Source organism: Pseudomonas khorasanensis, assembly GCF_014268505.2.
Taxonomy (GTDB): Bacteria; Pseudomonadota; Gammaproteobacteria; order Pseudomonadales; family Pseudomonadaceae; genus Aquipseudomonas; species Aquipseudomonas khorasanensis.
The window spans coordinates 1-112,276 of sequence record NZ_JABWQP020000015.1 but is presented as its reverse complement, the minus strand read 5'-3'; the positions used below and the strand labels follow the sequence as shown (position 1 = coordinate 112,276).

Annotated in this window: 113 protein-coding genes and 3 pseudogenes; 55 read left to right on the top strand and 61 right to left on the bottom strand. The window is 60.2% G+C overall.

Features of this window, described 5'->3' with window-relative positions:
* Positions 1-1,257 (bottom strand): annotated as a pseudogene (locus HU727_RS23100) (type IV secretion protein Rhs); the annotation flags it as partial.
* 196 nt (positions 1,258-1,453) lie between these two features.
* Here HU727_RS23100 and HU727_RS23095 point away from each other — a divergent pair.
* Entirely contained in the window at positions 1,454-2,044 is a 591-nt protein-coding gene (locus HU727_RS23095; protein WP_186534349.1) for an NUDIX domain-containing protein, read from the top strand.
* A 1-nt stretch (position 2,045) separates the two neighbouring features.
* Here the strand turns inward: HU727_RS23095 and HU727_RS23090 are convergent, their stop codons facing one another.
* A complete protein-coding gene (locus HU727_RS23090) occupies positions 2,046-2,561 on the bottom strand; it encodes a methylated-DNA--[protein]-cysteine S-methyltransferase (RefSeq protein ID WP_186534350.1) in 516 nt (171 codons plus the stop codon).
* Between the two features lie 150 nt (positions 2,562-2,711).
* Between HU727_RS23090 and ggt the strand changes: the two genes are divergently transcribed.
* Together ggt and HU727_RS23080 are read left to right on the top strand one after the other, a co-directional pair.
* Positions 2,712-4,439 carry a gamma-glutamyltransferase gene (gene ggt / locus HU727_RS23085; protein WP_186534351.1) on the top strand — a complete coding sequence of 576 codons (1,728 nt, stop codon included), beginning with the start codon at positions 2,712-2,714 and terminating at the stop codon, positions 4,437-4,439.
* Between the two features lie 65 nt (positions 4,440-4,504).
* Positions 4,505-5,038: a cysteine hydrolase family protein gene (locus tag HU727_RS23080; RefSeq protein ID WP_186534352.1), complete on the top strand. Its 534-nt coding sequence runs from the start codon at positions 4,505-4,507 to the stop codon at positions 5,036-5,038.
* Between the two features lie 235 nt (positions 5,039-5,273).
* Here the strand turns inward: HU727_RS23080 and HU727_RS23075 are convergent, their stop codons facing one another.
* Positions 5,274-5,615 (bottom strand): DUF7693 family protein, encoded by a 342-nt coding sequence (locus HU727_RS23075; RefSeq protein ID WP_186534353.1) that lies wholly within the window; start codon positions 5,613-5,615, stop codon positions 5,274-5,276.
* 161 nt (positions 5,616-5,776) lie between these two features.
* On the opposite strand from HU727_RS23075, the gene HU727_RS23070 reads away from it, so the two are divergent.
* Positions 5,777-7,222 (top strand): SulP family inorganic anion transporter, encoded by a 1,446-nt coding sequence (locus HU727_RS23070; RefSeq protein ID WP_186534354.1) that lies wholly within the window; start codon positions 5,777-5,779, stop codon positions 7,220-7,222.
* On the opposite strand, the gene HU727_RS23065 is transcribed toward HU727_RS23070, so the two are convergent.
* Both HU727_RS23065 and HU727_RS23060 read right to left on the bottom strand, forming a co-directional pair.
* Positions 7,190-9,421, bottom strand: a complete 2,232-nt coding sequence (locus HU727_RS23065) for a response regulator (protein WP_186534355.1) — start codon at positions 9,419-9,421, stop codon at positions 7,190-7,192. The genes HU727_RS23070 and HU727_RS23065 overlap by 33 nt on opposite strands.
* A gap of 187 nt (positions 9,422-9,608) precedes the next feature.
* Positions 9,609-10,127: a carboxymuconolactone decarboxylase family protein gene (locus tag HU727_RS23060; protein ID WP_186534356.1), complete on the bottom strand. Its 519-nt coding sequence runs from the start codon at positions 10,125-10,127 to the stop codon at positions 9,609-9,611.
* A 131-nt stretch (positions 10,128-10,258) separates the two neighbouring features.
* Between HU727_RS23060 and HU727_RS23055 the strand changes: the two genes are divergently transcribed.
* Positions 10,259-11,074 carry an AraC family transcriptional regulator gene (locus HU727_RS23055; protein ID WP_186534357.1) on the top strand — a complete coding sequence of 272 codons (816 nt, stop codon included), beginning with the start codon at positions 10,259-10,261 and terminating at the stop codon, positions 11,072-11,074.
* Positions 11,075-11,077: 3 nt separating this feature from the next.
* Here HU727_RS23055 and HU727_RS23050 read toward each other — a convergent pair whose 3' ends face one another.
* Entirely contained in the window at positions 11,078-11,971 is an 894-nt protein-coding gene (locus HU727_RS23050; RefSeq protein ID WP_186534358.1) for a DMT family transporter, read from the bottom strand.
* An 88-nt stretch (positions 11,972-12,059) separates the two neighbouring features.
* Here HU727_RS23050 and HU727_RS23045 point away from each other — a divergent pair, with 88 nt between their 5' ends.
* Positions 12,060-13,391, top strand: a complete 1,332-nt coding sequence (locus HU727_RS23045) for an aminotransferase-like domain-containing protein (protein ID WP_186534359.1) — start codon at positions 12,060-12,062, stop codon at positions 13,389-13,391.
* 39 nt (positions 13,392-13,430) lie between these two features.
* Entirely contained in the window at positions 13,431-13,811 is a 381-nt protein-coding gene (locus tag HU727_RS23040; protein ID WP_186534360.1) for a c-type cytochrome, read from the top strand.
* 36 nt (positions 13,812-13,847) lie between these two features.
* Here HU727_RS23040 and HU727_RS23035 read toward each other — a convergent pair whose 3' ends face one another.
* Positions 13,848-15,503 carry a sensor domain-containing diguanylate cyclase gene (locus HU727_RS23035; protein WP_186534361.1) on the bottom strand — a complete coding sequence of 552 codons (1,656 nt, stop codon included), beginning with the start codon at positions 15,501-15,503 and terminating at the stop codon, positions 13,848-13,850.
* 175 nt (positions 15,504-15,678) lie between these two features.
* On the opposite strand from HU727_RS23035, the gene HU727_RS23030 reads away from it, so the two are divergent.
* The gene (locus HU727_RS23030) at positions 15,679-16,014 is read left to right on the top strand and encodes a hypothetical protein (RefSeq protein ID WP_186534362.1); all 336 of its coding nucleotides are present in this window, start codon (positions 15,679-15,681) and stop codon (positions 16,012-16,014) included.
* A 74-nt stretch (positions 16,015-16,088) separates the two neighbouring features.
* On the opposite strand, the gene HU727_RS23025 is transcribed toward HU727_RS23030, so the two are convergent.
* Complete coding sequence (locus HU727_RS23025) at positions 16,089-16,529, bottom strand: phage infection protein (RefSeq protein WP_217847143.1); 441 nt, start codon at positions 16,527-16,529, stop codon at positions 16,089-16,091.
* A 124-nt stretch (positions 16,530-16,653) separates the two neighbouring features.
* Entirely contained in the window at positions 16,654-17,223 is a 570-nt protein-coding gene (locus HU727_RS23020; RefSeq protein ID WP_186533854.1) for a chorismate mutase, read from the bottom strand.
* 197 nt (positions 17,224-17,420) lie between these two features.
* Here HU727_RS23020 and HU727_RS23015 point away from each other — a divergent pair, with 197 nt between their 5' ends.
* The 3 genes from HU727_RS23015 (at position 17,421) to HU727_RS23005 (ending at position 20,219) form a co-directional block, all read left to right on the top strand.
* Positions 17,421-18,779 carry an MATE family efflux transporter gene (locus tag HU727_RS23015; RefSeq protein WP_186533855.1) on the top strand — a complete coding sequence of 453 codons (1,359 nt, stop codon included), beginning with the start codon at positions 17,421-17,423 and terminating at the stop codon, positions 18,777-18,779.
* Between the two features lie 73 nt (positions 18,780-18,852).
* Positions 18,853-19,410, top strand: a complete 558-nt coding sequence (locus HU727_RS23010; RefSeq protein ID WP_186533856.1) for a YceI family protein — start codon at positions 18,853-18,855, stop codon at positions 19,408-19,410.
* A 122-nt stretch (positions 19,411-19,532) separates the two neighbouring features.
* Positions 19,533-20,219 (top strand): GNAT family N-acetyltransferase, encoded by a 687-nt coding sequence (locus HU727_RS23005; protein WP_186533857.1) that lies wholly within the window; start codon positions 19,533-19,535, stop codon positions 20,217-20,219.
* 64 nt (positions 20,220-20,283) lie between these two features.
* Here HU727_RS23005 and HU727_RS23000 read toward each other — a convergent pair whose 3' ends face one another.
* A complete protein-coding gene (locus tag HU727_RS23000; RefSeq protein ID WP_186533858.1) occupies positions 20,284-20,724 on the bottom strand; it encodes a hotdog fold domain-containing protein in 441 nt (146 codons plus the stop codon).
* A 163-nt stretch (positions 20,725-20,887) separates the two neighbouring features.
* Here HU727_RS23000 and HU727_RS22995 point away from each other — a divergent pair, with 163 nt between their 5' ends.
* Positions 20,888-21,508, top strand: coding sequence for a TetR/AcrR family transcriptional regulator (locus HU727_RS22995; RefSeq protein WP_186533859.1), 621 nt, complete (start codon positions 20,888-20,890; stop codon positions 21,506-21,508).
* A gap of 111 nt (positions 21,509-21,619) precedes the next feature.
* Here the strand turns inward: HU727_RS22995 and HU727_RS22990 are convergent, their stop codons facing one another.
* Together HU727_RS22990 and HU727_RS22985 are read right to left on the bottom strand one after the other, a co-directional pair.
* Positions 21,620-22,561, bottom strand: coding sequence for a class I SAM-dependent methyltransferase (locus HU727_RS22990; RefSeq protein WP_186533860.1), 942 nt, complete (start codon positions 22,559-22,561; stop codon positions 21,620-21,622).
* Positions 22,561-22,719 carry a hypothetical protein gene (locus HU727_RS22985; RefSeq protein WP_186533861.1) on the bottom strand — a complete coding sequence of 53 codons (159 nt, stop codon included), beginning with the start codon at positions 22,717-22,719 and terminating at the stop codon, positions 22,561-22,563. Before HU727_RS22985 ends, HU727_RS22990 begins: the two co-directional genes overlap by 1 nt.
* Before the next feature lie 38 nt (positions 22,720-22,757).
* On the opposite strand from HU727_RS22985, the gene HU727_RS22980 reads away from it, so the two are divergent.
* From HU727_RS22980 to HU727_RS22970, 3 genes are read left to right on the top strand one after another with little or no spacing between them, the layout of a single operon-like run.
* On the top strand, positions 22,758-23,171 hold the full coding sequence (locus HU727_RS22980; protein ID WP_186533862.1) for a response regulator: 414 nt from the start codon (positions 22,758-22,760) through the stop codon (positions 23,169-23,171).
* Positions 23,172-23,227: 56 nt separating this feature from the next.
* Positions 23,228-23,896, top strand: coding sequence for an HAD-IA family hydrolase (locus HU727_RS22975; protein ID WP_186533863.1), 669 nt, complete (start codon positions 23,228-23,230; stop codon positions 23,894-23,896).
* A 49-nt stretch (positions 23,897-23,945) separates the two neighbouring features.
* Positions 23,946-24,356, top strand: a complete 411-nt coding sequence (locus HU727_RS22970; RefSeq protein ID WP_186533864.1) for an SRPBCC family protein — start codon at positions 23,946-23,948, stop codon at positions 24,354-24,356.
* Between the two features lie 130 nt (positions 24,357-24,486).
* Here HU727_RS22970 and HU727_RS22965 read toward each other — a convergent pair whose 3' ends face one another.
* Both HU727_RS22965 and HU727_RS22960 read right to left on the bottom strand, forming a co-directional pair.
* Complete coding sequence (locus tag HU727_RS22965; RefSeq protein ID WP_186533865.1) at positions 24,487-25,881, bottom strand: sensor histidine kinase; 1,395 nt, start codon at positions 25,879-25,881, stop codon at positions 24,487-24,489.
* Entirely contained in the window at positions 25,859-26,542 is a 684-nt protein-coding gene (locus HU727_RS22960; protein ID WP_039762250.1) for a response regulator transcription factor, read from the bottom strand. The genes HU727_RS22965 and HU727_RS22960 overlap by 23 nt, the downstream gene beginning before the upstream one ends.
* A gap of 301 nt (positions 26,543-26,843) precedes the next feature.
* Between HU727_RS22960 and HU727_RS22955 the strand changes: the two genes are divergently transcribed.
* The 4 genes from HU727_RS22955 to hcnC all read left to right on the top strand — a co-directional run bounded on the left by HU727_RS22955 (position 26,844) and on the right by hcnC (position 31,216).
* Complete coding sequence (locus HU727_RS22955; RefSeq protein WP_186533866.1) at positions 26,844-27,773, top strand: hypothetical protein; 930 nt, start codon at positions 26,844-26,846, stop codon at positions 27,771-27,773.
* Positions 27,774-28,243: 470 nt separating this feature from the next.
* Entirely contained in the window at positions 28,244-28,558 is a 315-nt protein-coding gene (locus tag HU727_RS22950; protein ID WP_186533867.1) for a (2Fe-2S)-binding protein, read from the top strand.
* Positions 28,555-29,964, top strand: a complete 1,410-nt coding sequence (hcnB, locus tag HU727_RS22945; protein ID WP_186533868.1) for a cyanide-forming glycine dehydrogenase subunit HcnB — start codon at positions 28,555-28,557, stop codon at positions 29,962-29,964. Before HU727_RS22950 ends, hcnB begins: the two co-directional genes overlap by 4 nt.
* A complete protein-coding gene (gene hcnC / locus HU727_RS22940; RefSeq protein WP_186533869.1) occupies positions 29,957-31,216 on the top strand; it encodes a cyanide-forming glycine dehydrogenase subunit HcnC in 1,260 nt (419 codons plus the stop codon). The genes hcnB and hcnC overlap by 8 nt, the downstream gene beginning before the upstream one ends.
* 147 nt (positions 31,217-31,363) lie before the next feature.
* On the opposite strand, the gene HU727_RS22935 is transcribed toward hcnC, so the two are convergent.
* On the bottom strand, positions 31,364-33,172 hold the full coding sequence (locus tag HU727_RS22935) for a monovalent cation:proton antiporter-2 (CPA2) family protein (RefSeq protein ID WP_186533870.1): 1,809 nt from the start codon (positions 33,170-33,172) through the stop codon (positions 31,364-31,366).
* Between the two features lie 250 nt (positions 33,173-33,422).
* Here HU727_RS22935 and HU727_RS22930 point away from each other — a divergent pair, with 250 nt between their 5' ends.
* Entirely contained in the window at positions 33,423-34,337 is a 915-nt protein-coding gene (locus tag HU727_RS22930) for a LysR family transcriptional regulator (RefSeq protein ID WP_186533871.1), read from the top strand.
* On the opposite strand, the gene HU727_RS22925 is transcribed toward HU727_RS22930, so the two are convergent.
* The 4 genes from HU727_RS22925 to HU727_RS22910 all read right to left on the bottom strand — a co-directional run bounded on the left by HU727_RS22925 (position 34,327) and on the right by HU727_RS22910 (position 39,339).
* Complete coding sequence (locus HU727_RS22925) at positions 34,327-35,097, bottom strand: substrate-binding domain-containing protein (protein ID WP_186533872.1); 771 nt, start codon at positions 35,095-35,097, stop codon at positions 34,327-34,329. The two genes, HU727_RS22930 and HU727_RS22925, sit on opposite strands and share 11 nt — an antisense overlap.
* A gap of 12 nt (positions 35,098-35,109) precedes the next feature.
* Positions 35,110-36,402, bottom strand: a complete 1,293-nt coding sequence (locus HU727_RS22920; protein ID WP_186533873.1) for an MFS transporter — start codon at positions 36,400-36,402, stop codon at positions 35,110-35,112.
* 357 nt (positions 36,403-36,759) lie between these two features.
* Complete coding sequence (locus HU727_RS22915) at positions 36,760-38,721, bottom strand: M48 family metallopeptidase (protein ID WP_186533874.1); 1,962 nt, start codon at positions 38,719-38,721, stop codon at positions 36,760-36,762.
* Between the two features lie 21 nt (positions 38,722-38,742).
* Positions 38,743-39,339: a LemA family protein gene (locus tag HU727_RS22910; RefSeq protein ID WP_437180433.1), complete on the bottom strand. Its 597-nt coding sequence runs from the start codon at positions 39,337-39,339 to the stop codon at positions 38,743-38,745.
* A 199-nt stretch (positions 39,340-39,538) separates the two neighbouring features.
* Between HU727_RS22910 and HU727_RS22905 the strand changes: the two genes are divergently transcribed.
* A complete protein-coding gene (locus HU727_RS22905) occupies positions 39,539-39,847 on the top strand; it encodes an RcnB family protein (RefSeq protein WP_186533875.1) in 309 nt (102 codons plus the stop codon).
* A gap of 21 nt (positions 39,848-39,868) precedes the next feature.
* On the opposite strand, the gene HU727_RS22900 is transcribed toward HU727_RS22905, so the two are convergent.
* Complete coding sequence (locus HU727_RS22900) at positions 39,869-40,180, bottom strand: protealysin inhibitor emfourin (RefSeq protein WP_186533876.1); 312 nt, start codon at positions 40,178-40,180, stop codon at positions 39,869-39,871.
* A gap of 14 nt (positions 40,181-40,194) precedes the next feature.
* Entirely contained in the window at positions 40,195-41,241 is a 1,047-nt protein-coding gene (locus tag HU727_RS22895; RefSeq protein WP_186533877.1) for a M4 family metallopeptidase, read from the bottom strand.
* A gap of 131 nt (positions 41,242-41,372) precedes the next feature.
* On the opposite strand from HU727_RS22895, the gene HU727_RS22890 reads away from it, so the two are divergent.
* The gene (locus HU727_RS22890) at positions 41,373-41,711 is read left to right on the top strand and encodes an FKBP-type peptidyl-prolyl cis-trans isomerase (RefSeq protein ID WP_186533878.1); all 339 of its coding nucleotides are present in this window, start codon (positions 41,373-41,375) and stop codon (positions 41,709-41,711) included.
* Positions 41,712-41,888: 177 nt separating this feature from the next.
* Here the strand turns inward: HU727_RS22890 and HU727_RS22885 are convergent, their stop codons facing one another.
* From HU727_RS22885 to ftrA, 3 genes are all read right to left on the bottom strand, one after another.
* Positions 41,889-42,200, bottom strand: coding sequence for a helix-turn-helix domain-containing protein (locus tag HU727_RS22885; protein ID WP_186533879.1), 312 nt, complete (start codon positions 42,198-42,200; stop codon positions 41,889-41,891).
* A 3-nt stretch (positions 42,201-42,203) separates the two neighbouring features.
* The gene (locus HU727_RS22880) at positions 42,204-42,527 is read right to left on the bottom strand and encodes a type II toxin-antitoxin system RelE/ParE family toxin (protein ID WP_186533880.1); all 324 of its coding nucleotides are present in this window, start codon (positions 42,525-42,527) and stop codon (positions 42,204-42,206) included.
* A gap of 193 nt (positions 42,528-42,720) precedes the next feature.
* Positions 42,721-43,710 (bottom strand): transcriptional regulator FtrA, encoded by a 990-nt coding sequence (gene ftrA, locus HU727_RS22875; protein ID WP_186533881.1) that lies wholly within the window; start codon positions 43,708-43,710, stop codon positions 42,721-42,723.
* Positions 43,711-43,812: 102 nt separating this feature from the next.
* Here ftrA and HU727_RS22870 point away from each other — a divergent pair, with 102 nt between their 5' ends.
* From HU727_RS22870 to HU727_RS22855, 4 genes are all read left to right on the top strand, one after another.
* Positions 43,813-44,241: a rhodanese-like domain-containing protein gene (locus HU727_RS22870; protein WP_186533882.1), complete on the top strand. Its 429-nt coding sequence runs from the start codon at positions 43,813-43,815 to the stop codon at positions 44,239-44,241.
* Between the two features lie 344 nt (positions 44,242-44,585).
* Positions 44,586-45,365 carry an ABC transporter substrate-binding protein gene (locus tag HU727_RS22865; RefSeq protein WP_186533883.1) on the top strand — a complete coding sequence of 260 codons (780 nt, stop codon included), beginning with the start codon at positions 44,586-44,588 and terminating at the stop codon, positions 45,363-45,365.
* Positions 45,366-45,567: 202 nt separating this feature from the next.
* Complete coding sequence (locus tag HU727_RS22860) at positions 45,568-46,680, top strand: succinylglutamate desuccinylase/aspartoacylase family protein (protein WP_186533884.1); 1,113 nt, start codon at positions 45,568-45,570, stop codon at positions 46,678-46,680.
* Between the two features lie 181 nt (positions 46,681-46,861).
* Positions 46,862-47,578 (top strand): alpha/beta hydrolase, encoded by a 717-nt coding sequence (locus HU727_RS22855; protein WP_186533885.1) that lies wholly within the window; start codon positions 46,862-46,864, stop codon positions 47,576-47,578.
* Here the strand turns inward: HU727_RS22855 and HU727_RS22850 are convergent.
* Both HU727_RS22850 and HU727_RS22845 read right to left on the bottom strand, forming a co-directional pair.
* Complete coding sequence (locus tag HU727_RS22850; RefSeq protein ID WP_186533886.1) at positions 47,568-48,125, bottom strand: DcrB/PsbP domain-containing protein; 558 nt, start codon at positions 48,123-48,125, stop codon at positions 47,568-47,570. The genes HU727_RS22855 and HU727_RS22850 overlap by 11 nt on opposite strands.
* 85 nt (positions 48,126-48,210) lie before the next feature.
* Positions 48,211-48,981 carry a hypothetical protein gene (locus tag HU727_RS22845; protein ID WP_186533887.1) on the bottom strand — a complete coding sequence of 257 codons (771 nt, stop codon included), beginning with the start codon at positions 48,979-48,981 and terminating at the stop codon, positions 48,211-48,213.
* Between the two features lie 146 nt (positions 48,982-49,127).
* Here HU727_RS22845 and HU727_RS22840 point away from each other — a divergent pair, with 146 nt between their 5' ends.
* Both HU727_RS22840 and HU727_RS22835 read left to right on the top strand, forming a co-directional pair.
* Positions 49,128-49,664, top strand: coding sequence for a chalcone isomerase family protein (locus HU727_RS22840; protein ID WP_186533888.1), 537 nt, complete (start codon positions 49,128-49,130; stop codon positions 49,662-49,664).
* 105 nt (positions 49,665-49,769) lie between these two features.
* Positions 49,770-51,089: an Nramp family divalent metal transporter gene (locus tag HU727_RS22835; RefSeq protein WP_186533889.1), complete on the top strand. Its 1,320-nt coding sequence runs from the start codon at positions 49,770-49,772 to the stop codon at positions 51,087-51,089.
* Here HU727_RS22835 and HU727_RS22830 read toward each other — a convergent pair whose 3' ends face one another.
* A complete protein-coding gene (locus tag HU727_RS22830; RefSeq protein ID WP_186533890.1) occupies positions 51,090-52,202 on the bottom strand; it encodes a cytochrome P450 in 1,113 nt (370 codons plus the stop codon).
* A gap of 79 nt (positions 52,203-52,281) precedes the next feature.
* On the opposite strand from HU727_RS22830, the gene HU727_RS22825 reads away from it, so the two are divergent.
* The 3 genes from HU727_RS22825 to HU727_RS22815 all read left to right on the top strand — a co-directional run bounded on the left by HU727_RS22825 (position 52,282) and on the right by HU727_RS22815 (position 55,223).
* Positions 52,282-53,040 (top strand): ArsR/SmtB family transcription factor, encoded by a 759-nt coding sequence (locus HU727_RS22825; protein ID WP_186533891.1) that lies wholly within the window; start codon positions 52,282-52,284, stop codon positions 53,038-53,040.
* A gap of 144 nt (positions 53,041-53,184) precedes the next feature.
* Positions 53,185-54,405, top strand: coding sequence for a putative DNA modification/repair radical SAM protein (locus tag HU727_RS22820; protein ID WP_186533892.1), 1,221 nt, complete (start codon positions 53,185-53,187; stop codon positions 54,403-54,405).
* Positions 54,402-55,223: a TIGR03915 family putative DNA repair protein gene (locus tag HU727_RS22815; protein WP_186533893.1), complete on the top strand. Its 822-nt coding sequence runs from the start codon at positions 54,402-54,404 to the stop codon at positions 55,221-55,223. Before HU727_RS22820 ends, HU727_RS22815 begins: the two co-directional genes overlap by 4 nt.
* An 88-nt stretch (positions 55,224-55,311) precedes the next feature.
* Here the strand turns inward: HU727_RS22815 and HU727_RS22810 are convergent, their stop codons facing one another.
* The 5 genes from HU727_RS22810 to HU727_RS22790 form a co-directional block, all read right to left on the bottom strand.
* Positions 55,312-56,331, bottom strand: a complete 1,020-nt coding sequence (locus HU727_RS22810) for a branched-chain amino acid aminotransferase (protein WP_186533894.1) — start codon at positions 56,329-56,331, stop codon at positions 55,312-55,314.
* A 318-nt stretch (positions 56,332-56,649) separates the two neighbouring features.
* Positions 56,650-58,023, bottom strand: a complete 1,374-nt coding sequence (gene lpdA, locus HU727_RS22805) for a dihydrolipoyl dehydrogenase (protein ID WP_186533895.1) — start codon at positions 58,021-58,023, stop codon at positions 56,650-56,652.
* 7 nt (positions 58,024-58,030) lie between these two features.
* The gene (locus HU727_RS22800) at positions 58,031-59,308 is read right to left on the bottom strand and encodes a dihydrolipoamide acetyltransferase family protein (RefSeq protein WP_186533896.1); all 1,278 of its coding nucleotides are present in this window, start codon (positions 59,306-59,308) and stop codon (positions 58,031-58,033) included.
* Entirely contained in the window at positions 59,309-60,367 is a 1,059-nt protein-coding gene (locus tag HU727_RS22795; protein WP_186533897.1) for an alpha-ketoacid dehydrogenase subunit beta, read from the bottom strand.
* Position 60,368: 1 nt separating this feature from the next.
* Positions 60,369-61,604: a 3-methyl-2-oxobutanoate dehydrogenase (2-methylpropanoyl-transferring) subunit alpha gene (locus HU727_RS22790; RefSeq protein WP_186533898.1), complete on the bottom strand. Its 1,236-nt coding sequence runs from the start codon at positions 61,602-61,604 to the stop codon at positions 60,369-60,371.
* Positions 61,605-61,789: 185 nt separating this feature from the next.
* Here HU727_RS22790 and bkdR point away from each other — a divergent pair, with 185 nt between their 5' ends.
* Positions 61,790-62,278, top strand: coding sequence for a Bkd operon transcriptional regulator BkdR (gene bkdR / locus HU727_RS22785; RefSeq protein WP_186533899.1), 489 nt, complete (start codon positions 61,790-61,792; stop codon positions 62,276-62,278).
* Positions 62,279-62,410: 132 nt separating this feature from the next.
* Here bkdR and HU727_RS22780 read toward each other — a convergent pair whose 3' ends face one another.
* Entirely contained in the window at positions 62,411-63,274 is an 864-nt protein-coding gene (locus HU727_RS22780; RefSeq protein ID WP_186533900.1) for an MBL fold metallo-hydrolase, read from the bottom strand.
* Between the two features lie 92 nt (positions 63,275-63,366).
* On the opposite strand from HU727_RS22780, the gene HU727_RS22775 reads away from it, so the two are divergent.
* The 3 genes from HU727_RS22775 (at position 63,367) to HU727_RS22765 (ending at position 65,928) form a co-directional block, all read left to right on the top strand.
* Positions 63,367-63,708, top strand: coding sequence for an ArsR/SmtB family transcription factor (locus HU727_RS22775; protein ID WP_008086967.1), 342 nt, complete (start codon positions 63,367-63,369; stop codon positions 63,706-63,708).
* Between the two features lie 165 nt (positions 63,709-63,873).
* Entirely contained in the window at positions 63,874-65,118 is a 1,245-nt protein-coding gene (locus tag HU727_RS22770; protein WP_186533901.1) for an NAD(P)/FAD-dependent oxidoreductase, read from the top strand.
* 9 nt (positions 65,119-65,127) lie between these two features.
* Positions 65,128-65,928 (top strand): sulfite exporter TauE/SafE family protein, encoded by an 801-nt coding sequence (locus tag HU727_RS22765; RefSeq protein WP_186533902.1) that lies wholly within the window; start codon positions 65,128-65,130, stop codon positions 65,926-65,928.
* A 110-nt stretch (positions 65,929-66,038) separates the two neighbouring features.
* On the opposite strand, the gene HU727_RS22760 is transcribed toward HU727_RS22765, so the two are convergent.
* From HU727_RS22760 to HU727_RS22735, 6 genes are all read right to left on the bottom strand, one after another.
* Positions 66,039-67,319 carry a TRAP transporter large permease gene (locus HU727_RS22760; RefSeq protein ID WP_186533903.1) on the bottom strand — a complete coding sequence of 427 codons (1,281 nt, stop codon included), beginning with the start codon at positions 67,317-67,319 and terminating at the stop codon, positions 66,039-66,041.
* On the bottom strand, positions 67,319-67,846 hold the full coding sequence (locus tag HU727_RS22755) for a TRAP transporter small permease (RefSeq protein ID WP_186533904.1): 528 nt from the start codon (positions 67,844-67,846) through the stop codon (positions 67,319-67,321). Before HU727_RS22755 ends, HU727_RS22760 begins: the two co-directional genes overlap by 1 nt.
* Positions 67,847-67,921: 75 nt before the next feature.
* Complete coding sequence (locus tag HU727_RS22750; RefSeq protein ID WP_186533905.1) at positions 67,922-68,893, bottom strand: TRAP transporter substrate-binding protein; 972 nt, start codon at positions 68,891-68,893, stop codon at positions 67,922-67,924.
* Between the two features lie 61 nt (positions 68,894-68,954).
* A complete protein-coding gene (locus HU727_RS22745; protein ID WP_186533945.1) occupies positions 68,955-69,848 on the bottom strand; it encodes an SMP-30/gluconolactonase/LRE family protein in 894 nt (297 codons plus the stop codon).
* A 43-nt stretch (positions 69,849-69,891) separates the two neighbouring features.
* A complete protein-coding gene (locus HU727_RS22740; RefSeq protein ID WP_186533906.1) occupies positions 69,892-70,716 on the bottom strand; it encodes an NAD-dependent epimerase/dehydratase family protein in 825 nt (274 codons plus the stop codon).
* A gap of 273 nt (positions 70,717-70,989) precedes the next feature.
* Positions 70,990-72,285: an OprD family porin gene (locus HU727_RS22735; RefSeq protein ID WP_186533907.1), complete on the bottom strand. Its 1,296-nt coding sequence runs from the start codon at positions 72,283-72,285 to the stop codon at positions 70,990-70,992.
* Positions 72,286-72,593: 308 nt separating this feature from the next.
* Here HU727_RS22735 and HU727_RS22730 point away from each other — a divergent pair, with 308 nt between their 5' ends.
* Together HU727_RS22730 and HU727_RS22725 are read left to right on the top strand one after the other, a co-directional pair.
* The gene (locus HU727_RS22730) at positions 72,594-74,249 is read left to right on the top strand and encodes an MFS transporter (RefSeq protein WP_186533908.1); all 1,656 of its coding nucleotides are present in this window, start codon (positions 72,594-72,596) and stop codon (positions 74,247-74,249) included.
* On the top strand, positions 74,246-75,388 hold the full coding sequence (locus HU727_RS22725) for an HlyD family secretion protein (protein ID WP_186533909.1): 1,143 nt from the start codon (positions 74,246-74,248) through the stop codon (positions 75,386-75,388). Before HU727_RS22730 ends, HU727_RS22725 begins: the two co-directional genes overlap by 4 nt.
* Before the next feature lie 26 nt (positions 75,389-75,414).
* On the opposite strand, the gene HU727_RS22720 is transcribed toward HU727_RS22725, so the two are convergent.
* Positions 75,415-75,609: a hypothetical protein gene (locus tag HU727_RS22720; protein WP_186533910.1), complete on the bottom strand. Its 195-nt coding sequence runs from the start codon at positions 75,607-75,609 to the stop codon at positions 75,415-75,417.
* Positions 75,610-75,716: 107 nt separating this feature from the next.
* On the opposite strand from HU727_RS22720, the gene thpR reads away from it, so the two are divergent.
* Positions 75,717-76,256, top strand: coding sequence for an RNA 2',3'-cyclic phosphodiesterase (gene thpR / locus HU727_RS22715; RefSeq protein WP_186533911.1), 540 nt, complete (start codon positions 75,717-75,719; stop codon positions 76,254-76,256).
* Positions 76,257-76,425: 169 nt separating this feature from the next.
* Here the strand turns inward: thpR and HU727_RS22710 are convergent, their stop codons facing one another.
* From HU727_RS22710 to HU727_RS22690, 5 genes are all read right to left on the bottom strand, one after another.
* Positions 76,426-77,523 carry a polyamine ABC transporter substrate-binding protein gene (locus tag HU727_RS22710; RefSeq protein ID WP_186533912.1) on the bottom strand — a complete coding sequence of 366 codons (1,098 nt, stop codon included), beginning with the start codon at positions 77,521-77,523 and terminating at the stop codon, positions 76,426-76,428.
* Between the two features lie 164 nt (positions 77,524-77,687).
* Positions 77,688-78,560 (bottom strand): ABC transporter permease subunit, encoded by an 873-nt coding sequence (locus tag HU727_RS22705; protein WP_186533913.1) that lies wholly within the window; start codon positions 78,558-78,560, stop codon positions 77,688-77,690.
* Positions 78,557-79,471, bottom strand: coding sequence for an ABC transporter permease subunit (locus HU727_RS22700; RefSeq protein ID WP_186533914.1), 915 nt, complete (start codon positions 79,469-79,471; stop codon positions 78,557-78,559). Before HU727_RS22700 ends, HU727_RS22705 begins: the two co-directional genes overlap by 4 nt.
* Positions 79,468-80,610 (bottom strand): ABC transporter ATP-binding protein, encoded by a 1,143-nt coding sequence (locus HU727_RS22695; protein WP_186533915.1) that lies wholly within the window; start codon positions 80,608-80,610, stop codon positions 79,468-79,470. The genes HU727_RS22700 and HU727_RS22695 overlap by 4 nt, the downstream gene beginning before the upstream one ends.
* A gap of 312 nt (positions 80,611-80,922) precedes the next feature.
* Entirely contained in the window at positions 80,923-81,684 is a 762-nt protein-coding gene (locus HU727_RS22690; RefSeq protein ID WP_186533916.1) for a gamma-glutamyl-gamma-aminobutyrate hydrolase family protein, read from the bottom strand.
* Positions 81,685-81,965: 281 nt separating this feature from the next.
* Between HU727_RS22690 and HU727_RS22685 the strand changes: the two genes are divergently transcribed.
* The 5 genes from HU727_RS22685 to HU727_RS22665 all read left to right on the top strand — a co-directional run bounded on the left by HU727_RS22685 (position 81,966) and on the right by HU727_RS22665 (position 87,898).
* Positions 81,966-83,342: a glutamine synthetase family protein gene (locus HU727_RS22685; RefSeq protein WP_064120847.1), complete on the top strand. Its 1,377-nt coding sequence runs from the start codon at positions 81,966-81,968 to the stop codon at positions 83,340-83,342.
* A gap of 122 nt (positions 83,343-83,464) precedes the next feature.
* Positions 83,465-84,955: an aldehyde dehydrogenase gene (locus tag HU727_RS22680; RefSeq protein ID WP_186533917.1), complete on the top strand. Its 1,491-nt coding sequence runs from the start codon at positions 83,465-83,467 to the stop codon at positions 84,953-84,955.
* A 52-nt stretch (positions 84,956-85,007) separates the two neighbouring features.
* On the top strand, positions 85,008-86,291 hold the full coding sequence (locus tag HU727_RS22675; RefSeq protein ID WP_186533918.1) for an NAD(P)/FAD-dependent oxidoreductase: 1,284 nt from the start codon (positions 85,008-85,010) through the stop codon (positions 86,289-86,291).
* A 336-nt stretch (positions 86,292-86,627) separates the two neighbouring features.
* Positions 86,628-87,176, top strand: coding sequence for a cupin domain-containing protein (locus tag HU727_RS22670; protein ID WP_042558757.1), 549 nt, complete (start codon positions 86,628-86,630; stop codon positions 87,174-87,176).
* A gap of 269 nt (positions 87,177-87,445) precedes the next feature.
* A complete protein-coding gene (locus tag HU727_RS22665; RefSeq protein WP_186533919.1) occupies positions 87,446-87,898 on the top strand; it encodes a hypothetical protein in 453 nt (150 codons plus the stop codon).
* 1 nt (position 87,899) lies between these two features.
* Here HU727_RS22665 and HU727_RS22660 read toward each other — a convergent pair whose 3' ends face one another.
* Together HU727_RS22660 and HU727_RS22655 are read right to left on the bottom strand one after the other, a co-directional pair.
* Positions 87,900-88,601 (bottom strand): DUF4225 domain-containing protein, encoded by a 702-nt coding sequence (locus HU727_RS22660; protein WP_186533920.1) that lies wholly within the window; start codon positions 88,599-88,601, stop codon positions 87,900-87,902.
* Positions 88,588-89,088, bottom strand: coding sequence for an Hcp family type VI secretion system effector (locus HU727_RS22655; RefSeq protein WP_186533921.1), 501 nt, complete (start codon positions 89,086-89,088; stop codon positions 88,588-88,590). The genes HU727_RS22660 and HU727_RS22655 overlap by 14 nt, the downstream gene beginning before the upstream one ends.
* Positions 89,089-89,359: 271 nt before the next feature.
* On the opposite strand from HU727_RS22655, the gene HU727_RS22650 reads away from it, so the two are divergent.
* Positions 89,360-89,644 carry a hypothetical protein gene (locus tag HU727_RS22650; RefSeq protein WP_186533922.1) on the top strand — a complete coding sequence of 95 codons (285 nt, stop codon included), beginning with the start codon at positions 89,360-89,362 and terminating at the stop codon, positions 89,642-89,644.
* Positions 89,645-89,704: 60 nt separating this feature from the next.
* Here the strand turns inward: HU727_RS22650 and HU727_RS22645 are convergent, their stop codons facing one another.
* Positions 89,705-90,136, bottom strand: a complete 432-nt coding sequence (locus tag HU727_RS22645) for a hypothetical protein (protein WP_186533923.1) — start codon at positions 90,134-90,136, stop codon at positions 89,705-89,707.
* 165 nt (positions 90,137-90,301) lie between these two features.
* Between HU727_RS22645 and HU727_RS22640 the strand changes: the two genes are divergently transcribed.
* From HU727_RS22640 to HU727_RS22630, 3 genes are all read left to right on the top strand, one after another.
* Complete coding sequence (locus HU727_RS22640; RefSeq protein ID WP_186533924.1) at positions 90,302-90,691, top strand: hypothetical protein; 390 nt, start codon at positions 90,302-90,304, stop codon at positions 90,689-90,691.
* Between the two features lie 17 nt (positions 90,692-90,708).
* Positions 90,709-91,131: an HD domain-containing protein gene (locus HU727_RS22635; RefSeq protein WP_186533925.1), complete on the top strand. Its 423-nt coding sequence runs from the start codon at positions 90,709-90,711 to the stop codon at positions 91,129-91,131.
* 143 nt (positions 91,132-91,274) lie between these two features.
* A complete protein-coding gene (locus HU727_RS22630) occupies positions 91,275-92,294 on the top strand; it encodes an AbrB family transcriptional regulator (protein WP_186533926.1) in 1,020 nt (339 codons plus the stop codon).
* 52 nt (positions 92,295-92,346) lie between these two features.
* On the opposite strand, the gene HU727_RS22625 is transcribed toward HU727_RS22630, so the two are convergent.
* Positions 92,347-92,511 carry a hypothetical protein gene (locus tag HU727_RS22625; protein WP_186533948.1) on the bottom strand — a complete coding sequence of 55 codons (165 nt, stop codon included), beginning with the start codon at positions 92,509-92,511 and terminating at the stop codon, positions 92,347-92,349.
* Positions 92,512-92,594: 83 nt separating this feature from the next.
* On the opposite strand from HU727_RS22625, the gene HU727_RS22620 reads away from it, so the two are divergent.
* Complete coding sequence (locus tag HU727_RS22620; RefSeq protein ID WP_186533927.1) at positions 92,595-93,380, top strand: DeoR/GlpR family DNA-binding transcription regulator; 786 nt, start codon at positions 92,595-92,597, stop codon at positions 93,378-93,380.
* 160 nt (positions 93,381-93,540) lie between these two features.
* On the opposite strand, the gene HU727_RS22615 is transcribed toward HU727_RS22620, so the two are convergent.
* From HU727_RS22615 to HU727_RS22595, 6 genes and pseudogenes are all read right to left on the bottom strand, one after another.
* On the bottom strand, positions 93,541-94,824 hold the full coding sequence (locus HU727_RS22615; protein WP_186533928.1) for an NAD(P)/FAD-dependent oxidoreductase: 1,284 nt from the start codon (positions 94,822-94,824) through the stop codon (positions 93,541-93,543).
* A 41-nt stretch (positions 94,825-94,865) separates the two neighbouring features.
* Positions 94,866-94,955, bottom strand: a pseudogene (locus tag HU727_RS25980) (metal ABC transporter ATP-binding protein); the annotation flags it as partial.
* Between the two features lie 18 nt (positions 94,956-94,973).
* Complete coding sequence (locus HU727_RS22610) at positions 94,974-96,338, bottom strand: glutamine synthetase family protein (RefSeq protein ID WP_186533929.1); 1,365 nt, start codon at positions 96,336-96,338, stop codon at positions 94,974-94,976.
* Positions 96,339-96,908: 570 nt separating this feature from the next.
* Positions 96,909-97,808 carry a bestrophin family protein gene (locus tag HU727_RS22605; RefSeq protein ID WP_186533930.1) on the bottom strand — a complete coding sequence of 300 codons (900 nt, stop codon included), beginning with the start codon at positions 97,806-97,808 and terminating at the stop codon, positions 96,909-96,911.
* Between the two features lie 25 nt (positions 97,809-97,833).
* Positions 97,834-98,832, bottom strand: a complete 999-nt coding sequence (gene moaA, locus HU727_RS22600; protein ID WP_186533931.1) for a GTP 3',8-cyclase MoaA — start codon at positions 98,830-98,832, stop codon at positions 97,834-97,836.
* Between the two features lie 119 nt (positions 98,833-98,951).
* Positions 98,952-99,803, bottom strand: coding sequence for a CAP domain-containing protein (locus HU727_RS22595; RefSeq protein WP_186533932.1), 852 nt, complete (start codon positions 99,801-99,803; stop codon positions 98,952-98,954).
* A 177-nt stretch (positions 99,804-99,980) separates the two neighbouring features.
* Between HU727_RS22595 and HU727_RS22590 the strand changes: the two genes are divergently transcribed.
* On the top strand, positions 99,981-100,601 hold the full coding sequence (locus tag HU727_RS22590) for a cell wall hydrolase (protein ID WP_186533933.1): 621 nt from the start codon (positions 99,981-99,983) through the stop codon (positions 100,599-100,601).
* Here HU727_RS22590 and HU727_RS22585 read toward each other — a convergent pair.
* A complete protein-coding gene (locus tag HU727_RS22585) occupies positions 100,598-101,311 on the bottom strand; it encodes a murein L,D-transpeptidase catalytic domain family protein (protein WP_186533934.1) in 714 nt (237 codons plus the stop codon). The genes HU727_RS22590 and HU727_RS22585 overlap by 4 nt on opposite strands.
* 150 nt (positions 101,312-101,461) lie before the next feature.
* On the opposite strand from HU727_RS22585, the gene HU727_RS22580 reads away from it, so the two are divergent.
* Positions 101,462-103,078 (top strand): L,D-transpeptidase family protein, encoded by a 1,617-nt coding sequence (locus HU727_RS22580; RefSeq protein ID WP_186533935.1) that lies wholly within the window; start codon positions 101,462-101,464, stop codon positions 103,076-103,078.
* Between the two features lie 81 nt (positions 103,079-103,159).
* Here the strand turns inward: HU727_RS22580 and HU727_RS22575 are convergent, their stop codons facing one another.
* The 4 genes and pseudogenes from HU727_RS22575 to HU727_RS22560 form a co-directional block, all read right to left on the bottom strand.
* Complete coding sequence (locus HU727_RS22575) at positions 103,160-104,002, bottom strand: NAD-dependent protein deacetylase (protein ID WP_186533936.1); 843 nt, start codon at positions 104,000-104,002, stop codon at positions 103,160-103,162.
* 54 nt (positions 104,003-104,056) lie between these two features.
* Positions 104,057-104,758, bottom strand: a pseudogene (locus HU727_RS22570) (class I SAM-dependent methyltransferase); the annotation flags it as partial.
* Positions 104,759-104,941: 183 nt separating this feature from the next.
* On the bottom strand, positions 104,942-106,252 hold the full coding sequence (locus HU727_RS22565; RefSeq protein ID WP_186533938.1) for an ATP-binding protein: 1,311 nt from the start codon (positions 106,250-106,252) through the stop codon (positions 104,942-104,944).
* A complete protein-coding gene (locus HU727_RS22560) occupies positions 106,249-106,989 on the bottom strand; it encodes a response regulator (protein WP_186533939.1) in 741 nt (246 codons plus the stop codon). Before HU727_RS22560 ends, HU727_RS22565 begins: the two co-directional genes overlap by 4 nt.
* A 297-nt stretch (positions 106,990-107,286) precedes the next feature.
* On the opposite strand from HU727_RS22560, the gene HU727_RS22555 reads away from it, so the two are divergent.
* The 4 genes from HU727_RS22555 (at position 107,287) to HU727_RS22540 (ending at position 110,348) form a co-directional block, all read left to right on the top strand.
* Positions 107,287-107,550, top strand: a complete 264-nt coding sequence (locus tag HU727_RS22555) for a DUF2790 domain-containing protein (RefSeq protein ID WP_186533940.1) — start codon at positions 107,287-107,289, stop codon at positions 107,548-107,550.
* Positions 107,551-107,580: 30 nt separating this feature from the next.
* Positions 107,581-107,961 (top strand): hypothetical protein, encoded by a 381-nt coding sequence (locus tag HU727_RS22550; RefSeq protein WP_186533941.1) that lies wholly within the window; start codon positions 107,581-107,583, stop codon positions 107,959-107,961.
* Between the two features lie 86 nt (positions 107,962-108,047).
* A complete protein-coding gene (locus HU727_RS22545) occupies positions 108,048-109,259 on the top strand; it encodes a cytochrome c biogenesis protein DipZ (protein WP_186533942.1) in 1,212 nt (403 codons plus the stop codon).
* 276 nt (positions 109,260-109,535) lie between these two features.
* Positions 109,536-110,348: a class I SAM-dependent methyltransferase gene (locus HU727_RS22540; protein ID WP_186533943.1), complete on the top strand. Its 813-nt coding sequence runs from the start codon at positions 109,536-109,538 to the stop codon at positions 110,346-110,348.
* 144 nt (positions 110,349-110,492) lie between these two features.
* Here HU727_RS22540 and pcsA read toward each other — a convergent pair whose 3' ends face one another.
* Positions 110,493-111,215 carry a phosphatidylcholine synthase gene (pcsA, locus tag HU727_RS22535; RefSeq protein WP_186533946.1) on the bottom strand — a complete coding sequence of 241 codons (723 nt, stop codon included), beginning with the start codon at positions 111,213-111,215 and terminating at the stop codon, positions 110,493-110,495.
* Positions 111,216-111,472: 257 nt separating this feature from the next.
* On the opposite strand from pcsA, the gene HU727_RS22530 reads away from it, so the two are divergent.
* Positions 111,473-112,219, top strand: coding sequence for a tellurite resistance TerB family protein (locus tag HU727_RS22530; RefSeq protein WP_186533947.1), 747 nt, complete (start codon positions 111,473-111,475; stop codon positions 112,217-112,219).
* Positions 112,220-112,276 lie beyond the last annotated feature (57 nt).

Genomic DNA, 112,276 nt, shown 5'->3' with positions numbered 1-112,276 from the left:
ATGGCGCTCGAGTCGCGCCATGCCGTGGGATTTTTCCCGCGCGAGTGGCGCCGGATTCGGCACGTTCAGCACCACGGCGTCCGCCTGCCGAATGTTCAGCGCAATGGACGGCGTCGGCTTCAGCTCAACCTCGCGCGCATTTAACATCAATGGCTTCAAGGTGCTCGCGTGTTGCTTGAGTTCCGGCGTCGAAGTCAGTTCAGCCAAACGCAAAGCTGACGCCGCCAGCCAGTCGCGCGCCCGTGGCGATTTGATCTTCGCCAGCACTTTGCTGCTCAGGCGCAGCGGCACGCCGGCACCGCCCGCCACGCGCACCAACAGAAAGCTGATCAACAGCTCGGCCCGCACCTCGGCCACCACTTCCGCGAGATACTGCGGTGGCAGCATCTTCAGCCAACTGGTGAACGCGGCCAGGTGAATGAACAGCAACGGCTCGTCGCTGAGCATCAACAAGGCGTCGGCGATGGCCTCGCCGGAGGCCGCGAGCAGCGCTTCCAGCTCGGCCGCGCTGAGGTACTCCAGCAGTTTTTCGCTGTGTTCCTGCAGATCGGCGAGCAGGGCGAAGAGCTGCTGGATCTCCTCCCACAGGCCAGTGAGGGCTTTTTCAAAACCTCGCCAGTCGGCCTGTTGCAACTGCCCGTAACGATCCAGAAAACCGGCGCTGGAAAACTCTGTCCATTGCGGCTGAAAGCCTGTCCATTCGCCGCGCAACCAGGTTTCGAGACCGCCGATGACCCCTTCATAGGAGGCATACAGCGCTCGCACATGGGCGCAGGAAACATCAGGAAAGAAGGTGATGCGATAGCGCTGGCCCCGCTGGCAATCGGTCACCTGCAGAATCCCGCTCGAGCCGATGGTATGGCGCAGCGGTTCGCCGAAGGTCAGGACACCGCCGACATCGCTCAGCACCGGTTCAAGGATGACCGGCGTGTCGCCTATCGGCACAAAGCGCGCCGCTTCGAACAGATGCACCAGCGTCAGCGGGCCGTCGGCCGGACACATGACTACCGATGAACTGACGGGTGTCCGAGAGGCGATCGGCGCGCTCAGCTGCACGTCATTGCCGACCTTGAACACCTGCTCGATGTCCAGCGCCGTCCCGGTCCAGAACTGCTCGGCCCAGGCGTCGTACTGGTTCAGGCACAGCCGGAACTCGTCGATCAGCGCTTCGAAATCCGGTTGCCTGGGATTCAGGGCGGCCACCACCAGCAGACCGATGCTGTTGTTCAGGGCCAGTAGCCGATCGGGTTGAAACATTCGCAGTCGCTCGCGCACGTGGAAAAACAGGAGCGCGGACTTTGCGGGGGATCAAACAGGAAAGAAGTCGGGGAAGTAGGCGGTGTCTGTAGGACGGTTCGACACGCGTTGTAAGGCGATATAAGGTTTGGCTTTTCATCCCCGGAACAGAGCGTTTACGTCAATGGGCGCTCTCTATGAATAAAGGATCGATGCGATGTCCAACACAGCCGAACGGGTCAACATCGTCGACACGCAGGTGTTGTCCCACGACTGGTATCTGCTGAAGAAAATCACCTTCGATTACCACCGCAACAACGGCGAGTGGCAACGCCAGACGCGTGAGGTTTACGACCGTGGCAACGGCGCCGCCATTCTTCTGTTCAACCGCGAAAAGCGTACGGTGGTGTTGACCCGCCAGTTCCGCCTGCCGGTGTTCGTCAATGGCCATGACGGTTTGCTGATCGAGGTGGCGGCGGGCCTGCTCGAAGGTGCTGCACCTGAACAACGGATTCGTGACGAAGCCGAAGAGGAAACCGGCTATCGGGTGCATGACGTAAAAAAGGTATTCGAGGCCTACATGAGCCCGGGTTCGGTGACCGAGAAGCTGCACTTTTTCATCGCTGAATACGATGCGGCGTCAAAGGTCAGCGACGGGGGTGGACTGGAAGAAGAGACCGAAGAACTGGAAGTGCTTGAATGGGATTTTGATCAAGCGCTGGCCGCGTTTCAGCGCGGCGAAATCTGCGATGCCAAGACCATCATGCTGTTGCAGTACGCGGCGATGAATAACCTGTTTGATGCCTGAATCAGAACAGCTCACCCGTTTTGCCAAATGTCGACCACTGACCACCCTCAAGTGTCAGTAACCGCTCTTTGGCTTCAAGCCCACCGGCAAACCCGGTCAGTTTGCCCGACGCGCCGATCACCCGGTGACACGGCGCAACGATGGAAATCGGGTTGCGTCCGTTCGCGGCGCCGACTGCCCGAACCGCGGCAGGATTGCCGATTTGTACGGCGATCTGGCTGTAGGTGCGCGTCTCGCCGAAGGGAATGGTCAGCAACGCCGCCCAGACTTTTATCTGGAATTCGCTGCCAACAAATTCCAGGTCCAGATCGAAGCGATCCCGTGTGCCGGCGAAATATTCTTCTAGCTGCCGAGCGGTTTGCACGAGGATTGGCGTGTCGGATACCTCGTGCATCGGTCCGAGACGCACCCGGTTGGGTTTGTCGTTTTCCCAGAGGATGGCCACCAGTCGTGAGCCATTCGCGACCAGCTTCAACGCGCCGACCGGAGAGGGCAGGGTAATGAATGTGTACGACATGACGACGGCTCCGGATCTCGGCATTAATGCGGTCCAGCATACTGCCTGAACGCGCAGGCGCAATCCGCAAAGACGACCATACTGCTTGTTGCTCCCGAAACGTTCCCCTTCGTTTCGCTCAGATCCCGAAAACAAAAAAGAGACCGACTCATGAAGTACGAACCTTTGGCCAGAACGCTGATAGCGACCTCCCTGGCACTCAGCTGTCTCATGGCTCACGCGGCATCGGTGGCACCGGTTGCGGCAGAAAACGGCATGGTGGTCACCGCGCAGCATCTGGCAACCCACGTCGGCGTCGATGTACTGAAGAGCGGCGGTAACGCCGTAGACGCGGCGGTGGCCGTGGGGTACGCGCTGGCGGTGGTCTATCCCGCTGCGGGCAATCTTGGCGGCGGCGGTTTCATGACGATTCAACTGGCGGACGGGCGCAAGACCTTTCTCGACTTTCGTGAAAAAGCCCCGTTGGCAGCCACCGCCAACATGTATCTGGACAAGGAAGGCAACGTCATCCCAGAGCTGAGCACCCGTGGTCACCTGGCGGTGGGCGTGCCGGGCACCGTGTCTGGCATGGAGTTGGCTCTGAGTAAATACGGCACCAAACCGCGCAAGGAGATGATCGCCCCGGCGATCAAACTGGCTGAAGACGGTTTTGAACTGCAGCAGGGCGACGTTGAACTGCTGGAGTACGCCACCGACGTGTTCAAGAAGGATATGCGCGACTCCGGATCGATTTTCCTGAGTAACGGCGAGCCGATGCAGGTCGGGCAGAAGCTGATACAGAAGGACCTGGCGAAAACCCTGCGCACGATTTCCGACAAGGGCGCCGACGGGTTCTATAAAGGCTGGGTCGCCGATGCCATCGTCACGTCCAGCCAGGCCAACAAGGGCATCATCACCCAGGCCGACCTCGACAAATACAAGACCCGCGAACTGGCCCCGGTGGAGTGCGATTATCGCGGTTACCACGTGGTCTCGGCACCGCCGCCAAGCTCCGGTGGCGTGGTGATCTGCCAGATCATGAACATTCTTGAAGGCTATCCGATGAAGGATCTGGGCTTCCATTCGGCCCAGGGCATGCACTATCAGATCGAAGCCATGCGCCACGCTTATGTCGATCGCAACAGCTACCTCGGCGATCCGGATTTCGTGAAAAATCCGCTCGAGCATCTGCTGGACAAGAACTACGCGACCAAACTGCGCAACGCCATACAGCCGCAGAAGGCGGGCGTTTCGGCTGAACTGAAACCCGGCGTCGCACCCCATGAAGGCAGCAACACCACTCACTATTCGATCGTCGACAAGTGGGGCAATGCCGTCTCGGTCACTTACACCCTCAACGACTGGTTCGGCGCGGGCGTGATGGCCAGCAAGACCGGGGTGATTCTCAACGACGAAATGGACGATTTCACTTCCAAGGTCGGCGTGCCGAACATGTACGGACTGGTGCAGGGCGAAGCCAACGCCATTGCGCCGGGCAAGGCGCCGCTGTCGTCGATGAGTCCGACCATCGTGACCAAGGACGGCAAAGTGGTCATGGTCGTCGGCACGCCGGGCGGCAGCCGGATCATCACCGCGACCCTGCTGACCATACTCAATGTCATCGACTACGGCATGGGCCTGCAGGAAGCGGTCGACGCACCGCGCTTCCATCAGCAATGGATGCCGGAGGAAACCAACCTCGAAGACTTCGCCGCCAGCCCGGATACGCGGAAGATTCTCGAAAGCTGGGGCCACAAGTTTGCCGGCCCGCAGGACCCCAACCACATCGCCGCGATTCTGGTCGGCGCACCGTCGCTGGGTGGCAAACCGGTTGGCAAGAATCGCTTCTATGGCGCCAACGATCCCCGGCGCAACACTGGGTTGTCACTGGGTTACTGAGTGGAGTAAAAAGGGGCGGGCTCAGGTCCGCCCCAATCTCAAGGACTGATCAAGGAAGGCTTCCCATGACCACCGCATTACTGATCATTGACGTCCAGCAGGCCCTGTGTGCCGGTGAATACCAGTGTTTTGAAATCGACCGAGTGATCGCCACGATCAATGATCTGAGCCGCCGCGCCCGCGCGGCCCGCGTCCCGGTGGTGTTGATTCAGCACGAAGAAAAGGACGGTGCATTCGTTCACGGAGCGGACGGCTGGCAGTTGGCCGAAGGCCTGGAAACTTCCCCACAAGACCTGCGCGTGAGTAAAACTACCGGCGACTCTTTCTACCAGACCGAGCTGGGCAAACTGTTGCCCGGCGAAGATTTCGAGCGACTGGTGGTCTGTGGTCTGCAGACCGATTACTGCGTCAACGCCACCGTGCGCAGCGCCCATCAAAAGGGCTACGACGTCGTCGTTGCACAAGACGCGCATTCGACGGTCGACAACGGCACCATGAGCGCCGAAGACATCATCGCTGAACACAACAAGGATTTCGCCGCCCTCACCAGTTCCGTGGCTCGGACCGATATCAAACCGGCAGCGGCAATCGACTTCTGAACCGGACGCCAAACCTGTAGATACGCGATTCACGATCAAGCTTCTTACTGATCGTCCCCACGCTCTCGTGGGAACGCCTCTTCCGACGCTCCGCGTCGGCTCTGGGACGCAGAGCGTCCCTTGCTGCATTCCCACGCGGAGCGTGGGAACGATCAGTACAAGGGGTCGCTTTTCTTCAATGGGATGCAGTCAACTGTGAGTGCGCCTGCATTGGGTATGACCGCGTGAAAACCGATCAGTCGCTCGCCCTGGAAATGATGCCCTGAGCCTCGACTCGCTGCGCCTCACGCAGCAACCGCTCAATCTGCGCCAGTTCCCAGGTACTGAGCAAACTCACCGGGTCAGTGCCATAGCGCTGCCAGGTGTCCAGCGACGCTTCGTCCCCGGCGCGGTTGCGGGCGTGTTCACAGTGATGCAAACGTCCCTCGGCAAAATCCAATAGCAAACGCCAGCCCTCGATCTCGACGGCGATCAGTCCAGACTCGGGCATCACTTCGCCGATGTCGAACTCAAGTACACCCAGCGCCGCCTCGCGCAGGCGTTGACACACTTCACGGGCGGACAGAGACGCTGGCATGGCGGGACTCAATCAAATGAACAGGCCCGCCAGCATAAAGCCCGAGCCAACCGGTGTCAGCGATTCACTGGCCCGATCCGGAACAATTCCGTAACATTCTCCTCCCTCTTTTTTCGCGAACATCCGCGGCCGTGCCCGGCGGTCGCTCAGTCAGGTAAACCATGAAACCGATTCGTCTGCGCGCCGATGTCCTGGCCGGACTCACCACCTCGTTTGCCCTGTTGCCCGAATGCATTGCCTTCGCGCTGGTGGCGCATCTCAATCCGCTGATGGGTCTGTACGGCGCCTTTATTATTTGCACGCTGACGGCGTTGTTCGGCGGTCGGCCGGGGATGGTCTCTGGTGCGGCGGGTTCGATGGCGGTGGTGATCGTCGCGCTGGTGGTGCAACACGGCGTGCAGTATCTGCTGGCGACGGTGCTGCTCGGAGGCTTGATCATGATGGCGTTCGGGCTGTTGCGGCTGGGCAAACTGGTGCGCATGGTGCCGCATCCGGTCATGCTCGGTTTCGTCAACGGCCTGGCAATCATCATTGCCCTGGCGCAACTTGAGCATTTCAAAAGCGGTGAGCACTGGCTCAGCGGTACGCCGTTGTACCTGATGGCCGGTCTGGTATTGCTGACCATGGCCATCGTTTACATCCTGCCGCGCCTGACCAAAGCCGTGCCGCCGGCCTTGGTGGCTATTCTTGGCGTCGGCCTGCTGGTCTATCTTTTCGGTCTGCCGACCCGCACCCTCGGTGACATGGCGCATATCGCCGGCGGCCTGCCGACTTTCGCCTTGCCAGACATTCCGTGGAACCTCGAGACGCTGCGCATCATCTCGCCTTACGCGATTCTGATGGCGTTGGTGGGCCTGCTGGAAACGCTGCTGACACTCAACCTGACCGACGAAATCACCGAAACCCGTGGCTACCCGGATCGCGAGTGCGTGGCGCTGGGCGCGGCGAACATGGTTTCGGGCGCTTTCGGCGGGATGGGCGGTTGCGCGATGATCGGTCAGACCGTGATCAACTTAAGCTCCGGCGGACGCGGACGCTTGTCAGGTGTGGTCGCTGGTGTGCTGATTCTGTTGTTCATTCTGTTTCTGTCACCGCTGATCGAGCGGATCCCGCTGGCCGCATTGGTGGGGGTGATGTTCGTGGTGTCGCAGCAGACGTTCGCCTGGGCTTCGTTGCGCGTGATCAACAAAGTACCGCTCAACGATGTGCTGGTGATCATTGCGGTGACGACCATCACCGTGTTCACCGATCTGGCCACAGCGGTGCTGTGCGGGATCGTCATCGCCGCGCTGAATTTCGCCTGGCAGCAAGCACGCGAGCTGTATGCCGATGAACACCTGGAAGCCGACGGCAGCAAGCTCTATCGCCTGCACGGCACGCTGTTCTTCGCCTCCACCACGCCGTTTCTCAATCAGTTCGACCCGGCCAACGATCCGGCGAGAGTGACGCTTGACTGCCGACACCTAAGCTTTGTCGATTACTCGGCGGTTGCCGCGTTGAAAACCCTGCGAGAACGCTACGCCAAGGCCGGCAAGCATTTACAGGTGTTTCATCTGTCGGAACGCTGCAAGAAGTTACTCAAGCGCGCCGGCGTCGACCACGACTGAGGCCTTCGGCGCTGCGTCGTTGAGCCAGGTCTTGCCGAGAATCCGCGAGACCTGTTCGGCGGAGTAGGGCTTGGCGAGAAACTCGAAACCTTCGTAGCCGCTGCGCGCCAGTTCTTCGCTGTAGCCGGAGGTCAGAATCACTGGCAGATCGGGGCGGCGCTGGCGCAGTTCCTTTGCCAAAGCGACGCCGGTGATCCCCGGCATGACCACATCGGAAAACACCGCATCGAAGGCCATTGCATCGGGGCCCGCCAGTTGCAAGGCTTGCTCGGCGTTGGTCGCCCATGCCGTTTCATAGCCCAGATCCTGGAGGATCTGATTGGCGAAACGGCCGACGTCCACGTTGTCCTCGACCACCAGTATCCGGCGCTTTTCGCACGCTGCATGCACCTCGCCGTCATCCGCCGTTTCGTCCGTTTCCACGTCGGCCGCCGGCACTTGCGGCAGGTACAGGGTGAACTCCGTGCCGAGACCGAGCACGCTTGAAACATCGACGTTGCCGCCGGATTGTTTGGCGAATCCGAAGACCTGCGACAACCCCAGTCCCGTGCCTTTGCCGACATCCTTTGTGGTGAAAAACGGTTCGAAAATATGTTCGAGGGTGTGCGCGTCAATACCGCCACCGGTGTCTGCCAAAGCAATCGACACAAACGGGCTGCTGGAACCGGCGTGGCCGCGAATCGGTGGTAGCGGTTTGCTGCATTCCAGGCGCAATTTCAGTTCGCCCTGACCGTTCATGGCGTCGCGGGCATTCAGCGCAATATTGATCAATGCGGTTTCGAACTGGCTCAAATCGACGCGGATGTAGCAGGGGTGTTCCGGCCGTTCGACGCACACGTGAATTTGCGCACCAGTCACCGATTCGAGCATTTCGCCGATGTTCGCCAGACGTTCGCCGGCATCCACCACTTGTGGGTTGAGTGGCTGGCGCCGGGCGAAGGCGAGCAACTGGCTCGTCAGTTTGGAGGCGCGCTCAACCGTGTCGGAAACCGCGCGCATGTAGCGCTGGCGGCGTTCCTCCTGCAGGTTGGGCTGGCGCAGGAAATCCACTGAAGAGCGAATGATGGTCAACAGATTGTTGAAGTCATGGGCCACCCCGCCGGTCAGTTGACCGATGGCTTCGAGCTTCTGCGACTGGCGCAGCGCCGATTCGGCCTGGGCCAGGCGCAGGCTGCGCTCCTCGACCCGTTGTTCCAGCGTGGCATTGAGTTCGGCCAGAGCCAACAGGCCCTCGCGCACATTGGCATCGGCGCGCACTCGCTCGATGTGCGCCCAGCAGCGCTCAGTGACTTCGCTCAGCAGGGCCTGTTCGAAGCTCGACCAGACCCGCGGCACCTTGTCATGAATGGCCATTAACGCGGTGAGTCGACCCTCCTTGAGCAGCGGCACGCAAATGGTTGCGGTAATCCCGATGGCCTGAAAGGTCGCTGACTCTTCAGGGGGCAATTCGCTGCGGTTGTCATGGATAACCAGCGGTTTACCGGCGCGCAGCAGCTCGACGGCTTTCGCCCCGAAATCGCGCAAGCGGTAATGACCGACGATGCTCGGCGAACCCGGCGCAGCATGATCGCCGCGAATGGTGAAGCCATCTTCGTCGGCGTCCATGTCGGCATAGGCGCAGTTGGACAGGCGTAAATGCTCGACCATCAGCCGTGTACTCGCCGCGAGAATGGTTTGCGCGTCCGTGGCATTGGCCACGGCGTTGCCGATGGCATCCAGTACCCCCAGCCGTCGATTGAGATAAACGGTCTGGGTGGTCTCGGTGACGGTGTCGATCATGCCGACGACGTTGCCCAAGGGGTCGCGAATCGGGCTGTAGCAGAAAGTGAAAAACGCCTGCTCGGGGCCGTTGCCACGCTCGATCTGCAAGGCAAAGTTCTCGATGTACGTAGCCTGGCCGGCGAACGCCGCATCGGCAATCGGGCTGATTTCGTGCCACGCCTCTTTCCAGATGTCGCTGAACGGGCGCCCCAGCGCGTGAGGCTTGTCGCCCAGAATCGGCACGAAAGCGTCGTTGTACAGTGTGATCAGTTGCGGACCCCAGACGATTGCCTGAGGGAAATGCGAAGCGAGACTCAGCGAGACAGTGGTCTTGAGTACATCGGGCCAGTGTTCCAGCGGGCCGAGTGGCGAATTCGCCCAGTCGTGACGGCGGATCTGCCCGGCCATCTCGCCGTTGTCTTGCAACCAGTCTGTCATGGAGTTCGTGCTTTTCCGGGCATCTGTCTGAGACAAAGACCTTCGTGCAGGGTGTTTGGTTTCAGCACACCAGACACTTGTTTGCACTGCAGATTCTTTTAGCGTCCATCATCGCAGCAAAAACGCCAGGCGGCGAAAGAGCCAGACCCTTCGCCACCTGTTTTTTTTGCAGATTTTGAACCAGTGCTCAGGCATCGATGGCCGGGAAATCAATGTCGGTCAACGCGGTGTTGTTCAGGTAGTTGGTCAGCGTCTGAACGGCTACCAGCGCAATGACTTCGATGATCTTGCGGTCGTCGATTCCGGCGGCACGGGCGTCGGCCAGTTGCTCATCGCTCAAGTGGCCACGGGTTTGCGTCAACTGTTGGGCGAGGGCGGCATAGGCATTCAGTTCGCCCTGACGTGCCGCGGCGATGTCCTGGGCCGACAGCCCGGCCTTGCCAGCAAACAACGTGTGCGCCGCCAGGCAGTAATCGCAGCCATTGACCTGCGAAGTGGCGAGATACACCGCTTCCTTTTCCTGGGCGCTCAGTGAGGTTTTGCCGAGAATGGCCGAGGCTTGCAGATAAGTGTCGAGTGCCACTGGCGCTTGGGCCAGAGTGGTGAAAACGTTGGGCAGGAAACCGATTTTTTTCTGTATGCCTTCCAGTACCGGGCGGGTGGCGTCGGTGGCGGCGTCGAGGCTGATTGCAGTGATGCGGCTCATGGTGATGCTCCAAATGTCCGTTGCGAAGTGCAGCGGGGATGGAGAGATCTTAGGGAATGGCGATGGCGTATTGGCGCCAAATCGTCGAGGATATGCGGCAGATCGTCCAGATATGCCCTCGGGAGTCGCCTATGGATCGCCTTTCTACGTTGCTCAGTCATTTCGGCATCAATGCCGGGACCTTTCACAGTGGCGCGTTTTGCGGGGTCAGCATTCACGAGGGCGAGCCGGTCGGGCATGTGCACGTTTTGCAGGCGGGGGCGTTACTGCTCAAACCGGGCAACGAGCGGGAAATCCGTCTGGAAGAACCTTCGCTGATTTTCTTCCCCCGGCCCTTTGCCCATCGGATGTTTGCCGACGAGGCAATGGCCACTCAAGTGGTCTGCGCCTCGCTGACGTTCGACGGGGGTTCGGGCAACGCCCTGGCGGCGGCGTTACCCGATTATCTGGTTTTGAAACTCACCGATATTCCAGAATTGCGCAGCACCCTCGATTGGCTGTTCAACGAAGCGTTCGAAGGTCATTGCGGGCGGCTGGCGGTGATGGATCGCCTGTTCGAATTGCTGGTGATTCTTCTGCTGCGCCACCTCATCCGCAGTCGTGATCAACAACCGGGAATGATGGCCGGGCTGGCTGACCCGCGCCTGTCGCGCGCGCTGAACCTGATTCACGAGCAACCGCAAAAGCCCTGGAGCGTGGCCGATCTGGCGGCCACGGCCAATCTGTCCCGCGCCGGTTTCGCCGAGCAGTTTCGTCGCGTGGTCGGGCAGACCCCGGCCGACTATCTGTTGAGCTGGCGGGTCAGCCTGGCGCAGAAGCGCCTGCGGGAGGGCAAGCCGATTGCATTGATCGCCGAAGAGGTCGGTTACGAAAGCCCGTCGGCGCTGGCTCGGGCTTTTCGGCGCAAGACCGGGCTCAGCCCCCGGCAATGGAAAACCGCACATTGAGCGCTACCGGGCGAATTTTTTCGCCCCGGCCACACATCCGATCACCCCCAGCGTCACGGCGAGCATGCCCAGACTAACGTGCTCATGCAGCAAACCGGCCGCCAGCGCCAGACCAAAGAACGGTTGCAGCAATTGCAACTGACCGACCGCCGCAATTCCGCCCTGGGCCAGGCCTCTGTACCAGAACACAAAACCGATCAGCATGCTGAACAACGACACATAGGCCAGGCACACCCAGGCCGGCCCACTGATGGGGCCGAACGAGGCGGGCGCCAGGTACACGCTCAATAGCGCCATCAGTGGTAACGACAGCACCAGTGCCCAGCAGATGACCTGCCAGCCGCCAAGTGTCCGCGACAGCTTCGCGCCTTCGGCGTAACCGAGGCCGCAGACCAGAATCGCCGCAAGCATGAGCAGGTCGCCGGTCGGCGAGGCACTCAAGCCTTGGGCCAAGGCGAAGCCCACCACTAAAGCGCTGCCCAGCACCGAGAAAATCCAGAACACGGGGCGTGGCCGCTCGCCACCGCGCAAGACACCGAACAACGCTGTAGCCAGCGGAAGTAATCCGACAAACACAATCGAATGGGCCGACGTCACGTGTTGCAACGCCAATGCAGTAAGCAACGGAAAGCCAAGCACCACCCCCAGCGCCACAATCAACAACGACAGCCACTGGTGGCGCGCCGGCCGGCGCTGGCGAAACAGCCACAACAGGACGCCGGCCAATACCCCGGCGATGGCCGCGCGTACGACGGTCAGAAACACCGGATCAAACTCCAGCACCGCCAGCCGCGTGGCCGGTAGCGAACCGCTGAAAATCAGTACGCCGATAAAACCGTTGATCCAGCCGCTGGTTTTTTCCAGCGCCGGATTGCCCGGGGTCGAGGTTGTGTCCATGTTGGTCGCACTCGGAAGAGGTTGTGTTGCAGCGATCCTAGGACCGAGAATCAGCACAATCAAAAAATTGTCATGGATACAAGCCGAGATGACCCGTTCCCGTTACAAAACGCTGGTCGATCGCTACGCAGCGGACATCCGTTGCGGACGCCTGACGCCAGGCATGCGCTTGCCGACCCATCGGCAACTGGCGGCTCGTGAGGGGCTCGCGCTCGTCACCGCCTCACGGGTTTATGCCGAGCTGGAGGCGATGGGGCTGGTCAGTGGCGAAACCGGGCGCGGTACCTTTGTGCGCGAAACGTCGCTGGCGCCAGGGCAGGGCATCGATCAGAAGGACGTGGCGGTTGGCATGATCGACCTGAATTTCAACTATCCGGCGTTGCCCGGACAGGCAGAATTATTACGCACCGCGTTGCGCCAACTGGCCTTGTCCGGTGATCTGGAAGCCCTGTTGCGTTACCAACCTCACGCCGGGCGCGCCCACGAGCGGGCCTCGGTCGCACGTCATTTATCGGCACGCGGCGTAACAGTCGAGGCGGGACAAGTGCTGATCGTCAATGGCGCCCAGCAAGGGCTGGCCGTGACGCTGATGGCGTTGCTCAAACCCGGCGATGTGATAGCCGCCGATGCGCTGACCTATTCAGGATTCAAAGTGCTGGCCGAAGCGCTGCATCTGGAAGTGTTGGCGATTCCTGTGACTGAGCACGGTCCGGACTTGCAGGCACTGGACGAACTCTGCCGGCGCCGCCCGGTACGCGCCGTTTACAGCATGCCGACCTTGCACAACCCTCTGGGCTGGGTATTGCCACTGCAACAGCGTGAGCAACTGGTCGCGATTGCCCGTCGGCATGACCTAACGATAATCGAAGACGCGGCCTATGCCTTTCTGGTGCAAGAACCGCCTCGCGCGCTGATTGAACTGGCGCCGGAGCGGACTTTTTATGTGTCCGGCCTGTCGAAAAATATCGCTACCGGACTGCGGGTCGGGTTCATTGCGGCGCCGCTGCTTAAGGTGGCGGCGCTGGAGCGGATCATTCGCGCCACCACCTGGAACACGCCCGGTGTGATGACCGCAATCGCATGCGGTTGGCTCGATGACGGCACCGTCACTGCGCTCGAGGAACAGAAGCGCAACGATGCCCGCGCACGTCAGGCGTTGGCGTCGCAAGTGCTCAAAGGGCTGCCCTGCATCGCTCACCCGGCTTCGTATTTTCTGTGGCTGCCATTGCCCGAGGACGTACGCGCCGATCAGATTGTCGTCGAGTTGCTGCAGCATCAGGTTTCGGTCACCACCGCCGAGCCCTTTTCAGTGTCATCGCATACGCCTCATGCGATTCGACTGGCGTTGGGCTCAGTGGACCTGGACGTGTTGCGTCAGGCGTTGATTACCGTCAGAAACGTTGTCGGCGCTTATCTGTAAACTGCAGCCACGCCATGAAAAGCCAGTTTGGACTGTTCAATGAAAACCACCACAACACTGATGTTTGTCCTGATTTGCAGCGCAAGCGCACACGCTGATGGCGATCCTGAAGGCGGCGCGAAAATCTTCCCGCGTCTGTGCGGCGGCTGCCATCAAGTCGGCGAATCGGCGCGTTCGGGGTTCGGTCCACAGCTCAACGGAATCATCGGCCGGGCCGCGGGGACTTCTCCCGATTATGTTTATTCCGACGCGATGAAAAATTCGGGGATTACCTGGGATCGGGAGACGTTAAAGGCTTATCTCGAAGACCCGAAAGGGGTTGTGCCGGGCACGCGAATGATTTTCTGGGGGCTGAGCGACGAAGAGAAGCTGAATAATCTGCTGGCGTATCTGCAGACTTTCAGCCCCCAATCCCCGTAGGCGCGAGCAGGTTCGCTCGCACAGGGTTCTGATGTGTCAATGAGCGTGGCAAGCCACCTGGTTACGCCCTGCCGCTTTGGCCTGATACAACTGTTGATCGGAGCGTTTGATCAGCGCTGTATGGTTGTTGTCTGCCGGGTCGGCCAGACCGAGACCAATGCTGACCGTGACCTGCCCGACACCCTGGAAATGCGCTTGGGCGACCGCCGCACGAATTTTCTCGGCCACGACTTCGGGGGTGTCGGGATGCGCCACTTCCGGCAGCAGCACGGCAAATTCTTCGCCGCCGTAACGCGCGACAAAATCGGTGGTGCGCACGTTGCGCTGAATCAGTTGTGCCAATTGTTGCAGCACGTCATCGCCAACCGCATGGCCATGGGTGTCATTGATGCGTTTGAAGTGGTCAGCGTCGATCAGCAACAGGGCAAAGGGGCGCCCGGTGCGCCGGGACAGCAGTGAATATTCAGCGATTTTTTCGTCAAACCGCCGGCGGTTGTACACGCCGGTCAAACCATCGTGCGTCGCCAGACTCAACAGTTCGGCATTGGCCTGGGTGAGCGCAGCGGTGCGTTGCGCCACGGTGGCTTCCAGCGAGGCGTTCGCCTCCTGAAGTTCGCGTTCCTTTCTCAGCAACGATTGTGTCATGGCATCGATGGACTGGCCGAGCTGCGCAATTTCAAGCACAGGATGCTGGAGCTGGAATCGCGCGCCGGGCTGGTTGTTTTGCACCTGTTTGGCCGAGCGTGCGAGTTGCTCGATCGGGCGGCTCAGGTACAGCGCCAGGTAATAAGCCACGAGGCCGAACACCACAGCGGCGAATACGCCCAGTAACAACAATTCATATTGCAGCAGACGCGCCGGCTGCAGGGCCGTCTCCAGTGGTTGGCGTATGGCAATCGACCATGACAGCGCCGTACCCGATGGCGTCGGCACGCTGACCATGCTGGTCAGATAACCGTTACCCGTTGTCCAGCCAGGCGTTACCGAATCATTGACGGCCATTTGCTGCCCCATCAGTGCTTCGGGGTAGAGCACCTTGCCGTCGTGATCTACGATGAGTGCCTGGATATCCGGCGCCGAGTTTTTATGGGAAAACGCCGCCGACTCGACAATGCGCGTCACCCAACTCCAGTGCGCATGCGCGCCCAGCACGCCAATGACCTTTCCTTCGGCGTTATGAATGGGTGCGGCAAAATCAATGAAGCGCAGTGGCTCGCCGTTGGGCAGGCCCGGCAACAATTTGGCCAGCAACACGGCTTCGTGTGGGTCGCCCGTGTATTGCCGGCGCAGGCCGACCTGAAACCAGGGGCGTTTCTGTACCGATTGCCCAACCAGCAAATTATTCACGGCTTGATGGACTTGCCCCTCGGCATCGGTCACGCCCATCCAGGCATATTCGGTGCGCGCCTGCGTGCGCAGTTGCATTGATTTGAGGATGTTCGGGTTATCCAGATCGCCACGCTCCAGATGCGGCGCGCGACTGAGCAGATAAACCTCCAGCTGTCGTTCGCGCAGCTGTTCGCCCAACAAAGTCGCCGCCGCGCGAGCTGTGTTCAGCAAGGCATTGCCACTGGCCTGTTTCATCTGTTCGGTGGCGATGTGACCGAAATAAAAGCCCACGCTCAATAGCGTCAGCAGGGACAAACCGCCAAACCACAGGGTGAGATGGCTACGCAGGCTGGCTTTGAACATGGGGGCAGGTGTCTGTTTTTATTGAAGTGGCGCCATGGTATGCGACATCACCGATGGTCGGCCAGCGAACGGGTTCATAGAAATGAACGACGCTAGATACCAATTGGCCATCATTTTCGCTAAAGTACGCGCCGCCCGAGAGATGGATCCCGGGCGTTTCCTCATGGAGTTTTTTGTGAAATACCTCAGCAAAGTAGTCGCCGCCGCACTGTTCGGTGTGGTCCTGGCAGGTTGCACCGGCGCCCCGATGAAATCCGCACATTACGACAGCAACCAATACACCGTGGTTGGCCACAGCGAAGCATCGGCCACCGGCCTGCTGCTGTTCGGCATCATCCCGATCCGCCAGAACAGCCGTTTTGTTCGCGCGCAAGACGCCGCCATCAAGGCCAAGGGTGGCGATGCGATGATCAACACCCAAGTGCAGGAAAACTGGTTCTGGGCCTGGGCCCTGACGGGTTACACCACCACCATCTCCGGTGACGTGGTCAAGCTGAAAACCGCGCAATAAGCGACGGCTGAATGCAAAAAAGCCCGGCTGATCAGGCCGGGCTTTTTCATGGGTATTGCGTTAGAACGATTGATTCATGCGACGCGGCGTTCGATCAGACGATCGGAGCCACCTTCGGCAACACGGCGTTCGATCAGACGATCGGAGCCACCTTCGGCAACACGGCGTTCGATCAGACGATCGGAGCCACCTTCGGCAACACGGCGTTCGATCAGACGATCGGAGCCACCTTCGGCAACACGGCGTTCGATCAGACGATCGGAGCCACCTTCGGCAACACGGCGTTCGATCAGACGATCGGAGCCACCTTCGGCAACACGGCGTTCGATCAGACGATCGGAGCCACCTTCGGCAACACGGCGTTCGATCAGACGATCGGAACCGCCTTCAGCCAAGCGGCTTTCGATCAGCTTGTCCGAGCCGCCTTCAGCGACCAGATTGTGAGCGGGCGTTGCGGCAAAAGCGTTCACTGCGAAAACCGAAAAAGCGATGCTGAGAAGGGTTTGGCGTTTCATGATCGTGTGCTCCAGGGTATTGTTGGTTTGTCTGGAGCCGATGTTACGCCGTGCAGTTTTTATGAGAACTTCATTGACGTGATGGTGAACATCGACGCTGATGATGTTTGCTCAGACCCCTGATTCAGGCGGCTTTCGCCCGAATGCACAACTCGCCGCTGGCCCGGATCAGCGCCAGTTCATGCAGCGCATCAGAGGCCAGGTCCTTGCGTGCGCTTGCAAGCCAGGCCGGGCAATCCGGTTCCTGGCGATAGGGCGAGAATCGGGCGTATTGCTGCAACAGACGCTTTTGCAGCTCATCCAGCCGCGGTCGGATTTGTCCGCCCAGGTCGGGGCGCGGCGTATCAGGCGCAGCACCTGCCGCTTGCCATTGCGCGAGCAAACCGTACTGCACCAGTTTGTTGGCCTCCATTTGCGCGGCGATCAATTGTTCAACGTCGTTCGGATCGAGCTTGTATTCGGTGGCCAGCGTGCGGGCATTGGCAATGACCTGCGTCTCACGCGGGGTGTCCTGGATCGGTTTGCCGCTGTCCCATTTGGTCAGCGCAACCAGATCACCGATGTTCAGGCGCTCATTCAGGGTTGCGAGTAACGGTTTCAAGGCATCTGCCGCCGCTGCAGGTGAGGCCGCCTGGGTGCAGGCGGCGAACAGAACGAGAAGCGTACTGACCAGAATATTTGCAACGTTGCGCATGCGCCGAGCCTCAAAGTACGTGTTGGGATAACCGTGATTTACCACAGCCGCACACTGACACAAAGCGATCCCGGGCATTTACACAAATGCCAAAACAGATGATCAACGCCGATTAAAAATGTTGATTGCGCCCTGTACGCAACTCACCGAAGCTATCCTCAATCAGGCCGCCCGCCGTCGAGATGGACCTCTATTCAATGCAAAGCGCCACCTTCGCCAAGCCTCTCTGGCAAACCTATCTGCTGTTTCTCGCACCGATGGTGTTGTCCAATTTCCTGCAATCGATGTCGGGCACGGTCAACAGCATCTACATCGGCCAGATGCTCGGCACCCAGGCGTTGGCGGCGGTGTCCGGCATGTTTCCCGTCGTGTTCTTTTTCATCGCCCTGGTCATCGGCCTCGGCGCCGGCGCGGGCGTGCTGATCGGGCAGGCGTGGGGCGCGCGTGAAAGCCACAGGGTCAAGGCGATTGCCGGAGCGACGTTGCTGCTGGGGGGTTTGATTGGACTGGCGGCCGCCGTGCTGGGCAGTGTATTCGCGCGTCAGGCGTTGACGGGGCTGGGGACGCCTGCGGATGTACTCGACGATGCGGTGGCCTATGCCCACGTAATGCTGTGGATTCTGCCGTCCCTGCTGGTCTTCGTGCTGTTCACCCAGTTGTTGCGCGGGGTGAGCGATACGCTGTCACCGCTGCTGGCACTGATCGTATCGACCGCCGTGGGGCTGGCGCTGACGCCGGCATTGATTCGCGGCTGGCTGGGCTTGCCGCCATTGGGCATTCAGAGCGCTGCGTATGCCGGGCTGGCCGGTAATCTGTCGGCGATGGCGTGGCTCGCGTGGCGGCTGATCCGCAAAGGCCATCCGCTGGCGCCTGATCGTGAGTTCTTCGCCGCGCTGCGACTGGATCGGGTAATCCTCGGCAAGGTCTTGCGCATCGGCCTGCCGACCGGTGTACAGATGATCGTGCTGTCGTTATCGGAGCTGGTGATTCTGGCACTGGTCAACCAACACGGCTCGCAGGCGACGGCGGCGTATGGTGCGGTGACGCAGATCGTCAACTATGTTCAATTTCCGGCATTGTCGATTGCAATCACCGCATCGATTCTGGGTGCACAAGCCATTGGCGCCGGGCATCTGGAACGCATGGGGCCGATTCTGCGCACCGGCCTGCTGATCAACATCTGCCTGACCGGCGGCCTGATTGTGCTGGGTTACCTGTTGTCGCACTGGTTGCTGGGATTGTTCCTGACTGAAGATTCGACCCGGGCGATGGCCGAACATCTGCTGCACATCATGCTGTGGAGCCTGTTGGTGTTCGGGTTCCAGGCAATCATCGGCGGGATCATGCGGGCCAGCGGCACAGTGCTGGTGCCGGTGTTTATTTCGATTGTTTGCGTCGTCGGCGTGCAGTTGCCGGCGGCGTATTGGCTGGACGGGCAGTTCGGTCTGCAGGGGGTGTGGATGGCGTTCCCGGTTGCCTACCTGGGGATGCTGGCGTTGCAGTCTCTCTATTACAAGCTGGTCTGGAAGCATCAGAAGATCGAGCGGCTGATTTAGCGTTGGCGTAACAGCGTGTTGTTTGCTTAAGTCAATCCAGGCCCTCGACGGCACGCGCCGCCCGGAGAGTTTCATGTCGATGCGATTGCTGCTGGCTGCCGTGTGTGCTTTCTGCATCGTGCCCAGCGCGCATGCTGCCGTATACACTCGCGTCAACACCGGCGCGAGCCAGATCAGCTTCACCTACAACCAGATGGGCTCGCGGATGTACGGCACCTTTGGCAAGTTCGAGGCGACGCTGGACTTCGACACCGACAACCTCGCCAAGGCCCGCACCACGCTGCATATCGACCTCGGCAGCATCGACGCCGGCAGCGATGACGCCAATACCGAACTGGTAAAACCGGCCTGGTTCGACACCAAAAAATTCCCGCTCGCCGTGTTCGAATCCAGCCGTTTCACCCAGGTCTCGGAGCACCGTTACCAGATTGCCGGCCAACTGACCCTGAAGGGCATCACCCGCGAAGTTGATGTACCGGTGGAATTGAAACCGGACAACGCCATCGGCATTTTCGACGGCGAGCTGGTGCTCAAACGCGACGAGTTTGGCCTCGGCGCGGGGGAGTGGGCGGACAGCGTGGTGTCCAAAGACATCAACATCAAATTCAGAGTGGTGGCGCCGCAACAGTGACAGTTCAACAGAACTCTTCGGCAAGGGATCTTTAAACGGCTATCGACGCCGGCACGGTATGATGTCGCGGTTCGTCGACGGCTCAGATCATCGGCAACGTTTTTTACCGCCGGAGTTTGCCCATGCCACGCATCACCCATTACACAGCCCCATGCCCCGAAAGCGTCAACAGTCAGATCCTGCAAATGGTCGTCGACTACCTGACCGACATCAGTGCGGTCGGCCTTGGCCCGAGCAATCTGCTGTACAACGTTTATCAGTATGCGGTCGGTTATGAGGTGCATCTGTATCTGGAAGCATTGAATGGCCAGAAGGGTACCGAGGTGGAATTGCTGGTGGCCACCGACGATGACGATCCCGAGCTGGTCATCGGGTTTTTGCTGTATTTGCCGGTGCAAGGTGATTGGGAGGCGTGCAGTGTGGCGTACATGGCAGTGCGCGAAGGGCATCGTCGCAAGGGGGTGGCGCGGGCGATGCTGGCCGAGATGATCGGACGCTATCCGCATGCGGAGCTGGCGTGCACCGTCGGCAAGGTGCCGTATTTCGAGGCGTTGGGTTTCGAAGTGATCGGCCAGCGCGAGACGCAGGTGTTGATGAGCACGCGGCATTATCGCAGCAACGGCTTGCGCGGATTTATCGACACCACGCCGATCTATCGTTCACTGGAGGTGCAGCAGATTCATACCTACCTGCTGCAGAAAAACGGTAAACGCGCGATGCTCGACGCCGAAAAGCAGCGCGACCGGCATCTGGATCAGACCAGTCGCCACGTTGAAGAATTTGTCCGTCAGCGCCTGATCGTGCACTGATCGGCTGGCCATGAAAAGCCCTTGTTGCGTACTCCGCGGCAAGGGCTTTTTTGTGGCTGGCAGTTCAACCGAGTTTGACGTTCATCGTGATGCGCGCGGTGAAGACTTTTTTGCCGTCGGTATCGTGGATATCGACGGTCACAATCTTGTCGCCATCGCTTTGCCAATCCACACCTTCAGCGCTGGCCACGGCAGTTACGTCGGTCTTGGCTTTGGCCAGGTATTCCACGGTCATCCCCTTGGGAATCCAGCGTGCGCCGCTCGGGATCGACACATCGGTCATCATCCCGCCGGCCAGTTCTGCCGCGTTGCACATGGCGATCGCGTGCACAGTGCCGAGGTGGTTGGTGATCTCCTTGCGGAACGGCACCTGCACTGTGGCTGCGTTCGGGCGCAGCTCGGTGATCAACGGGTTGATGCTGCTGAAATAGGGCGCGAACTGGCAGGCCATTTTGCTGAATGCGTCCGAACCGACGCTGTTGAACATGCTGAGCGATTGACTCATGAGTAAGACCCCTGGATAGGTGATTTGCAGAATGATGTTCTGCAACAGAATAATATTCTGTAACGGAACGGTATTCTGCTGGCGGCGAATCTGTCAACCTAGGCGCGACTTTTCATGGCAGACGCGTGCCTTTCTCGAACCCTTTTTTCAGGCCTGAAGCCGCATGGACACCGCAGATTTACTGGAACGCAGCTACCCCGGCCGCCGCGCCGAACTCAAGCGGGATATTTTTCGCAAGGCTCTGAGCCTGTTCAATGAACAGGGGATCGAGGCCACCACCATCGAGATGATTCGCGCCGAATGCGACACCAGCGTCGGTGCGATTTATCACCATTTCGGCAACAAGGAAGGGTTGGTCGCGGCGCTGTTCTTCACTGCGCTGGAAGATCAGGCGCGTTTGCGTGATGCGTATCTGGACGCTGCAGAAACGACTGAGGAAGGAGTGCAGGCGCTGGTGTTCAGCTACGTCGATTGGGTCGAGCAACAGCCGCAGTGGGCGCGTTTTCAGTATCACGCGCGGTTCGCCGTGACCAAAGGTCCGTTCAAGGACGAGCTGGCCGAGCGCAACAAGACCCGCAATCTGCGTCTGCGCCAATGGCTGGCAGGATCGGGCCGTGCCGCCGAGCTTCAGGATTTGCCCGCCGAACTGTTGCCATCGCTGATCATAGGCCAGGCTGACAGTTATTGCCGGGCCTGGCTGGCAGGGCGGGTGAAGGGCAGTCCGATGGCCTATCGCGAAGTCCTCGCGCAAGCGGCGTGGCGCTCGATTCGCGCCGAAGGCTGAGCCCCCCTGTAGGAGTGAGCCTGCTCGCGATAGCGGTCTGTCAGAAATAAATTTGGCGACTGACACACCGCTATCGCGAGCAGGCTCGCTCCCACAGGGATTTTTGGTGTGTCAGCTGATGCGCTGGAAGACCAGGGCTTTCAGGCCGCTCTCCGGATCAACATCCGGAAACTCTGGCGGATTTTCCAATCGTTGTTCGAAGCGCAGGCCCGGCGCTTCCTGGGTTACGCCTTCAATCAGAAAGTCCGACCCGAATGACGGGTCATTCATGCACGCGAGCACAGTGCCTTGGGCAGTCAACAGCTCCGGCAATCGACGCAGCACGCGCTGATAATCCTTGGTCAGCAGAAAGCTGCCTTTCTGGAACGACGGCGGGTCGATGATCACCAGATCGTAAGGGCCGCTGTTGATCACCTTGCCCCAGGATTTGAACAGGTCGTGCCCGAGAAAGCTGACCTTGCTCAGGTCATGGCCATTCAGGCGATGGTTATCGCGACCACGGCTCAACGCCGCGCGCGACATGTCGAGATTGACCACATGGCTGGCGCCACCTTCGATTGCCGCTACGGAAAAGCCGCAGGTGTAGGCGAACAGGTTCAACACACGCTTGCCCGCGGCCTGTTCGCGGACCCAGTTGCGGCCGTAGCGCATGTCGAGAAACAGCCCGGTGTTCTGCTTGCGACCGAGATCGACGCGGTACTGCAAGCCGCCCTCAACGATGGTCATCTCCTCGATTTCATCGCCGACCAGCCATTCGGCCGTGCTTTGCGGCAGGTAACGATGCTGGATCAGCAGGGTATGCGCGCCAGCTTGTTGCCATTCAGGTGAGGCGGCCAGTTGCAGCAGTGAATCCTTCAAATCCTGCAGTTGCTCTGGCATCGGCTCTTTGAACAGCGACACCAGCACAACGCCCTGCAGCCAGTCCACCGTCAGTTGCTCCAGCCCCGGCCAGCAGCGCCCACGACCATGGAACAGCCGACGGGTTTCGCTTGGCGCCGCTGCGAGTGCGGGCAGCAAACGGGCGTGGAGAACGGCAACGGCTTCAGGGTTCATCAGTCAGGATCGGCCAGCAAAAGGGCCGGCATTTTAACCATAAATCGGTTGTCCAGCAGGTTCATAGCACCCAAAAACAACAGCTTGTAGAAAACAGCTGTATCAAAAATGAATTTATGCAGGGCGCGCTGCTCATACCAGATAAGCAGCGGATGCAAACCGCTATTCGAAAATGTAATTCGGGGGAGTGCTGTTCATGTGCCCTACACCTACGTCGAGCGCGCACCTTCCTGGCGGATTGATTCTGGTTGTCGAGGACGATCCGTTGATTCTGGAATTTCTCTGCGAAATTCTTCAGGAAGAAGGGTTCAAGGTTGAACCGCAAACCAGCGCCGACGACGCATCACTGTATCTGGAAGAGCATGCGGCTGACGTCGCGCTGCTGTTGACCGACATCACCATGCCCGGCACGCTCAACGGCGCCGACCTGGCCAATCTGGTCGGCGATCGCTGGCCGGAAAAACCGGTGATGGTCATGTCCGGTTATGAGACCCCGGAAACCTCAGGGGTCAAGCATCCGGTGGCATTCATCAAGAAGCCCTGGGCGATCGGTCAGTTGCTCGACTGTGTGGAAAATGCGTTCAAATCCAAGGCACCGCAGTTGCACTGACAAATGCTACATTGCCGGGCCATGCTGCCCGGCCACTTGTCAGAGGATGTGATCTTTTGTCTGCTCACGCACCGCTTTTCAACCGCGCGTTCGGCGCGTTTCTGTTCGACATGGACGGCACCGTCCTCAACTCGATTGCCGCCGCCGAGCGCATCTGGTCGGCTTGGGCATTACGCCACGGCGTTGATGTCGAGACATTTTTGCCGACCATCCATGGCGCGCGGGCCATCGACACCATCACTCGGCTGAACCTGCCGGGCTTGGATGCGGAGGAGCAAGCGGCGTATATCACTGCGGCGGAAATCAACGATGTAGAAGGCATCGTCGAAATACCGGCGGCGGCAGCGTTTCTGGGCAGTCTGCCCAAAGACCGCTGGGCGATGGTGACATCGGCCCCGCGAGATCTGGCATTGCGGCGCATGGCCGCGGCCGGCATTCCCGAGCCCGCGGTGATGATCACGGCTGAAGATGTGAAGGCCGGTAAACCCGATCCGTCGGGTTACCTTCTGGCTGCGAAAAAGCTTGGCGTGGAGCCGACGGACTGCCTTATTTTCGAAGACGCTACCGTTGGCATTCAGGCGGCAGAAGCGGCAGGCGCGGCGCTGATGATCATCACCACCACGCACCAGCACCCGGTCGAAACGGCGCACGCGACGTTGGCCAGTTACGATGCGATCAGCGTCAAGGTCGATGCAGACGGCTGGCTCCGGCTGCGAGCAAACTGACGCGCCCCGTGACGTCACCGACATCCAGAATCTTTGAAGAGGACTATTTATGCCTACAGCATCCGCAACCATCGACATCCCGGCATCGGCCGATCAGGTCTGGCAATTGATTGGCGGCTTCAACACGCTGCCGGACTGGCTGCCGTTGATTACCCAAAGTGAATTGAGCGAAGGCGGTCGCGTACGGACTCTGCAGACCGCTGACGGCGGCGTGGTGATCGAGCGTCTGCAAACCTTCGATAATGCTGGCAGAACCTACAGCTATTCGATCGAAGAGGCGCCGTTTCCGGCCAGCGATTATCTGGCGACAATCAAGGTTGAAGCCCAAGGGCAGGGCGCGCGGGTGACGTGGTCTGGACGCTTTAACGCGGTCGGCGTGAGCGATGAAGAAGTGGTGGCGTTGTTCAAAGGAATCTATCAGGGCGGGCTCGACGCCTTGCGGGCGAACTACCCAGCCTGATTGATTGACCCGTGCCTTTGGAGCATGCGGGCTAATGTGGGAGCGAGCCTGCTCGAGGGATCAGTCACCAGAAACATCGCCTGACCTGACACCTTCGCGAGCGGGCTCGCTCCCACACTGCACCCAGTTGTCAGGCCTGGGTGATCAAACTCTGCCGACAATCGAGCACCAGTTTCGCCCCGCCCAGATCGCTGCTCCCAACCTCCAGGCTGTACCCGTGCAGGCTGACAATCGCTGCGACGATCGACAGCCCCAAGCCAAAACCACTTTGCGGCTGGCCACCTTCGGTGCGGTAGAAACGCTGGAACACCGCCTCTCGTTCAGCCTCGGGAATCCCTGGCCCGGAGTCATGAACTTCAATTCGCGTTTGCCCGCCGGCATTTACGCCGCGCAACATCACCGTGCCGCCGGGCGGAGTGAATTTGATCGAGTTGCTTAACAGGTTCGCCAGCGCTTCAAACAGCAGCGCGCGGTCGCCATTGAGCGGCGGCAGCGTCTCCGGCATGTTCAACTGGAAACGCAGATCGCCTTCCTCGGCCAGGGGCAGATAGAACGCATGCAACTCTTCCAGCAACGGCACCGGGTCGAGTTCGACAAAACCGGAACGGCGCTGGCGATCTTCCAGCTCGGAAATCCGCAACAGACCGCGAAAGCGCGCCATCAGCGTGTCGGCTTCCGCCAGCACCAGATCCAGTTGCGCCGCTTCCTGCGAGCCTTCGCCGGCCTGCTGCTGCATGCGATACAACTGCGCGCGCAAGCGGGTCAGCGGTGTGCGCAAATCGTGGGCGATGTTGTCGCACACGCCTTTGACCTCGTTCATCAAACGTTCGATGCGCTCCAGCATGGCGTTGACGATGGCGGCGAGCATGTCCAATTCATCGCGGCGATTGGACAGCGGCAAGCGATGCGTCAGATCGCCGGCAACGATGGCCTGGGCGCTGTCCTGAATCGCACGAATGCGCCGTAGCGGTCGGCGGCGCAGCAGATGCCATCCGGCGATACCCGGAAGAATTGTCAGCGACACCCCCCAGAACAGCGCATGCAAAATGATCCGCGTCACCGCGAACAGCGAGCCGTTATCGCGCAGCAACACCAGCCAGCGGCCGTCGCGGGTTTGCGTCGCCACGGCATCGCAGCTGTCGCTGGGCAGGGTCGGGTCGTCGGAGTCGGCGCATTCGGCGAGCATATGGATCTTGCCATCCAGCGGCAGGCCTTCCGGGATTTGCTGCAGCGCACCGCCGAGGTAGGTGCCCTGCGCATCGAACAGCCCGTAAGCGTCGATGCCGCGAATATCGAAGGTCATGCTTGCTGCGAGGGCGTCTTCCAGTTGCTCGCCACGAAAGTGCGAGAACAGGTGCTGGCGCTGCATCAGCGAGTGTTTGGCGAGCTTGTCGAGGTAACCGGAGACCTCGTAATACATGACCCCCATGAGGATCGCGCTCCACGCCACGAACAGCGAACTGTACAGCGCCAGCAAGCGGCTGCTGGAGGAGCGCCAGCCGTCAGACGGGTTCGGCAATGACATAGCCCGAGCCCCGTACCGTGCGGATCAGCGGAACGTTGCCCGCGGCGTCGATCTTCTTGCGTAAACGGCCGATGTGCACGTCGATCAGGTTAGTGCCCGGATCGAAGTGATAACCCCAGACTTCTTCAAAAATCATCATCCGCGAAAGAATCTGGCCGCTGTTGCGCATCAGAAACTCCAGCAATTTGTATTCGGTCGGCAGCAGCGTCAGCACCTGCCCGGCACGCCGGGCCTCATGGCTGATCAGGTCCAGTTCCAGGTCAGCGACTTTCAGCGTGGTGGCTTGAGTGGCGACGCTGTTCTGCCGGCGCAGCAACACTTCGACCCGCGCGGCCATCTCGTCGGTGGCGAACGGCTTGGTCAGGTAGTCATCGCCGCCGGCCCGCAATCCACGCACGCGCTCATCGACATCGGAGAGGGCGCTGATCATCAGAATCGGCGTGGCTACGCCCATGGTGCGCAGCGTGGTGACAATGGCCAGTCCATCGAGCTCGGGCAACATGCGGTCAAGGGTGATCAGGTCGTAGTTGCCGCTGACGGCACGGTCGAGGCCTTCGCGGCCATTGTCGACCCAGTCGACGTCCAGCCCGTGGCTGCTCAGTTCGGCGACGATTTCGCGCGCGGTCACGGCGTCGTCTTCGATGGTCAAGATACGAGTCATAGGCAGGCCTGCTGATCAAACGGAATGGCAGCATTTTGCCAAGAATTTGCCGCGACGCTTTAAATTAACTTTCATCTTCGTCAATCGCCGAATCAAAACTGATCGGGTCTCGCCGTCCTGGTCAATGCAGAAAACCCGCTGCGCTTGCGGCATTGTTGCAATTTGCATGGCCGGAGTAAGTTCAAGTTTTCTAATCCTTTGAAAAATATAGGTTTATTTAAATAGTGCGACTGGCACGGTCGCTGCAATTCCTCACCTGACGAGTTGTAACACCATTTTTCATGCCTGGAGCACTACAACAATGAACAGATCCCCCGATGACTATTATCCTGCCCTGGAAGAGTCGAGCAGCATGTCCGGCGTGTCCTGGGGTGCGATTTTCGCCGGTGCAGCGGCGGCTGCGGCACTGTCGATGATTCTGGTGCTGCTCGGCTTCGGCCTGGGTTTTTCGGTTGTTTCACCGTGGGCCGGAGAGGGCGTTAGCGCCAAGGGCTTGGGTATTTCGACGATTGTCTGGCTGGCGGCGACGCAAATCATCGCTTCCGGCATGGGCGGCTACATTGCCGGCCGTCTGCGGGTGAAATGGGCAAACATGCACGGTGACGAGGTCTACTTCCGCGACACCGCCCACGGTTTTCTGGCCTGGTGCGTAGCCACGCTGGTGACCGCTGTTCTGGTCGTCGGCTCGGTCAGCAGCGTCGTCAGCGGCGGGGTGCAGGCCGGCGCCAACGTCGTCGGCGGCGCTGCCGGTGCGATGAGCCAAACGGCCGGTGCTGCTGCGGCCAACACTGACAGCGATCAGTACGGCTACTTCGTTGACAGCTTGTTTCGCGACGATCGTCCCGCCGCCGTCAGCGATGACGCCGCCCGTGGCACCGTGACTCGCATCTTCGCCCAGAGCCTGGCCAACGGTCAGCTCAGCGCAGAAGACCGTACTTACCTCGCACAACTGGTCTCGCAACGCACCAACCTGACCCAGGCCGACGCTGAACGTCGTGTCGATGAAATCTACGCCAGCACGCAGAAAGCCATTGCCGACGCCAAGCTCAAGGCCCAACAAGCCGCCGACACCGCTGCCAAAGTCGCTGCCTACACCTCGCTGTGGATGTTCGTTGCGCTGCTGGCCGGTGCGTTCTTCGCCAGCCTCGCAGCCACCTTCGGCGGTCGCCGTCGCGATGCGGTCGAGTACGTTGAAGTCGACACCTACACCACTGCCACTCCGGTTCGTTAAGAAGGAGAGTCACCATGCGCTCATTACTGCTGTTTTTCCTCGGCGTGCCGATCCCGATCATCATCCTGATCGCCCTGTTCGTACACTGATCCATTGAGGCTTGCGCCTCGGCCGCTTTCACCTTCGGGTGGAAGCGGCGTTTTGCTTTCTGGGGGCTCGGCGGCGAGATTCGGCGCAGGAAGCGGGTGGTCCGCTTTGCCGGTTTAAGGACGGATACGTTGGGCAAGAAGAAAATCAAACGTATCCCGCCATTTTCACTGGCCTGGATCAATATTTCGCTGGGCGATATCGCCTAACGTAAATGCTCCAGGCCTTTGCTGAGGTATGAACTACAGTGCTTCTCGCGCACCTTGTTGCGCTGACGAAGTATCCGCGTCGACATTGAAACCAGAGCAAAAATGCGTCGACGAGGTGTAGTGCAGCAAGGAGCTGACACAACCTCAACTGAATCTTCACGGACGAACATCGTAATGAACTACCTGGAAAGATCCTTCGATATCCAGCCCTTGGTGCAGGCGGACATGACCGTGCACATCAACGGCCAAGCGGTCAGCGCCGCCATCGGCGAAACCGTCCTCAGCGTCATTCAGTCCCTCGGCGTGCGCCAGATCGCACGCAACGACCACGGTAAGATCAGCGGCGCCTATTGCGGCATGGGCGTTTGTCAGTGCTGTCTGGTGAAAATCAACGGTCGCCACAAACGTCGTGCGTGCCAGACCGTGGTGCGCGATGGCATGCAGATTGAAACCCGGGTCAATCGTGTCGTCGGCCAGGAGGTCGTATGAACCTGCAACCGGTGATTGTCGGCGGCGGGCCGGCGGGCATGGCGGCAGCCATTGAACTGGCGCGCCACGGGGTACGTTGCATGTTGCTGGAAGAGGCTTCTCGCCTCGGTGGCGTGGTTTATCGCGGACCGCTGCGCGATGGCGTGCGGTTGGACTATCTGGGGCCGCGCTACGGTGAGGCGCTGAGCACGTTGCACGGCGAATTCGCGGCGCATTCCGGTCTGATTGATGTCCGGCTCAACTATCGCGTCGTAGGCGCCGAAGGCACTCGGGCATTGGTCGTGCTGGACGGCGACGAACAGCTGCACGAGATCGGTTACCCGCAATTGCTCCTCGCCGCCGGTTGTCATGAACGCAGTGTGCCGTTTCCCGGCTGGACGCTGCCGGGGGTGATGTTGCTTGGCGGCCTGCAACTGCAGATCAAGAGCGGGGTGGTCAAACCGCAAGGGCCGGTGATCATTGCCGGCACCGGACCTTTGCTGCCGCTGGTGGCGACACAGTTGCATGCTTGCGGTGTGCGCGTTGCCGGCGTTTACGAAGCGTGCGCGTTCGGCAAGATCGCCCGCGAAAGCCTGGCGCTGTTGAACAAGCCGCAACTGTTTCTTGATGGCTTGAGCATGCTCGCTTATCTGAAATTGCACGGCATCCCTTTGCATTACGGCTGGGGCGTGGTGCAAGCCCACGGCGAGGGCGAATTGAAAAGCGTCAGCGTCGCGCCTTATTCGGCAACGTGGGAGCCGGATCTATCGCGCATTGAGCGTTACGAAGCGCAGACTCTCGCGGTCGGTTACGGCTTCATTCCGCGCACGCAATTAAGTCAGCAGATGGGCCTCGATCACGGCTTCAGCGACGACGGCTATCTGCGCGCCCACGCCAATGTCTGGCAGCAAAGCAACGAGCCGCATGTGCATCTGGCTGGCGACATGGGCGGGATCCGAGGGGGTGAAGCGGCGATGCTGGCCGGCAAGATCGCCGCGACTTCCATCCTGCTGCAACGCGGCGTGCTGGACGCCGAACTGGCCCGTGTTCGCCGTGACCGCTACGCGAGCAAACTCAAAGCCATCGTGCGTTTCCGCGCCGCTGTGGATCGCTACACCGAACGCGGTAGCGGCCAGACCGCTTTGCCCGCCGCTGATACCGTTATTTGCCGTTGCGAACACGCGACCCGCGCCGACATCGATCTGGCGCTGGAGCAGGGCGTGCAAGACATCGCCAGCCTGAAGATGCGCACCCGCGTGAGCATGGGCGATTGCCAGGGGCGGATGTGCGTCGGCTACTGCAGTGATCGTCTGCGTCAGGCCACCGGACGCCAGGATGTCGGTTGGCTGCGCCCGCGATTCCCGATTGATCCCGTGCCCTTTTCCGCCTTCCGGTCCTTCGGCAAGCAGGATGCTTCTCATGAGTAAGTTTTACGATGTGGTCATCGCCGGTGGCGGCGTGATCGGCGCGTCCTGCGCCTACCAATTATCCAAACGCAAACACCTCAAGGTTGCACTGATTGACGCCAAGCGCCCCGGTAACGCGACCCGCGCTTCGGCCGGTGGTTTGTGGGCGATTGGCGAGTCGGTCGGTCTCGGCTGCGGGGTCATTTTTTTCCGCATGATGTCGGCGGACCGCAAGCGCGAAACCCAGGGCGCCGCAGTGGCGGTGGACGCCAGTACGCCGCACATTTTGCCCGAATCGTTCTTCGATTTTGCCTTGCAGTCCAACGCCCTTTACCCGGCGTTGCACCGTGAGCTGAAAGAGAACCATGGCATGGATTTCAAGTTCGAGAAAACCGGGCTGAAGTTCGTGATTTATGACGATGAAGACCGGCTCTACGCCAAACACATCGTCGGCTGCATTGCGCACCTGGCCGATCAGGTGCGCTGGCTCGATCAGGCTGCATTGCGCGAGGCTGAACCGAGCGTCAGCCACGAAGCGCGCGGCGCGCTGGAGTTTCTCTGCGACCATCAGGTCAGCCCGTTCCGCCTCGCCGATGCCTATCTGGAAGGCGCGCGGCAGAATGGCGTGGACATTTTCGTCAATACCAACGTCACCGGCGTGCTGCACCACGGCACCCGCGTGACGGGTGTGCAGACCGCCGAGGCGGGTGTGTTCCACTGCAAAACGCTGATTAATGCCGGCGGTGCCTGGGCGGCGGACTTGAGCGAGTGGGCGACGGGCATTCGCATCCCGGTCAAACCGGTAAAAGGGCAGATTCTGCTGACCGAGCGCATGCCGAAGATCCTCAACGGTTGCCTGACCACCAGCGACTGCTACGTGGCGCAAAAGGATAACGGCGAAATTCTCATTGGCAGCACCACGGAAGACAAAGGTTTCGACGTCACCACCACCTACCCTGAAATTGCCGGACTGGTCCAGGGCGCGGTGCGCTGCCTGCCGGAGCTTGCGCACGTCAACCTCAAACGCACCTGGGCGGGCCTGCGACCGGGCTCGCCGGATGAGTTGCCGATCCTCGGGCCGATGCGGGGCGTGCAGGGATATCTGAATGCCTGCGGGCACTTTCGCACAGGGATTTTGACCTCGGCGATTACCGGCGTACTGCTGGACAAACTGGTGAACGAGGAGCCGTTGCCCCTGGATATCACGCCGTTTCTGGCGGACCGGTTTGCGGTGGCGCCGGTCAAGGAGCAACTCGCAGCGGAACCGGCCTGACGAGGGCAACATGATCGTTCCCATGCGCAGCAAAGGAATGCCTCAAGGGACGCTCCGCGTTCCAGCTCGTGAATTGGAACGCGGAGCGTCCCGGGCTGTGTTACCACGCGGAGCGTGGAAACAATCAGGCACCTGTGGGAGCAGTTTTCAGGCCTTGCGTGCTTCCTCTTCTAGCTGATCCGACTCGAACAGTTTTGCCAGTTCCGCCCGGGCTTCCTGGGCGGTTTGCAGGACTTTCGCGGCGTCGTCGTAGATGGCGTGTTGCGCCTCCAGCACCTGCTCGTCGTGGTGCTTGAAGCGCTTGATCCGCGCCTCGGCCTGGGCTGGGGTCAGACCGAGGCCGACCAGCGTGCGCCGGCTCATTTCCAGGCTCGAATAGTACGTCTCACGAATAGCCTCCGCGCCGACGTCCACCAAGCGATGCACATGCTGACGGTTACGCGCGCGGGCGATGATTTTCATGTGCGGATACAGCTTGTGCACCACTTCAGCGGTTTTGATGTTGGTCTCCGGATCATCCGTTGCAATCACGAAATATTCCGCCTCTCCGACCTTTGCCGCGTGGAGGATTTCCGGGCGCATCGGGTCGCCATAGAACACCGGCACGCCGCCGAAGCTGCGCGACAGTTCGATGGTTTCCACCGAGGTATCAAGGGCGACGAACTTGATGTTCTGCGCGCGCAGAATCCGCGCGACGATCTGGCCCATCCGGCCCATTCCGGCAATCACCACACGTGGCGCTTCGGTATCGATCTCGCGGTATTTCTCCGGCACTTCCACCGGCTGCACCTTCGGGCTGACCAGGCGGGCGCAGGCCAGCAGCAACAATGGCGTCAGCGCCATTGACAGGGTGATGGTCAGCACCAGCAAATCGTACAGGCGCGGTTCGAACAGGCCCTGGTCGCGGCCGATCTTGAACACCACAAAAGCAAACTCACCGCCAGCGGCCAGGACGATGCCCAGACGTATCGCGCTGATCTTGCTCAGCCCTCCAGCCAGGCGTCCAACGACAAACAGCAGCGGCAGCTTCAGACCGATCAGCAGCAACGTCAGGCCCAATACAGTGATTGGCGCAGTCAGCAGCAGACTGAGGTTGGCGCCCATGCCGACGCTGATGAAAAACAGCCCGAGCAGCAGGCCCTTGAACGGTTCGATCTGTGCTTCCAGCTCATGGCGATACTCCGAATCTGCCAGCAGCAGCCCGGCGAGAAACGCCCCCAGCGCCATCGAGACACCGACCAGATCCATCAACCACGCCGTGCCGATCACCACCAGCAGCGCCGTCGCCGTCGAGACTTCCGGCAGACCGGTTTTCGCCACCACGCGGAACACCGGACGCAGCAGATAACGCCCGCCGATCACCACCACCGCGATGCCCCCGAGCACCTGCAAACTGTGGCGTATATCGTCGGCGGTGCTGGTGTGGTGATCGACGCCGGCGAGCATCGGTACCAGCGCGATCAACGGGATCGCGGCGATGTCCTGAAACAGCAAAATCGCAAACGCCAGCCGCCCGTGGGGGCTGGTCAGTTCCTTGCGTTCGGCGAGGCTCTGCAGACCAAACGCGGTGGAGGAAAGCGCCAGACCCAGGCCCAGCACAATCGCGCTGTTCAGCGGCTGGCCGAACACCGACAGCGCCAGCACGCCGATCACCGAAGCGGTCAGAAGCACCTGTGCCAGACCGACGCCAAACACCGATTTGCGCATCACCCACAACCGTCGCGGCGACAACTCGAGGCCGATGATGAACAGCAGCAAGACCACGCCCAGTTCCGAAATGTGCGCAACGCTCTGCGGGTTGCCGATCAGGCCCAGCACCGAGGGGCCGATGATCACGCCGGCAAACAGATAACCGAGCACAGCGCCCAGTTGCAGACGTTTGGCCAAAGGCACGGTGAGCACCGCCGCGAACAGAAACACGACAGCGGCTTGCAACAAATTGCCTTCATGGGGCATGGAAAGACTCCTGACTACGGGTACGGCGAGGGTGACAAGGATAAAGGGTTACGCGGTCCCCAGACCATTCGAGATCCAATGTGGGAGCGAGCCTGCTCGCGAATGCGGTGGGTCAGTCACCTATGCATTGACTGATGCCCCGCATTCGCGAGCAGGCTCGCTCCCACAAGGGCAGCTTCTATCAGGCCTGTAATAATTTGCATCAATTGGTTACATTTATAACCCCAGCGAATCAATCCACGGAAGCGCCATGGCCATCAACTTCGACCTGAACGATCTGCAAGCCTTTCGCGCCGTGGTCGAGCAGGGCAGTTTCCGCAAGGCCGCCGACACCGTGCGTCTGTCGCAACCGGCATTGAGCCGGCGCATCGAGAAGCTCGAAGACGCCCTCGGGGTCAAACTGTTCGAGCGCACCACGCGCAAGGTCAGCCTGACTCAGGCCGGGCGCGGCTTCATGCCCAGCGTCGAGCGGCTGCTGGATGATCTGGACATTGCTTTACTCGGCATCAGCGAAGTGGCCTCGACGCGCCTGGGCCACGTCACGGTCGCCTGTGTGCCTTCGGCCGCGTACTACTTCATGCCCCGCGTGGTCGCGCGTTATCACCAGCAATTCCCTCGGATCAAAGTCAAAGTCCTCGATTCCAGCGCCCACGATGTGTTGAGTGCGGTGGTCAATGGCGAGGCGGATTTCGGCCTGAGTTTTCTCGGCACGCAGGATGCCAAAGTCGAGTTCGAACCGCTTGTGCAGGAGTGCTACGTTGTTGCCTGTCGGCGCGACCACCCCCTGGCCGGCCGCAGCAGCGTGACGTGGGAGGAATTCTATCAGCAGGATTACATCGCCCTGGACAAAACCTCCGGCAATCGCTTTCTGCTCGATCAGGCTTTGGGCGCGGTGACGCCGCAGCGTCAGAGCATCTGCGAGACGCGGCATGTGACGACAATGATTGGTCTTGTGGAGGCGGGGCTGGGCGTGGCGGCGGTGCCGTTGATGGCGATGCCCGGGCCGGATCATCCGATCCTGACGCGGATACCGCTGACCGAACCGCAGGTGATGCGCAGCGTCGGCATCATCAAGCGCCGGGATCGAACGTTGACCCCGGCGGCACTGGAACTGGAGCGGCTGGTCGTGGAAATGCGCGTCCAGCCGCCGACGATCAGCGCTTGACCGAATCCAGCCCGGTGGCCTGCACGTCAGCCTGGGCGGCCGGTGCGGCGAGGTAGGCGAGCAGGGCTTTGGCTTCTTGCGGATGCTCGGCCTTGACCGGGATGCCAGCGGCAAAGCGCGTCACCGATTGCACCGATTCCGGAATTTTTGCCACGAAGGTCACGCCCGGTACTGGCAGCAACTCGCTGACCTGCTGGAAACCCAGTTGATAGTCGCCAGTGGCAACCACCGAGCCGACCGGAATCTTCGCAATCATCTTCGCCTTTGGCTTGAGCTGTTCCTCGATACCGAGTTTCTTGAACAGCTGCTGCTCGATGTACACGCCGCTGGCGCTGTCGGAGTAGGCCACTGACTGCGCGTCGAGCAGGGTTTTCTTAAGTCCGTCGACGCTGCTGATGTCCGGTTTCGGCGCGCCTTCACGCACCACCATTCCAATGCGTGAATCAGCCAGCTCGACGCGGGACGCCGGGTCGACCTTGCCTTGCCTGATCAGCTCGTCGAGAGCGTAGCCGACCATGATCACCACGTCGGCGTGCTCACCGCGCGCCAGGCGATTGGGGATCGCTTCCGGCGCCTTGCCCATCGACGGACCGAGGCTGGTGGTCAAGGTGTTACCGGTGGCAGCGGCGAATTTCGGACCGAGAATCTTGTAGGCAGCGGTGAAACCACCGGAAGTCATCACGCTCAGTTCTTCAGCCTGGGCGGCGACGTTGAACGCGAGACCGGCGAGCAGGGCGGTGACAGTAAAGAATTTTTTCATGGCGAGTTTTCCTCAGGCCGCGACAGGTTGCAGACGACCACCGGCACGGCGGTACAGATAAAGGGTGGCGCACAACGCACACAGCGCACCGATGCTCATCCAGTAACCCGGCGCGGCTTTGTCACCGGTGTACTGGATCAGGAAGGTCGACATCGCCGGCGTGAAACCGCCGAACACCGCCGTGGCCAGGCTGTAGGCCAGGGAGAAACCGGCCACGCGCACTTCCACCGGCATGATCTCGGTGAGCGCCGGAATCATCGCGCCGTTGTACAAGCCGTAGATGAACGACAGCCACAACAGCGACAGCAGCATGTGGCTGAAGCTGGGCGACTGCACCAGGAAAGACAGCGCCGGGTAAGTGGTGGCCAGCGCCAGCAACGCCATGGCGATCAATACCGGGCGACGTCCAATGCGGTCAGACAATGCGCCGCCGATCGGCAGCCAGAAGAAGTTCGACACACCGACCAGCAGCGTCACCAGCAGCGCATCGGACGTGCTCAGGTGCAGCACGGTTTTACCGAACGTCGGCGCGTATACGGTGATCAGGTAAAACGCCGTGGTGGTCAGCGCAACCATCAACATGCCGCCGAGCACCACCCCCCAATTCTGCCCCAGGGTGCGGAACACTTCGCCCATGCTCGGACGGTGTTTGCGCGCAGCAAACTCTTCGGTTTCCGCCAGGTTGCGCCGCAGGAAAAAGATGAACGGAACGATCATGCAACCAATGAAAAACGGAATACGCCAGCCCCAATCGGCGACGACTTCGGGCGCCATCCACTGATTTAATCCGTAGCCCAGTGCGGCGGCGACAATGATCGCTACTTGCTGACTGGCCGACTGCCAGGCCGTGAAAAAGCCTTTGCGACCCGGCGTAGCGATCTCGGACAGATAGACCGAAACGCCCCCGAGTTCTGCGCCGGCCGAGAAGCCTTGCAGCAGCCGCCCGACCAGCACCAGTGCCGGTGCTAACAGGCCAATCGTTTCGTAACCGGGCACGAGCACGATCAATATCGTGCCGCTGGCCATGATCGACAGCGTGACGATCAGACCTTTGCGACGACCGACATCGTCGATGTACGCACCCAGCACGATGGCGCCCAGCGGACGCATCAGAAAACCGGCGCCGAACACTGCAAAGGTCATCATCAGGGAGGCGAACTCACTGCTCGCCGGAAAGAACACCGCTGCGATCTGCGTGGCGTAGAAACCGAACAGAAAGAAGTCAAACTGTTCGAGGAAGTTGCCCGAGGTCACCCGGAAAATGGCACCGGCCCGCGAGCCGTTGTGAGGGATTGAGGCTGTCATAGAAAAGTACTCCACCGCTTTTATGACGTGCGCCACGGAGAAGCGGTGCACGGTTTTTATTGAGGCGGATGGTGGCGCAGATGTAACAATCTGTTAATTGCATTGTTGGCATGGATTGATGTGCGCAGCGGATCAATGGCTTCAGTGCTTGGCGCATATGTGGGAGCGAGCCGGCTCGCGAAGGCTTTCACTCAGGATGGAAACGATGTCGGATGTGCCGGCGTATTCGCGAGCAGGCTCGCTCCCACAGGGGATTGGTGGTGATCAGAGAATCAGCGTCCGCCAGGGACTTTGTGGGAGCGAGCCTGCTCGCGATAGCTGTATGTCAGGCGCCAGTGCTGTCGGATTTAAGTCGGTCTAAGCCGTAGCCGCCACGGCGCCCTGTTCGCGAGCAACCTCAGTTGCGCGGCTGCCTACCTGCACCGGGATACTCAAAAACGGCGGAAGCGGGCAATCCAGTAGGTCGGCGACAGCCCGGAACAATTCCGCTTCGGCCACGGTGATCACGCCGTCATGCATCACGCAGCGAGTCATCGCATTGAGGAGGGCGGGGCGTTCTTCCGGCATGAGATGGCGCAGACGATTGAGCGCGGTTTCCAGGCCGATCAGCTCTTCGAGATCCTTGCGTATCTCTTGCGGCTGTTCGAAGGCAAGCCCGTGCCAGGCAGACTGCAGTGCCTTCGCGGCCGCCGCTTGATCGTTTTGTCCGGCACGGGCCAGCGCGCTCAGCAGCGCCAATAATTCTTCGGCGCACTGGAACAGGCCAAACTTGAACTGCACTGGTGCCGCGCCCAGCACATTGCGCTCGACGATGCGCAACAGCGTCCATTCAAGCAATTCGGTTTCGTTGTCGGCTTCGATCAGCGCGATCAGGTTGGCATCGACTCTGGCGAAACTTTTGCCGAGTTGTTGCAGGCTCGGCGTTGCCAGATCGAGCAACGGCAAACGCAGCCCGGGCTGCAGCGATAACAGCGGATTTTGCAGCAGTTCCAGTTGCTCGAATACCGCATCGTCGACGCTCCCTCTCAGTGTATCGAGGTGCATGCCCAGTACGGGCGCCGAGCGTGACAACAACAACCCGTAGACGATCGCTTGGGCGCCGTCGACGCTGCGCGCAGCCTCTCTGAGAACCTGCGGAATATCGCCGAGTACACGGCGTGCCTCACTCAAATGCTCTGCCTGCGGTGCGCCGATCGCCGCAACGGACGCCTGTGCTGCACTCAAATCGTAAAGCACTGCCATGGCGGCAGCCGGGACGCCGCCAAAGGCATCCGAAATCGGCAGGTCGGGTTTGGTCTGCGGCTCCACAACAGGTGCGGCGATTTTCACGAAGCTGCCATCCCATTGCGCATCGACCCGGCGGATCCGCTCGCTCAAATCCGGATGCGAGGCCATCAGGTCGAACGAAGACGTGCCCGAACCGAAATACAGATGGCTGAACTCGGCAGCACGCGCGGCATTGAGCGTTGCGCCCAGTTCATAGCCTCCGATTTTCTTCAGAGCACCGGCAATGCTTTGCGGGTTGCGCGTGTATTGCACAGCCGTCGCGTCAGCGAGGAACTCGCGCTGCCGCCCGATCGCTGCCTTGATCAGATTGCCGAAATACGACCCGGCAAATCCCGCAACACACAGGACAAAACCGACCAGCGCGGTGAACGCGACGAACTTGTTGCGGCGCGCGGCTTCTTTGCCCACCGCGTCGGTGCCACGCAGGATGTAACTTCCAGTCAGCCCGAGCACGAGGATGCCGTGGACGATTGCGATCAACCGGGTGTTGAGGCGCATGTCGCCGTTGTAGATGTGGCTGAACTCATGGGCAATGACGCCTTGCAACTCCTCGCGCGTCAGCAGATTGATAGCGCCCTGAGTCACGCCGATCACGGCGTTTTGCGGCGTCATGCCAGCGGCAAAGGCGTTGATGCCCAGCTCTGGCAATAGATAGACGGGAGGGACGGCAGTGCCTGAGGCGATGGCCATTTCTTCCACGACGTTGAGCAGGCGCTGCTCTTCCAGGGTCTGCGCGTTATGGTTGATCAGCCGGCCGTTGAGGCCACGGGCAATGACTTTGCCGCCGGCGGACAGCTCGGAATGTTTCGCCGTACTGCCCAGCAGCACGACGCTGATCACCACCGCTGACACATATCCGATCAGTTCCCGGCTCATCTCCAGATCGAAGAGAACATTGCCGTCGCCATCTTCCACTGGAATCGTCATCAACACGCAGGAAACGGCAATCAGGCTCAGCACGGCCAGTGCCATCAGAACAATAAGCAGCAGGGTACGGCGCTTGGCCTGGCGCTGTTGTTGGAAAAAATTCATGGTGCCATCCGTTGGCTGGGGTCAGAACGAAACCTGTGGCGCTTGCTGAATCGCGGCGCTGTCGGCGAACGTCAGCACCGAGGCATCGGCAGCATGGCCGAACAGCGGGGCGAACAGCGCAGCCGGGAAACTCTGCTTTAGGGTGTTGTAGCTCATCACTGCATCGTTGTAAGCCTGACGCGCAAAACTGACTTTGTTCTCGGTACTGCTCAGCTCTTCGCTCAATTGCTGCATGTTTAGCGAAGCCTTGAGATCCGGATAGGCTTCGACCGTCACGTTCAATCGGCCCATCGCATTGCTCAGCGCGCTGTCAGCCTGGCCGAGCTGGACGATGTTCTGCGCATTGCTCGGCTGCGCCTGAGCGGCCTGCAGGCCTGCGACCGCGTTGTTGCGCGCGGCAATCACCGCTTCCAGCGTCTCGCGCTCATGGGCCATGTAGGCTTTGGCGGTTGCCACCAGATTGGGGATCAGGTCGTAGCGACGCTTGAGCTGTACTTCGAGTTGCGCGAACGCATTCTTGATTTGATTGCGGCGGGCAACGAGGCTGTTGAAAAGCTGGATGGCGTAGAGGGCGAGGAGGCCGGCAACGACCAAAAGGATGATGAGCGTGCTGTTCACGGTGATGTCCTTATTCACACGGCAGGAAGGGGCGCGGCATATTAGCGCAAATCCAGCGTGAATGTGGCAGCGGGCCAGCTCCCGGCAGAGGGCGGAGGAGCGGCGACGATTTGTCCGCCGGCCGCAGTGAAAAACAAGGAATGTTTCCCGCGCCACGCAGTCGGAGTTCAGGTACTACTCATCTGAAAGAGGTTCACCGATGAACAGCAAAACCCTAATCGCCAGCCTGGCCCTCGTTGCCGGTATTGCCGGGATCACGCCCATTGTTCAAGCGGCGCAAACCTCAAGCGAGCCTTCCGTGCAATCGACCAGCAGCGACCGTCAGTTGAAGGTCAACGATCGCGCCCCGGAGATGTACCAGCGCAAGGACAAGGCCCTGCAGAACTGGAAAGCCAAAGGCCTCAAGGCACCGGTCGAACAGGCGCAGTGGGTGCAGATCAACGACAAATACGTGATGGTGATGATCACCAACGGCACGATTGTCGAGATGCAGCCGGTAGAGCGATAGGCCTGAATGTCGGGGGAGCGTTTACAGAAGCTCCCCCTTGTCCCAAAGATGCACCAGATCCCCCGGCGCCTGATCTTCCGGTACTTTCAGTACCATCTCGCCGGACTGATAACGCACTTCAATCTGATAGAAACGTTGATCACCGCGCCCGGACTCGCTGCTGTCCAGCGGCAGGCAGCCCTCCAGTACGGAGCAGATTCTTGACCGTTGGCTGATGTCGCATTGTGCGAACTCGATCTCCCGAGGTCGGCTCAGGCTGTGGATCGCTGCAACGCCACCCTGGCGAGATACACGTAGAACAGAATCGTCACCTAACTCGGGTAGCGTTTTCATACAGACTCCTCGGATTATTCAATGCCGACCTGTGCCCAGGCCTGCTGCACAGCGTCGGCTTCCTTGACGCCGAAGCGCTGGCCGGCGTGATCGACGGTCAATTTTGCAAACGCGTCGAACGTCGCATCCTGGCTCAAGCGGTCGTCGCACAGTGTGTCGTACCAGATCCGTCCGGCTTTTTCCCAGGCAAATCCGCCGAACGAGCGGGCCGCCAGATAAAAGGCGCGGTTGGGAATACCGGAATTGATGTGCACGCCGCCATTGTCTTCACTGGTGATGACGAACTTGCGCATATGGTCTGGTTGCGGGTCTTTGCCCAGCAACGGATCGTCATAGGCGGTGCCGGGGTGCGACATCGAGCGCAGGCCCTTGCCCTTGATATTGGGCATCAGCAGGTCGGCACCGATCAGCCAGTCCGCCTGCTCGGCGGTTTGCCCGAGGGTGTATTGCTTGGTCAGTACGCCAAACACGTCCGACAGTGATTCGTTCAACGCCCCTGACTGGTTGGCATAAACCAGCCCGGCCTCGCTCTCGGTGACGCCGTGGGCCAGTTCATGGGCAATCACGTCGAGCGAGCGGGTGAAGCGCTGGAAGATTTCGCCATCGCCGTCACCAAAGACCATCTGCGCACCGTTCCAGAAAGCGTTCTCGTAACCCTGGCCGTAATGCACAGTGCCAATCAGGGCAAAACCCTGATTGTCGATCGAGTCGCGTCCCAACACTTTCCAGAAGAAATCATAGCTGGCGCCCAATGCGTCGTAGGCCTCGTCGACCGCTGGATCACCCGAGGGCGGTTGGCCTTCAACGCGCACGGCCATCCCGGGCAAGAGCATTTTGTTTTGCGCATCATGCACGCTGCGCCGGGCCAGCCCGGGTTTGCTCGCCTGCGGCAGAACCGCCCGTGCCGGCGCCTGGGAGGGTCGGCCGGGGTTGGGCAACAGGCTGCGCACATGATTGAGCGTCTGCATCGCGGCATTGCGCTGCGGCTCCGAACCGTGGGCAATGATGCGGTTGAGGATGTAGGGCGGAATGAAACTGCGCAGCAATCGGGAGTCGGTCATCAAAGCATCCTTGTCGTAATACGATGTCGATAAACATGTGAGCAGCGGTGCGCGTTTCGGTTCCATGGATTGCCATCGCGGATGGATTCTGCGAAAACGCCATCCGTGACAATCTCAACAGAGCTAAAGATATGACGGACGAACTGCAAATCATCGATCTGCAACCGGGCGACGGCAAAGCCGCCGTAAAAGGCGCGCTGATCACCACCCAATACACTGGCTGGCTGGAAGACGGCACCGAATTCGACTCTTCCTACAGCCGTGGCAAACCGTTTCAGTGCGTGATCGGCACGGGCCGGGTTATCAAGGGCTGGGACCAGGGCTTGATGGGGATGCAGGTGGGCGGCAAGCGAAAACTGCGGGTGCCGGCGCATCTGGGTTATGGCGAGCGAACCATGGGCAAGATTCCGCCGAACTCGAATCTGGTGTTCGAGATTGAGTTGTTGGAGGTTTTGACGCGGGAGGATTGAGAAGGAGGTCAGGCTTGGAAGCAGGCTCGATGGAAAATGAACGCCCAGTGGCGAGCAATCCAGCGAAGCGTTGCATTCGCTGGATGCTGCCGACGGTTACCTTCGAAATCACACGCCTCTAATTCTCGGAGATTTGGGCACCGCGTTAAATCGACGAATTGTTCGGCAGAGCGATGCTCAGGCCCATTCCAGCGGTGGGCCCGACGGAAAGCAAATATCAACCTCCAGCCTTGCTGCCGCTGAAAGATTGACCAGAGCGTCCAGCGAGAACTTGTCGATTTTCCCGTTGAGTACATCATTGAGGCGTGGCTGCGTGATTCCCAGTCGCCGAGCGGCATCCTTCTGGGGAAGTTCCCAAGCCCGGATGGTCTCGCAAAGCGAGCGCATGAGCTTCGCTCGCAAACGCATATTGGCGGCTTCCTGGGGCGTATCTTCCAGCGCGTCCCAAACGCTCGAGAAACGTTGGTATAACTCTTGATCGTCCTTCATGGCTTAACCTATTTCCTGGTATCTGGCGCGGGCCAGTTCGATGTCTCTGGTTGCTGTTTTGCGCGTGGTCTTATGCATAGCGTGCAACACATAAATTGCTTCAGGTCGGCTGACGACATAAAACACGCGAAACGCTCCCGAGTCCTCAGTGATTCTAATTTCGTTGACGCCCCGTCCTGCGGCTTTCATGGGGCGCCAATCAAGGGGCGCATCACCCTGCTGTAAAAGATCCAGGTGAAACCCTGCAGCCCTCCGGGCATCAGGCGGGAACGCTTTCAGATCCTTCAGCGCGCTCCCTACAAACACCACATCCTTGTGTCTTGCCATTGACTTCTCCCTCGTAAAAAGGAAAAGCGTAGGAGCTCAACACGAGCGGTGATGTTGAGTTGTATTGCAAAAAGTGCCGGCGAAGCGCTTGTTTTGAGGTTATATCAGAAACGATATAAAGCAAGTCGTATTCGCACCCTCTCACAATTTATCGTTGGATCGTTTCGGCTGGCCCCGCCGATATCAGTTGCGCTTACAAAGGCGCAGGATAAAGCGGAGGATTGCTGCCTCGCCCAAACCGCTCCCGATAAACCGAAGGCGGCACGCCCACCACGCTGCGAAACGCCACCCGGAAGCTTTCCACCGAGCGATAGCCGCAGCGCTGGGCGATCTGCTCGGTGTGCTCATGGGTGCTCTCGAGTAGTTCTCGCGCCCGGGCCAGGCGTTCGTGTTGCAACCACGCCTTGGGCGACTGCCCGCTGGCTTCGGTAAAACGCCGTAGAAACGTGCGTTCGCTCATGGCTGCTTCACTGGCCAGGTCGCGCACTTCCAGCGGTTGGTGCAGGCGCTCGCGGGCCCATTGCATGACCCGCGACAAATCGCTGCGCGGTGTCGGGCTGACCGGGGTCGGGATGAACTGTGCCTGGCCGCCGGTGCGTTGAGGCGACATGACCAATCGTCGCGCTACTGCATTGGCTATCTGCGTGCCGAAGTCGCGCGCCACCAAGTGCAGGCAGGCGTCGATGCCGGCCGCGCTGCCCGCTGAGGTGATCAACTGACCGGCGTCGACGTAAAGCACGTCCGGATCGACCTCGATGGCGGGGAACCGTTGTGCCAGTTCGGCGGCGTAGCGCCAGTGAGTGGTCGCGCGGTGGCCATCGAGCAAACCGCTGGCCGCCAGGACGAACACGCCTGAACAGATCGACAGCAAGCGAGCGCCACGGTCATGAGCCTGACGCAACGCTGCGATCAGCGCTGGCGGAACCGGCGCATGGCGGTCGCGCCATCCGGGGATGACGATGGTGCGCGCTTCGGCCAGCAATTCCAGGCCACCATCGGCCAGAACCTGAATCCCGCCCATGGCGCGCATCGGACCTTGATCGACAGCGGCGATCGCATGCTCGTACCAGGGAAAATCGAACTCCGGCCTGGCCAGGCCGAAGATCTCCACGGCGATGCCGAATTCGAAGGTGCACAGGCCGTCGTACGCCAGAATCGCAACCAGGTTTGGGTGAGTGGGCATTTGGCGGAAAACTCCCGGTCAGTGTCTTGTGCGCCACTGTAGCGGCAAGCGGCGTCTCGATACAGTCTGTTCACACCCCCACAGACAAAGGAGCAACACCTTATGACCAGCCTGGTTCGTGAAGTCCCCGCAGCCCCATCAGCGATTGCCCTGATGCATTTCAGCAACCGTCTGACTTTCGAAACCGATTGTTCCGACGTATTCAGCAGCCAGGAGGCGGGGGAGGTCGATTTCGTTCTGGTGGATGTGCGTGGGCCATTGGCGTTCGAGCGCGGTCATGTGCCGGGCGCGATCAATATCCCGACGCGCTTGCTCAAGGCGGAACGCCTGGTCGATTACCCTCAAAACACGTTGTTCGTTGTCTATTGCGCCGGGCCGCATTGCAACGGCGCGAACAAGGCGGCGGTGAAACTGGCAGCGCTGGGTTATCCGGTCAAGGAGATGATCGGCGGCGTCACCGGATGGCTGGACGAAGGTTTTGAGTTGAGCGTCGCGTCGGTCGATAATGCCGCGATCAGTTGCGCTTGCTGACACTTCAGTCGCCCCGCCTCCCTAGATCGTTCCCACGCTCTGCGTGGGAATGCGTCCATGGACGCTCCGCGTCCGCTGTCTGGAAGGCGGAGCGTACCGGTCGATATTGGCAAAATTTCTGCGCAAAAAAAGCGCCGTGTCCTACAGCTTTTGCACCACCACGGAGCACGTGTTGAACCCCGTCAATGTGTGCGCCGATCATCTGTAAGTATTTGTCGCTTAAAAACAATTGCCCTTGTGCGCGCCACCATAGACTGCCGGCCACGTCGGTGTTTGACGTTAGAACGCCATGACCGAACGTTGATCGAACGCTGCCAATAAAATCCTCCGCACGGGAGTAATAAATGAAAAAGCTAGTGATGTTCGGTGCCCTGGCACTGTCGATGTTGTCCTTGACCGCAGTGGCTGCAGATGCGAAGCCGATTCGCATCGGTATCGAAGCCGGTTATCCGCCATTCTCGATGAAAACCCCTGACGGCAAACTCACTGGTTTTGACGTGGACATCGGCGACGCCCTGTGTGCGCAGATGAACGTTAAATGTACGTGGGTCGAGCAAGAGTTCGATGGCCTGATCCCGGCATTGAAAGTTAAGAAGATCGACGCGATTCTGTCGTCGATGACCATCACTGATGACCGCAAGAAAAACGTCGATTTCACCATCAAGTACTACCACACGCCGGCACGTTTCGTGATGAAGGCCGGCTCGAACGTCACCGACCCGCTGACTCAGCTCAAAGGCAAGAAAGTCGGCGTGCTGCGTGCCAGCACCCACGACCGTTTCGCCACCGAAGTGCTGGTCCCGGCCGGGATCGATCTGGTGCGTTACGGCTCGCAGCAGGAGGCCAACCTTGATATCGTCTCCGGCCGTCTCGACGCCATGCTGGCCGACTCGGTCAACCTCAGCGATGGTTTCCTGAAAACCGACGCCGGCAAGGGCTTCGAATTCGTCGGCCCGACTTACGAAGACGCCAAGTACTTCGGCGGCGGCGCTGGCATTGCGGTGCGCAAGGGCGATACCGCGCTGGCCGAGCAGTTCAACAAAGCCATCACCGAAATCCGCGCCAATGGCGAGTACAAAAAGGTGCAGGACAAGTACTTCGACTTTGACGTCTACGGCCATTAATACGCCGTAAAATAGAGTGGCCCCGTTTGCGCGGCGGCCACTTTTTATTGCACATTTTTTGACTGATACAGATCCCGCGTGGGAGCGAGCCTGCTCGCGAAAGCGGTTTAACATCCGATATCTTCGCTGTCTGACCCAGCGCATTCGCGAGCAGGCTCGCTCCCACAGGGCGTTGCGCTATCGCGCCACTCAGGAGTTTCCCATGCAACGCATCGACCACGTTCTGCCCTGGAGCCACTTGGGCAGCGAGCGCTCCCTCAGCGTGTTTCGTTACGGCACCGGCGGCCGCAAGGTCTACATCCAGGCCAGTCTGCATGCCGATGAGCTGCCGGGCATGCGCACCGCGTGGGAACTCAAGCAACGCCTGAATGAACTGGAACAGCAAGGCCGCCTGCAGGGCGTGATCGAACTCGTGCCGGTGGCTAATCCGATCGGTCTGGATCAGCACCTGCAAGGCAATCACATGGGCCGCTTTGAACTGGGCAGCGGCAAGAATTTCAACCGTGCGTTCGTCGAGCTCAGTGCCCCGGTAGGCGCGTTGGTTGGCCAGCGTCTTGGCGCCGATGCCGAGGCCAATATCGCGCTGATCCGCCAGGCCATGGTTCAGGTGTTCGATGCGCTGCCGGCGCCGGCCTCGCAACTGGAAGCCCTGCACCGCTTATTGTTACGTCACGCCTGCGATGCCGACATCACCCTTGATTTGCATTGCGACTTCGACGCTGCGATTCACCTCTACGCACTGCCGCAACACTGGCCTCGATGGCAATCGCTGGCGGCACGGCTGAAGGCGGGCGTGGCGTTGCTGTGCGAGGATTCCGGCGGGAGCTCGTTCGATGAATCCTGCTCAACGCCGTGGCTGCGTTTGGCCCGAGCATTCCCGAACGCGGCGATTCCGCCGGCGAACCTGGCGACAACGCTGGAACTGGGCAGCATGGGCGACACGCGCGTGGATCAGGCGCAGGCCAATTGCGAAGCGATTCTGGGCTTTCTTGCCGAGCAGGGTTTCATCAGCGGTGAATGGCCGGCGGCGCCGAGCGCGTGCTGTGAAGGCCTGCCGTTCGAAGGCACCGAATACCTGTTTGCGCCGCATCATGGCGTGGTCAGTTTCCTGCGCAATGCCGGTGAGTGGGTTGAGAAGGGCGATGCGCTGTTCGAGGTGGTCGATCCGTTGCAGGATCGCGTCACCACGGTGCGCGCCGGCACCAGCGGGGTGTTGTTCGCGATTGACCGCGGGCGTTATACCGAACCGGGGATCTGGCAGGCGAAAGTGGCGGGGCGGGTGCCGTTTCGTACCGGGAAGCTGACCAACGACTGATGGATCTTCGCGGAATTTGCTGGCCACATCGCGAGCAGGCTCGCTCCCACAGTTGAAATGCGTTCCCTGTGGGAGCGAGCCTGCTCGCGAAGAGGGCATCAGCCTCACCGCAAGATTTGGATCCTCACCCCAGGATGTTAGGCTCCCCCGCGAACCCGACACTCTGTGAAGGAACGCTTCAATGCTGAAAATATTCGCTCTGCTGACCCTGCTCGCATCCACCGCCGTCCATGGGCAGACCACCTTGCAAACCGATCTGCCGCTCAAGTACCTCGAACAGGTTCACGCCGACGCCGAACCGCGTCCGCTGGTGATTTTCCTGCACGGCTACGGCAGTAACGAGGCCGACCTGATCGGCATGAAATTTCAGCTGCCGGCGCAGTACAACTACCTTTCAGTGCGCGCGCCAATGTCTCTGGGTGAGGGACGTTACCAGTGGTTTCGCAAGAAAGGCGACGGTGCCTACAACGGCGAGACCGATGACTTGAAAGCCAGCGGCCAGAAGCTGCGGGACTTTATCGTTCAGGCAGCGAAGAAGTACCACGCCGCGCCAGACAAGGTGTATCTGGTCGGTTTCAGCCAGGGCGCCATGATGAGCTACGAAGTGGGTCTGCGTGCACCGGTGGTCGTGGGCGGGTTTGCCGCGTTGAGCGGGCGGTTGTTGCCGGTGTTGAAAGCCGAACTCAAGCCTGGGCAACCACCACTGCCGCTGAACATCTTTATCGGCCACGGCACCGCCGATGATCCGGTGCCTTATCGCCATGGCACTGAAGCCAATGCACTGTTGCAGACGCTTGATTACAAGCCCGAGTTCCACGCTTATCCCGGCGTCGGCCACAGCATCAGCGCGACCGAACTGCGCGACTTGAACGGCTGGTTGCAGCAGCTCAATCCTTGACGATGGTTTTCACCAGGGCATCGTGAGCCTTCTTGTCGCTGGCGCGGGAAATCACCTGCACCAGCGCCATTTTTGTGCCTGAGCCGGCGAGCAGCGTGGTGTTCAGCGTCTGGCCACCGCCCTGGGCGGCGGTACTGTCAACCTGGCGCAAACCGAGGCCGGTGCCTTTCTGGGTCAGGCTTTTCTCGCTGAGCTTGTTGAAGTCCGGCAGGGCCTTGCGCTGATCGTCGATGAAACTCGACACGCTGCCGTCGAGAAACTCACCGTCGTTATCCTTGACGTTCTGCCCTTCGGGGATCTGGTTTTCCGCAGCAATGACCACGGTTTTCGTCGCCTGGTTGGTGTACATCGTGCCCTTGGCACCGCTCGGGCTGGCAGGCAGCGGGTCGGCGACGAACCCTTTGGGCAGCACGAACACAAACTTGCCGTCGAGCATCGATACCTTTTCGGTTTTGACTGTTTCCTTGGCCGCGTGCGCGTTGACCGCCGCGAAGCCGGCGAAGGCCGCCAGCATCAGGACGGCGACTTTTTTGCTCAACAATGACATGTGAATCTCCGGTGAATGGTCGCGCGAGGCGGGCGATCATCCCATGGAGCGTGCCGGGCGTTCCAGCGCGATTCGTCAGGGCCTACTACGCTTGTGCCTTTGCCACCGGCCGCGCCAGCAGGCGCCTGGTCACGCCGAGCATGGCCACCGAGACCGCCACGCCCACTACAAAACCGCTCAAGCCCATGGTGGGCAGCGTCAGTGCCGAGACCAGGCAGAACGCCGAAAACGAGTACATGCCGGTCGCCGTCGCTCGCAATAACGCAGCGGTAAACGCCGGGCCACGCGTCTGTTGCGAGAACACGGCCATCACGCTGCCCAGCACCGGGAATACCGCGAGCAGGCCGCTCCAGCGCTCGCCGACGGTGCTGGCGAGCATCGTGACGACCAGCGTCAACGCCGCGCCTGCGATCATCCGCCAGATCAGTTTGTCCGACTTGGGTGCCGGGCCGTTCAATACCGGCTGCACCTCTGGAAACAAATAGGGCGAAGCGAGCAGCGCCACTGCAGCGGCGATCACCGAGAAGGGCAAGGACGCCGGAATCACCGACAACAACAGCGCCAGCACGCCCCAAACGGCCAGTGAAATCGTCAATGCCCACGGCCAGTTTGCCCGCTGCGCAACTTGCGCATAGGTGATGCAGAAAGCGATCATCGCGAACATCGCCGACAACGCTGCCACCGCCGATTGCGCGGCAAACTGCGGCCCCTGCTCGATGGCAAGGAAAAACAGAATCGGCCCGACCACCACCGGCAACCCCGACAGCCACCCGGCCACGCTCGGCCCCCAGCGTTTACCGGCCAAAGAAATCAGCAGCAAAAAACCAGGAATCAGCAGCAGCTTGAGAATCAACACGCGAGAGTCTCCGTGGGATGTGGGGTGAGCCACGTTAGCAGCGCCAACCGAGGATTGCTGCGCATGTGTGCAAAATTTGTATACAAAAATCCATCATGAAATGCCGCTATGCTGTGGGCATCAATTCGCAATGGAGGCGTGGGTCGATGAATAAAACCTCGAAGCTTGTGCGTGGCTGTTGCGGCATCGGCCTGTGGGCGTTGCTGCTGACGCCCGCGTGGGCCAACTGGCAAGACGCCGTGCCCGGTGCGCAGATCATCGGTCGCGGCGATTTCAGCGTGTTCGGCTTTGACGTTTACAGCGCTCGCCTGTGGAGTGCCAAGCGGCCTTTGGCGGCGGACCAACCTTTCGCGCTGGAGCTGATCTACCGCCGCAAGATCACCCGCGAAGATCTGGTCAGCACCAGTGTCGATGAAATCAAACGCCTGGCAGGCGCCAGCGTCAGCGCCGAGCAACTGGCGCGCTGGCAAGTGCAGATGCAGCAAGCGTTCGTTGATGTACAGGCGGGCACGCGGATTACCGGCGTGTATTTACCGGGGCAGGGCGCACGTTTTTTTGTCGGTCAGCAGTTGCAACATGAGATCGACGATCCGCAGTTTGCGCGGGCTTTCTTTGATATCTGGCTGGATCCGCGTACTCGCAGTCCCGAGCTGCGTGAGCAGTTGCTGGGCGATAGTCGATAGCGCGCGCCCATTCTGTAGGAGCTGCCGAAGGCTGCGATCTTGGCTCTTCAAGGCCCGTGCAGAAACGTCTAAGCTGCGCCTTTGAAATTGTGTCCGGATGTGTGCGTGAAATTCAGTTTGCCCAAAATCGCCACCGCGCCTTTTTGCCCGCCGGAAGTGGCTGGCAGTGTCGCGGTCGATCCTGCTGCCTCGTTCTTCAAGCGCGTTTTACGTTTTGCCGGCCCCGGTTTGCTGGTGTCGATCGGCTACATGGACCCTGGTAACTGGGCGACGGCTATCGAGGCCGGGTCGCGTTTTGGCTATAGCCTGTTGTTCGTGGTGTTGCTGGCAAGTCTGGCGGGCATGGTTGTGCAGTGTCTGTGTTCGCGCCTTGGCATCGCCACCGGGCGCGATCTGGCGCAGTTGTCGCGCGAGCGTTACAGCAAGCCGACCGCACGCCTGCAATGGGTGCTGGCGGAAATCTCGATCATCGCCACGGATTTGGCCGAAGTGCTCGGTTGCGCGCTGGCGTTTCACCTTTTGCTCGGTTGTTCGCTGACGTTCGGTATCGCCCTGACAGCGTTCGACACGCTGCTGGTGCTGGCTCTGCAGAACCGTGGTTTCCGGCGCCTGGAAGCGATCATGCTGGTACTGGTGGCGACCATCGGCGTGTGTTTTCTTGTAGAACTGTTGCTGATCAAACCTTACTGGCCGGACGTGGCTCAGGGCTTCAAACCGTCATTGTCGGCCATCGGCAATGCGGCGCCGTTGTACCTGGCGATCGGAATCCTGGGGGCCACGGTCATGCCGCATAACCTCTATCTGCACACCTCGATCGTGCAGACGCGGATGATCGGCAAGGATCTGGCCAGCAAACAGGACGCGGTGAAATTGGCGCGCATCGACACGATCGGCTCGCTGGCCCTGGCGCTGCTGGTGAACGCGGCGATTCTGATTCTCGCGGCGGCTGCTTTCCACCAGTCCGGACATACCGATGTGGTCGACATTCAGGACGCCTATCACTTGCTCGATCCGCTGGTCGGTGGCGCGCTCGCCAGCGTGCTGTTCGGCGTCGCGCTGTTGGCGTCCGGGCAAAGTTCGACCTTCACCGGGACCATCGCCGGTCAAGTGATCATGGAGGGCTACCTGAACCTGCGCATCCCGTGCTGGCAGCGGCGTTTTATCACCCGAGGGCTGGCGCTGATTCCGGCGTTCCTCGGCGTGTGGCTGATGGGCGATGGCGCGGTGGGCAAATTGCTGGTGCTGAGTCAGGTGGTGCTGAGCCTGCAACTGCCGTTTGCCTTGTACCCGCTGATCCGCATGACCAATGACAAACAGCTCATGGGCCCGTTTGTGAATCGCCTGCCGACTCGCATTCTGGCGTGGGGGTTGTTTGTGGTGATCAGCGGGGCCAATAGCTGGCTGATTCTGCAGTGGGTGGCTTGATCATTGGACGCCGCCAATGTTGAAAAGCGGAACCCGCCCATTGAGCGAAGGCCTGTAATTCCAGCTCAGGCAATTCAGATCAAGGCCACTGACAAGGATTTTCTTTAGAGTCGCCGCGGCAATACCCACCGCCAGCGCTTGGCCCGGGCACTCATGCCGACCACTGCCGAAACTGAAGCTGCGGCGATTCGGTCGATCCAGCAGGAAGCGATCGGGATCCTCATTGAGTTCAGGGTCGCGGTTGGCCGAGGCGAGCACGATCAAAATCATATCGCCAGCTTCCAGCCGCAGTCCGTCGATGTCGCACGCCGCAGCGACAAAACGCCGGGTGTTCTGAACTGACGGGTCGAAACGCTGAACCTCAGCCACCAGCGCTTCCAGGGATGCATCGCGCAATCCGGGTTGGCGCCGGATCGCCAGTAACGCATTGCCGATAAGTCCCGCGCAGGCTTCATACGTCTGCGAGCAGAGGCCGATCAGGTTGGCGATCAGGGTGTCTTCGTCGCCCTCGAACCCGTGTCTGATGCTCGACAGCAGGGCGCTATGCACATTGCAATCGGCCAACAGCTCAATGAACCAACCGCGCAATTGCGCTGCTGCAACATGCGCGGCGGCGATCTGCAGGTCATTGCTCAAGGGCGACAGGCAGGCGACGAAATCAGCGGTCAGCTCACTGATCGTCCGGCTCTGCGTCGGCGTGAAGCCGAGCAATGCCGCGACCACGGCTACCGGGCCGCGGAACATGGCTTTGTAGAGGCCGTCTGCATCCGCTGTGAATAGTCGGGCCGAAACCAAATGCTGGACTTCAATTTCATTGATCAGCCCGAGCGCAGGTTCTATGGCCGAGCGCGGGCAGCGCTGCCGCTCACCGTCGTTCATCCGCATCAGTTGGCCGAAAACCTGCCCGGCCGGGCCTTGCGCAATGACGTACGGCACCGGCTCTTGCGGCGGGCGCACCCGACAATCGACATGGGCGAGTACCGCGCAAACGGCGCGGGCACTGCTGGCGATCCACAGTTTCAATTCGGGATGAAAGGTCAATCCGCCCTCGTTGCGCAGTTTCGCGTAGTAGGGGTACGGATCGGCGTGAGTCGCCGCGATGATGGGATCCATGAGGGGCCGCCTTGTCGGTGAAGAAAGTGTTGCTACTATCTCCAGTCCGTAGCGACGACGATTCGTCGGGGAGCGAAATATGCACGCAGAACATCAAGACATCGGCGTCTCGCAAGTGGCTGCCGCCATTGCCGAGCCGGCGCGGACGAAAATCCTCTGCTCGCTGATGGACGGCCACGCCCGCACCAGCACCGAGCTGGCAGCGGTTGCCGAAGTCAGCGCCTCTACTGCCAGTGCGCATTTGGCCAAACTCAAAGACCTGGCGCTGGTACGGCTGCACATCCAGGGGCGTCATCGCTATTACAGCCTGGCCGACAAGCGCGTCGCCCAGGCGCTCGAAGCGTTGATGGTGATCGGCCAGAACACTGCGCCAACATTCAAGCCGCACACACCGGATCGCCTGCGGTTTGCCCGTACCTGCTATGACCATATGGCCGGGACGCTGGCAGTCTTGCTGCATGACCGTTTGATCGATGCCGGGTGGCTGGTGGCCACGGATGAGCAGGCGTATCGCCTAAGCGAGAGTGGCGAGGTGTTGTTCGCGCAGTTGGGCATCGAGGTGCGGGACCTCACTGCGATGCGGCGCAAGTTTGCCTGCCCGTGTCTGGACTGGAGCATGCGCCGGCCGCATTTGGGCGGCTCGCTGGGCGCGGCGTTGCTGCAGACGGCGCTGAAGCGCAACTGGGTGACCCAGGACCTGGACAGACGGGCGTTGACGCTGACCGCAGCGGGACGCAAGCAGATCAGTGCGCGGTTTGGCGTTGAATTGGCAGCAGAAGAGCAGATCAACAGATCGCAGCCTTCGGCAGCTCCTACAGGAGGCGCATACACTCGATAATTTTCGAGCGAACCCGAATTTGCAGGAGCTGCCGAAGGCTGCGATCTTTTGATCCTGGCCTTCCTCCGACGAGGGGTCATCCATCGGCTTGTTTCGCGGCGGTCGAGCCTATACTGTATATGCACACAGTAAAGAGCCCGCGCCATGCAAATCATCGACAAGCTCAGCATCCTCGCCGACGCCGCCAAGTACGACGCCTCCTGCGCAAGCAGTGGCGCGCCCAAGCGCAGCTCCGAGGGCAAGAGCGGTCTGGGCTCGACCGACGGCATGGGCATCTGCCATAGCTATACGCCGGACGGGCGCTGTGTTTCGTTGCTGAAAATTCTCCTGACCAACTTCTGTCTTTACGACTGCCAGTATTGCGTCAATCGCCGTTCAAGCGATGTGCCGCGAGCGCGCTTCACACCTGAGGAAGTCGTGGCCCTGACCATGGATTTCTACCGACGCAACTGCGTCAGCGGCCTGTTTCTCAGCTCCGGGATCATCCGCTCGGCGGACTACACAATGGAACAACTGGTGCGGGTCGCCAAGCTGCTGCGCGAAGAGCACGAGTTTCGCGGATACATCCACCTCAAGACCATTCCCGAGGCCGATCCTGCGTTGATTGAAGAAGCCGGGCGTTACGCCGATCGCCTGAGCGTCAATATCGAGTTGCCCACCGATGCCAGCCTGCAAACCCTGGCGCCGGAGAAGGACATCGGCTCGATCAAACAGGCGATGCAGACCATTTATACCGGTGAACAGACCGTACTCAATGAGCCTCGCAGGCCGAAGTTCGCGCCGGCCGGGCAAAGTACGCAAATGATTGTCGGCGCCGATGACACCGACGACAGCACCATCCTCCACGGTGCGCAGGCCTTGTATGGCAATTTCCGGCTGCGCCGGGTCTATTACTCCGCGTTCAGCCCGATTCCCGACAGCCCGAAAAGCGTACCGCTGGCCGCACCGCCGCTGATGCGCGAACATCGCTTGTATCAGGCCGATTTTCTCTTGCGCAGCTACGGCTACAGCGCGGGCGAGCTGCTTGAAGGGCCGGGTAACCTGGCGTTGGACATCGACCCGAAACTCGCCTGGGCCTTGCAGAATCGCGAGGTATTTCCGCTGGACCTCAACAGTGCCGAGCCAGCGCTGATCGCACGGATTCCCGGCATCGGCCTGCGCACCACCGAACGTCTGGTCGAACTGCGACGCCAGCGGCGGATCCGCTACGAGGACGTCGCGCGCATGCGCTGCGTGCTGGCCAAGGCCAAGCCCTTCATCATCACCAGCGACTACCACCCGCAACAGGCCGAAGTCACCAGCCACATGCTGTATCAGCAATTGCGCGACCGGCCGATGCCGCAACAGATGGGGTTGTGGGGATGATCAATCTGGACTGCGACGACCTGTTCGACACCTGGCGCCAGCAGGCGCGCTGGCTGCTCAGCCATGAAATCGACCCGAGTCTGGTGAGCTGGGCGAGCGAAGGCGTTGGCGACCTCTTCGCCGGCGACGACCCTGTACCCGAAGGGCAGGGGCCGTTTCAGGCGCGCATCCCACGAGCGCTGCTCGACACGCTGGAACAAGCGGCACGCTATCGCGGCGAGCAACGCTGGAGCCTGTTGTATGAGGTTCTATGGCGAGTCAGCCACGGCGACCGCACGGCGATGATGGCCGGCGACAAACTGGGCAGCGAATTGCAGCGGCGAATCAAACAGGTCAGCCGCGAAGCCCATCACCTGCATGCGTTCGTGCGCTTCATCGAGCGACCCAGGGATCTTCCCGGCCCGCAATACGTGGCGTGGCACGAACCGGCCCACGACATTCTGCACAGCGCCAGCGAGCATTTCATCGGGCGGATGGGCAAGCATCGCTGGATGATCGCCACACCGCGTGACGGTGTGTATTACGACGGCGAGCAGTTGGTCCACGAGCGGCATTGCCCGATTGAATGGCAACAACTGGCGCAAAATGTCGACGATCCCCACGGCGATCTGTGGTTGACCTATTACAGCCACATTTTCAACCCGGCGCGCTTGAACCCGAAGGTCATGCAAGGGCATTTGCCCGTGCGGTTCTGGAAGAATCTGCCAGAAGGAGAGTTGATTCCCGGGCTGATCACCCAGGCGCGGATGGGCAAGCAGCAGAACGGGCAGGCGAGCGGGATTGCCAGCCGCATGGGTAAACGGATTACGTTGAAATAGCACGATCTTTTGATCTTTTCTGCGGCCCACAAAAAAGCCCCCCATCAATCACTCGATGGAGGGCTTTCTTACATCAACAACCGTCAATTCAAACCTTGACGATCCAGCCCGCTGGCGCTTCGATGTCGCCGGTCTGCACGCCCGTCAGCTCTTTGTAAAGCTTCTGGGTGACAGGGCCCACTTCGGTTTCGCTGTGGAACACGTGCAGGTGATCGTTGTAGCTGATGCCGCCAATCGGCGTGATCACGGCGGCGGTACCGCAGGCACCGGCTTCCTTGAAGTCCGCCAGTTTGCTGATCAGCACGTCGCCTTCAACCACTTCCAGGCCCAGACGCGATTTGGCCAGTTCGATCAGCGACAGGCGGGTGATACCTGGCAGAACGGACGGCGAGTTCGGGGTCACGAACTTGTTGTCGTGGGTGATCCCGAAGAAGTTGGCCGAACCGACTTCCTCGATTTTGGTGTGGGTCATCGGGTCCAGGTAGATCGCGTCGGCAAAGTTGGCTTTCTTCGCTTTCGAGCCCGGCATCAGGCTGGCGGCGTAGTTGCCACCGACCTTGGCGGCGCCGGTGCCTTGTGGGGCGGCGCGGTCGTAGCTGGAGATCTGGAAGTTGTGCGGGGTCAGGCCGCCCTTGAAGTAGGCGCCGACCGGGATGCAGAAGATCGAGAAGATGAACTCGGGCGCCGTACGCACGCCGATGTTGTCACCTACGCCGATCACGAACGGACGCAGGTAGAGCGCGCCGCCGGTGCCATAAGGCGGGATGAAGCGCTCGTTGGCGCGAACCACGTCCTTGCAGGCTTCGATGAATTGCTCGGTGTCAACCTGCGGCATCAGCAGGCGCGCGCAGCTGCGTTGCATGCGCAGGGCGTTCTGGTCTGGACGGAACAGGTTGATCGAGCCGTCCTTGCAACGATAGGCCTTCATGCCTTCGAAGCACTGCTGGCCATAGTGAAGGGCAGTCGAGCCTTCGCTGATGTGCAGCACGTTGTCTTCGGTCAGGGTGCCTTTGTCCCATTCGCCATCGCGAAAGTACGACAGATAGCGTTTGTCGGTCTTGATGTAGTCAAAACCCAGCTTGTCCCAATTGATGCTTTCGTTACCCATGACACCCTCTATCACTGAACAACCGCCGAAACGGTTCAAGGCTTCTGACGTTTTTTTGGATGGGCACAACAATACTTCATTCTTGAGCGGTTTCGCAGCCCGGACGATGGAGGGATTGGTAAAAATAGTAGCTTGCTTACTAAATCCCCATCATTCCTGAATGTTCCACCTTATTTGCGGCGAGGGAGCTTGCTCCCGCTCCAGTGCGCAGCACTGGTAAAACCGGCCGCCGCGGTGCATCAGATGCACAGAGTGAGCTGGGTTTGGGGCCGCTTCGCAGCGCAGCGGGAGCAAGCTCCCTCGCCACAGGGTCTTGCGTTACAGGTGCAGCGCATGCCCCAGCGCACGCAGCGCCGCTTCCTGCACCGCTTCGCCCAGGGTCGGGTGTGCGTGGATGGTGCCGCCGATGTCCTCCAGCCGCGCGCCCATTTCCAGGCTTTGCGCGAATGCCGTCGACAACTCGGACACGCCAACGCCCACCGCTTGCCAACCGACAATCACATGGTTGTCGCGACGTGCGACCACGCGCACGAAGCCGTTTTTTGATTCCAGCGTCATCGCCCGGCCATTGGCGGCGAATGGAAAGCTCGAAACGATGCAGTCCAGGCCAGCGGCATTGGCCTCGTCCGGGGTCTTGCCGACCACTACCAGTTCCGGATCGGTGAAGCACACGGCGGCGATGGCGGTCGGGTTGAACTCGCGGGATTTGCCGGCGATCAGCTCGGCGACCATTTCGCCCTGCGCCATGGCGCGGTGAGCCAGCATCGGCTCGCCGCTCAGATCACCAATCGCGTAGACATTGCGCATGCTGGTCTGGCAGCGGTTGTCGATCTTGATCGCCGAGCCGTTCATGTCCAGGTTCAACGCTTCGAGGTTCCAGCCCTGAGTATTGGGTTTGCGGCCCACGGCGACGAGGACCTGATCGGTTTCCAGATTCAGGATTTCGCCTTCCGGGTCGCGCACCTGCAGCTTGCCATCGAAACCCAGCACACTGTGCTTGAGGTACAGCTTGACTCCCAGTTGCTTCAACGTGTCATGCACCGGCTGCGTCAGTTCCGCGTCGTAGGCCGGCAGGATGCGATCCTGCGCCTCGACCACGCTGACCTCGGCGCCGAGCTTGCGATAAGCGATGCCCAGTTCCAGGCCGATATAACCGCCGCCGACCACGGTCAGGCGTTTTGGCACCGACGTCGGCGCCAGCGCTTCGGTGGAAGAGATGATCGGCCCGCCAATGGGCAGGATTGGCAGGTTGACGCTGGTGGAACCGGTGGCCAGCACCAGGTGTTCGCACTGGATGCGCATATCGCCGACCTCGACGGTTTTGCCATCAACGATTTTCGCCCAGCCGGTGATGACTCGAACTTTGTTCTTTTTCAGAAGTGCGGCAACCCCGGTAGTCAGGCGATCAACGATACCGTCCTTCCACTCGACGCTTTTACCGATGTCCAGAGAGGGCGCGGAAACGCTGATGCCCAGCGCCGAATGCTGACTGTGATGTTGCGTCTGGTGAAACTGCTCAGCGACGTGAATCAGCGCTTTGGACGGGATGCAGCCGATGTTCAGGCAGGTGCCGCCCAGCGATTGGCCTTCGACCAGAATCGTCGGAACGCCCAGTTGCCCGGCGCGAATTGCTGTGACGTAACCGCCGGGGCCGCCGCCGATGATCAGCAGCTTAGTGTTCAAGGATTGCATGCGTGCCTTACTCCACAAACAAAGTGGCAGGTTGTTCGAGCAAGCCACGAATGGCCTGGATGAAGAGCGCCGCGTCCATGCCATCGACCACGCGGTGATCGAAGGAGCTGGAGAGGTTCATCATCTTGCGGATCACCACCTGGCCTTTGACGACCATGGGCCGTTCGACGATTTTGTTGACGCCGACGATGGCCACTTCCGGCAGGTTCAACACTGGCGTGCTGACAATTCCGCCCAGCGCGCCGAGGCTGGTCAGGGTGATGGTCGAGCCGGACAATTCGTCGCGGCTGGCCTTGCCATTGCGTGCGGCGCTCGCCAGACGCGAGATTTCTGCAGCGCTGTCCCACAGGCTGCGGGCTTCGGCGTGACGCACCACCGGCACCATCAGGCCGACATCGCTTTGCGTGGCGACGCCGACATGCACCGCGCCCAGGCGGGTGATGACTTGGGCTTCGTCGTCGTAACGAGCGTTCATCTGCGGAAAATCGCGCAGGGCCACGACTAGCGCGCGGACGAGGAACGGCAGCAGGGTCAACTTGCCACGGCTGGCGCCGTGTTTTTCATTCAAGTGGGCGCGCAGCTCTTCAATCGCGGTGACGTCGATTTCCTCGACGTAGCTGAAATGGGCGGCTCGCTGGGTGGCGTCCTGCATGCGCTGAGCGATCTTGCGGCGCATGCCGATCACTTGAATCTGCTCTTCATCTTTGCGCTGAGCGTACGCGGCTGCAACCGGTGCCGAGGCATTCGACTGCCCCTCGGCCAGATACGCCTCAAGGTCTTCGTGCAACACGCGCCCGGCCGGGCCGGAACCGCGCACCAGACGTAATTGAATGCCCAGATCCAACGCATGTTTACGCACGGCCGGGGAAGCCAGTGGGCGTTCGTTCGCCTCACGGGCGACCATCGGGCCCTGGCAAACAGGGCGCGGCGCGGCGGCTTGCGCAGGCTTGTTCTCTACTGCCGCCTGCGCTTTCGGGGCTTCAGGGGCTTGTTCCGCCGCTGGCTTTGGTGCCGGTGCGGCAGACTCTTTCACATTGCCCGCGCCTTCCACTTCGATGCTGATCAGCACACTGCCGACCGCCATCACTTCACCCGGCTGGCCACCGAGCGCAATGACTTTGCCGTGTACGGGCGATGGAATATCGACCATCGCCTTGTCGGTCATCACGTCCGCCAGCACCTGATCTTCAACCACCAGGTCGCCGACCTTGACGTGCCACTGCGACAATTCCACTTCTGCGATGCCTTCGCCGATGTCCGGCATCTTGATAACGTGCGTGCCCATTCAGACCTCCATGACCCGTTTCAACGCCGCGCCCACTCGGGACGGCCCTGGGAAATACGCCCACTCTTGCGCGTGCGGGTAGGGCGTGTCCCAACCGGTGACGCGTTCGATCGGCGCTTCCAGGTGATGGAAGCAATGCTCTTGCACCAGCGACACCAGTTCGGCGCCGAAACCGCAGGTGCGCGTGGCCTCGTGGACCACGACGCAGCGACCGGTTTTCTTCACGGACTTGACGATGGTTTCCAGGTCCAGCGGCCACAGGCTGCGCAGGTCGATGACTTCGGCGTCGACGCCGCTTTCTTCAGCCGCGACTTGCGAGACGTAAACGGTGGTGCCGTAGGTCAGAACGGTCACGTCTTTGCCCGGGCGAGTGATCGCGGCGACGTCCAGCGGCACGGTGTAGTAGCCATCCGGCACTTGCGCGGCAGGGTGTTTCGACCATGGGGTAACAGGGCGGTCGTGATGGCCGTCGAACGGGCCGTTGTACAGGCGTTTCGGCTCAAGGAAGATCACCGGATCATCGTTTTCGATGGAGGCGATCAGCAGACCTTTGGCGTCGTACGGGTTGGACGGCATCACCGTGCGCAGACCGCAAACCTGAGTGAACATCGCCTCGATGCTCTGGCTGTGGGTCTGGCCACCATAAATGCCGCCGCCGCAAGGCATGCGCAGGGTCATCGGCGCGGTGAATTCGCCAGCGGAGCGATAACGCAGGCGCGCCGCTTCAGAGATGATCTGGTCGGAAGCCGGGTAAACATAGTCGGCGAACTGAATTTCAGCCACCGGGCGCAGGCCATAAGCGCCCATGCCGACGGCGACGCCGACGATGCCGCTTTCGGAGATCGGTGCGTCGAAAACGCGCGAAGTGCCGTACTTGGTCTGCAGGCCTTCGGTGCAGCGGAACACACCGCCGAAGTAGCCGACGTCCTGACCGAACACCACGACGTTGTCGTCGCGTTCAAGCATCACATCCATGGCCGAGCGCAACGCCTGGATCATGGTCATGGTGGTCGTGGTCATGGCGGTTTCCACCTGGATATTGTTGTTGTGATCGTTCATGTCAGACCCCCAGCTGCTGACGCTGGCGCTTCAAGTGCTCCGGCATCTCTTTGTAGACGTCTTCGAACATGGTCGCGGCGCTCGGGATCTGGCCACCGGCGAGGGTGCCGTACTGTTCGGCTTCTTTTTGCGCGGCAATCACTTCGGCTTCGAGTTCGGCGCTGACGGCGGTGTGCTCTTCTTCCGACCAGTGGCCGGCCTTGATCAGGTGCTGTTTCAGACGCGCAATCGGATCGCCGAGCGGGAAATGGCTCCAGTCATCGGCCGGGCGGTATTTGGACGGATCGTCGGACGTCGAGTGAGGGCCGGCGCGATAGGTCACCCACTCGATCATGGTCGGGCCGAGGTTTCGGCGGGCACGTTCGGCAGCCCAGGCGGACGCCGCGTACACCGCGTAAAAGTCGTTGCCATCCACACGCAGGGAGGCGATGCCGCAACCGACGCCGCGTCCGGCGAAGGTGGTGGCTTCACCGCCGGCGATGGCCTGGAAGGTTGAGATTGCCCATTGGTTGTTGACCACGTTGAGGATCACCGGCGCGCGGTAAACGTGGGCGAAGGTGAGGGCGGTGTGGAAGTCCGATTCGGCGGTGGCGCCGTCACCGATCCACGCCGAGGCGATTTTGGTGTCGCCCTTGATCGCCGACGCCATGCCCCAGCCCACGCCCTGAATGAACTGCGTGGCGAGGTTGCCGGAAATGGTGAAGAAGCCCGAGTCCTTGACCGAGTACATGATCGGCAACTGACGGCCCTTGAGCGGATCGCGCTCGTTGGACAGCAGTTGGCAGATCAGATCAACCAGTGGCACTTCGCGGGCCATCAGGATGCTTTGCTGGCGATAGGTCGGGAAGCACATGTCGTCGATGTTCAAGGCCAGGGCCTGGGCGCTGCCGATGGCTTCTTCGCCAAGGCTCTGCATGTAGAACGACATCTTTTTCTGACGCTGGGCGACCACCATGCGGTTGTCGTAGATGCGCGTCTTGAGCATGGCGCGCATGCCTTTGCGCAGAATCTCGACCGGCACGTTTTCAGCCCATGGGCCGAGAGCGTTGCCCTGATCGTCGAGCACGCGAATCAGGCCGCGGGCCAGGTCGGCGGTGTCGGCAGGTTCTACGTCGATGGGAGGTTTGCGCACCGTACCGGCATCGGTCAGATGCAGGTAGGAGAAGTCGGTTTTGCAGCCGGGACGGCCCGAGGGTTCAGGGACGTGCAGGCGCAGCGGTTCATACGCTTGGGTCATGGCTTCTACGCTCGATCTTGTGAATTTCTTGTAGTGAGCTGGCAGTCATTCCTGGGTAGAGGAAATCTTGTCCTACAACAATCATAGGCTCGGGCAAGAAGAATATTTCTCTCTGTTTCGTTGCACTGGCGATCATTTGCAGATAGAAATTCTGCATAAACATAAAAAACAGGTGGTTTTGTCTCATGCGCAAACTGGACCGTACCGACATCGGCATTCTCAACAGCCTTCAGGAGAACGCGCGCATCACCAACGCCGACCTTGCACGCTCGGTGAATCTGTCGCCGACGCCGTGCTTCAACCGGGTGAAGGCGATGGAAGAGTTGGGCCTGATTCGCGAGCAGGTCACGCTGCTCGATGCCGACCTGTTGGGCTTGCATGTGAATGTGTTCATTCACGTCAGCCTGGAGAAACAGGTGGAGGAGGCGTTGCAGCATTTCGAACAGGCGATATCTGATCGCCCCGAAGTGATGGAGTGCTACCTGATGGCCGGCGACCCGGATTACCTGATCCGGGTGCTGGTGCCGACGATTCAGTCGCTGGAGCGCTTCATGATGGACTTTCTGACCAAGGTGCCCGGCGTGGCGAACATCCGTTCAAGCTTCGCGCTGAAGCAGGTGCGCTATAAAACGGCGTTGCCACTGCCGGCTAATGGACTCACGTTAGGGGCGTAAGAAAGATCGTTCCCACGCTCTGCGTGGGAATGCATCCCGTGACGCTCTGCGTCACTTCGCGAGGCGGAGCGCGGAGCGTCCCCGGCGGTGTTACCACGCGGAGCGTGGGAACGATCAGTGTTGCCAATATGGCTATAGCGAATTAAGCGGGATCTTCAGGTAAACCACGCCGTTGCCTTCCGCCGCCGGAAAATTCCCCGCCCGCACGTTCACCTGAATCGCCGGCAGCAACAGCGTCGGCATGCCCAGTCCGGCATCACGCTGTGTGCGCATCTCAACGAACGCCGCTTCATCGATGCCGTCATGCACATGAATATTGCTTTTACGCTGTTCACCCACCGTGGTCTGGCACTGCGAGGCGCGGCCTTCGGGCGGGTAGTCGTGGCAAACGTAAAGTTTCACGCTGGCGGGAAAGGCGAGCAATTTCTGAATCGATTTGAACAGTTGCTGTGCGTTGCCGCCGGGGAAATCACAGCGCGCCGTGCCGACATCGGGCATGAACAAGGTGTCGCCGACGAGGATCTGCTCGCCATCGATCAGATACGCCATGTCCGCCGGCGTATGGCCGGGTACATGAAGGGCGGTGGCCTTGAGGTTGCCGATCATGAACGACTCGTTCGGCGCAAACAGATGGTCGAACTGCGAGCCATCGACACAGAATTCCGGCTCCAGATTGAACAGTGCCTTGAACACGTTCTGCACTTTGCTGATCGACTCGCCAATTGCAATTTTGCCGCCCAGTTCACGGCGCAGGTACGGCGCGGCGGACAGGTGATCGGCGTGGGCGTGGGTTTCGAGCAACCACTGTACTTGCAACTGATGCGCACGCACGAACGCGATGATCCTGTCCGCTTGCGCCGTGCAGGTTCGCCCGGCGGCCCCGTCGTAATCGAGCACCGGATCGACGATTGCGCAGAGTCTGCCGTCGTCTTCATAGACCACGTAGCTGTAGGTCGAGGAGGCGGGGTCGAGAAACGCTTCAATCAAGGCGGGCATGGGTAAAACCTGTGCAGGGGAATTCAGGGTTGCAACACTTTATGTAAAAACATAATGTTCGCAGCTTAAGTGACCTTCAAGGCCTCATGCAAATGCAATCCAGTCTGACCGAATGTGAAGTCGCCCAACTGCGCGCCTCGGCGTCCAAAGCTTGCGCGTTGCTCAAGGCCCTGGCCAATGAGGATCGACTGTTGATCCTGTGCCAACTGACCCAGGGCGAACGCAACGTCGGCGAACTGGAAACCATGACCGGCGTGCGTCAGCCAACGCTGTCCCAGCAACTGGGCATCTTGCGTGACGAAGGCCTGGTCGCGACCCGCCGTGAGGGCAAATACATCTTTTATGGCCTGGCCAGTCACGAAGTGATTCAGGTGATGAAGACTCTGTCCGGGCTTTATTGCGGGGCAGTGCTCAAGAGTTGGGAACAGCCATAAGCTCATGCAACGCACCGAACCTGTGGGAGCTGGCTTGCCAGCGATGGCGGAGTGTCAGTCGTCATCAATGTCGGCTGGCGAAGCCCCCATCGCTGGCAAGCCAGCTCCCACAGGTTTCGTGGTTTTAACCGGACTAATCCTTGCGTGCAGCAAAAGGAACAAGCAATGAACGATCAACACTGGGGCCCATCCATCAGTGCGGACATCGTGGTCATCGGCGGCGGAACGGCTGGCATCGGTTTTGTCGCCAGCCTGCTCAAGCGTGATCCGCACCTCAACGTCACCGTCATCGAACCGAGTTCACAGCATTACTATCAACCGGCCTGGACGCTGGTCGGCGGCGGTGCGTTTGACGTGAAAAACACCGTCAGGCCGATGAGTAAAGTCATGCCGCGCCAGGCCAGGTGGATTCAGGCCAGCGTCAGCGCCATTGATCCCGACACCCGCCAACTGACCCTCGACGATCAACGCACCGTCAGCTATCAGAACCTGATCGTCTGCCCCGGCCTGCGTCTGGCCTGGGAGAAAATCGAAGGCTTGCAGGAAAGCCTCGGTCAGCATGGCGTGACGTCCAATTACAGCTATCAGCATGCGCAGTACACCTGGGATCAGGTGCAGAAACTGCGCGATGGCCGGGCGCTGTTCACCCAGCCGGCGATGCCGATCAAGTGTGCGGGCGCACCGCAAAAAGCGCTGTACCTGTCCTGCGACCACTGGCGCAGATCCGGCGTGCTGCACAACATTCACGTTGAATTCAACCTGGCGGGCGCAGCGCTGTTTGGTGTGGCGACCTTCGTCCCGCCGCTGATGAAATACATCGAACAGTACAACGCGCAATTGGCGTTCAATGCCAATCTGGTCAAGGTCGACGGCCCGGCGAAAACCGCGTGGTTCGAGATGAAGGACGCCGACGGCAACGTCACCCGCGAAGCGAAAACCTTCGATTTGCTGCACGTCGTGCCGCCACAGGTCTCGCCCGACTTCATTGCGCAAAGTCCCTTGGCCGATGCCGCCGGCTGGTGCGAAGTCAATCCGCACAGCCTGCAGCATCCACGTTACCCCGAAGTGTTCGCACTGGGCGATATCTGCGGCACCAGTAATGCTAAAACCGCAGCGGCGGTGCGCAAGCAAGTCGTCGTGGTCGCGCAACATCTCCTGGCTCAGCGCAAGCAACATCCGCTGCCATTGAAGTACGACGGCTACGGTTCCTGTCCGCTGACGGTGGAGAAGGGCAAGGTGATCCTTGCCGAGTTCGGCTATGGCGGAAAACTGCTGCCGACCTTCCCGCTGGACCCGACCGTGCCGAGGCGTTCGGCCTGGTGGCTGAAGGCGACGTTGCTGCCGTGGTTTTACTGGAACGGCATGCTCAAGGGCCGCGAGTGGCTGACGCGCCTGTCGAAGGTCGACTGAGAATCCCCTATGTTGCTGGCAAGTCTGTTTGGCGTGGTGATGGGGCTGGTGCTCGGGTTGACCGGGGCCGGCGGCGGGATTCTCGCGGTGCCGGCGCTGGTGCTCGGGCTTGGCTGGACGATGACGCAAGCGGCGCCGGTGGCGTTGTTTGCGGTCGGCAGCGCAGCGGCGGTCGGCGCGATCGACGGTTTGCGTCATGGGCTTGTGCGCTATCGGGCAGCGCTGTTGATCGCGGCGCTGGGCGCGGTGTTTTCGCCGCTGGGTATCCACTTCGCGCATCAATTGCCCGAGAAGATCCTGATGATTTTGTTCAGTCTGCTGATGGTCATGGTCGCCTGGCGCATGCTTCGGCGTGAACGTCAGCAGGCGGGGCCGAGCGATCACGGGCACGCCAGTTGGGGTCAGAAAAACTGCATGCTCGATGAACAGACCGGGCGTTTCGACTGGACCGCCAAATGCACCGCGACGCTGGCGGCATTGGGCGCGGTGACCGGGGTGGTGTCAGGCTTGCTCGGTGTCGGTGGCGGCTTTCTGATTGTGCCGGCGTTCAAGCAACTGACCGACGTGCAGATGCGCGGCATCGTCGCGACGTCGTTGATGGTGATCAGCCTGATTTCCGCCATCGGGGTGATTGGTGCGTTCCATGCCGGCGTGCGAATCGACAGCCTGGGGGCGTCGTTCATTGTCGCCAGCGTGGTCGGTATGATCATCGGTCGCAAGCTGTGTGCGAGGGTGCCGGCGCGGGCGTTGCAGGTGGGATTTGCCAGTGTGTGTCTGGTGGTGGCGGGGTACATGCTGTTTCGCGCTTGAAGCAAAACCTGTGGCGAGGGAGCTTGCTCCCGCTGGACTGCGCAGCAGGCCCTTAAAGAGCGGCCGCTGCGCGCCCGAGCGGGAGCAAGCTCCCTCGCCACAAATAAGCGTTACAACACCAGGTTAGGCAACCACAGCGACAGTGCCGGCACGTAGGTCACCAGCATCAACACCATGAACAGCACCGCGTAGAAGGGCAGCAGCGCTTTGACGGTGCTTTCAATGCTGACCTTGCCGATGGCGGAGCCGACGAATAGCACCGCGCCCACGGGCGGTGTTATCAATCCGATCCCCAGGTTGACCAGCATGATCATGCCGAACTGCACCGGATCGACGCCGATGTCGAGAATCACCGGCATCAGGATCGGCGTGAGGATGAGAATCAGCGGCGCCATGTCCATCACAGTGCCGAGCATCAGCAGCATGACGTTGATGCACATCAGGATCACGTAGCGATTGTCCGACAGGGTCAGGAACATCGTGGTGATCTTCGCCGGGATCTGCATCAGCGTCATGATGTAGCCGAAGCTGGCGGCGAAGCCGATCAGGATCATCACGATGGAGATGGTGCGCACCGTGCGGTGCATCAGCTTGGGCAGTTCACGCCACTTGTAGTCGCGGTAGATGAACATGGTCACGAAGAACGACCACAGCACGGCGATAGCGGCCGATTCGGTGGCAGTGAAGATGCCGGAGAGAATACCGCCGAGGATGATCACCATCGCCATCAGGCCCCAGAGGGCTTCGCCGACGATTTTCAGCGCCTGGCGCATCGGGATCACTTCGCCCTTGGGGTAGTTGCGCTTTTTCGCGAAGATCAGGCACAGCACCATCAGGCACGCGCTCATCAGCAAGCCCGGCACGATGCCCGCCATGAACAGCGAGGCGATCGAAACGGTACCGCCGGCAGCCAGGGAGTAGAGCACCGAGTTATGGCTTGGCGGGGTCAGCAGGGCCTGCACCGAACCGCTGACGGTCACGGCGGTGGAGAAGTCGCGCGGATAACCCTTGCGCTCCATTTCCGGAATCAGCACCGAACCCACCGACGCCGTGTCGGCCACCGACGAACCGGAGATCGCGCCGAAGAAGGTCGAGGCAACGATGTTGACCAGTGACAGGCCGCCACGCACGAAGCCCACCATCACACCGGCGCACGCCACCAACCGGCGCGACATGCCGCCTTCGGCCATGATCGCGCCGGCCAGCACGAAGAACGGAATGGCCAGCAGTGAGAATTTGTTCACCCCGCCCGCCACCTGAATCATTACGGCCTGGAAGGGGATGTCGATCCACCACGCACCGATCAGGGCGGCGGCGCCGAGGGCGTAGGCGACCGGCATGCCGATCAGGATCAATACGATAAAACTGCCCAGCAGAATTAGAGCGTCCATTAAACGGCACCTTCACTTTCTTCAACCAGATCGAACTGCACGACCCGACGTTTGCTCTGGTCACCCAGAAAGAGTTTTTCCAGGACGAAAACCAGGGTCAGCAAACCGCCCACGGGAATCGGCAAATAGGTCACGCCCACACGCAGGGTGGGCAGGGACGCCATGAACTGGTTCCAGGTGGACATGCACAATTTGAATCCCCAGATCGTCATGAAGATGCAGATCAGGGCCATCAGCAATTGGGAAAAAATTGACGCTGCGTTCCGCAGATGCGGTGGCATGCGGTCGGTCAACATGGCCACGGCCATGTGCGCGCCGGCGCGGTAGCTGGCAGCGGCGCCAATGAAGGTGAACACGATCATCAGCAGGATGGCCGTGGGCTCGGGCCAGCTCGAGCCGGTGCCGAGCACGTAGCGGGCAAACACGCCCCAGGGAATCATCAGGGAAACTGCCAGAACGGAAAGGCCGGCCACCCAGATGCACGTCATGTAGATCTTATCGTTGATACGCAGCAGCAAATTCTTCATCGGGTTTCACCGTAACCGGGCGCGCCTGAACTTCAGGCGCGCCGGGCCTTTTTCATGAATACGGAACAGGAGGCGTTACTTGACGTCTTCGATACGCTTGATCAGGTCGGCATACGGCGCGCCATACTTGGCCCGCACTGGGGCCGTGGCGTCGTAGAAGGGTTTCTTGTCGACCGTGATGAACTCGACGCCGGCGGCCTTGAGTTTTTCCTCACTGGCGCTGGACTTCGCGTCCCACAGCACACGCTCCTCGGCCTGGGCGGCCTTGGCGGCTTTCTTGACCAGCGTCTGTTGATCCGGGGTCAGTTTCTCCCAGGTGATTTTCGACATCACGATCGGCTCTGGCAGAATCAGGTGACCGGTCAGGCTGTAAAACTTGGCGTTCTGGTAGTGGTTGTGTTCGAGCAGGGTCGGCGGGTTGTTTTCCGCGCCGTCGATCACGCCGGTCTGCAGGGCGCTGAAGATTTCGCCGGTGTCCATGGCGATACCGTTGGCACCCATGGCGTTCATCATCTCGATGAACATCGGGTTGCCCTGGACGCGAATTTTCATGCCCTTGAGGTCTTCGAGCTTGCGCACCGGTTTCTTGGTGTAGATGTTGCGCGTGCCGCCGTCCATCCAGGCCAGGGCCACCAGGCCGAATTCGGAGTTGGTGATCTTGTCGAGGATCGCATCGCCGACTTCGCCGTCGATCACGTTACGCATGTGCTGTTGGTCACGGAAGATGAACGGCATGTTGAAGACGTTCACGTCCGGTACGACAGGGCCGACGATTCCCAGGCTGACCCGGGACATCTGTATCGCGCCAACTTGCATCTGCTCGATGACTTCCTTTTCAGAGCCCAGCACACCGCCTGGAAAGTACTTGAAGGTCAGCTCGCCATTGGTCTCTTTGGTCAGCATTTTGCCCATGCTTTCTTCCGCCACCGTGGTTGGATAACCCTTGGGGTGGATGTCGGCGACTTTAAGTTCCAGTGCCTGAGCGGCGCCAGCGAGGGTAAACATCAGCGGGAGTGCAGCGGCGAGCAAGGTGCGTTTGAAGTTCATGGGGGTGAGTCTCCAGTCTTGTTATTTTTGTGTTCAAGGCGCAGCGGTGCAGCAGAGGGTCTTAAGGCAAATCGTTGAACGTTGGCTCCGCAAGGCCTTTGACGCCGGGCTTCAGGGCGAACACGCCGCCGGCCAGGGATTGCGGATCGTGGTCGTCGCCGGGACGAATCGAGGCGACAAACAGGGTGTCCATGTTGCTGCCGCCGAAGGCGCACATCGTCGGTTTCTTCACCGGTACTTCGAGCGAGAAATCGAGGCGGCCGTCCGGGGCAAAGCGGTGAATCAGTCCGGCGTCGTTGGCGCAGATCCAGTAGCAGCCTTGCGCATCCACGGCGGCGCCGTCGGGACGGCCAGGAAAGTGATTCATGTCGACGAAGACGCGGCGGTTCGACGGCGTGCCGGTCTCGGTGTCGTAATCGAACGCCCAGATCAGTTGCACGTCGGGGTGCGAATCTGACAGGTACATGGTTTTTCCGTCCGGGCTGAAGCCCAGGCCGTTGGGCACGATGAACCCGTCGAGTTGCGCCTCGATCACACCGGACTGCCCGGCGCCGTAGCGATAAAGCCGGCCTTCGGGCGCGTTCAGGCCCATGTTGAGGACCATGCTCCCCGCCCAGAAACGACCCTGACGGTCGCAACGACCATCGTTGAGGCGCATGTCGGCGCGGCTGTGCTCCACGGTGGCGAGCAATTCGCTGTCGAGGCTGCCGTCGCTGTGCGGGTGCAAACAGAAGAAACCGGTTTCCATGCCGGCGACCCACCCACCCGCGCTGTGGCGAGCGATGCACGCGAGCATTTGCGGGGCTTTCCACGACGCGACGTGACCGGTGTCGGCGCTCCAGCGTTGCAGTCCGCCGTTGGGGATATCGACCCAATACAGCGCGTTTTCCTCAGGCACCCAGACCGGGCTTTCACCCACTGCGTTGCGGGCGTCGACGATCAATTCGGCTTGCATACTCATTCCCTTGGTTCTTGTTGGAGGGGATCAAGTGGAACGCTCAGTCGCCGAACGGGCCTGCAGCCACGAAGGCGCCGCCTTGATAGATCCGAGCCGGGTCATCGGCGGCCGGCATCGGCTGCGCTTCGACTTTGTCGCGGAACACTTCCGAGCTGTCCTTCGCTTCAAAGCCGAGGTGGCTGGCGTAGCGGTTGTCCCACCAGACATCCTTGTTATCGGACATGCCGTAGACCACGGTGTGACCGACGTTCGGCGTGTACAGCGAGCGTTCGATCAGCTGCGTGAGGTCGTCGAAGCTCAGCCAGGTGTGCATCATCCGGCGGTTCTGCGGCTCGGGGAACGAGGAGCCGATGCGGATGCTGACGGTTTCGATGCCATAGCGGTCGAAGTAGAAACTGGCCATGTCTTCGCCGTAGGACTTGGACAAGCCGTAGTAACCGTCGGGACGGCGCGCGGAGGTGGCGTCGAGTTTTTCGTCCTGTTTATAGAAACCAATGACGTGGTTGGAGCTGGCAAAAATCACGCGCTTCACGCCATGTCGCCGCGCTGCTTCGTAGATGTGGAAAACGCCGCTGATGTTGGCGCCGAGGATCTCTTCGAACGGCCGCTCAACCGAAACGCCGCCGAAATGCAGGATCGCATCGACGCCATCGACCAGTTGATGCACGGCTTGCTTGTCGGCCAGATCGCAGACGACGATCTCTTCGTGTTCATCGCGGGCCGGTTCAAGGGCGGCGATGTCGGACAGGCGCAGGACATTGGCGTAAGGACGCATGCGTTCGCGCAGAACTTTGCCCAGCCCGCCGGCAGCACCGGTTAGCAGAAGGCGATTGAATGGAGCGCGGGGGGTAGAAGTAGACGTCATGGCAATCCCTGAACACGTTGTTATTAGGTTTGTTGTAGGTTGTCGTATGACTGCGCTGAAGTATCGTTAGGGTTTCTGGATCTTGTCAACGCGACTTTGGGTGTAGATGACGGAAGGGCGGGTTGGTTTTCAACACCCGACACCCGCCGTGCAATGCAGTCCCCTGTGGGAGCGAGCCTGCTCGCGAAGGCGGTGTGCCAGTTACAAACAATCAACTGGTCTGGCGCTTTCGCGAGCAGGCTCGCTCCCGCAGGGTGGTGATTCGGTAACGCCTTACAACAACGAAATCGGATAGCTGATAAAGATCCGGTTCTCATCGAACTCGTTGGTGCTGAAGTCGCGGCGGATGGTCGCGTTGCGCCATTTCACGTTTAGGCTTTTCAGCGGCCCGCTCTGTACGGTGTAGGCCAGTTCCGATTCGCGGCCCCATTCCTTGCCATCGTTGGTGGTGGCGGTGTGCACGTTATCGCCACTGATGTAGCGGTTCATCAGGGTCAGGCCAGGCACGCCGAGAGCGGCAAAATTATAGTCGTGACGCAACTGCCAGGAGCGCTCTTTGGCGTTGTCGTAACTGGCGTTGTAGCTATCGTTGGCCAGCGTGCCGCCGCTGGTGCCGTTGACCCGCATCCAGGCATCGTCGCCGGTGAGTTTCTGCAAGCCGACGTAGAACGTGTTGCCGCCGTATTTGGCTGACAGCAGGGCGAACGCGGTTTTGTTGTCGAGATCGCCGGCCTGGGCGCTGCCATCCTCCTTGCCGGTGAAGAAACCGAGGTTGGCACCCAGCGTCCAGTCGCCCATGGGCTGGCTGTGGCTGAGGTTGAAATATTGCTGCTGATAGATATCAGTGAGTTCGGCGTACCACACGCCGACCATGGTGCGTTTTTCGTTGAAGCTGTATTCGCCGCCGCCGAAGTTGAAGCGATCGGAAGTGAACGCGCCCCGGCCGTTCATCGACATGTCTTCCATGCTGGCGTCGTTGCGCGGGCTGTTACCGCGGAACTGGCCGCCGTAAACGGTCAGGCCGTTGATCTCGGTGGAGGTGATCTGGCCGCCGCGGAATGTCTGCGGCAGGGAACGGCCATCATCGGAACGCAGGATCGGCAGCACCGGCATCCATTCGCCGACCTTCAATTCAGTTTTCGAAACTTTCGCTTTCAACGCTACGCCGAGGCGACCGAAGTTGTCTGCCGGCCGGCCGTCGTCGTGAATCGGCAGCAGCTGTGTGCCGCCGGTGCCTTTGCCGCCATCAAGTTTCTGCGAGTACATGCCCAGGATGTCGAGACCGAAACCTACCGTGCCCTGGGTGAAGCCGGATTTGGCGTCGAGGATGAAGTTCTGCGTCCACTCTTCAGCCTTGCCTTGCGGGTTGGCCGGGTTGACGAAGTTACGGTTGAAATAGGCATTGCGCAGGTTCAGCGTGGCTTTGCTGTCCTCGAGGAACCCTTCGGCCTCGGCGCTCATCGGCACAGCCAAGGCAAGGCTGCTGTAGCCGATCAGGCTGAAGGCGACGCGTGGACGAGTGACGGAAAAACGGGAAGGGCGGACGGAATTGCGGTCGAGTGTGCTCACTGTGACGCTCCCTGGATCGATTGTTGTTTTTATTATTTGTCATACGTCGTCGTACAACATGGATGCGGATATTTCCCAGATTTTCAGGGAATGTCAACTGGAAGTTATACGACGACTCCCGGCGCGACGCCGGCCCCTGTGGGAGCGAGCCTGCTCGCGAATGCAGACTTTCATCCAATGAAGTTGTCGACTGACACAGCGCTTTCGCGAGCAGGCTCGCTCCCACAGGGTTCCTTGGTGTCCGTCGAGTCGTGTGTTGCCAGTGAAATTGCGGCAAACTTCCCTCACCCCCAGCACCAGGCCGATCCATGGATAAATACGCCCCGCGCAACTGGCAGCCTCACGAAAAGCCAAGCCTGCCCGGTTCCCCCTCGACACCGTTGCACTCCACGCCAAAACGCCTGGCGTATGCGGCGGTCGGTGTGCTGGTCGCCGTGACGGGTGGTTTGGGTAATTCGCTGGTGGTAGCCAATCTGCCTTATCTGCAAGGCTCGCTCGGCGCGACCACGGCGGAGATGGCCTGGCTGCCGGCGGCCTATGTAATGACCAACGTGTCGATGAACCTGCTGCTGGTGAAGTTTCGCCAGCAGTTCGGTTTGCGCGCGTTCACCGAAGTATTTCTCGTGCTGTACGCGCTGGTGACCTTCGGCCACTTGTTCGTCAACGATTTGAATTCCGCGGTGGCGGTGCGTGCTGCGCACGGCATGGTCGGCGCGGCGCTGACTTCGCTGGGGCTGTATTACATGGTTCAGGCGTTTCCGGCGAAGTGGCGGCTGAAGGCGCTGGTGCTCGGCCTCGGCACGTCCCAATTGGCGCTGCCGCTGGCGAGGCTGTTTTCCGAAGACCTTTTGCAGATCGCCGAATGGCGCGGACTGTACCTGTTCGAATTGGGCATGGCGTTGCTCTCGCTCGGTTGCGTGTTGCTGCTCAAGCTACCGCCCGGTGATCGCTTCAAGACCTTTGAAAAACTCGACTTTCTGACCTTCGCAATCCTCGCCACAGGCGTCGCATTATTGTGCGCAGTGCTGTCGCTGGGACGCATCGACTGGTGGCTGGAAGCCGACTGGATCGGCATTGCACTGGCGTGCTCGATTGCGTTGATCATCATGGGGCTGGCCATCGAACATAACCGCAGCAACCCGATGCTGATGACCCGTTGGCTCGGCAGCGGGGCGATGGTGCGGCTGGCGTTGGCGGTGGTGCTGATTCGCATGGTCACCTCCGAGCAATCCACCGGCGCGGTCGGCTTCATGCAGAACCTCAACATGAGCAGTCAGCAATTGCACAGCCTGTATGTGGTCATGTTGCTGGGCAGCGTCGCCGGGTTGCTGATCAGCGCCCTGACCATCAACCCCAAGCATCTGCTGATGCCGCTGATCATCTCGTTGGCGCTGATGGCCACGGGCTCGGTGATGGACAGTTTTTCCAACAACCTGACCCGCCCCGAAAACCTTTATTTCAGCCAGTTCCTGCTGGCGTTCGGCAGTACGTTTTTCCTTGGCCCGACCATGGTTCTGGGCACGCGTAACGTACTGACCAATCCGCGTAATCTGATCAGCTTCTCCGTCCTGTTCGGGATCTGCAATAACCTCGGTGGTCTGCTGGGCGCAGCACTGCTGGGCACGTTCCAGATCGTGCGCGAGAAGTTTCATTCCAGCCACATCGTCGACCATCTGGTGATGTCCGATCCATTAGTGGCCGCACGGGTGCAAAGCGGCGGCTCGGCCTTCGGTTCGCTGCTCGCCGACCCGAGCCTGCGTAACCTGGCGGGTATTCGCAGCCTGGCCAATGCCGCGACGCGTGAAGCGAACGTGTTGGCCTATAACGATGTCTTCATGCTGATCGCGGTGATTGCAGTGCTGACCATGATCTGGATTTCGATCCGGGCACTGTGGCTGATGAGCACCACCAAAACCGTCGAACCGACACCCACCGGACCTTCCAGCGGCGCTACTTCTTCATGACCGAACCGACCACCACGACCACCAATGCCATTGCCGCCACGCCCGAAGGTGAAGCGCCGCCGTCAGCACCCAACACAGAGCCGCGTTCATTGCGGGTGCGGATTATTTCTTCACTGGGGTTCGCGGCGATTGCCATCGTCGGGGTATTGGTCGTGTTGTACGCCTGGCAACTGCCGCCGTTCAGCAGCGCCGTCGAAACCACCGAAAACGCCTTGGTCCGCGGGCAGGTGACGATCATCGGGCCGCAACTGAGCGGCTATGTATTTGAGGTGCCGGTGCAGGACTTTCAGTACGTCAAGGCCGGGGATTTGCTGGTGCGCCTGGACGACCGCATTTACCAGCAACGCCTCGATCAGGCACTGGCGCAACTGGCTGTGCAAAAGGGTGCGCTGGCCAACGTTGTGCAGCAACGCAACAGCGCCGAGGCGACAATAAAATTGCGTCAGGCAGTCTTGGCCGACAGTCAGGCGCAGTTGCGCAAGAGCGAAGCGGACCTTCGTCGAAATCAGGAGTTGGTGCGTGACGGTTCGGTTTCCAAACGTGAATTCGACGTGACCCTGGCCGCCGACGCGCAGACGACGGCGGCGGTGGCACAGGCCAGGGCCAATCTGGAAATCGCCCGCCAGGACCTGCAGACGGTGATCGTCAATCGCGGCTCGCTGGAGGCGGCGGTGGCCAGCGCTGAAGCGGCGGTGCAACTGGCGCGGATCGACCTGTCGAATACGCGGATTGTCGCCCCGCGCGACGGCCAGCTTGGCCAGATCGGCGTGCGCCTCGGTGCCTACGTCAACTCCGGTGCGCAGCTGATGGCGTTGGTGCCGGATCAGAAATGGGTGATCGCCAATATGAAGGAAACCCAAATGGCCAACGTGCGTGTCGGGCAACCGGTGCGCTTTACCGTCGATGCCTTGAATCACCGAAAATTCACTGGCCACGTGCAGCATATTTCACCGGGCACCGGCTCGGAGTTTGCGCTGCTGCAGGCCGACAACGCCACCGGCAACTTCGTCAAGATCGCCCAGCGCGTGCCGGTGCGCATCACCATCGATCCCGACCAGCAGGAGCAAGAACGCCTGCGGCCGGGCATGTCGGTGGTGGTGAGCATCGACACCGCAGCGGGCGATACGCAGCATCACTGACAGGCACATTTGCAATGCAGGAGTGTTCACTCGGGCGAGGGGGTGATGCGGCAACCCTTGCGGTTGCGAATCTGCTCGTCGGTGGGCCTCTCGCGCACGAATTCGAAGCGCGGCTCGCCTTCGCTGTAATGCACCAGCCAGCCCCATTCCAGTTCGCTTTCGTCCTGTCCGGGATGTGGTGGCCGGGCCCACCAGGGTTCTTTGCTGAGGATCTCGCGCATGGCAGCCTCCGGTTGTTGGCAATCCTTGAACTATAGCTTCCTGTCGCAAGTCGTCAGAACAGGCTGTGTAGAATCGGCTGGGTCATGACAGAAAAAGGGGCAGGGCGATGATTGATCAGGTGCGCAAGGATGAACCGTCGAAGCGGCTGTTTTTCGCTCTGGACTGCCCTCCGGTGCAACGCAAGGCGATTGCGCAATGGCGCTCGGAATTGGGGTTGCGAACCGGCAAACCGGTGCCGGCGGATAATTTCCATCTGACCCTGCTGTTTCTCGGCGCGGTGCCGCTGGCGCAGATCCATGGCGTCTGCGAAGCAGCGAACAGTGTGCGCACGCCGGGCGAAGCGTTGAGGGTTTCGCTGGATCGATTGCAGGTCTGGCATCGTGCAGGTGTCTTGTCACTGGCACCCGAGCAGGCACCGCCGGCGTTATTGCGCCTGGTCTACGCGCTGGAGCAGGCGATGTTGCCGTTCGGCTTCGAAGAAGCAAGCCGTGAGTTTCGTCCCCATTTGACCCTCGCTCGGGAGTACCGCGCGCCGGAGCCAGAAGTGGCCACACCGCCGGAGTTTTCTCTGCGCGCCGAACGCTTCGCCTTGTTCGAATCGCACAAGGGTCGCTATAGGGTTTTACAGGACTGGTCACTGATCTGACCTGACAAAAAAAGGCGCCCGAAGGCGCCTGCAAAGTCACCCGAGCCGAGGGAGCCAGGTGAGTCCGTTCAGAGCGAGGGTGCAGCGGTGGTAAGGCGCTGCGTGAACGGGAAACCTTTGGTTCTTGCGATCGTTCCCATGCGGAGCACAGGAACGATCGGTGTACTGATCATTTACCGAGTTTCACCCGGGTCCAACCGCGGGTCATGATCCGCTGCGTCGCAATCGGCTGATCCGGCACGGCATACAACGTCGCCATTACCGCTTGCGACGGATACGACCCCGGGTCGTTGCGGATCGCCTCATCCACCAGTGGCGTGGCGGCGGCGTTGGCATTGCTGTAGCCGTTGCTGTTGGTGATCTCGGCGATGATGTCCGGGCGCATCAGGAAGTCCATGAACAGGTAAGCATTGTCGACGTTCGCTGCATCGCGCGGAATGGCGACCATGTCATAGAAACTGCCGGCACCTTCCTTGGGAATGCTGTAGTCGATCACCACGTTGTTGCCGGATTCCGCCGCGCGGGCCTTGGCCTGCAGCACGTCGCCGGAGTAACCGACCGCCACGCAGATGTTGCCGTTGGCCAGATCGGAGATGTATTTCGATGAATGGAAATACGCCACGTATGGGCGGATTTTCATGAACAAGGCTTCGGCTTCGGCGATGTGCGCCTTGTCCTTGTCGTTCACCGGGTAGCCCAGATAGTGCAGGGCGGCCGGAAGCATTTCGGTCGGTGAGTCGAGGAAACTGATGCCGCAGGCTTTGAGTTTATCGGCGTTCCCGGGCTTGAACAGCAAATCCCAGGAATCGGTCGGGGCGTTGGCGCCGAGCACTTCCCTGACCTTGGCCGGGTTGAAGCCGATGCCGATCGAACCCCACAGGTACGGGAACGCATGGGCGTTGTCCGGATCACTGGCGGCGGCGTTTTTCAGCAGTACCGGGTTGAGATTCTTCCAGTTCGGCAGCTTTGATTTGTCCAGCGGCTGGTAGACGCCGGCCTTGATCTGTTTGGCCAGGAAACTGTTGGACGGCACCACGATGTCGTAGCCGGATTTACCCGCCAGCAAGCGGGCTTCAAGGGTTTCGTTGCTGTCGAAAACGTCGTACGTCACGCGAATGCCGGTTTCGTCTTCAAACTTTTTCACGGTGTCCGGTGCGATGTAGTCGGACCAGTTGTAAACGCGCAGCACCTTGTCGTTGGCCTGGGCGCCCATGACCATTGCGCCCATTAAGGACAGTGTCAGCAGAGTCCTGCCAAACATATTCATCGGTACAACTCCCTTCTTTTTATTCAAAAACACAAAACAGGTGTACACAAAACCTTGTGGCGAGGGAGCTTGCTCCCGCTGGGCTGCGCAGCGGCCCCGAAAATCCTGTGAGCGCTACGCACTCAAGCGCGAGCAAGCTCCCTCGCCACACATGCGGTGCTGCATCAAACAGTGGCGGCGCGTTGCGGCTGCCATGCCTCATTCGCGGTCTGATCCATCGCTTCCTGAATCGCCCGCTTGCGGTTGGCTTCGGCCTTGCGGCTGAAGTACCAGACCAGAAACGTCACCAGCGACACCGCCAGCAGAATCAGACTCGCCACGGCATTGATCTCAGGCTTAACGCCCAGGCGCACTGCCGAGAACACTTCCATCGGCAGGGTGGTGGAACCCGGCCCGGAAACGAAGCTCGCCAGCACCAGATCATCCAGCGACAAGGCGAACGACATCATCCCGCCCGCCGCCAGCGACGGCGCGATCATCGGAATGGTGATCAGGAAAAATACCTTGAACGGCTTGGCGCCAAGATCCATCGCCGCTTCTTCGATCGACAGATCCAGCTCACGCAGGCGCGCGGAGACTACCACCGCCACGTAGGCTGCACAAAAGGTGGTGTGGGCGATCCAGATCGTGACGATGCCGCGCTCCTGCGGCCAGCCGATCAGCTGCGCCATCGCCACGAACAGCAGCAGCAGCGAAAGACCGGTGATCACTTCCGGCATCACCAGCGGCGCGGTGACCAGGCCGCCGAACAGCGTGCGGCCCTTGAAGCGCGTCACGCGGGTCAGCACGAATGCCGCCAGCGTGCCCAGCGCCACAGCCGCAATCGCGGTGTAGCAGGCGATTTCCAGCGAGCGCACCACCGAGCCCATCAGCTGCGTGTTGTCGAGCAGGCCGACGTACCACTTGATCGACCATCCGCCCCAGACCGTCACCAGTTTCGAGGCGTTGAACGAGTAGATCACCAGAATCAGCATCGGCAGATAGATGAACATCAACCCGAAGATCAGCATGAATCTGGAAAAATTGAAGCGTTTCATCCCCGTGCCTCCATCTCTTTGGCCTGGCTGCGGTTGAACAGCAGAATCGGCACAATCAGGATCAACAGCATCACCACTGCCAGGGCGGATGCCACCGGCCAGTCGCGGTTATTGAAAAACTCTTGCCACAGCACGCGTCCGATCATCAGGGTCTCCGGGCCACCCAACAGTTCGGGAATGACGAACTCACCGACCACGGGGATGAACACCAGCATGCAGCCCGCGATGATCCCGTTTTTTGCCAGCGGCACGGTGATTTTCCAGAAGTTGTTGAAGTTGCTCGAGCCCAGATCCTGCGCGGCTTCCAGCAAACTGTTGTCGTGCTTGACCAGATTGGCATAGAGCGGCAGGACCATGAACGGCAGATACGCGTACACGACCCCTATATAGACGGCGGTGTTGGTGTTGAGGATCTCGATCGGGTGATCGGTCAGCCCCGTCCACATCAGAAAGCCATTGAGCAAACCGTTGTTGCTGAGGATGCCCATCCAGGCGTACACGCGGATCAGGATTGCCGTCCAGGTCGGCATCATGATCAGCAGCAACAGGACGTTTTGCGTTTCCTTGCCGGTCTTGGTGATTGCGTAGGCCATCGGGAAACCGATCACCAGGCACATCAACGTGCTCAGGGCCGCGACCTTCAGCGAGCCGAGGTAGGCCGACAGGTAGAGCTGGTCTTCCCCGAGCAGTGTGTAGTTACCGATGTTCAGCAGCAGCTGGAATTTCTGTTCGGCGAAGGTGTAGATCTCCGAGTACGGCGGGATCGACAGCGCGGCTTCGGAGAAGCTGATCTTCATCACCAGAAAGAACGGCAGCATGAAAAACAGAAACAGCCAAATGAATGGAATGCCGATCACCAGTTTTCGTCCGCTGGGCACCAGGCGCAGGAATTGCTGATTGAAGGTTCTCATGAGCGCAGTACCACGCCGCTGTCGTCTTCCCACCACACGTAGACCGTGTCGTCCCAGGTCGGTCGCGCGCCACGGCGTTCGGCGTTGGCCATGAACGACTGGACAATTTTGCCGCCGGGCAATTCGACGTAGAAGACTGAGTGCCCGCCGAGGTAGGCGATGTCGTGCACCTTGCCTTCGGACCAGTTGTAGCGACTCTCGGGTCGGGTGGAGCTGACGAGCATTTTTTCCGGGCGGATCGCGTAGGTAATCGATTTGTCCTGCACCGACGTGCTGACGCCGTGCCCAACGTAGATCTTCTGCTGCAGGTCCGGGCTGTGAATGATTGCGTGGCCTTCGAGGTCTTCCACGACAGTCCCGTCGAAAGCGTTCACGTTGCCGATGAACTCGCAGACCATGCGACTGACCGGCGCTTCATAAATGTCGACAGGGCTGCCGATCTGCGCGATCCAGCCCAGGTGCATGATCGCGATGCGTTCGGCCATGGTCATGGCTTCTTCCTGATCGTGGGTGACCATCACGCAGGTCACGCCGACGCGCTCGATGATCTCGACCAGTTCAAGCTGCATTTGCGAACGCAGCTTCTTATCCAGCGCGCCCATCGGTTCATCCAGCAGCAGCAGCTTCGGGCGCTTGGCCAGCGAGCGGGCGAGGGCGACACGCTGGCGCTGACCGCCGGACAACTGATGCGGGCGCCGTTTGGCGTATTGTGTCATGTGCACCAGGCGCAGCATTTCGTCGACACGCGCCTCGATTTCACTGGCCGGCAAACGGTCCTGCTTCAAACCGAAGGCGATGTTCTGCGCGACGGTCATGTGTGGGAACAGCGCGTAGGACTGGAACATCATGTTGATCGGCCGCTCGTACGGCGGCATGTCGGTGATGTCCACGCCGTCGAGCAGAATCCGCCCCTCGGTCGGCCGCTCGAAACCGGCAAGCATGCGCAGCAGGGTCGATTTGCCCGAACCTGAACCGCCGAGCAGTGCGAAGATTTCGCCCTGATGGATCTCCAGGGACACATCGTCCACCGCGATGGTTTCGTCGAACTTTTTGGTGACACGATCGACTTTCACCAACACCTTTTTCGGTTGCTGATGACCTTCAAGTGCCTTCCTGTAAGCGCTGGAGGCGTTTGCCATGTGAAACTCCCAACAGGTTTCGTTTGCCTGGCCAACGTGGCCGGGCTTAAGTGGATTGCAAGCCTGTAAGTGCACCTGTAGGAGCTGCCGAAGGCTGCGATCTTTTGATTTTCTCAGGATCAAGATCAAAAGATCGCAGCCTTCGGCGGCTCCTGCAGGGCTCGTGCTGTCCGGCTTGTTCAGCGCCGCCGTGCTGGCTGCCTGGGTCGTACTTGTTGTTATTACGGGTGTTGTTGTTCACCGCTGGCGGATGCGCAAAGGCGCAGCCGCCAGCTGTGGGGGCAGTTAATCGTTTCGTATTCTCTGGTAGCGTCAGCGCTGAGTGCGCCGCGCAGCCCGTTGCCGGCAAGCCTCACCGAATGCCTGGAAAATCCTCAGGTAATTCGGGTTGTCCAGCACCTGCCATTCCGGGTGCCATTGCACGCCGAGGGCGAAGGTCGGGCTGTGCTCGACCGAGATCGCTTCGATCAAACCGTCCGGTGCCACGGCCTCGGCACGCAGGCCGGGGGCGAGGCGGTCGATGCCCTGACTGTGAATCGAATTGACCTGGAATTCGCCCGGTAACCCCAAGGTTTCGAACACCCCGCCGCCGAGTACGCTGACCGCATGGGCTGTGGCGTATTGCACCGCCACGTCCGGGCTGTCGGCTTCGCGGTGATCGAGCATGCCGGGCAACTCATGCACTTTCTGATGCAGGCTGCCGCCGAACGCCACGTTCATTTCCTGGAAGCCACGGCAAATGCCGAGCACCGGAACGCCCGCCGCAATGGCTGCACGCAATAGAGGAAGGGTCGTGGCGTCCCGCGCCGGGTCGTGATCCGTGCCGGGCGCGCTGGCCGGGCCTTGATAGTGGAAGGGCTCCACGTTCGATGGCGAGCCGGTCAGCAACAGGCCGTCGAGCTGACCGAGCAGGTCGTCGATTTCAGTCAGACTGCCAAGGGAAGGAATGACCACCGGCAACCCCAGCGCCGCAACGCTCACGGCGCGAACGTACTTGTCGCCGCTGATGTGGTAGGGGTGCAGGCCAATCTGTTTGACGCACGCAGTAACGCCGATCAATGGCTTGAATGCCATTTTTATTCACCTCGAGTCTGACACTTGAACGAGCTTTTCCGGAGCTTAGCGTCGTTGATTTTAATTAACAACTGTCATGTAAAAAATTCTCAACGCTGCTCATCAAGTCGCTCAGGCTTTACGGGGTTTCGCGTCTGATCTGGCACGAGAGTGTTAATAAAAGCCCGAAAAATAAAGGCTGCGAGGCCAGCTGTTCGCTATTGACTTCACTTTGCCTTTCGGATTGACTGGCTGCGCAACACGGCGGTGAACATAATAATTAACAGCTAAATAGGTGCATCATGTCGGTCCCTCTGCGTACCGTTCAACTCAACGAAGCCAACGCATTCCTTAAGAAATATCCTGAGGTTTTGTACGTCGACCTTCTGATTGCGGATATGAACGGTGTGGTGCGCGGCAAGCGCATCGAACGCACCAGTCTTCATAAGGTTTATGAAAAAGGCATCAATCTGCCGGCGTCGCTGTTCGCGCTGGACATTAACGGTTCCACGGTCGAAAGCACGGGTCTGGGCCTGGACATCGGCGATGCTGACCGCATTTGCTATCCGATCCCCGGCACCCTGAGCATCGAGCCCTGGCAGAAGCGCCCGACCGCGCAACTGCTGATGACCATGCACGAGATCGAAGGCCAGCCGTTTTTCGCTGACCCCCGGGAAGTGCTGGCCAACGTGGTGCGCAAGTTCGACGACCTCGGCCTGACGATCTGCGCCGCGTTTGAACTGGAGTTCTATCTGATCGATCAGGACAACGTGAACGGCCGTCCGCAGTCGCCACGTTCGCCGGTTTCCGGCAAGCGTCCAGTGTCCACTCAGGTCTACCTGATCGATGATCTCGACGAATACGTCGATTGCCTGCAAGACATCCTCGAAGGCGCGAAAGAGCAGGGCATCCCCGCTGACGCCATCGTCAAGGAAAGCGCGCCGGCGCAGTTCGAAGTCAACCTCCATCACGTCTCCGACCCAATCAAGGCCTGCGACTACGCGGTCCTGCTCAAGCGTCTGGTGAAGAACATCGCCTACGACCACGAGATGGACACGACCTTCATGGCCAAGCCGTACCCGGGCCAGGCGGGCAATGGCCTGCACGTGCACATTTCGATTCTCGACAAGGAAGGCAACAACATCTTCGCCAGCGAGGATCCCGAGCAGAACGCCGCGCTGCGTCACGCGATCGGCGGTGTGCTCGAGACCCTGCCGGCGCAGATGGCTTTCCTTTGCCCGAACGTCAATTCGTACCGCCGTTTCGGTGCGCAGTTTTATGTGCCGAACTCGCCGAGCTGGGGCATTGATAACCGTACCGTGGCCGTGCGTGTGCCGACCGGTTCACCCGATGCGGTGCGCATCGAACACCGCGTCGCCGGCGCCGACGCCAACCCGTACTTGTTGATGGCCTCGGTGCTGGCCGGTATTCACCATGGCCTGACCAACCAGATCGAGCCGGGCGCACCGGTCGAAGGCAACAGCTACGAGCAGAACGAGCAGAGCCTGCCGAACAACCTGCGCGACGCCTTGCGCGAGCTGGACGACAGCGAAGTCATGGCCCGCTACATCGACCCGATGTACATCGACGTGTTCGTCGCCTGCAAGGAGAGCGAGCTGGCCGAGTTCGAGAACTCTATCTCCGACCTTGAGTACAACTGGTATCTGCATACGGTGTGAAGATCAAAAGCCCCTCACCCTAACCCTCTCCCGGGGGGAGAGGGCCAGGGTGAGGGCAGCGATTCCCAGCCAGACAAAGCAACCAGACCAACCCCCAATTCCCCCTTGTCGAGCTCAAAACAATGACCACAACCCGCAACGACTGGGAACGACGCTTCCAGTCTCTGTCCATTGAATCCCGCGCCTTCATCAACGGTGAATACCGCCCAGCGATCAGCGGTGACACCTTTGAATGCCTGAGCCCCGTCGACGGCCGTTTTCTCGCCGCCGTCGCCAGCACCGATGAAGCCGATGCCAATCTCGCCGTCGAAGCCGCGCGGCAGTCGTTCAACTCAGGCATCTGGGCAAAAAAAGCCCCGGCCGAGCGCAAGCGCATCCTGATTCGCTGGGCCGATCTGGTCCTGCAACACCAGGAAGAACTGGCGCTGCTGGAAACCCTCGACATGGGTAAACCGATCAGCGACTCAATGAGCATCGATATCCCGGCCGCCGCCAACGCGATCCGCTGGAGCGCCGAAGCGATCGACAAGATTTATGACGAAGTCGCCGCCACGCCCCACGACCAGCTCGGGCTTGTAACCCGCGAGCCCTCCGGCGTGGTCGCTGCCATCGTGCCGTGGAATTTCCCGCTGATCATGGCCAGCTGGAAATTCGCCCCGGCGCTGGCAGCAGGCAACTCATTCATCCTCAAGCCGTCGGAGAAATCGCCCCTGACCGCGATCCGCATCGCGCAGCTTGCGCTGGACGCCGGCATCCCCAAAGGCGTGTTCAACGTGCTGCCGGGTTTCGGTCACACCGTCGGCAAGGCGCTGGCGTTGCATATGGACGTCGACGTGCTGGCCTTTACCGGCTCCACGGCGATCGCCAAGCAGCTGATGATCTATGCCGGCCAAAGCAACATGAAACGCGTCTGGCTCGAAGCCGGTGGCAAGAGCCCCAACGTGGTATTCGCCGACGCGCCGGATTTGCGCGCGGCGGCCCAGGCAGCGGCGAGCGCCATTGCCTTTAACCAAGGGGAAGTCTGCACCGCCGGTTCGCGCCTGTTGGTCGAGCGTTCGATCCGCGAGCAGTTCATTCCGTTGCTGGTGGAGGCGATGCAAGCGTGGAACCCCGGCCATGCCCTCGACCCGGCGACCACGGTCGGCGCTGTCGTCGATCAACGCCAACTCGACAACGTGCTGCGCTACATCAACATCGGCCGGGAGCAGGGCGCCGAGCTGATCGCGGGCGGCCAGCGCACCCTCGAAGAAACCGGTGGCCTGTACGTGCAGCCTGCAATTTTCGATGGCGTGACCAATGCGATGACCATCGCTCAGGAGGAAATCTTCGGTCCGGTGCTGTCGCTGATCACCTTCGACACGGCAGAAGAAGCGCTGCAAATCGCCAACGACAGCATCTTCGGCCTCGCCGCCGGCGTGTGGACCAGCAGCCTGAGCAAGGCGCACACCTTCGCCCGTGGCCTGCGCGCCGGTAGCGTCTGGGTCAATCAGTACGACGGCGGCGACATGACCGCGCCGTTCGGTGGCTTCAAGCAGTCGGGCAACGGCCGCGATAAATCGCTGCACGCGTTCGACAAATACACCGAGCTGAAAGCGACCTGGATCAAGCTCTAATTCTTTTACAGCGGCGGTCGCGGGCAGGTGCTGGCGACCTTCGGAGAATCGTATGAAACAGCAACACGTAAACAGCTACTACGCCGCCACCCGCAACGAAGTCATCGACTTTCCGATCCTTGAAGAAGCGGTGGACTGCGACGTTTGCATCATCGGCGCCGGCTACACTGGTTTGTCCTCGGCGCTGTTCCTGAGCGAGGCGGGCTACAAAGTGACGGTGCTCGAAGCGGCGAAAGTCGGTTACGGCGCCAGTGGTCGCAACGGCGGCCAACTGGTCAATTCGTACAGCCGCGACGTCGATGTGATCGAAGAGCGCTACGGCGACAAGACCGCTGAAATCCTCGGCAGCATGATCTTCGAAGGCGCTGACATCATCCGTTCGCGCATCAAGGATTACGACATCAAATGCGACTACCGTCCGGGCGGTATTTTTGCAGCGATGAACAAAAAGCAACTGAACGGTCTGGCCGAGCAGAAGCGTAACTGGGAGCGCTACGGCAACCGCAATCTGAAGATGCTCGATGCTGCGGACATCCGTCGCGAAGTCGGCTCCGATGCTTACGTTGGTGGTTTGCTGGACATGCAGGGCGGCCACGTTCATCCATTGAACCTGGCCCTCGGCGAAGCCGCTGCGATCGTGCGCCTGGGTGGCAAGATCTACGAGCAATCGGCGGCGGTGGAAATCACTTACGGCGAGCCAATCACGGTGCGCACCGCCAAGGGCCAAGTCCGAGCCAAATATTTACTGATCGCTGGTAACGCGTATCTGCCGCAAGGTCTCGACAACCGCGTCACCGCGAAAAGCATGCCGTGCGGCTCGCAGATCGTCGTCACCGAACCGCTGACCGAGCAGCAGGCGCGTAGCCTGATTACTCACAACTACTGCGTCGAAGACTGCAACTATCTTCTGGATTACTACCGCCTCACCGCCGACAACCGTCTGCTTTACGGCGGTGGTGTGGTTTACGGCGCGCGCGAGCCGGACGACATCGAACAACTGATTCGGCCGAAGATTTTGAAGACCTTCCCGCAGCTCAAAGACGTGAAAATCGACTACCGCTGGACCGGCAACTTCCTGCTGACCATGTCACGCATGCCGCAATTCGGCCGCATCGAAAAAAACGCCTACTACATGCAAGGCTACAGCGGCCACGGCGTCACCTGTTCGCACCTGGCCGGCAAACTCATCTCGGAAATGATTCGCGGCGACGCCGAACGCTTCAACGCCTTCGCCTCGCTCCCGCACATGCCGATGCTCGGCGGCCGCACCTTCTCCGCGCCACTCACGGCCCTCGGCGCCGTCTACTACTCGCTGCGCGACCGCTTCGGCGTCTGAGCTTCCTCCCCGGCGAGGCCCAAAAACCTCGCCGGTTTTTCCCTTTGCAAGAGCGCAGATGTTCCCTGTGGGAGCGCGCCTGCTCGCGATGGGGTCATAACAGCCAACAACCCTGTCATCTGCCACACCGCCATCGCGAGCAGGCTCACTCCTACAGGCCCGGATTACCAAGGCAGAAATGACTTTTGCCCAACCATCCATCGAACCTGCTGAGCAACACCTTCAAACGTGATTTAATACCCGCCTCTCACGGTTCCGGGACACGGGAGCAACGTGATCCGCGCCACTGGCGCATCACCCGCCACCCACCCCCCATCGCCCTCACATAAGGCTGTCATGGATACGGGTTCTCGACTCAAACTAGTACGCGAAAGCTACAAACTCTCCCAGCGCGAGCTCGCCCGGCGTAGCGGTGTGACCAATGCCACCATCTCGCTGATCGAACAGAACCGCGTCAGTCCCTCCGTCAGCTCACTGAAAAAGCTGCTCGAAGGCATTCCGATGTCCCTGGCCGATTTCTTCACCTTCGACCAGCCCCCGCGCGAACACCAATACGTCTTTCGCGCCAACGAACAACCCGACCTCGGCCGCCACGGCCTGCGCCTGCTCCTCATCGGCGCCTCCGTCCCCAGCCGCCAGATGCGCTTGCTGCGCGAGCAATACGCGCCGGGCGCCAGTTCCGGGGAAGAGCCGATCGTGCATTCGGAAGGTGAAGAGTGTGGGCTTGTTACGCGCGGAACTGTTGAGTTGACAGTGGATGGGTCGGTGAGTGTGTTGAATGCGGGGGATGGATATTACTTCCCGACGACGTTGCCGCACAAATTTCGAAATATCGGGGCGGATGAGGCTGAGATTATCAGTGCGAATACCCCGGCTAACTTCTGATTTGTGTTTTAGGTAAAAGCCATAGGTTGCAAGTAAATCCGACGCCTTTTTGAAGGGTGTCGGATTTTTTTTGAGTCGAGGAAAGGTTTGTAGGTTTGTAGGTTTTCATTTGTAGGAAGGTTCTGAATGAGTGCGTGGTGATGCGGGGTTAATGACGTTAGGGGCTTTCTGGCATGGTTACATTGCTTGGTGCGATTTTTAGGGCAAAGGTGGTGATGGAATTATGAGCGTTCGGGAAAAATGTCTTGTTTTGCGTTCAATGATAAAGGGTGTCATATGACGTTCTTGATGCGGGTGAAGTCATGACGTTAAGATTTATAACTCAAACAATATTTTTATTTTTCTTGACTGTTGCTTTGAGTGGTATTGGTGCATTAGTGCAAGTTAATTTTTTCAGTGGGATTTTTTTAGTGTTGAAGGATGCAAAAGAAATTGTAAGTGGTCTGATTTTCGTATTGCTTCTGTATGTTAATTTTCGCTACTGCTTTCCTGATCAGCTGGCGGAGTTGCGCGGGCGAAATGTCCGAAGTGATCGGTATCCTGTATGGGTGAAGCAATTTATTCTCTTTAATTGTGCATTGTTTGTTGAGGAGGTTTTTTATTACACGATTAAGGATTTGGTGAGTCTTTCTGAAGTTGTTTATAGGTTGTTAGGTTTTGTGGTTTTTGCTTCTTTTTATGCGTACATGATGTCTGGTGATGAGTTCAAGATAAAGAGGTAAGTTAATTATCCTGTCGAAATTCTATTTCTTTGTTTATATTTTTGATTGTTATGCTGTCGGCCAATAGTTCGAGTGCCAAAGCCAGGCTTCCCATTTGATTATAAGCTCGTTCATAATTAATAGGGTCGTGATTGAATAACTCCATTGAGCCTGGTTTTCGCACGTGCTGCAGCATGCCAAACCCGGAAAGAATTAAGTCTACGCTGTAATAAGCAGTGTTTCCTATATGTATGTCGTTTGCCATGAATTGATAGAGTTTACGAATCGGACCCAATGTGCTTTGAGCATCAGGGCCGTTGTAGATATTTATTACCCCTTCATGAATGTTGTTGATGCCGTGCGCCGAATAGAGTGCTCCTGCAAATATACCTTGCGGGCTTTTGCTGGAGAATTGTATGGCGCCTATGTGCAATTGCATCATCCCCGCTGCAACACCTACACCGTTCTGAGCATAGAACGATACCTTGTTCAATAATTCAGCGTGTTCCTCCCTAAGCTCCAGCAACCCTTGCTTGGCGCTAATAACGCCTTCATCCACCGCCCGAATAATCTCGTTCGCATAAGAGGAGACAATCTCGCCAAATTTGAGCTGGCTGAAGCTATCGTAAAACTGAGTCGCGCCAATCTGGCACCCGAATGCGACCAGATCGGAAGCCGCTCGGGTAACATCGTTGATGTCACACGAATCCTCATTCACCGTCATTTCCCCAGGTGCTGAAACCGCACGTGCCCGCCTGGATATGCGTCCAACTGATTTCGCGGTAGGTGAAGGACACCAATTCTTGAGGCTGTGCGTCATTCAAGTGAATGGCGTGGGGAACCTGGAGGTTGATGTGGGCGATTTTTGCGCCGGTTATGTGGATTTTGAAGTACTTGTCCTGTGTGCCAGCGGGGGAGGTTCGGTAGAAGAAGATGGTGCAGTCCAGCACTTCACGCTCATGAAGTGCTGCGGCCAGTAGAGGTGAGGATTTGTCGATGTTCTTGGTGATCATGATCGGCAAGTGTTGACCACGATCTGCGGTGACGCCGCCGTTATTGCCGGTGGTCATGTTGTGGGAATAGGCCAGTACCATTATCTCGTCAAGGTGGCCAAGTTGGCACTTGTTGCCGATGGAGTTAGTGTCAGAACAGCCGGCGGAGATCAGCCCTTGTCGGTTTCCGGTAATGCTCATGTAACTGTGGTTGGCCATGGATGCTCTGCTTCACTGAATGGAAAACTCTTGTTTGAAGAGTAACCGTCAACTAAAGCCGGAGCAGTGAGGCGTCGGTTCGCTATTGATGATGTTCAGACGCGTCTTACAAGGGGCGCGGAAGTCAGGAGGTGATTATTCCGAAGTGCCAACGACGTTATCGCTGATTGGATGATAGACCTTGTCGACATTGCCATTCGTCAGCCATTCTGCATTTTTACCGCGCTCCTGATTCCAATGCATACCTGACCCTCGCAAAGGAACCGCCAACATGCGCATAGTCAAACTCGCAGCATTGACGTTAGCCACCCTGTTATCCGCCACCTCGCTCTACGCAACCGCCGCCAGCGACACCCCGGCACCCACCGCCAACGACGGCAACAGCCAAACCAACCCGAGTGCGCCGGAAGATATTCATTCCAACGGCGCTACCGTGCCCAAAGGTACTCAGGGCAACACCACCAACAATGACGGCTCAACGCCTTCGGGTTCCAAGGCCAGCGGATCCAAGCAATCGAATGACAGCGGCACCAGTAGCGGCGCTGGTGAGGGTTAATGGTGGATTCAGATGCAGCAAGCCCGGCATCTAGCCGGGCTCTTTGATAGATATTGGAAGCTACTTGGCCTTCCAGTTTCCGCCACTGTTCTCGCAATCGATCTTCGCCTGCTCCAGATGCTGCGCGTCATAGTAATACGTGGTGATTTTCGCGTTGTCGGGCATGTTCAGCGGTTTGGCGTTTTTGTCTTTGCTGGTCGAATGCGGGTTGGCCAGGGATTCCTGGGTGAGGCGGGCGGTGCAGGTGGCCTGGTAGTGGTCGTCACAGCGTTCGACCTTTTTCTTGGTGGCGTTGAGGGTCTCCCTGGTTTCGTTACTGCACGACCAGTTGATGGCGTCCACGGGTACGCCGTCGTACTCGTAGCAGCTGTGGGTTTCCACTGCGGGTACGGAGGCGCTGGAGGAACGGGTCTGGACGTCGCAGCCTTGTGCCATGACGCAGGTGGGGATGATGCAGAACGTGGCGATCAGGAGCAGCAGTCGGGTTTTCATCGGCAGTTTCCTCTCCAATGGCGCCGCGTCTGATCGGTGATTTGGCGCTTGTCTGGTTTCGAGGCGGCGGGGACGCATCAGGTTCAATCGGGTTTCCAAGCGGCGCTGTTCGCGTACACTGCGAAACAATCGGACACATTCAGCACCCCACGGATTGGAATCACCATGATTGAAATCGGCCGCCGCAACAACGCGCCCAGTTCGCAACAGCCCTTTCACGATATCTATCTGTTTCATATCGATCCGAGCAAACCGGACACACCGTTCTGCTTTGAGCAGTCCATCGGCGGCGGGCATATGGAGCATGGCGGTGCACGGTTTTTGGCGCGGGATGAACTGGACGCTTGGCCCGGCGAGTGGCGCGAGCACTTGAAAAAGGCCGATTGCGCCTGGGTGGCCGAATTGATCGATGCTCATCCGCAGACCGATCAGGCCAAGCTGGTGTCGATGATTCTTCAACGTCACTGCGTGCCAGCGAAGCCTGTCGGACGTCTGCAAGCCATCGGCAACTGGCTCAAGCGCAACATCCACGTTGGCGGCCGCTACGGCCTCTAAACCACCGGAGAATTCCCATGGCCCAGACCCTCGAACGCGCCATCGCCATTGCCGCCGCCGCGCACACCGGGCAGTTGGACAAGGGCGGCGCGCCGTACATTCTACATCCGCTGAGAGTCATGCTGCGCATGAATACCCTTGAAGAACGCATCGTCGCTGTCCTGCACGACGTGGTCGAAGATTGCGGCGTGAGCCTTGATGATTTGCGCCAGGAAGGTTTCAGCGAAGAGGTGTTGGCGGCAATTGAATCGGTCACCAAAGTGCACGGCGAGACCTACGAGGACTTTGTCGACCGCGCTGCGCGGAACCCGGTCGGCAGAACGGTGAAACTGGCAGATCTGGAAGAGAACAGCGATATCTCGCGGATCGCCTCACCGAGTTGGGAGGATCTGGAGCGGGTCGAAAAATACCGGCGGGCGATCGCACGGTTGAGTATGTAAACCGCAATGACTTGTGGGAGCGAGCCTGCTCGCGAAGGCGCCAGATCAGACTGCTTATCTGTGATTGAAACGACGCATTCGCGAGCAGGCTCGCTCCCACATTGGAACAACGATGTATCCGTTGAATAGCCAGGAAGGCGACTATGAAATCCATTCTCTGTTTGTTGATTGCCGCCGGTTTCGGCGCGTTGTTGCAGTTCGAGGGTGTACCCCACGGCCTGTTGTTGGGCTCGATTGTTGTTACCGCGTTGTTCGCCAGTAAAACCGGGATCGCCCCGACAACACCTTATGGACTGGGCTACATCCAGGTCACGCTGGGTATCGCCACCGGGCTGATGTTCGAAGCGTGGGACAGCGAAACGGCCTCGACCATGTTACCCAGCCTTGGCGTGTTGCTGATCTGCCTGACAGCGCAGATCGCGTTAGCCGGATGGTGGCTCACACGCGGCGCCGGATGGAACCGCACCGATGCACTGTTGGCGGTTTATCCCGGAGCATTGGCCGCGGTGTTCGATTTGCTTGAGTCGGAAAAGGCTTCGAGCAAAGTCATCATCGTGCACCTGATGCGGCTGCTGTTGATTACCGTGCTGGTGAGCTTCCTCATTCCCGGACAAGCAGCGGTGACCGAAGTCGCCAGCGATGCATTGACCACAGGCATGGCGTTGACTGCGCTATCGGTCATCACGCTGAGCATATTGCTCGGGCGGTTGCTGTTGCTCATCGGCGTGCCGGCGCCATTTATGCTTACAGCGATCATCATCACCGCCGCGTTTGTGAAGTCGGGATGGCTGCACGGCTTTCACATGCCGGACTGGAGTTTGAACCTGGCCGCGCTGATTCTAGGCGTGCGGATCGGCTCACGGTTTCAGGGTCTCGGTTTTGCGGAACTCGCACGACACGGCCGTACAGCGCTGGTCTCGGTGGGGTTGATGATTGTGATCGCGGCGGGATTCGCTGAAGTGGCCGCGCGCTGGCTGGGTAGCGATCCGCTGTCGCTGTGGCTGGCCTATATGCCGGGCGCTATTGAGACGATTGCAATCGTCGCGTTTGGTGGCGGACTGAATGTGGTGTTTATCCTGACGCATCACCTGAGCCGCATGGTGTTACTGCATTTCGCGCCGGCGTTGTTGGTACAGGTGCGGCGGGCACGCGAAGAAGCTTGATGTGCGTTGACCTTGTGGCGAGGGAGCTTGCTGACCTCGGTCTGACGCGCCGTCAGGCGTGGCCCAGGGCAACCGCAAACGACACGACAATCATGCACGCGAAGGCGAAATTGAGATTCATGAGCTGTTCATCCTGAGCCTTTGAAAGTGCGGCCATTGTGAACAGGGTGAAAACAAACGAAAAATTCGCTGTGTTGATTCCAATGATCGAAGCCATTGATACCCGCTTCGTTTGTATTTGCCCGGGTGTTTCGCTAGGCTGGCCTAAACCTGCAACTACAAGCATAAACGGGCAGAACCATGCACGATCATTCCATTGCCGAATTGCCTTCCCTGCGTCGACAAAAAATCCTCCTGCTGCTCGAACGTGACGGCAAGGTCATGGCATCCGAGCTGAGCCAGCACTTTGCGGTGTCCGAAGACACCATCCGCCGCGACCTCGCCGAACTCGACAACGTCGGGCTGGTACAGCGTGTGCACGGCGGGGCGCTGCCGCGACCGAAAGATTCCGGCAAGGATTATTTCACCCGGCTCGACGAGACCGACGAGATCAAAGTGCGTTTGGCGCAACTGGCGGCGCAGCAGATTGAGGACGGGCAGATTGTGCTGTTCGATTCCGGCTCGACCACGTTGCAAGTGGCGCGCGCGTTACCGGCAGATATCCGCATCACCGCCGTGACCGCTTCACCGCTGACGGCGATTGCCTTGTCGGAATATAAAGGGGTGAAAGTGATTCTGGCGGGCGGGCAATTGAACCCGCACTCGATGTCGGCCAGTGGTCAGGAGGCGCTGCGACTGCTGGCGGGCATCAAGGCCGATCTGACGATCACCGGCGTCTGTGCGATTCATCCCGAGGTCGGGATCACCTCGCTGCATTTCGACGAAGTGCCGGTGAAACAGGCGATGCTCGACAGCGCAACGCGGGTGATCGCAGTGACCACGGCGGACAAGCTGGGGGCAGTGGAGCCGTTTGTGGTGGCGCCGTGCACGCGCCTGCATATGCTGATTACCGAGCGACATCTGGGGTCGGGGAGTGTCGAGGATTATCGGCGGTTGGGGATTGTGGTGGAGCAGTTGGCAGACTGAGTATTTGTGGTGGGGCTGATGGCCTCATCGCTGGCAAGCCAGCTCCCACAGGGATCTCCACCGAACAGATGCCCCTGTAGGAGCTGCCGGAGGCTGCGATCTTTTGATCTTGTTTTTAAAAAATCAAAAGATCCGCAGCCTTCGGCAGCTCAGGTAACGGTCAACGCATTTTTTCAAGCATCTGGTAATACCACATCCCCGCCGCCAGCAACGGGTTGCCAAGCAGATCCCCCATGGGTACGCGAATATGCTGGCACGCGGCGAAGGTGTCGAACTGCTCCATTTGCCCTGTGATCGCCCGGCTCATGATTTCGCCCATGATGTGGGTGGTCGCGATGCCGTGGCCCGAGTAGCCCTGGCAATACCAGACGTTGTCCGACAGCTTGCCCAGTTGCGGAATACGGTTGATGACGATGCCCATCGCGCAGCTCCACTGATAATCGATCTGCACGCCTTGGAGTGCCGGGAACGTGCGTTCGATACAGGGCCGCAATTCAGCAGCGATGTCGCGTGAGTCCTTGCCGCTGTAATTGGCACCGCCACCAAACAGCAAACGGCCGTCGGCGGTGAGCCGGTAGTAATCCAGGACGAAGCGGCAGTCATACACGGCAAGGTCCTGGGGGTTGATCTGCCTGGCCAGTTTGCCCAGCGGCGCGGTGGTGACGATGCCGCCCATCGCCGGGAAAATCTTGCCCTTGAGCTGGCCCGGTTCGAGCTTGTGATAAACATCACCGGCGAGCATCACCTGATTCGCGTCGATCTGACCGTGGGCAGTTCTGACGCCAGGGGTGTCTCCGTGAATGATCTCCAGCACTTCGCTGTTTTCAAAGATCAGCGCGCCCAGACTTTCCGCCGCACGCGCTTCGCCGATGCACAGGTTAAGCGGGTGCAAATGCATGTTTCGGGTGTTCTTGACCGCGCCGTGGTAGAGGTCGCTCTGCAGCAGATCGCGAACCTGGCCGCGGTCCAGCAGGCTGACCTCATCGCCCAGGCCTCGGCGCACGGCTTCTTCGTAATCGTTGCGCAGACCGGCCATGTGGCTCGGCTTGTACGCCGCGTGCAAGTGGCCGTGCTTGAGGTCGCATTCAATGCCATATTTCTCGACGCGTTGCTTGATGATCTCGTGCCCGCGCCAGCGCAAATGCCAGATGAAATCATCGACGTCGTCACCGAGTTTCGGGCGCATCTGTTTGCGCATCGCGCCATCGCCGGAAAGGCTGCCGGTGACTTGCCCGCCGTTGCGCCCGGTGGCGCCCCAGCCGATCTTGTGGCTTTCAACGATGGCGACTTTCAAGCCTTTTTCGGCCAGTTCGACAGCGGTAGCGACGCCCGTGAAACCGCCGCCGATGATCACCACATCAACCTTGTGTCGGCCTTGCAGGGTCGGGTAGTCGGTGTCGTGGTTGAGGGTCGCGGTGTAGTAGGAATTGCAGCGAAGGGTCATGTTGGTGTCCACAAAAAAATCATGAGTCGAAACGCAATCCCCTGTGGGAGCGAGCTTGCTCGCGAATGCGGTGTGTCAGTCACCCAAAATGTTGAATGTGACGACGCCTTCGCGAGCAGGCTCGCTCCCACAGGTTCGGTGTTGGATCTTTAAGCCTCGGTGAGGTACCACCGCCAATCCTGCTCACCCACTTCGGCCATGAACTGCCGATACTCGGCGCGCTTCACTGCCAGATACACAGCGAGAAATTCCTGCCCCAAAGCCTCCCGCGCCCAGGCGGAATTTTCCAGCGCCTGCAACGATGTCAGCCAATCGGTCGGCAGCAATTCTTTCGCCTGCGCATAACCATTGCCTTCGACCGGCGCACCGGGATCGAGGTCTTCGCGAATACCGCGATGAATGCCGGCAAGGATCGCGGCCGCCGCCAGATACGGGTTGGCGTCGGCGCCGCAGATGCGGTGTTCGATATGCCGCGTCTGGGCCGGGCCACCGGGTACGCGCAGGCTGACGGTACGGTTGTCGACGCCCCAGGTCGGCGCCAGCGGCGCGTAGCTGTTGGCCTGGAAACGACGGTAGGAATTGGCGTTCGGGCAGAACAGCAGCAGCGAGTCGAGCAGGGAGGCGAGCATGCCGCCAATTGCCGTGCGCAACAACGGCGTGCCGGCCGGGTCTTCAGCGGCGAACAGATTGCGTCCTTCGCCGTCGGCGAGGCTGACGTGCATGTGCATGCCGGTCCCGGCCAGGTCATCGAAGGGTTTGGCCATGAATGTCGCTTGCATCCCGTGCTTGTGCGCCACGGCTTTGACCAGGCGTTTGTAGCGCACCGCCTGATCCATTGCCGCCAGCGCATCGCCGTGTTCGAGGGTGATCTCCACTTGGCCCGGGGCGTATTCGGAGATCGCCGTGCGCGCCGGAATACCGTGCAGTTTGCAGGCGCTGTAGAGGTCGGCGAGGAACGGTTCGATCTGCTCCAGCTCGCGCAAACCATAGACTTGCGTGTGTCGCGGGCGTCCGCCGTCAGCGTCCAGCGCCGGTTGTGGGCGGCCGTTGTGATCGCGTTTGGCATCGAGCAGATAGAACTCCAGCTCGCACGCCATGATCGGGTGATAACCCTTGGCCTTGAGCCCGTCGATCACCTTGATCAGCAGATGGCGCGGATCGGCGATGCTTGCCGGCAGGCCTTCGGTGGGATGCATGCTGACTTGCACCGCAGCGGTCGGAATCTGCCGCCAGGGCAGGCGCACCAGACTGCCCTCCAGCGGATAGGCGCGGCAGTCGATATCGCCGACGTCCCAGACCAGCCCGGAGTTTTCCACGTCTTCGCCCTGCACGGTCAGCCCCAGGATGGTGCTCGGCAAAGGCCGGCCGCTTTCATACACGGCGAGCAGCTCTTCACGGTGCAACAGCTTGCCGCGCGGCACGCCGTTGGCATCAAGGATGAACAGCTCGATCATGTCGATATCGGGATTCTGTTCGAGGAACAGGCGTGCGTCTTCGATGGCTGCGAATTTCATAACAATCACTCACGATGGCGCCGCACGGGCGCGCAGATTCGGCCGGACACGACGCGACAAAAAGGCGTAAGTGTCCCGGTAGGGATATCAGTAAACAGGGAAATTGACTGACGCGACTTTCAGCTCGCGCGATCAGACAGGAACGGCGATATCCGGCGGGCGTGCGGAGTGACGCAGCTTGGAACGGCGCAGGGCCATGGGCAGATTGACGATGCGGTTCATACGCGGCCCCTGTTTGAGTGGGCGCGTACAGCAGAGACGTGCAACCTTTGGGGTTGTTGTGGTGACGTGCTCATAACGCGTGTTTCCGTTGGCGGAAAGCGTCGGCAGCAGGGCAGGCCCGGCGACCGGTGTGCCCGGATAGTAAGGGGGAATCTGCGCGCGTGTAAACGGGAGATTCGTCGGTGACGCTTGGTGCGTTTGGCCTGATTGACCGAGTTGCCTTTTCGCGAGCAGGCTCGCTCCCACAGGAGAATGCATTTCAACTGTGGGAGCGAGCCTGCTCGCGAATGGTCGCACCTAGGTCCAGAGTGAAACGCCGGGCCCTTTCGTTGCTTGCCGCTGTGCCATTCAGCGCAGCACGTAATCGTCCGGCTTCGGCGCAGGCGGCAACGGCGAAACGCCGAGTTCGTAAAGCACATCGCGCTCAAGCGTGCGCACCAGTGCATCGGTCGGCAGATCGTTTTCATCGCGCCCGAACGGGTCTTCGAGTTCATCGGCAATCGCGTCGAAGCCGAAGAAGGTGTAGCTGACAATCGCCGTGAACAGCGGCGTCAACCAACCCAGCGATTGCGCCATGGCGAAGGGCAGCAGCAGGCAGAACAGGTAGATGGTGCGGTGCAGCAGCAGGGTGTAAGGGAAAGGCAGTGGCGTGTTCTTGATCCGATCGCACACGGCTTGGGCCTGAGTCAGGCTGGTGAGGTGATTGGCCAGCAGTTGATAGCGCCAGGGCGACAGCGCGCCGGCCGATTCCAGCATTGAACACTGCCGCCCAACCTGGTGAATGATTTGTCCGCAGTAATCCGGTGCAGAGCCATCGATAGGTGGACTGACCCAGTCGGCACTGGCCCGCTCCTCACTTTCTCCGCGCAGCCGTGCGTTCAGCGCGTGAGCGAAACCGCACAGATTGCGCAACAACTGCGCTCGCAGGCTGGCGTCATCGACGCCCTGGGTTTCGCGCATCACCGAGCGCACCCGCAACAGCACTTCGCCCCAGGCTTTGCGCCCCTCGTACCAACGGTCGTAACAGGCGTTGTTGCGAAAGCTCAGAAAGATCGACAGCGACAGACCGAGCAGGGTGAACGGTGTCGCATTGATCTGCGCGAAATAACTCGGCACAAGGAGCTCGATCAGCACAATCGCCGCCGCCAGCAGTGTCAGCATCAAGGTGCGCACGGCGATGCGTTTGGCGATCGAGCCTCTGAGGGTGAACAACACGGCGAACTGATTGGGTCTCGGTCTGACGATCATCTCGCGGTCCCTGTTGCGCGGCGAATCAGCCGCCGGTCATGTTCATGAAACGCACCACTTGCACGTCGTCGTTGACTTCGAAATTGTGTCGATACGGCTTGAGTTTCATCGCCTCGATAATGGCGTTTTCCAGGCGTTCGGGATGGCCTGGGTGGGCGCGCAACACCGCTTTGAGGTCCATCGAATGCTCGTTGCCCAAACACAGCAGCAGGCGTCCCTCGACGGTGAGGCGCACGCGGTTGCAGGTGCCGCAGAAGTTATGGCTGTGCGGCGAAATAAAGCCCAGGCGAATGTTCGGCGCCTCGGCCACGCGCCAGTAACGCGACGGCCCCTGGGTCGATTCGGCCGACTCGATCAGGGTGAAGCGTTCGGCGATGCGTTCGCGCACCTGCGCGCTGGAATAGAACGACTCGGCGCGACTGTGCTCGGAGATCGCCCCCAGCGGCATCTCTTCGATGAAGGAAATGTCCAGGTCGCGCTCGATGCCGAAACTCACCAGGTCGTTGATTTCGTGATCGTTGCGCCCCTGCATCACCACGCAGTTGAGCTTGGTGCGGGTGAAACCGGCGGCGCGGGCGGCATCGATGCCGTCGATGACCTGCGCCAGGTCGCCGGTGCGGGTCAGCTCCTTGAAGCGTTGCGGGTCGAGGCTGTCGAGGCTAATGTTGAGGCGCTTGACCCCGGCCTCGAACAACGGCTTGGCCAGCCTGCCCAATTGCGACCCATTGGTGGTCAGGCACAACTCGCGCAGGCCGGGCAGGGCGGCGATTTGTTCACAGAGTTGCACAACGCCGGGACGGATCAGCGGCTCACCACCGGTCAGGCGGATCTTGCGCGTGCCGAGGGCGACGAAGCTTTGCGCCACCTGGAACAGCTCTTCGAGGGTGAGAATCTGCTGGCGCGGGAGGAACTGCATGTCTTCGGCCATGCAATAGACGCAGCGAAAATCGCAGCGGTCGGTGACCGACAGGCGCAGATAATCCACGCGGCGGTTGTGACCATCGATCAATTCACGCTCTGTCATGGATCCGCCTCGTGGATAGGGAGCGCCGTTAGCGGGCGCAGATGGCGCAGGGTAGGGTGCCCTCGCCACGCCGTCCAATCACTCTGGCTGACCGAGTGATTGATAGCGTCGATGATGCCTTACGGCGCGCCGAACATCGCCGTCCAGTAAATCCCGGCATTGCTTTTCGGATCCGTCGCGTACGCGGCGCCCAGTTCCTGATATTGCGGGTTCATCAGGTTGGCGCAATGGCCGGGACTGGCGAGCCAGCCGTCGACGACTTTGCCAACGGTGTCTTGCCCGGCAGCAATGTTTTCACCGACCAGTTGCCCGCTGTAACCGGCCAGTTCGGCGCGGTCACCGGGCGTTCGTCCGTCGCGGTCCTTGTGGTCGAGGTAATTATTGTTGGCCATGTCACGGCTGTGATCCTGAGCAACCGTGCCCAGCGTCGCGTTCCAGGCCAGCGGCGCGGCGGCAGCGAAGGACTGGCCGCCGCACTGTCGCGCCTGGCCGCGCGCGGTATTGAGTTGCGCCAGCAGCTTTTGCCCTTCGGCCTGCGCATCGCCCAGTTTCGCTGACAACAGCGGCCGCGCCAGGACGATGCGCCAATCGCGGTCGACGCGGCTGACGCCGACATCGACAAACTGCGGATCGAGCACCACCTGACAGAAGCTTTCCTTGATTGCCTGCAGCGCTGCGGCCGCATCGCGCGGGCCGTTGAGGGTGATCGCCTGAACGTTGACCATCGGGTAGCGGGCACTGGCCATGGCTTGCTGCAGATCGACCGCGCCGCTGGCCGGCAATCGCAGCCTCGGATCAGTCGACAGCGGCGGCAACTCGTTCGACGCCTGAGTGCCGCAGCGCTGCGGCTGGCTGCGATAGCTGTTGATCGACTCGATCAGTTGCAACTCATCGGCGGCCACCGCCGAGGTGGCAAACACCACGCCCAGCGACAACACGGCACTACGCAAAACGGACGGCATGAAGCGCATGGAAATCTCCCTTGAGCTGAATGCGCCCATGATGCGCGAAAGGCCCCCGGTGGGGCGAATTTTTTCTGCGCTGGTGCGCCCGCGCATTTGCTCGCTACACTCTGCGAAGGCCCCGAAAACCGGGCGTCTCACCGACGTAACACCTTGCCCGCTACGGGCGCTGACGGAAGAACCGACATGGGATTGAAAGGCTTGGCGGGCGGTTTGTTGTGTTTCTTTTTAACTGGCGCAGCATGGGCTGGAGCGCAGGCACCGATCGAAACCCGGGCCGAACAGAAAGCCGAGGTTCTGGAGGAGAAAGCGGTGGACAAAGCCAGTGCTGCGCCGGCGCCGAAATCCGAAGCCATCACCCCGACCGAGGCACAAGCGGTAGACCCGGCCGGTGCCGCGCCGCTGGACGATCCGCTGACCTGTCTGGCGCGCAGCATTTACTGGGAAGCCAAGGGCAAGGACACCCCGGAAATGGAAGCCGTGGCCAGCGTGGTGATGAATCGACTTGGCCACAAAGGCTTTCCGGACACGGTGTGCGCCGTGGTCAAGCAAGGTTCGGAAACGGGCAATTGCCAGTTTTCCTGGTGGTGCGATGGCAAGCCTGATCAGGTCAAGGAAGACGCCGAGTACGCCCTGGCCAAGGAAATCGCCGGCAAGGCGTTGAATCGCCAGCTAAAGGATCGCACCCGCGGTGCCTTGTATTTCCACGACCGCAACGTGCATCCGAGTTGGGCCAGGTCGTATCGCAATACCGCGCAGACCGGCAGGTTTCTGTTCTACAAACCTACCGGGGGCGATGCGCGTTAGCTTGCGTGGGTGTTGAGAATGCTCGCCACCTGCTGTGGCTGGCAGTTCAGGTACGGCGACTTTTGCAGCCAGCGCTGATCCGGGTACCAGGAAAACATGAACTGGCCGTTCTTCAGGCGATCAATCACCTGCTTTGCAATCTGCGGCCGCACGGCGGGGCAACCCTGGCTGCGGCCGATGCGGCCCTGACGCTTGCTCCACAACGGGTTCACATAACTGGCGGCGTGGATAACGATGGCGCGATCCCGAGCCAAGTCATTGAACCCGGGTTCGAGGCCATCCATGCGCAGCGAATAACCGTGGGCACCCTCGTAGCTTTCCTGGGTGCGGAACAGGCCGAGGCTGGACTGATAGCTGCCTTCGCGATTGGAAAATTGCGTGGCGAAGTTTTCCCCGGAGTTTGAGCCGTGGGCGACCAGATCGCGCAGCACCAGCTTCTTTTTGCTCAGGTCGAAAATCCACAACCGCCGCTCGGTGGACGGCTGCGAGTAATCAATGATCGCCAGATGACGCGAGGGTCTTGCGCCGTTGTTGACCGCGCATTGCATCGCGCTCAGTGCACCTTTGAGCGCTTGGGGATTGAGTTCCGGGGCGGCGTGGGCGAGGCTGTTGTAGAGAACCGGCGATGGCTTGCCGGCGGCAAATACTGGGCTGGTCACTGCGACAAGGGTCGCGGTGCCCAACAGAAGTCGGCGCAAAAACGTCAACATTTTATAAAGTGTCCTCACTTGCTACATAAACGGCACTTTGGCTCCTGACTCCCAGTCAATACCGCAGGCCCGGTTTTCGAGCCTGACTGTTCAGCGCACCTGATGTAAGGTTGACCGTCATCTGGACGGCCATGGATTGGAGTAAAGCAGTTGTTCAAAAAGTACGCATGCTACTTGAGCATTTGTTTGCTCGCTGCGCCGTTTGTCGCTTGCGCCGATGAACCGCTGCCACCCCTTGAAACGTTACCGACGCCGCCAGCGGAGATTCCGGTGGAGCCGCGCAGCCCGTTGCAAGCGGTATTGATCAGCCTGCCGCAGTCGTGTCCGGCGATTGCGGCGCGACTCAGTGGTCCTGCGTTGACGCAATTGCAGGCGTTCTACGAACAGCAGGACTGGATGCCGGTGTGGGCGGGTGAATCCGCACGATTGCCGGCATTGCGCGAGCAATTGCAGCTTCTGGCAGACGATGGGCTGAATCCGAATCGCTATGCCGTCGCAGCGACACCGCCGCAGGACGGCGAGTTGTGCGCCGACATCGATATCAGTCGCAACTACCTCCAGGCGTTGCAGGATTTGCATTACGGTCGCCTGCTGCAATCGCATTTCGAACCGCTGTGGCGTGTCGATGGCCCGCCGACTGATCGTCAGGCGCAGTTGCTCGGTATCGCGGTGCCAGGCATGCATGACATCCCGGCGGCGTTCGATCTGGCCCGTCCGCATCTGCCGCAATATCAAAACTTACGTCAACTGTACGCTGCGCAACGTTTGCAGGCCTTGCCGCAGTGGCAACCGGTCGGCAGCGGACCATTGCTGCGCCCGGCGATGGAAGACAAGCGCGTGCCGGAACTGGCGCAGCGTCTGCACAGCGAGGGTTATCTGGCTGACGCGGTGGTTTCGCCGGGCAATGCCTATGACGGGGTGCTGGTGGAGGCGGTGAAGCAATTTCAGGCCAGTCACTCATTGCAGGCTGACGGCGTGGTCGGGCCGGGCACGATTGCCGAACTGAACATCAGCCCGCTGACCCGTCGCGATCAGTTGCGCGTCAACCTCGAACGTTTCCGTTGGCTGGCCCAAGACATGGAGCCCAATGGCCTGGTGGTCAACGTTGCTGCCGCCGAACTGACGCTGTATCAGGGCGGCCAGGCGGTCTGGCAGACCCGTACCCAAGTCGGTCGCGCCGAGCGTCAGACACCGCTGCTCAAATCCCGGGTCACCCGGCTGACCCTCAACCCGACCTGGACGGTGCCGCCGACCATCTGGAAGGAAGACAAACTTCCGGAAATCCGCAAGGACCAGACCTTCCTCAGTCGCCAGAACCTGCAAGTGCTCGACGCCAACGGTCAGCCTTTGGCCGCGGCGGATATCGATTGGGACAACCCCGGCAATATCCTTTTGCGTCAGGACGCCGGCCCGCGCAATCCACTGGGACAAATGGTGATCCGCTTCCCCAACCCGTTCTCGGTGTACCTCCACGACACGCCGAGCAAGGCATTGTTTGAAAAAGGCCCGCGGGCGTTCAGCTCCGGTTGCGTGCGCGTCGAGCATCCGATGCAGCTGCGTGATCTGCTGCTGTCCCCGGCGGAAAAGGCCCGCACCGAGACATTGCTCGCGTCCGGCACCACCCATGAGTTTCGTCTGTCGGCGCCGGTGCCGATCCTGATGACCTACTGGACGGCGCAGGTCGACAGCGCGGGGCATGTACGTTATGCGCCGGACATTTACAGCCACGACAGTGCGCTGCTGGTGGGGCTGGATCGGGGGCATTAAGCCAGAACAATCCGGCCAGTTCCCTCTCCCTCGGGGGAGGGTTAAGAGCAGAATCTTCAGGCGAGCCCGATACCCAAAAAATCACCGCCCGAGCTTTTCCACCAACCACGGCAAAAGCTCTTCACACGAGCCTTCAATCTTCAGATCGAGCAGGTCATCGGCCCGGGTCTTGCCCAGATTGATCGCCATCAGCGGCTTGCCACGGTCGGCAATCGTGCGACACAAGCGAAACGCCGAATACGCCATCAGCGATGACCCGACTACGAGCATCCCCGCCGCACTCTCGGCAGCGGCCATGGCCCGGGCCGCCGTAGCCTGCGCCACGTTCTCGCCAAAAAACACAACATCCGGTTTCATCCGTTCACCTGAGCAGTGCGGACACTGCGGCACTTGAAATCGCGCCTCGAAAGCCGGATCGAGCAAAGTATCGCCGTCCGGTGCCTGCACGGCATCAACACCGTTCAGGTAAGGATTTTGCGTTTCCATCTGGCGCTGGATCTCATCGCGCTGACTGCGCTGCCCGCAATCCAGGCACAGCACCCGGTGGAGGCTGCCGTGTAACTCGATCACATCGTGACTGCCAGCCTGATCGTGCAAGGCGTCGACATTCTGTGTGATTAAGTCGCTGATCCGGCCGCGCTGCTGCAAGGTAGCGAGTGCTTGATGGGCAGCATTCGGTCGGGCCTGGCGCACGCGCGGCCAACCGAGCATGGCGCGTGCCCAGTAGCGCCGGCGTGATTGCGGGGCAGAAAGGAACTCCTGATACATCATCGGCTGCCGTCCGCGACGTACACCATCGCTGTCGCGATAATCCGGAATCCCCGACGGAGTACTGATCCCGGCCCCGGTCAACACCACAAATTTGTCGTCGGCCATGGCCTGCAGCAGTGTGTCGAGATGTTCGCGGATCGGGCTATCGAGCATGGTCAGCACTCCAGCATGGGCAGTGCTCGCAGGTTAGCACGCGATCCGCGCTTGTTACTTGCGCGCCTCCAGGATCAGGTTGAACGGCGTTTGCGTGGCGCGGCGGAACTGCTTGAACCCGGCGTCGACGAAGACCTTGCGCAGGCGCACCTCTACCGTCTGCGCACCGAGACGCGGACCGTCTTGAGGCAGCGAGTCGGGTGTGCAATTGAAAGTCGATGCGGCGTAAAACGAGCGTCCAACCGCGTTGAGATTGCCGGCGGGCCTGTCGTCGGCGAACGATTCGACCAGCAACACCGTGCCATCGTCCTTCAGCGACTCATAAGCGTGACGGGCTGCGCCGACCGGGTCCTTCATTTCATGCAGACAATGAAAGAAACAGATCAGATCGTAATCGCCGCCGGGGTAGTTTTGCGCCGAGCCATCGAACAATCCGGCCAGGCTACCGACATTGCCTTCTTCGGCACCTTGAGTAGCGTTGTCGATCAACGGGGCTTGGGCATCAAAACCTGCAAACGACGATTTGGGGAACGCCTGGGCCATGATTGCCGCCGATGCGCCATGACCGCAGCCAATGCCGGCAACCCTGGCACCTTGTTCAAGCTTGGCGATAACGCCGTCCAGCGCTGGCAGCCATTCGGCGATCAAGGGACCTTTATAGCCGGCGCGGAAGAACCGTTCGGTTCCGCTGATCATGCACGGATGGTGACCATCCCGGGGCAGGGCACCATTGTCGCGCAGGGTTCTGACCAGTTTGCCCATCAACTCATTTTGGCGGGCCTCATCCATCACGTGTGCTCCTGAAACAGGATCACCGTCCGGCGGCGTTGAATGTCGAGGCAGGCGCCACCGGGCGGTGGTCACGGATAGGGGCAGGGCACAGCTGAAGTCCTGCGGCCCCCTCGACTGGGTAATGATTGAGTCTAGTCCGTATTTGTTTCAACGACGGATCGGTAACTTGAGCTCAGCGCACAGCCCCCCACCCTCACGATTGCTCAACATCAGCGAGCCACCCAGCGCCAGCGCCAGTTGCTGCGCGATTGCCAGCCCCAGGCCCGTGCCACCGGTATCGCGGTTGCGTGAGTTTTCGACGCGGTAGAACGGTTCCATCACCTGCGCCAGTTCGACTTCGGCGATGCCGGGTCCGCGATCCAGCACTTTGACCGACAGGCTGTGGTCATTCGCTTCGACCTGCAACTGCGCCGCGCCGGCAAATTTCAGCGCGTTGTCGGTCAGGTTCACCAGAACGCGGCGCAGTGCTTGCGGACGTGTGTCGATGACGGCTTTGCTCTTGCCGCCGAGCTGCACGTCCTTGCCCATGTCCTGATAGTCGAACACCAGGCTGTCGAGGAATGAGTCCAGATCGGTGCGGCGGCTTTCTTCGGTGGCGCCGTGAATGCTGCGGGCGTAGGCCACGCCTTCGCGCACCAGGTGCTCGATCTCGCCGAGGTCGTTGCTTAACTTGTCTTTTTCGACCGAGTCATCCATGAACTCCGCGCGCAGTTTCATCCGCGTAATCGGGGTTTGCAGGTCATGGGAAATCGCCGCCAGCAACTGCATGCGTTCTTTGAGATAGGCGGCGATGCGCGTCTGCATGGCGTTGAAGGCCCGCGCCGCGTGGACCACTTCGGTCGGCCCTTGCTCGTCGAGTTTGATCGGGTGCGCGTTGGGGTCAAGGGTTTCCACCGCGTTGGCGAGACGGGTGAGAGGGCGGATGGCGATGCGCACGGCGAGCCACGTGCACAGGATCAGCAGCGCCAGCTGGCCGAGTAACACCACCGGCAACCACGGCGACAGCGGCACCATCGCCGGACGAATATCAATGGTCACCGGGCTGCCGTCGCTCAAGCGCAAATGGCCTTGAAAGTGCCTTCTTGGCCCGTCTGGAATTTCCGTGAAAACCACCGGATAAGTGTTGCCGATGGCGGCGGTGATCGATGCAATGGCAACGGATTCGTCCCTGGAGGTAACCGGCATGCCCGGTTTGCCCTCATTGAGCAGGTAGCCGTAATTGCGCCGCGCCAGGCGCGGCAGCCAAGCCGCGCGCTCGGCAGCGGGCAGGCGGTCGAGGATCGCCATCGAGGTCGCAACGTCGGTTTCGAGGTTGCCGAGCATGGTGCTTTTGGCGCTCTGGTAACGCTCGTAATACTGCGCGCCGAACGACAGCCCCTGCGCCAGAATCAGCCCGATCAGGAATATCAGCGACAGGCGCGAGGCGAGGGTGCGCGGCCATTGCAGTTTGAATGTCATGCCGAAGCCCCAAGCAGTTCGACCGGCAGCGAAAACACATAACCTTCACTGCGCACGGTCTTGATGTAGGCCGGCTCGCGGGCATCGTCGAGCAGGCGCTGGCGCAGGCGGCTGACCAGCAGATCAATGGAACGATCAAACAGATCGGCCTCGCGGCCCTGGGTCAGATTGAGCAATTGTTCGCGGCTGAGCACCCGTTGCGGGTGATCGAGGAACACACGCAGCAAGCGGTATTCGGCGCCGCTGAGGGCAACCATGGTGCCGTCGTTGTCGAGCAGATGCCGGGCCGAGGTGTCCAGTTGCCAACGACCGAAGGCCAGCAAGCGACCCGCTTCGGTGACCACCAGGTTGGGCGGCAGCATTCGCGTGCGTCGCAACACGGCGTTGATCCGCGCCAGCAGTTCGCGGGCAGCGAACGGTTTGGTCAGGTAATCGTCGGCGCCCATTTCGAGGCCGATGATGCGGTCGGTTTCATCGTTACGCGCGGTCAGCATCAGCACCGGCGTGGACTTGTGTTTGCCCACGCGCAGTTCGCGGCACAACTGCAGGCCATCGTCGCCGGGCATCATGATGTCGAGCACGATAAGGTCGACGGTGTTGGCGTCCAGGAAACTGCGCATCTGCCGCCCATCGGCGACCACCGTGGTGCGCAGACCGTTCTTTTTCAGGTAGTTGCCCACCAGTTCACGGATCTCGCGGTCGTCATCGACGATGAGAATGTGATCGACATGTTCCATCGGTTCAAGCCTCTGTCAAAAGGGGAATGCCGTGCAGTCTATAGCGCCATCAACCAAGCGCCTGCCTGCCTTTGTATTGCAGTGTATCTGCCGCAACGGCGGATACACGTCGACGCAAAAACGCGATTTTTCCAGGGTTTTGTATCGCTGTGTATCTACCGGCAGCGTGGATACACAGCGATTGATTCTCGTCCTTTCCTGACACAGACGCGATACCTCGGTGGCCTCAAATAAGCTCCATCGAGGCACACACAGACCGCCTCGGCTCAAACCCACTGAAGCCTTGAGGACACCACCATGAACAATAAATCCGTATTCGCCGCTTGCCTGTTCGCCGCCCTGAACATCTGCACCCTGTCGGCCCACGCCGAAGCCGATGTCAGCCGGCAAACCTACACCTACGGCACCCATCTGGATATCAAGAAAGTGCTGTCGATGACCGAGGACACTTCGGTGACCTGCGGCATCACCGAGGCGCGCATGACCTACCTCGATTCCGCCGGCAAAACCCACGAGCTGGATTACAGCAAATTCGCTGACGGCTGCAACAACCAGAACTGAGTCATCCAACTTTTCGAAAGGAGTTTTGCCATGAACAACATCTCGCGCTTTCTGACTGCAGCTGCCTTCGCCTTCACCGGTGCCGCCGCCCACGCCAACAGTGCTTTAGAGCAAAGCAGTTGCGCCAGCAGCACCTGCTTCCAGCTGACCACCGTGGCGAAGAAGGGCAGCGACGCACTGATCGCCGCCGACGGCTCCAGCCGTACACCGCAGGGCCAGATGGTCGCCGCCGACGGTTCGAGCCGCACGCCACAGGGCCAGATGGTTGCTGCCGACGGCTCCAGCCGTACACCGCAGGGCCAGATGGTCGCTGCCGACGGCTCCAGCCGTACACCGCAGGGCCAGCTCGTCGCCGAAAACGGTGCCAGTCGCACTCCACAGGCGCAATGGCTGAACGGCCAGAACGCATGAGACAGGCAATAAACGCAACGCGGTAGCGAGGGGCGTGTCCCCTCGCTGCACGGTTGAGTGCCCAGCCCCTTTCAAGGTGACCCCCTATGTACCTCATCGCATTTCTAGGCGGTCTGTTGACCGTTCTCAGTCCCTGCATCCTGCCGGTGGTGCCGTTTCTGTTCGCTGGCGCCAACCGTACACGTTCCTCGATTTTGCTGACGCTCGGCGGCATGGCGCTGACCTTTGCGCTGATCTCAAGCCTGGCGGTGGTCAGCAGCGAGTGGGTGATTCAGGCCAGCAACACCGGCCGTCACGTGGCATTGATCGTGATGGCGCTGTTCGCCTTGTCGCTGATCTCGGCACGCGTCGGCGCGTGGCTGACCCGGCCCTTGGTGGCGCTGGGCAACCGCCTCGACCAGAACACCCGCAAGCGCGCCGGGCCGATGGGTTCGATCACGCTCGGCGTCGCGACCGGTCTTCTCTGGGCACCCTGCGCGGGGCCGATCCTCGGCGTGATTCTCACCGGCGCGATGCTGCAAGGCGCCAACGCCCAGACCAGCCTGTTGCTGCTTGCTTACGGCGCTGGCAGTGCGTTGTCGCTCGGTACGCTGATTTTTGCCGGTCGAGGGCTGGTCAACCGGCTGAAACCGTCTATCCCATTCAGCGGTTGGTTACGCCGCGGCGCCGGGGTTGCGGTGCTCGCCACGGTGGCGGTGATTTCGACGGGGGCAGACAAAACCCTGCTGGCCAACACCTCTTCGGAAGGTGTTGCCAGTGTCGAGAAAAACGTGCTGGAGAATGTGCCGAAAGTGGTCGACTACTTTGTCAGCAAAGTCCGTGCTGATTCGATGATGGACGAAGCCAAAGGCGCGATGCCGTCGCTCTCGGGGGCCGTTCAATGGCTCAATTCGCCGGAACTGAGCGCAGACTCCCTGCGCGGCAAAGTGGTGCTGGTGGACTTCTGGACCTACGACTGCATCAACTGCCAGAACACCCTGCCGTACGTCAAAGACTGGGCAAAGCAATATGAGAAGGATGGCCTGGTGGTGATCGGCGTCCACACGCCCGAGTACGGCTATGAGCGCATCATCAATAACGTCAAGGATCAGGTGAAAAAGCTTGGCATCACCTACCCGGTGGCCATCGACAACAACTACGCGATCTGGCGCAACTTCGACAACCAGTACTGGCCGGCGCATTACCTGATCGACGCCAAGGGCCAGGTGCGTTACACCCACTTTGGCGAAGGTCGCTACGAGGCGCAGGAGCAAATAATCAAACAACTGCTGGAAGAGGCCAAGGCCCCGGCGGCCTGATCAAAAAAACGTAATGGCTCAGAGGTCGCGGACCATGAGCCATTGTTCTTTCTGTTGGGTTCGCTCCAGAGCGGTGTGCAAAAAATCAGTTCGCGCCGCTGGCAATGCACAACGTGTCTCACGCGCTTGACAGATTCCCACCACTCATCGGCAAAGTGCCCGGTTTACGGGGCTGCCGGACGGCCGGCAAGGACGCCGGGCAGCCGCGGCGCGATAGTGATGAAGCACGGTCTGCTTCGCCGCCGCTGCATTCTCTCTGCCACGGAGCCCGATGTCATGAGTACGCCGATTGATCTCACTGCCCTGAAGGAACGTCAGAAAGTCGCTTGGGCCAGTGGCGACTACGCCGTGATCGGCACCACGTTACAAATTGTCGGTGAAAACCTCGCCGAAGCCTGCGATCTGCGCTGCGACGAACAGGTTCTGGATGTCGCTGCCGGTAATGGCAACGCGACGCTGGCGGCGGCGAGGCGCGGGTGTGTGGTGACCTCGACCGATTACGTGGCAGCCTTGCTGGAACGAGGTCAGGATCGCGCCCGGGCCGAGAATCTGGACGTGATCTTTGAAGTAGCGGATGCCGAAGCGTTGCCTTTTCCCGATGAAAGCTACGACGCCGTGCTGTCGACCTTTGGCGTGATGTTTGCGCCCGATCAGGTCAAGGCGGCGGCTGAGCTGGGGCGGGTATGTCGGCGAGGCGGGCGAATCGGCCTGGCCAACTGGACTCCGGAAGGCTTCGTGGGCCAGATGTTCAAAACCCTTGGCCAGCACCTGCCACCGCCACCGGTTGCTCAACCGCCGTCGAACTGGGGATCGGATGCCTGGCTGCACAAGCATTTCGATGATCGCGAATTCGTCGTGCGCGTAACGCGCAGTCACTTCAATTTCCGCTACCGTTCGGCGGCGCATTTCATCGACATCTTTCGCCATTGGTACGGACCGGTGCACAAGGCATTCGCAGTTTTGTCCCCGGAAGGTGGGCAGGTGCTGGAGGGTGATCTGACGCAATTGCTCAATCGCTCGAACCGGGCGGGGGAGGAATCGCTGGTGGTGCCGAGTGAGTATCTGGAAGTGGTGATTACCAAGCGCTAGTCCACGCCCACTTTCCGACAGGATGAAGAGCCCTGTGGGAGCGAGCCTGCTCGCGAAAGCGGTGCGCCAGGCAAGCTCTATGTTGATGGTTCGTTGGCATTCGCGAGCAGGCTCGCTCCCACAGGAGGAAAGCGTGCCCAGCGCTTATTTGATCGGAGGCCGATCAAACCACTCCAGCGCTGTGCGCCAGATGCAGATCCCCAGGAAATAGGCCGACATCAGCAGCCACAAGCCCATCACCATCGGGTTGATCACCGGGTGGTTGAGCACCAGCGACAAGCTGCACAACAGCCAGATTGCCGTCACGGCAATGTTGATCGGCATGAACCGGCGCACTCGGAATGGATGGAGAAACTTCATCCGCGTCACTGTCAGCAACGCCAGACCGATTACCGTCAGAAAGGTGATCCACGGCCCCGGGCCAATGATGTACAGACACAGCGCGACAACGTTCCAGGCTGCCGGGAAGCCGACGAAGTAGTTGTCCTTGCTCTTCATATTGACGTTGCAGAAGCAGAACAGCGACGACACCAGAATCACCGACACCGTCAGCAGCAGGGTGTATTCGGGCAGCGGAATGTAGCGATAGATAAACAGCGCCGGGATGAAGACATACGTCAGGTAATCGATCACCAGATCGAGTATCGAACCGTCGAAACTCGGCAGCACAGATTGCACATTGACCTTGCGCGCCAGCGCGCCGTCGAGGCCGTCGACGATGAGCGCCACGCCCAGCCACATCAGACAATGGATCGGCTGGTTTTCCAGCAGGGCAAGCGTGGCAAGGAAGGCAGTGACCACGCCGGTCGCGGTAAAACCATGGGCGCCCCATGCTTTGAGCCTGGCGATGTGTACGGTGGATATCACGGGGGCGTTCTCCAGAAAGTGAAGCAAGCCGGGTATCGCCCTCGGGTAAAGGGCGTCGGCAAACCGGTTCGGGTTGCAGCTATCGACCGGTTTGGCCGGGATAAGGTTCACCACCCTTGAATCTTAGCTCGCTGGCGGAAAATTTCTTGCGCGACGATTCATCGGTGATCTGGCGTCAGCCCAACGGTGCTGGCGCTATGGCCGCGTCGGTCTATTGTTGCCTGACGCAATCGGGCCAGGCCCTTGAGGACGACGTCATGAATACCAGCGATTTGCTTGAACAACTGCTGCGAGGCCAGGCCTCGGGGGGACAACAACGGGGGGCTTCGGCCGGTGATGGTGTGGGTGGGCTGGGCGGATTGCTCGGAGGCCTGCTGGGTGGCGGCAGTCAGGCCGGGGCGGGTGGTGCGACTGCGTCTGGCGGGCTCGGCGGGTTGGGTGGTTTGCTCGGCGGCTTGCTGGGCGGCGGTGGGCTTGGCAGCGCGCTGGGCGGCGGCAATCGAAGTCGCTCCGGTGGCACCCAATATGCGGCACTCGCTTCGCTGGGCATGATGGCCTATCAGGCGTATCAAGCCTGGCAACGCAGCCAGGCCAGCGCGGCACCGCAAGAAATGCCGCAAACGGCGGACCTGCTCGCCGGCCCGCAAATCGAAACCCACAGCCACGCGGTACTGCGCGCCTTGATCGCCGCCGCCAAGGCTGACGGGCGCATCGACGAGACGGAAAAACACCTGATCAGCAGCGAAATCGGCAAGCACACCGACGATCCGCAACTGCAGCAATGGCTCGACGCCGAAGTCGCCAAACCGCTGAACCCTGTCGAAGTGGCGCAATCTGCCAACAGCGATCCGGCCGTTGCCGCGGAAATGTATCTGGCCAGCGTGATGTTGGTCGACGACCAACAGGATGCCGAACGCCGCTATCTCGACGAACTGGCGGCGGCATTAAAGATCAATCCCGAGTTGCAGGTTCATCTGGAACAGCAAGCCAAAGGGCAAAACTGAAGCAACGTCAAAAGATCGCAGCCTTCGTCAGCTCCTACAGTAGCAATACGGAGCAAC

Coding starts and splice junctions, on each gene's coding strand:
- HU727_RS23025 (WP_217847143.1), bottom strand. CDS start 16,529: ATGAAACGCCAAACCCTTCTCAGCATCGCTTTTTCGGTTTTCGCAGTG.
- HU727_RS22950 (WP_186533867.1), top strand. CDS start 28,244: ATGAACTACCTGGAAAGATCCTTCGATATCCAGCCCTTGGTGCAGGCG.
- HU727_RS22645 (WP_186533923.1), bottom strand. CDS start 90,136: ATGAAAACCCGACTGCTGCTCCTGATCGCCACGTTCTGCATCATCCCC.
- HU727_RS22870 (WP_186533882.1), top strand. CDS start 43,813: ATGACCAGCCTGGTTCGTGAAGTCCCCGCAGCCCCATCAGCGATTGCC.
- HU727_RS22865 (WP_186533883.1), top strand. CDS start 44,586: ATGAAAAAGCTAGTGATGTTCGGTGCCCTGGCACTGTCGATGTTGTCC.
- HU727_RS22990 (WP_186533860.1), bottom strand. CDS start 22,561: ATGAACCCTGAAGCCGTTGCCGTTCTCCACGCCCGTTTGCTGCCCGCA.
- HU727_RS22775 (WP_008086967.1), top strand. CDS start 63,367: ATGCAATCCAGTCTGACCGAATGTGAAGTCGCCCAACTGCGCGCCTCG.
- HU727_RS22995 (WP_186533859.1), top strand. CDS start 20,888: ATGGACACCGCAGATTTACTGGAACGCAGCTACCCCGGCCGCCGCGCC.
- HU727_RS23060 (WP_186534356.1), bottom strand. CDS start 10,127: ATGAGCCGCATCACTGCAATCAGCCTCGACGCCGCCACCGACGCCACC.
- HU727_RS23050 (WP_186534358.1), bottom strand. CDS start 11,971: ATGGACACAACCTCGACCCCGGGCAATCCGGCGCTGGAAAAAACCAGC.
- HU727_RS22905 (WP_186533875.1), top strand. CDS start 39,539: ATGAACAGCAAAACCCTAATCGCCAGCCTGGCCCTCGTTGCCGGTATT.
- HU727_RS22770 (WP_186533901.1), top strand. CDS start 63,874: ATGAACGATCAACACTGGGGCCCATCCATCAGTGCGGACATCGTGGTC.
- HU727_RS22590 (WP_186533933.1), top strand. CDS start 99,981: ATGGGATTGAAAGGCTTGGCGGGCGGTTTGTTGTGTTTCTTTTTAACT.
- HU727_RS22660 (WP_186533920.1), bottom strand. CDS start 88,601: ATGACGGTGAATGAGGATTCGTGTGACATCAACGATGTTACCCGAGCG.
- HU727_RS22840 (WP_186533888.1), top strand. CDS start 49,128: ATGAATAAAACCTCGAAGCTTGTGCGTGGCTGTTGCGGCATCGGCCTG.
- HU727_RS22605 (WP_186533930.1), bottom strand. CDS start 97,808: ATGATCGTCAGACCGAGACCCAATCAGTTCGCCGTGTTGTTCACCCTC.
- HU727_RS22690 (WP_186533916.1), bottom strand. CDS start 81,684: ATGGCATTCAAGCCATTGATCGGCGTTACTGCGTGCGTCAAACAGATT.
- HU727_RS23045 (WP_186534359.1), top strand. CDS start 12,060: ATGACCCGTTCCCGTTACAAAACGCTGGTCGATCGCTACGCAGCGGAC.
- HU727_RS22565 (WP_186533938.1), bottom strand. CDS start 106,252: ATGACATTCAAACTGCAATGGCCGCGCACCCTCGCCTCGCGCCTGTCG.
- HU727_RS22930 (WP_186533871.1), top strand. CDS start 33,423: ATGGCCATCAACTTCGACCTGAACGATCTGCAAGCCTTTCGCGCCGTG.
- HU727_RS22855 (WP_186533885.1), top strand. CDS start 46,862: ATGCTGAAAATATTCGCTCTGCTGACCCTGCTCGCATCCACCGCCGTC.
- HU727_RS22920 (WP_186533873.1), bottom strand. CDS start 36,402: ATGACAGCCTCAATCCCTCACAACGGCTCGCGGGCCGGTGCCATTTTC.
- HU727_RS22615 (WP_186533928.1), bottom strand. CDS start 94,824: ATGACCCTTCGCTGCAATTCCTACTACACCGCGACCCTCAACCACGAC.
- HU727_RS22685 (WP_064120847.1), top strand. CDS start 81,966: ATGTCGGTCCCTCTGCGTACCGTTCAACTCAACGAAGCCAACGCATTC.
- HU727_RS22550 (WP_186533941.1), top strand. CDS start 107,581: ATGAACAACATCTCGCGCTTTCTGACTGCAGCTGCCTTCGCCTTCACC.
- HU727_RS22640 (WP_186533924.1), top strand. CDS start 90,302: ATGATTGAAATCGGCCGCCGCAACAACGCGCCCAGTTCGCAACAGCCC.
- HU727_RS23000 (WP_186533858.1), bottom strand. CDS start 20,724: ATGAGTCAATCGCTCAGCATGTTCAACAGCGTCGGTTCGGACGCATTC.
- HU727_RS22780 (WP_186533900.1), bottom strand. CDS start 63,274: ATGCCCGCCTTGATTGAAGCGTTTCTCGACCCCGCCTCCTCGACCTAC.
- HU727_RS22655 (WP_186533921.1), bottom strand. CDS start 89,088: ATGGCCAACCACAGTTACATGAGCATTACCGGAAACCGACAAGGGCTG.
- HU727_RS22670 (WP_042558757.1), top strand. CDS start 86,628: ATGGATACGGGTTCTCGACTCAAACTAGTACGCGAAAGCTACAAACTC.
- HU727_RS22585 (WP_186533934.1), bottom strand. CDS start 101,311: ATGTTGACGTTTTTGCGCCGACTTCTGTTGGGCACCGCGACCCTTGTC.
- HU727_RS22575 (WP_186533936.1), bottom strand. CDS start 104,002: ATGCTCGATAGCCCGATCCGCGAACATCTCGACACACTGCTGCAGGCC.
- HU727_RS22740 (WP_186533906.1), bottom strand. CDS start 70,716: ATGACGTCTACTTCTACCCCCCGCGCTCCATTCAATCGCCTTCTGCTA.
- HU727_RS22630 (WP_186533926.1), top strand. CDS start 91,275: ATGAAATCCATTCTCTGTTTGTTGATTGCCGCCGGTTTCGGCGCGTTG.
- moaA (WP_186533931.1), bottom strand. CDS start 98,832: ATGACAGAGCGTGAATTGATCGATGGTCACAACCGCCGCGTGGATTAT.
- lpdA (WP_186533895.1), bottom strand. CDS start 58,023: ATGCAATCCTTGAACACTAAGCTGCTGATCATCGGCGGCGGCCCCGGC.
- HU727_RS22745 (WP_186533945.1), bottom strand. CDS start 69,848: ATGCAAGCCGAATTGATCGTCGACGCCCGCAACGCAGTGGGTGAAAGC.
- HU727_RS22935 (WP_186533870.1), bottom strand. CDS start 33,172: ATGCCCCATGAAGGCAATTTGTTGCAAGCCGCTGTCGTGTTTCTGTTC.
- HU727_RS23055 (WP_186534357.1), top strand. CDS start 10,259: ATGGATCGCCTTTCTACGTTGCTCAGTCATTTCGGCATCAATGCCGGG.
- HU727_RS23005 (WP_186533857.1), top strand. CDS start 19,533: ATGCCACGCATCACCCATTACACAGCCCCATGCCCCGAAAGCGTCAAC.
- HU727_RS22560 (WP_186533939.1), bottom strand. CDS start 106,989: ATGGAACATGTCGATCACATTCTCATCGTCGATGACGACCGCGAGATC.
- HU727_RS23015 (WP_186533855.1), top strand. CDS start 17,421: ATGCAAAGCGCCACCTTCGCCAAGCCTCTCTGGCAAACCTATCTGCTG.
- HU727_RS22830 (WP_186533890.1), bottom strand. CDS start 52,202: ATGGATCCCATCATCGCGGCGACTCACGCCGATCCGTACCCCTACTAC.
- HU727_RS22800 (WP_186533896.1), bottom strand. CDS start 59,308: ATGGGCACGCACGTTATCAAGATGCCGGACATCGGCGAAGGCATCGCA.
- HU727_RS22815 (WP_186533893.1), top strand. CDS start 54,402: ATGATCAATCTGGACTGCGACGACCTGTTCGACACCTGGCGCCAGCAG.
- HU727_RS22960 (WP_039762250.1), bottom strand. CDS start 26,542: ATGACTCGTATCTTGACCATCGAAGACGACGCCGTGACCGCGCGCGAA.
- thpR (WP_186533911.1), top strand. CDS start 75,717: ATGATTGATCAGGTGCGCAAGGATGAACCGTCGAAGCGGCTGTTTTTC.
- HU727_RS22545 (WP_186533942.1), top strand. CDS start 108,048: ATGTACCTCATCGCATTTCTAGGCGGTCTGTTGACCGTTCTCAGTCCC.
- HU727_RS22720 (WP_186533910.1), bottom strand. CDS start 75,609: ATGCGCGAGATCCTCAGCAAAGAACCCTGGTGGGCCCGGCCACCACAT.
- HU727_RS22970 (WP_186533864.1), top strand. CDS start 23,946: ATGCCTACAGCATCCGCAACCATCGACATCCCGGCATCGGCCGATCAG.
- HU727_RS22625 (WP_186533948.1), bottom strand. CDS start 92,511: ATGGCTTCGATCATTGGAATCAACACAGCGAATTTTTCGTTTGTTTTC.
- HU727_RS23090 (WP_186534350.1), bottom strand. CDS start 2,561: ATGTCGTACACATTCATTACCCTGCCCTCTCCGGTCGGCGCGTTGAAG.
- HU727_RS22980 (WP_186533862.1), top strand. CDS start 22,758: ATGTGCCCTACACCTACGTCGAGCGCGCACCTTCCTGGCGGATTGATT.
- HU727_RS23020 (WP_186533854.1), bottom strand. CDS start 17,223: ATGCGCAACGTTGCAAATATTCTGGTCAGTACGCTTCTCGTTCTGTTC.
- HU727_RS22695 (WP_186533915.1), bottom strand. CDS start 80,610: ATGGCAAACGCCTCCAGCGCTTACAGGAAGGCACTTGAAGGTCATCAG.
- HU727_RS22540 (WP_186533943.1), top strand. CDS start 109,536: ATGAGTACGCCGATTGATCTCACTGCCCTGAAGGAACGTCAGAAAGTC.
- HU727_RS22635 (WP_186533925.1), top strand. CDS start 90,709: ATGGCCCAGACCCTCGAACGCGCCATCGCCATTGCCGCCGCCGCGCAC.
- HU727_RS22900 (WP_186533876.1), bottom strand. CDS start 40,180: ATGAAAACGCTACCCGAGTTAGGTGACGATTCTGTTCTACGTGTATCT.
- HU727_RS22765 (WP_186533902.1), top strand. CDS start 65,128: ATGTTGCTGGCAAGTCTGTTTGGCGTGGTGATGGGGCTGGTGCTCGGG.
- bkdR (WP_186533899.1), top strand. CDS start 61,790: ATGCGCAAACTGGACCGTACCGACATCGGCATTCTCAACAGCCTTCAG.
- HU727_RS22680 (WP_186533917.1), top strand. CDS start 83,465: ATGACCACAACCCGCAACGACTGGGAACGACGCTTCCAGTCTCTGTCC.
- HU727_RS22705 (WP_186533913.1), bottom strand. CDS start 78,560: ATGAAACGCTTCAATTTTTCCAGATTCATGCTGATCTTCGGGTTGATG.
- HU727_RS22810 (WP_186533894.1), bottom strand. CDS start 56,331: ATGGGTAACGAAAGCATCAATTGGGACAAGCTGGGTTTTGACTACATC.
- HU727_RS22790 (WP_186533898.1), bottom strand. CDS start 61,604: ATGACCCAAGCGTATGAACCGCTGCGCCTGCACGTCCCTGAACCCTCG.
- HU727_RS22825 (WP_186533891.1), top strand. CDS start 52,282: ATGCACGCAGAACATCAAGACATCGGCGTCTCGCAAGTGGCTGCCGCC.
- hcnC (WP_186533869.1), top strand. CDS start 29,957: ATGAGTAAGTTTTACGATGTGGTCATCGCCGGTGGCGGCGTGATCGGC.
- HU727_RS22760 (WP_186533903.1), bottom strand. CDS start 67,319: ATGGACGCTCTAATTCTGCTGGGCAGTTTTATCGTATTGATCCTGATC.
- HU727_RS22915 (WP_186533874.1), bottom strand. CDS start 38,721: ATGAATTTTTTCCAACAACAGCGCCAGGCCAAGCGCCGTACCCTGCTG.
- HU727_RS23075 (WP_186534353.1), bottom strand. CDS start 5,615: ATGCCAGCGTCTCTGTCCGCCCGTGAAGTGTGTCAACGCCTGCGCGAG.
- ftrA (WP_186533881.1), bottom strand. CDS start 43,710: ATGCCCACTCACCCAAACCTGGTTGCGATTCTGGCGTACGACGGCCTG.
- HU727_RS22620 (WP_186533927.1), top strand. CDS start 92,595: ATGCACGATCATTCCATTGCCGAATTGCCTTCCCTGCGTCGACAAAAA.
- HU727_RS23035 (WP_186534361.1), bottom strand. CDS start 15,503: ATGTTCAAAGCCAGCCTGCGTAGCCATCTCACCCTGTGGTTTGGCGGT.
- HU727_RS22750 (WP_186533905.1), bottom strand. CDS start 68,893: ATGAACTTCAAACGCACCTTGCTCGCCGCTGCACTCCCGCTGATGTTT.
- HU727_RS22860 (WP_186533884.1), top strand. CDS start 45,568: ATGCAACGCATCGACCACGTTCTGCCCTGGAGCCACTTGGGCAGCGAG.
- HU727_RS22885 (WP_186533879.1), bottom strand. CDS start 42,200: ATGAAGGACGATCAAGAGTTATACCAACGTTTCTCGAGCGTTTGGGAC.
- HU727_RS22700 (WP_186533914.1), bottom strand. CDS start 79,471: ATGAGAACCTTCAATCAGCAATTCCTGCGCCTGGTGCCCAGCGGACGA.
- HU727_RS23095 (WP_186534349.1), top strand. CDS start 1,454: ATGTCCAACACAGCCGAACGGGTCAACATCGTCGACACGCAGGTGTTG.
- ggt (WP_186534351.1), top strand. CDS start 2,712: ATGAAGTACGAACCTTTGGCCAGAACGCTGATAGCGACCTCCCTGGCA.
- HU727_RS22925 (WP_186533872.1), bottom strand. CDS start 35,097: ATGAAAAAATTCTTTACTGTCACCGCCCTGCTCGCCGGTCTCGCGTTC.
- HU727_RS22710 (WP_186533912.1), bottom strand. CDS start 77,523: ATGAATATGTTTGGCAGGACTCTGCTGACACTGTCCTTAATGGGCGCA.
- HU727_RS22890 (WP_186533878.1), top strand. CDS start 41,373: ATGACGGACGAACTGCAAATCATCGATCTGCAACCGGGCGACGGCAAA.
- HU727_RS23080 (WP_186534352.1), top strand. CDS start 4,505: ATGACCACCGCATTACTGATCATTGACGTCCAGCAGGCCCTGTGTGCC.
- HU727_RS22795 (WP_186533897.1), bottom strand. CDS start 60,367: ATGAACGATCACAACAACAATATCCAGGTGGAAACCGCCATGACCACG.
- HU727_RS22880 (WP_186533880.1), bottom strand. CDS start 42,527: ATGGCAAGACACAAGGATGTGGTGTTTGTAGGGAGCGCGCTGAAGGAT.
- HU727_RS23040 (WP_186534360.1), top strand. CDS start 13,431: ATGAAAACCACCACAACACTGATGTTTGTCCTGATTTGCAGCGCAAGC.
- HU727_RS23070 (WP_186534354.1), top strand. CDS start 5,777: ATGAAACCGATTCGTCTGCGCGCCGATGTCCTGGCCGGACTCACCACC.
- HU727_RS22595 (WP_186533932.1), bottom strand. CDS start 99,803: ATGCGCTTCATGCCGTCCGTTTTGCGTAGTGCCGTGTTGTCGCTGGGC.
- HU727_RS22650 (WP_186533922.1), top strand. CDS start 89,360: ATGCGCATAGTCAAACTCGCAGCATTGACGTTAGCCACCCTGTTATCC.
- HU727_RS22555 (WP_186533940.1), top strand. CDS start 107,287: ATGAACAATAAATCCGTATTCGCCGCTTGCCTGTTCGCCGCCCTGAAC.
- HU727_RS22730 (WP_186533908.1), top strand. CDS start 72,594: ATGGATAAATACGCCCCGCGCAACTGGCAGCCTCACGAAAAGCCAAGC.
- HU727_RS22530 (WP_186533947.1), top strand. CDS start 111,473: ATGAATACCAGCGATTTGCTTGAACAACTGCTGCGAGGCCAGGCCTCG.
- hcnB (WP_186533868.1), top strand. CDS start 28,555: ATGAACCTGCAACCGGTGATTGTCGGCGGCGGGCCGGCGGGCATGGCG.
- HU727_RS22610 (WP_186533929.1), bottom strand. CDS start 96,338: ATGAAATTCGCAGCCATCGAAGACGCACGCCTGTTCCTCGAACAGAAT.
- HU727_RS22725 (WP_186533909.1), top strand. CDS start 74,246: ATGACCGAACCGACCACCACGACCACCAATGCCATTGCCGCCACGCCC.
- HU727_RS22755 (WP_186533904.1), bottom strand. CDS start 67,846: ATGAAGAATTTGCTGCTGCGTATCAACGATAAGATCTACATGACGTGC.
- HU727_RS23010 (WP_186533856.1), top strand. CDS start 18,853: ATGTCGATGCGATTGCTGCTGGCTGCCGTGTGTGCTTTCTGCATCGTG.
- HU727_RS22820 (WP_186533892.1), top strand. CDS start 53,185: ATGCAAATCATCGACAAGCTCAGCATCCTCGCCGACGCCGCCAAGTAC.
- HU727_RS22965 (WP_186533865.1), bottom strand. CDS start 25,881: ATGTCATTGCCGAACCCGTCTGACGGCTGGCGCTCCTCCAGCAGCCGC.
- HU727_RS23065 (WP_186534355.1), bottom strand. CDS start 9,421: ATGACAGACTGGTTGCAAGACAACGGCGAGATGGCCGGGCAGATCCGC.
- HU727_RS22675 (WP_186533918.1), top strand. CDS start 85,008: ATGAAACAGCAACACGTAAACAGCTACTACGCCGCCACCCGCAACGAA.
- HU727_RS22955 (WP_186533866.1), top strand. CDS start 26,844: ATGAACAGATCCCCCGATGACTATTATCCTGCCCTGGAAGAGTCGAGC.
- HU727_RS22850 (WP_186533886.1), bottom strand. CDS start 48,125: ATGTCATTGTTGAGCAAAAAAGTCGCCGTCCTGATGCTGGCGGCCTTC.
- HU727_RS22895 (WP_186533877.1), bottom strand. CDS start 41,241: ATGACCGACTCCCGATTGCTGCGCAGTTTCATTCCGCCCTACATCCTC.